Consider the following 88,863-nt stretch of genomic DNA (forward strand, 5'->3'; position numbering starts at 1 on the left):
CTTGCGGATAGTTTGGATCTAAAGGCATGTAACAACCGCCCGATTTTAAGATTCCTAACATTCCCACTACTGTGTGAAGATTTTTGTCTACTAACAATCCTACAATGTCATTGCGTCCAATTCCTTGCGAGCGCAATTCATACGCTACCATATTGGATAGATTGTTTAATTGTTGGTACGTTAACGTTTCGCTTTCATACGCAACTGCAATAGCCGTTGGATTTTTTGCTACTTGATACTCAAACATGTCAATGATGGTCGCCGTTTCAGGATACGAAACATTGATAAGATGGTTGATTTTTTCAATTTTTTCCTTGTCTGCTTCAAGTAGTATTGTTTCTTTTTGTATAGGTGTTGTTGCCGCATTTAGAAACTGATCTAGTGTAGATTTGAAGTAGCTTGCAAGTTTGGCTACATCATCAATACTGAAAGCCGCTGTTGTATGTGTTAGTGCAAGTCTAAAATCATTGTCACGAGCATAGATATGGAAATCAATACTGGTGTTGTTGTTCATAAAGAAATTTGATTCTTTAAACTCATTCGGTCTTACAATGCGTTCTTCATTTTGGATTTCCGTATAACGTCTGAAATCTATGTAATTGAAGGAGATATCAAAAACTGGATTGTGTTCTGTTGCTGGCTCTTTGGTGATTTCTAAGATTTTGTAAAACGGAACTCTTTCGTGATATTTTAGGGTTCTGAGTTTGTCTTCTATAAAATTAATATAGTCGCCCCAAGTGATGCCTTTTGGAATTTTTGCTCGGAACGGAATGGTATTTAAGAAACAACCCAACAAGCGTTCTCCATCTGGTGTTAACGGTCTGTTGTTTGTTACGACACCTAAAGTAATGTCATCTTTAAAACTCAGCATATTCATTGCGTAGATGTATGCTGCAAAACATAAGTGTTTGAAACTTGTATTGTGGCGTAACGCCAATGTTTCTAACTGACTTCTGTATTCTTTTCCATAATCAAACCATTCACTATTGAATTGGTGTTCTTCTCCTGTTGATGGTATTTCAAAGCGCGTGTAGTCCTCCAATTCTTCTTGCCAATATTCAATAGAAGCTTGGTCTTTTGCTGCTGCCAATTCTCCAATAATTTGGTCTCGGTAGGTACTTTGTAAATGTTCAGGAACATAGCTACGATCTTCCATTAAGAAAGAATAGGTTGTAGATAGTTCTGTAACGAATGACGAGAGACTCCAACCATCAAAGAAAGAATGGTGAAAGTCTAATAGTAAGTATTGATAGTCTTCACTTACTTTGATGATGTTGATTCGCCATAGTAATGAAAAGGATAATTCTGTTTGGCGTTGCTTTTCTTCTAGTAGTTTTTTGTTGATGAACGCTTCTTGCGCTTTTCCATCCAAATGACAGATGTCTGAAAAATTGACTTCTGGCACTACTTTTTTCATGATGATATGTGCAAACTTTTCTAAGTCGTATACCTTACGAAGTGTCGTGTGTTTTGCTACCATTAAGTCTACCGCATGCTTAAACAGTTCAAAGTCAAAATTCTTTACTGGATAATCGTATATGTTTTGTTCATGATATACAATTTCATGCACACTTTTTGGTTTGCTTTTTAAGGAGTGAAATACCATTCCTTTTTCTACACCATTCATCGGATATACCGCTTCGTAAGTATCTAAGAATTTCCCTTCTGCTCGGTATGCTTCCGCAAATGCGCGCAGTTCTTCTTCGGTTTCTTCAAGGATTCGTTTGCTGTCATCATTTTGTTGAGAACCAACTACTTTCCCCGCCAATTCTTCAATGGTTTGGTACGAATATAAATCTGCAATGGTTAATGATGCTTCAAGTTTGGTATTGATGTTGGAGATTAAGCCAATTGCTTTTAAAGAATCTCCTCCCATACTAAAGTAGTTGTCTTGTATGCCTACTTTTGACATTTGCAATACTTCTTCCCATATCGCTACCATTTGTATTTCTTCCTCCGTTTTTGGAGCTGTGTACGATTCTCCTAACGCTTCTTTGTCTGGCGAAGGTAATTTTGAAACCGCAATTTTATTGTTGGATGTCATTGGGAATTCGTCCATCTTCACAAAGTAGGATGGAATCATGTGACTTGGTAAGTTTTCACCTAAGTGCGATCGTAATGTAGAAACTTCTAAGAGTTCTTCGCCGATGTAATACGCACATAAGTACGGATGTCCTTCATCGGAATCACGTTTGATGACTACCGTATCACTGATGGTTGCATGCTGCAATAAATGATGTTCTATTTCTTTGAGCTCAATTCGAAAGCCTTTTAGTTGTACTTGACTGTCAATACGACCTAAGTACTCCAATTCGCCATTTGCCAACCATCTTCCTAAATCGCCTGAACGGTAGAAACATTCTCCTTCTCGGTACGGATTGTCTAAGAATTTCGCACGTGTCAATTCTTCTTTGTTTAAATATCCTCGTGTGATTCCTGCGCCGCCAATGTAAATTTCTCCAACGACACCTTGTGGAACGAGTTCTTGGTTTTCATCCAAAATGTACATAGAAGTCGTTGGAATTCCTTTCCCTAAGTTGCTTACATTTTCTTCAATTTCTTTGGCGCATATTTCTTTGTAGGTAGCATGTACCGTTACTTCGGTAATTCCATACATGTTTACTAATGTTACATGCGGATGTTGTGCTTTCCAAGTTTTTAATTTGAACGGCACTAAGGCTTCTCCACCAAAAATAACATAGCGCAAATCGTTTAGTGTTATGTCTTTTTGATCACATGCTTCCATGAGATTGTTGAATGCGGTTGGCGTTTGATTCAATACCCTTACTTTATGTTCTTTGAGAATTTGTAAGTATTGAGCAGGATCTCTAGCTACCAACGATGGAATGATGATTACTTTCCCTCCAAACAGCAACGCTCCGTACATTTCCCACACACTAAAGTCAAAACAGTGACTGTGAAACATGGTCCATACATCGTTTTCTCCAAAGTTGAATTGAAATGCATCGTTGTGAAAAAGACGCACTACATTGCGATGTTCTACCATCACACCTTTTGGATTTCCTGTAGTTCCAGAAGTGTATATGATGTAACATAAATCTTCTGGGTGATTCATTTGCACAATATTGGCTACTTCTCGATCTTTAGTGATCACTTTTTCTAGCAGTAGCGTTCTCACGGAAGTACCTGCAATAAGTGCTTCGTGTTCACTATTGGTAATGAGCAAATCTGTTTTACTGTCTTCCAACATGTACTGTAAGCGTCCTTGCGGATAGTTTGGATCTAAAGGCATGTAACAACCGCCCGATTTTAAGATTCCCAACATTCCCACAATTGTGTGAAGGTTTTTGTCTACCAATAAGCCTACAATATCATTACGACCAATCCCTTTTGAGCGCAATTCATACGCCAATATGTTGGATAGGTTGTTTAATTTTGCATACGTTAAGGTTTCACCTTCATAGGCAACCGCAATGGCATTTGGAGTTTTTGCTACTTGTGCTTCAAACAAATCAATAATCGTAGCTTTTTCAGGGTAAGAAACCTCTAAAAGTGTGTTTATTTCCAGTGTTTTACGCGCTTCTGTTTCTGAAAGCAACGTTAATTCAGCCAACGGCATTTCTGGATTTTGCGCAATCTGTTGGAGTAATTTTTTATAGTAACTGATGAATCTTTCAATGGTATTTTCCGTGAAAAGATCGGTAGCATATTCTAGTTCAAAGCGCAATCCGGATGCGTCTTCTTTGGCACCCAACGTTAGGTCAAATTTAGAAGTTTTTGTTTCGAATTGGTATGTTTCAATTTCTGCTGATTGAATTTGAAACGCTTCTTGTTTGTTATTTTGCAATACGAACACACAATCAAACAAAGGATTCCGTCCTGGATCTCGTTCTATCCGCAAATCATTGATTAAATCTTCATAAGGATATTCGTCATTGTCAAGGTAACTGAGCAATTTTTGGTGAAGCAATTGCGCATACTTTTTGAAACTCAACGAATTGTCTAGGCTGATTGGCAATGCTAATGTATTGGCAAACATTCCCATGATGTCTTGCAACTGATGGTGTTTTCTTCCCGCAACAAGCGTACCGATGACTACATTATTTTTTCCGCTAAGTTTAGAGAGTAATAAACCATACACGCCGATTAATAGGGTAAATAAGGTAATATCATTTTTCTTGATGATCTCGTTGAGTTTATGTTTTTCCTCATTTGAGACATGGAAGGTGGCTACATTTCCTTTAAATGTTTTTTCTTTTGGTCTTGAGAAATCGTATGGCAATTCCAATATGTTGTATTCTCCGCTAAACTGATCGGTCCAAAAGCTTTTTTGTTGTTGTACTGAAGTTTGGTGTTGCTCGCTAAGAAACCATTCCGAATAATCTCTGTATTGCGTTTGCAAAGGCACTAAATATTCCCCTTCGTAGAGTTGGGTGAATTCCTTCATGAGTATTTGTACAGAAACACCATCGGAAGCAATGTGATGCATGTCTATCAATAGAAAGTGCGTATCTTTTGACACTTGCATTACCGCAACTCTGATGAGCGGCGGATTGCTGAGATCAAAAGGTCTGATAAATTTGTGAATGATCGATTCGATGTTCGCTTCCGTGCCTTCAATTTCTTCTATTTCAAAATCAACCTGCGCTAAAACTTTCTGTACAGGCGTATTGTTTGCATCCAAACTAAAACTGGTACGAAAAGATTCGTGTCGTTCTATCAACGATTCAAAAACGTTTTGAAGTTTTCTAGTGCTTAATTTTCCTGTAATCTTTAAAACGCCTGTTTGGTTATAGGCTAAAGACGTTTCATTGAATTGATTTACTAGAAATAATCTGAATTGCGCTGGCGTTAATGGATACGATGCTTTTGTAGCTGCTTTTGCGATGTCGCGCGTCGTACTATTGAGATTTTTTCGCTTGCTTAAATAATTAATTAAATTGCTTTTATTATCCCTTAGTTCTTTGATTATAGTAGGATTGTCAAAACTTTTTGGAACAATTACCTTTAAGTTTTCATCAACAACTTTAAGGTTAATTTCTAGCTCTTTTAATTTTAATAGTAACTCTTCCATATTCGAAATATTTTAATGTTAGGTTGGCGCTGCGCCTACTGTTTTGTTAATTTTTGGTTATTGTTAGTTCCCTGTACAAACGAGTTTGACACAGTGTACTTGGTGTTTTTATGCTTTACAAAACCCACTACGAGGTTTCCTTATGAGCGTTGTATACGCACCATAAGTGAAATCTACTTTGGTAGAAAACATAGGTGTATTGTGAATGTTGGTTGCGAAAAGATTAGATACTAATCTCTGTTTTTCCTTCTTCTACTAAATCTCCGGCACCAATCCATAAGTTTGCATCAATAAAGTTTGCTTGCTGTATGATGGTTACTTTTTGGAAAAGTTCCACGAGTTTCATTTCTAGATTGAATATTCTTTTGATTTTATTGGCTATTTGAACTGCCATTAATGAATGTCCGCCCAATTGAATAAAACTTTGATCAATACTTATTGATGGTGCTTCTATGCCTAAAACTTCTGCCCAAATTTCAACGAGCTTTTGCTGCGTTTCTGTAGCTGCTGCCACATGTGTATTTGTAATTGTTCTGTTGGGAACTGGCAATGCTTCTCTTTTTAGTTTCCCATTAGAGGTTAAAGGCATTTTGTCTAGTTTCGTAAAGAAAGAAGGCACCATGTAATCTGGCAAACTGTTAGAAAGATACGCTCTTAATGTTTCGCCGTCTACATCTTGGTGTGTTACATAGTATGCTGCTATATACATTTCTCCTTCTATGTTTTGTATGGTAACAGCACTTGATACAACCGCTTTATGAGAGAATAGGATGTGTTCTATTTCTTCAAGTTCAACACGGTAGCCTCGTAGTTTTATTTGACTGTCTATTCTGCCTTTGTATGCTATGTTTCCGTCTGGTAACCAACAGGCAAAGTCTCCGCTTCGGTATACTCTTGCTTCGCCATCAATCCAATGTGTTTTAAATTTTTCGTTTTCTACACCATTTCCAAGATATCCACGCGCAAGACCTGCGCCTGCAATACAAAGTTCGCCTACAACGCCTTGTGGCACTGGATTCCCCGAACTGTCTACAATGTAAATTCGTTCGTTTGGTAATGGAATACCAATTGGCAGAGTGTCGTATTTATCTAAATTTTCTGGCGTTACTTTGTAAAAAGTAGAATCTACACAGGCTTCGGTTGGTCCGTAAAGGTTGTAAATTACAGTCCCAGGAATGGCTAAATGATCGTAAAAATCTCGCACCAATCCTTTTGGCAAGGCTTCTCCTGCTAACAACCAAGCTTTCAAATCTGGCAAGTTGATTGAGCCTTGTACACCTCTTAGTAACATTCCTAAATGCGTTGGTGTTCCATCACTTACTTCAATCTTGTTTCTTTTGTAAAAATGGTACAGTTCTTCTCCGTCCATTCGCTCTTTTTCTTCCGTGATGTATACGCAGTGTCCTTTTAACAATGCTCCGAAAATTTGTTGACACGAAGCATCAAAATAATACGAAGCGATGAGTCCGACACGAAGTCCAGCGTCAAGATTGTTGTATACTGTTTGTGAAAGTCCTTCCACAAGACTTACCACTGCACTGTCTTCCATCAACACACCTTTTGGTATGCCTGTGGAACCAGAAGTGAAAATACAATATGCCAAATCGGAAGCTGTTCGTTCACGGTTTACATTTTTTGTACTGTATTCTTGTATGGCAGCATTTTGAATGTCGTGTGTAGTAATGATGCTTTTATATGCTTCTAAATGTTCTGCATGTCCTAATAGTAATTTGGCATTGCTAGACTCCAGCATGTACGTGACACGATTTTCTGGCAATTTGAAATCAATAGGTAAATACGCGCCGCCACTTTTTAGAATTCCTAAGATTCCAATGACGATATCTTCAGATCTGTTGAGTATCAAACCTACCAAATCGCCTTTCGCAACACCTTGATTTGTAAGGTATGCTGCTAGTTGATTGCTGCGTTCATTGAGTTCTTTATACGTTAAACTTGCATTGTTATATACCAGTGCTTTTTCGTTTGGAAATTGTTGCACTTGTCTCTCAAATGATGTTATAATGGTATCTTCTACCTCAAAAGAAATTTCAGGCTTACTAAATTCTTTAATGCGCGCTGTTTCTTGTGCATCAAGTATGTTGATATCGCCTAAAGCCACATTTGAACGTAGTTGACTGATTATTTTTTTGAAATATTTTGCAAATTTTTCTATGGTTGATTGTTGAAATAAATCAGTTGCATATTGGAAACTTAAATTTATGCCGTTTTCGGTAGTATCTACATGGAAAATTAAGTCCATTTGAGAAGTATCTGCCTTGAGCGAATATTCTTTGAGTTCTAAATTGGCTGCTTGCATCGCAATTGGCGTTGCATCTTTGTAGACAAACATTACGTCGAATAGTGGATTGCGACTTGTATCTCTGGTGATGTCTAAATCGTCTACTAGTTTTTCGTACGGATATTCCTGATTTTCTAAACTATTTATAGAAGTTTCATGTATTCTTTGTAAGAATGTGTGTAAGTTATCTTTATCATCAATTTGATTGCGCAACGCAAGTACGTTGATGAAAACGCCCATCATGTTTTCTACATCAGCATGTCTACGTCCCGCCACAGGAGTTCCTACAATGACATCTTTTTGGTTTGTAAGTTTGTAGAGCATTATTTTAAACGCTCCCAATACTACTGAAAATAAGGTTGTGTTTAGTGATTTGGCAAGATCGTTTAATGCGCGGGTTTGTTCCGTTCCTATTTCGAAGTTAAATCCGGCACCGTTGTAACTGATTACCGACGGACGCTCAAAATCTGTTTGTAGTTTGAGGATGGACGGCGGTGTTTCAAATACTTCTTGCCAATATTGTTTTTGACTTTCTAGCGTTGTTTTGAACGCTTCGCTTTGTTGCCAAACTGCATAATCTTTGTAGTGCAATTGTACAGGAGTCATTTCTTTTCCTTCATACACTTGCATGACATCACGCATAAAAATTCCTAAGCTAACTCCATCTGAAATGATGTGATGTCTGTCTGTAATTAAAATGTGTTTTTCTTCTTCAATTTGAATAAGTCCAACGCGTAAAAGCGGTGCTGAACTTAGGTCAAAAGGACGAATGAATGTTGAAATGATTTCCGAACTTTCTGCTAACGTAGCTTTGAAAAATTCTATCTGAAAAGGTACATTTTCTGTAATTGATTGTACAGGCGAATCATTTAATAAGGTAAAGCACACTCTGAAAATTTCATGATGCGCAATGATGTCTTGAAACGCTTTCGTTAGTTTGTCTTTATCAACCGATCCTGTCAACATAAAAGCGAGTGGTTGGTTGTATACCGTTGAGTTTTTGTTGAGTTGATTGAGAAAGTAAAACTTTTCTTGAGTAGAAGATAACGGATACGCATCCATTTTTGGTGCCTGCGGTATTTGTACATATTCTTCTTGCAAACTAGCGTCAATATCTTTGGCTAATTGCTGAATGTTTTTCATTGTGATCAGTCTTGATAAACTAAGCGACACTTTGAATGTTTCTTTTATTCTATTGGCTAAAAATACCAACTTTAACGACTGTCCGCCCAAGTCGAAGAAGTTACTCGTCGTGCCAATCACAGCACTGTCCAGTTTTAATACTTCTCCCCAAATTGTCACTAATTTTGTTTCTGTTTCCGTTGCAGGTGCTACATATTCCTCTTCTATATTTACTTTGTAGTCTGGCAATGCTTTTCGATCTACTTTTCCATTGGAATTTAATGGCAATTTTTCGAGCTGTACATAATACGATGGCACCATATAATCTGGTAAATATGCAGCTAAGTGATTTCGAAGTTCCGCTACTTTGTATGCCGTTGAAGATTCATAGTAAGCTACTAAGTATTTGTCATCTTCGGATGTTTTTAATTCCACCACCGAATGCATGATTTCTTTGAATGTATTGAGTTGGTGTTCTATTTCCGATAGTTCTATTCTGTATCCTCTGAGTTTCACTTGATCATCAATTCGACCGCAATATTCCAAGTTTCCATCTGGCAACCATCGCGCCATATCTCCCGTAAGATAAACGCGCTCTTCTCCGTTGATCCAATCGCTTCGAAATTTTTCTGAACTTGTCCCAACATCGCCTACGTAGTATTGTGCCAAACCATCTCCAGCAATGCAAAGTTCGCCAATGACACCTGTTGGTACTAAATTTCCGTATACGTCTACAATGTACACGCGTTCGTTTGGAAGCGGCTTCCCGATTGGAATGAAAGGATAGTCGTCTAAGCGATCTTTTTCCACTTTGTAGCTTGTGGAATCGACACAGGTTTCTGTTGGTCCATAAAAATTATAAAGCATCACTTTGTCTTCAACTTTACTGTAGAATTTTTTTACCAATTCTTTTGGCAATGCTTCTCCCGCTAAGATCCATGAGGAAAGATTTCCTAAAGTTGTTTCTTCTCCTAAAGTATCTAGTAATAAACGAAGATGCGTTGGTGTACCATCAGATACGTCAATGCGATGTGTTTTGTAGAAGGATTTTAATTTTTCGCCATCGCCACGACTTTCATCATCAATGATGTATAGACTGTGTCCTTGTAATAAACTACCGTAGATTTGTTGTACAGAAGCATCAAAAGAGAACGAAGCTAGTAAAGCTACTTTAAGATGTTGGTCTTGATATGCACTGTAGACTCTTTCTTCTAATCCTTTTACCAAGTTGATGACACTTCTATGATTCATCATAACTCCTTTTGGTTTCCCGCTAGAGCCAGAAGTGAATATACAATATGCCATATCGGTAGCTAAAAGTTCAATAGCTGCATTCTCGGTACTTTGCATCGCTATTTTAGGGGAATTGAGCGATTGCACCGGAAGATATGCTGTAAATCTTTCTATAAATTTATCTTGTGTAAGTAAGAACGCCGTTCTACTTTGATTGAGCATGTAACTTACACGTTGTTCAGGCAAACTAGGATCGATCGGTAAATAGCCAGCTCCTGTTTTTAGTACTCCTAAGATGCATACGACCATATTTACAGAACGTTCGCACATGATACCGACAATGTTTCCAGGAACAATGCCTTCGGAAATTAGGTAATTGGCAATTTTGTTAGATTCCTCGTTCAACTCTTTGTACGTACGTCGTTCTTCTCCATAACAAACAGCCAATCGGTATTTGTTTTTTTCTACTTGCGCTTCAAATAGTGATATTAAGTCCGTTTCTGTTTCGTATGCTACTGCGGTTGCATTGTAATCTTCTGCCAACAGTTTGTATTCTTTTGTAGGTAGAATGTCTATTTCAGACAATTTTACATCAATATTGGTGGTGATCGCCTTTAAAATGTTTTTGTAGTACGCAATGAAACTTTCAATGGTTTCTTTTTTGAATAAATCGGTTCTGTAATCTAGGTAGAAAACGTGACTGTTCTCTTTTTCATAGACACGGAATGACAGATCGAGTTTAGAACTTGTGTTATCGTAATCTACGTGTGTTAGTTGTAGATTTTCAGATTTAAATTCCGACAAGTCAAAATTGTAATATTCGAACATGATATCGAATAAAGGATTGTGGCTTAAATCGGTTTTTATACCTAATTGCTCAACTAATTTTTCATACGAGTATTCTTGATTTGCAAAACATTGTAGCACATTTTCTTTTACTTCTAGTAAGAATTCTGAGAAGTTTTGATCGCCTTTTGGAAAGCTTCTAATCGCTAAAGTATTGATAAAAACTCCTATCATTTTTTCCAAATCTATGTGCTGGCGTGCAGCAGTTGAAGTTCCAATGACGATATCTTCTTGACTTGATAGTTTTGAAAGTAACACCACAAAAGAAGTGAGTAATAAGTTATACATGGTCACTTCTTGGTTGGCACATACGTTGGCTAACGCGCTGATTTCCGCTTTGTTTAATTCAAAAGCTGCAGTAGCTCCTTTAAAGTTATTAATTGGAGGTCTTGTGTAATCTGTAGGGAGATTTAGTGTTGCTGGTATATTTTGAAACTGGTCCACCCAAAATTCTTTTAGGTCTTCCTGTTGTTCTTTTCGTTGTTCGTTTTGTTGCCATACTGCATAATCTTTGTACTGAATGGTTAGCGGTTGCAACTCTTGATTGTCAAGAATGTCCACAAATTCTTGAATGATGTTTACATACGAAACTCCATCACTGACAATATGATGCATGTCTATTAGTAAATATGCATCTTCTGTTTGCGTTCTTTTAAGTCCAACTCTTAGTAAAGGCGGCGCAGTTACATCAAAACTTCGGATAAAGTTGTGCATAGACGCATCTACGCTTTCGGTGTTGGATATTTGTGCTATTTTAAAGTCAATCGTATCGTGAATTCTTTGGATTGGCTCGCCGTTGATTAATTCAAATGACGTGCGTAGTGCTTCATGTCGGTCAATAATGGTTTGAAACGCTTTTTCAAATACGTCCACATTGACATCGCCTTCTATTTTAAAGACTACGGGCACGTTATACGCAACGATTCCTGGATTCATCTGATCTACCACAAACATTCTTTTTTGCGTGTCTGATTGTGGATAATACGCACTGATTTCTGCAGGAACTATGTGATCAAAATTTACTTTTGGAGCGTTTGAGATCAATTCTAATTGCTGATTGATCGTACGGTTTTCAAACGCACCACGAATGCCAATTTCAACACCGAAAGATTGGTGAATTTTCGAGATTAATCGCGTTAAAATTAAAGAGTTTCCGCCTATTTGAAAGAAGTCGTCTTTTGTATCAATCTTAGGAGTTCCTAAGTGTTCTTTCCAGATGTTCATTAATTCTTTTGTGGCATCTGAACTTGATGGAATTTTAGCTTTTGGCGCTGCTTCCTCAATGGCTTCATGTTGCGCATCAAGTTTTTCTTTTTCAGCTTGTAACGCCTGTAAAAATTCATCATTTTTCCCTTCTAAATAGTCATTGAGTAGTGCAAAACGTTGTATTTTTCCACTGGTTGTTTTCGGAATTCTATCAACTGCAATTACTTTTTCTACCGTTAAACCAGTTCTTTGCGCAATGTGTTCTTCTATTGATTTTTCAAGCGTAATAAATTCTGAAATTTCACCATTGAAAATCACAAATATATAAATGTCATCATGATGCTTTTCCGTATTGAATAAACTACACGTGATGGCTTGTCTAAATTCGAGTTGTTCCATTTCGCCAATGAGATCATCTATGTCATTTGGGAAATAATTTTGCCCGTTGATTAGGATCATTTCTTTTTCTCTACCTGTTAGGATGAGGTGATTGTCGTCAATAAATCCTAAATCGCCAGTATTCAACCAACCATCTTCTGAGATGGTTGCGGCTGTTTTTTCTGGATCGTTGTAAAATTCGGAAGTAACTGCTTTACTCTTTAAATGAACAATTCCTAGTGTTCTTTCTGGGAGCGTTTGCAGGTTTCTGTCTGTAATTTTTATCTCCGTTCCTGTATACGGTCCTAAATTGGCAAAGGAAACTGCATCCACGGCATCCGCAGCTACTATTTCTATTTGATCTCCAACTTTTAATTTGTGTCGATTCAGAATGTATTCTCTGATTTGATCTCTATTTTTTAGTGTAAAAGAGACGCCTAGTACAGATTCTGCCAAGCCGTACGCGGGTCCGATAGCTCCTTTTGGAAGATCGTAAGGCGCAAGCGTGCGTTCAAAATTATCACAAACTTCAATCGATACAGGTTCGGCACCATTGATGATTAATCGTAAGTTTTTAAAGGACAACCCTTCCAAATCTTTGATGTTTACGTTGTCAATAGCGTGCTTGAAACCAAAGTTAGGAGAACCCGAAATGGTGATGTTGTTATTGGCTAAACTTTTTAACCATACATCTGGATAGGCAAAAAATTCCATAGGTGGCATGAGGAATTGCGGTACATTTTTCAATAATGGTAGTAGGTGAAAAAATACCAATCCTAAATCGTGCGTAAGCGGCATCCAGCCAAGAAATGAATCTGTTTCCGTCATCTGAATTAGATCAGACATGGTATCAACATTGTATAGAATGCTATCTTGCTTGTTGACAATTCCTTTTGGACGCCCCGTAGATCCTGAAGAAAATTGAATGAATACGATATCGTCCGCTTCACCTGGTAAAACTTTAGCGAGTTTGGAATAGGTGATTTCGTCAAGTGAGATAAATCTTTTATCAATATCAATAGAAGTTTCAGCCTCGTTTTCTATGTATTCTTTCCAGCTATCTTTTAAGGTTTCTAAATCGGTGATTAGGTATGGATTTTCTAATCGTTCCCATACTTTTCCAATTTTTTTCATGATGTCAACCGTTACCCCAAAAACAATAGGTACTGGGATAATTTTTCCAAAGACACATGCCCAAAATGTAACTAAGAAGTTTTTATTTGATAGAAACTGGAAAATTAATTCGTCACCAGGTTGAATCCCTTTTTCTTGTAAAACGTGAAGCATACATCTCGCCTCCATAAAGAGTTTTTTATACGAGATGTATTCTATGTTGTTTTCACTTTCTAACAAGGTAATCCCTGCTTGGTCACCTAATTTAATATTCTGTTGAAATATTTCTTGTATCGTTAATTGCTTTGCCATTTTGTATGTACATGTAGATTAAACCAATTCCTCACTTAATGTTTGAAAGGAATTTTCGATTATTTTAGTAGATAACTGTCTTACTGAAGGTCCGGTAAGAAATTCAATTGGTGCAATTTCTACGGCTAGACTTTCTTTGATCATTCCCATAAATTCTATCGTTAGAATTGAATCCACACCTAATAAGTTGATTCCTTTATCAGATTTGATGTTTGCCATTGGAATTCTCAGAATTTTCCCTAATTGTTCTTTTAGGAGCGTTACAATGAATTCGTGTTGCGCATTTGGATCAAGGTTGGCTAGTTTTTCTCTGTTAGCAGCCTGAGTTTCGGTTAAGGATTCTTCTTCATCCGTGTGCATTTTATCAATTTCACTGAAGAGTGCTATACCACTTTTTCCAAAGCTTTTTGAGATTACACTCCAGTTCAAGTCAAAAAATCCAATTTGTGTTGGTTTTTCTTTGATGATGAATTCTATTCCTTGCATTACTTGTGCATTGGAGAAACCATGAATTCCAGTTCCTTCAAGAATTTTTTCAATGTTTTCATTTCTAGAAACGACTCCAGCTTCTTTTAACACTCCAAGATTTACCGTAGTTACCGCCAAATTCATACTTTTTCTCCAGTGCGCAAAAGCGTCTAAAAAGGCATTGGCAGCTACATAGTTGGCTTGACCAATGTTTCCAATTAATGAAGATATTGACGAGAACACTACAAAGTTATCAAGGTTTAGTTCCTGACTTAAATAGTGAAGGTTCATTGCGCCGTCCACTTTGGGTTTTAGTACGTTCATGAATCTATCTTCATTCATATCTAATAGATAACCATCATCTAAGACCATGGCGCCATGAAAGATTCCTGTGAGTGCTGGCAAGTCTTTTTGTATGCTGTTGAATACTTGTTGTACTTCATGAAATTTAGAAATATCGGCAGCATATACTTGTACGTTGACTCCTTTCTTTTTCATTTTTTCTACTTCTTGTATGGTAGTGTCGCTTTTTAGTCCGCTTCTACTGAGTAGTGCAAGGTTTTTGGCCCCTTTTTCAACGAGCCATTTGCCAATTTCTAATCCGAGTCCTCTGGTTCCGCCTGTAATTAGGTACGTTCCATCTGCTTTGATGCTACCTTCTTTGGTGTTGGCAACTTCTACAGGTTGATTGGAGAAGTCTATGACCACATTGCCAGGTGGTTTGTTGTCTTTGATTTGATGGAAGGCTTCATATAGCTTATCTACAGAGAAAATATACGCAGGTAAAGACGCTAATACTCCTGATGCTATATACTGTGTTAAGTCTTCTAAGAGCCCTGCTATTTTTTCCTTTTTCTCCATCAGCATTCTATCCATATCTACTGCGATGTACGATAGATTGTGATTGAAAAACGTCATATCTATGGAAGCGTTGCTAATGATATCTTTTTTACTGATATCTACATAGATTCCGTAAGGCGCCAAGGATGCAAAATTTTGAAAGGCGATTTCTCCAGATTGAGAACTTAGCACGACATCCACTCCTTTTCCGTCTGTAACGGCTTTGATATCTGTTGCAAAATCTAAATTTTCAGAATTGTATACATGTGTTACACCTAAGGAGTGTAAGAACGAACTGTTTTCATCAGATTCTGTTGTGGCAAAGATTTCAGCTCCTACATGTTTTGCATAGTTGATTGCTGCCAAACCTACACCATCAGTAGCATTGTGAATAAGGATGGTGTCGCCTTTTCCTAAACCTGCTTTGTCTCGTAAACAATAGATTGCCGTTAAGTAACTCATAACTACTCCAGATGCTGCAATGTTTAAGTTGGAAGGACATTTTACGGCTAAATGCGCTGAAGCCACAGTATATGATTGAAAAGTTCCTGGAGCCAGCGCCAATACTTTATCGCCCACATTGAACTTTGTAACATCTGAACCTACTTTGGCAATTGTTCCTACACATTCATAACCTAGACTTTTTCCAGCAAACGTACCTTCTATGAGTTCGTCTGTAATTTTGTTGTCTAGTTTTTGGCAATCAAGATTGCTAAATACCGTGTTTTCTATTAAGATTTCAATTTCATTAGCTTTTGGTTCTTGTCGTTGTAAGTTTTCAAAGTGAAGACTTTCAAACCTTGGTGTGGTAGGAAGTTTTAGTTTGAGTGGTTTTTCTTCAAAATCAACCGTTTTTAACTTCGTTTTTTCGTCTGTTTCTAAATTTACCATTTTTTTATGGTAGATGTATCCGCTTCTGATGGCGAGTTCTTCATACGGAACATTTCGAGTATTGATGATATTTGCTACGGTATCCCACATGGTTTCAGCAGCTTCATTTGATACGTTTTCTTCTACATCAATCATTCGAACTTGACAGTTAGAGAGCTCATTAACAATTAATCGTCCCATACCATGAAGTGTACTGTCTTCCAAAGATGAGATAACATCACCTTCAATAGCCATTTGACTTGCTTTGGTGAGGATGGATAGTTTGATTTTGGCAGCTGTTTTTTCTGAGAAAAACCGAACAATGTTAAAAAGTGGCATGATTTGATCTAAGCACTTTTCACTCATTTGCACTAAACTTTCACTGTTATTGGACCCAACAGAAGGCATCAAAATCATGTTGACGTTTTTGTAAGCTTCGTTCCATATAGTGTTGAGACTATTTTTATCTTGTAAGTCTATTACATGATGATTTTCGCCTAGTTCTTTGTATGCACTTCCAGGTTCTACGATGGCTATATCGCCTGCTAATACTTCTTGCAAAGGCAAACTAGCCACATAGTCGTTGGTAAAAATGTATGTTAAGGTATCTTGAGAAACTTCACTGTATGTTACAGCTTCTTCTTCCTGAATCCATGTTGTTTCGAATAGATTTTTAGTGAATGCCTCATCCGATTGCAATTCATTCTTAACTAGTTGCTTGCATTTAAAACCTTCTAAGAACATTAAAACTTCACCTGCTTCATTGCAAATAGTTAAATCTGCAACGATACAAGTATCATCTGCAAATTTTAATACAGAATGGCAAAAGATTTCGTGTGTTGGTTTTGCATAGCAGTGTACTTTTTTGATGGATACTGGCACAACATCCATGCTTACAAGCGCAATGGTTGTTTGGAAGCAAGCATCTAATAATGTTGGGTGAATGAAGTAATCGGTAGACGTTTCAATCATGTCTTCATGCATCTTGATTGTGGCAACCAATTCGTCTTTTCCTTGTTGTATTTCTTTGATACATCTGAAATGAGGTCCATAATCAAGTTTCGATTGACTTAACCTTTCGTATACTTCTGTTTCATTGATCGTTGTATCTAGGCGATTCATAATTGCGTTGACGTCTATAGCAGAAGTATTTCCCTCAAAGTTTCCGATGGCAAATTTTCCTGACGACATCTCTGTCCAGTGTGCATTTTCTTCTCCGTTTTGGCTTTGCAGGCTGTAGTTTCCATTTTCTGGATGCATGGAGATGTGCAATTTTTGAATTTCATCTTCATCAATAACAAGTACTTGAAGGAATTTTATGTTTTCCAACATGAACGGTACTTTTTGGCTGATTTCATGTTGATACATGTCAATGGCAACACCCATATATCCTGCCCCTGGAAAAACCACTTTCCCATGAACGATGTGATCATTTAAGAAAGGAAAAAAGTACTCGTTTAATTCAAATACATAGGCAGCTAGTGGACCGCTTACTTTTTCCCTAAAGGATAAACCACTCACACCATTTGATTGTTCTTGAGAAAGTGTTTTAGATGCTCTCCATAGGTATTCTTTTTGCCAAGGATAGGTTGGTAATGTTGTAAAAGGCAACTTTTCTATCCAGTTGTTCCAAGCTATCGGATAGCCCAGTGTGTATAGTTTGGAAAGGTTTTCAAAGAAGTTAATTTGTTCGCCTTCTCTTTTGTGTAAGGTTTGTAGTAAATGGCAATCTTTTCGGTTTTTAATACATTCTAGTATTGAGTTCTTCAACACTGGATGTGGCCCTACTTCTACAAAAACAGTAAACTCATCTTTCAGAATGGTGTTTATCGTTTTTGAAAATACTACAGGCTCACGCACATTGTTATACCAATATTGGTTATCTATTTGATCTCCTTCTATTACATCTCCAGTAACGGTAGAATAGAGATCTATGTTTGTTTTAGTTCCTTTGATTGTTTTTACAGCATCTAATAATTGATCTTTTACAAGACTCATTAATGGACTGTGATATGGTACACTTACCGCTAATAATCGGTTAAATACTCCCATCGCATCATACTTTTCATGAAGCTCTTGAAGCGAGTCTGAATTCCCTGATATGGTGATGGATGTTGGAGCGTTGATAGCCGCGATAGATACATTTTCATACGAACGGATGCTCTCTTGCACTTCCGATTCGGAAAGTCCTACAGCTAACATTGTTCCTTTGCCTTGCGTATTGGAATGTTGCAAACTACTTCTGTAATAACTTACAGTAAGTGCTTCTTTTAGCGATAAAGCGCCAGAAGCATATACGGATGCAACTTCGCCCACACTGTGCCCTACAACCGCATCTGGCGTAATGCCATAATGTGCTAGTAATTGGGTAAGTGCCGCTTGAATTACAAAGTTAGCAGGCTGTGCAACGTTTGTTTCTGTTATGATGGAGCTTTCTTCTGGTTTTAAGAGTTCTTCATAAATAGACCAACCAGAGATCGCGAAAAATTCGGCATCACATTCTTTAATAGCTTTCATGAAAACTGGTTCCGTTTCCATGAGTTCTCTACCCATTTTCCACCATTGAGGTCCCATACCTGTATAGACAAATACCATTTTTGGTTTTTTGTCTAAGGAACTTCCTTGATGTACTCCTTTTAGTAAAATATCTTCTTCGTACGCTTCTAGTTTTTCAATGAGATCTTCTTGCGAAGTTGCAAAAATGGTCAAACGTTCTTGATGATTGCTTCTTCTGAAGATAGCGTTGCTTAGGATTTGTTCAAACTGATCTTCGTTTTCTAGAATGTATTCTTTGTATTTAACAGCCAATTCTTTGAGTGCTGGTACACTTTTAGCGCTGATTGGGAATAAAAATTGATCCTTTTTTAAAGCGTTTGTTTTTTCTTCCGTGTTGTTTGTGTTGTGTTGTTTTAATACCAAGTGTGCATTAGCACCGCCAAAACCAAAAGAATTGATGGAAGCATACGAATCTTCACCTTCTGGTAATGAGGTGACACTTGTTGGAATTTTTAGATTGCTTTCTTCATAGTTTAACGCTGGATTTGGATTTTTGAAGTGTAAGTTGGCCGGAACTTTATTATTGTTCAAACAAAGTGCCGTTTTAATAAGTCCTGCAATTCCCGAAGCAGCTTCTAAGTGTCCTATGTTTGTTTTTACCGATCCTACTAAACATTTCGTTTTTCTATCTCCATGCTCAGAAAGTGCTTTGTTTAGCGTTTTAAACTCAATAGGATCGCCGACAGCAGTTCCAGTACCATGCGCTTCTACATAGTGTACTTTATTTCTGTCGATGTTGTTATCCTTGTATATTTTGCGAATTAATTGTAGTTGAGAATCTGGATTAGGAACCGTAATTCCGTTGGTACGACCATCTTGATTTGCTCCAGTTCCTACGATTGTGGCATACACTCGGTCATTATCTTTTATCGCATCTGCAAGTGGTTTTAGTATGATAATCCCAGCTCCTTCACCTCTTACGTATCCTGCTGCATCACTATCAAATGCTTTACAGCGACTGTGCTTTGAAAGGAATTTTCCTTTGCTCATTAGCACAGAACTTTCAGGAGAAAGCATGTAGTTTACACCTCCAACCATTGCCATGGATGATTCTCCATTCCAAATACTTTGACATGCATAGTGAGTGGCTATTAATGACGATGAACATGCCGTATCAATGGTTAACGATGGGCCTTTTAAATCGAAAATATAGGATAATCTATTGGACAACATAGTCATTGCTACGCCACTGATGGTATGTGAGTTGATATGATATCTGTTTTTTGATGACGTTTGTGTTAGTAAATTATCAAGCATAAATCCACCAACAAATACACCTGTACTGCTGCCTTTTACGTCTTCTAATGCCATTCCTGCATTTTCCAGTGCTTCATAGGCAACTTCCATGAGCATTCGTTGTTGCGGATCTAGTGATTCCGATTCTCTTGGTGACATATCAAAAAATAAAGAATCAAACTCAAAGGCACTTTCGGTAAGGAATCCGCCTTGTTGCGCTCTTATTTTTCCTGATCTTGCATCATTTTTGCTGTAATATTTTTTACTATCCCATCTATCTAAAGGAACATCCCCGATAGTGTCTGTTTCATTCAGCATCATTTCCCAAAACTTTTCAGCAGACGAACTTGAACCAGGAAATTTACATCCTATACCTACAATTGCAATTGGTTGATTTTTAGTATTCATAATTCAATAGTTATTATTTTTTTAATACTCGATTTTAATTTGAAGACACGCTTAGTAAGCAGTGTTCTGTTGATATTAGAAGTGGAATACGAAATTCCAAAACCATACAACTTTACTGTATGGCACAGCAATGAGCTACATTTTATGGATGTGAGCCCAAGCAGTTATTGTATGCTAATATTTAAAAGCTATGGCATAGAAGAAATGCCTTTATTTTATGATTTTTCGACCTTGTATAATTACTTCAGTAACACACATTGGGAGTGTCCAGCTCATCCAACTTGCAAGCGCAACGATATCAGGTTCATTAGTTAATTCTAAACTAGAGAAAATATCTATCACCAACCTAAAAACTACGAATGCAAGGGTAATCATATAACACCGTACCATCCACTCCCTGTGTTGTGCTACTTTTCTATTTTTAATGGCTACAAATGACAAAATTGCGGTGACTAACCATACGAGTCCTCCAATACCGAGTCCTACATCAATAACAAGACTGCTTGAAGAAGTCGTAATTAGAAAAACCAGTGTTAGTGCAGATACCAGTATACTTATTAAAAAGATATATCCTGATACTCGATGAAATCGAGGATATTTAATGCGTATTCTTGGAATAAATTGAAAAGGGCCAATAATCATGGCAATAACACCTCCGAGTACGTGTGGCCATATCCAAACAACTCTTGAATAGTAGTATGGATTGTAGATCTCTTCTGAGATAATGAGAAAAGGCAATGCCCTAATAATTAAATAATATGCTGATATGATTCCAAAAATGAGCATCGATATTTTAAATACCCAGTCACCTAACGTGTTCGCTTTTTTCTGACCCGATATGCGACCTATATTTAAAAAATTTTGTTCCATATTGTAATATGTTCTGGTAGTATTTTATTTTGTGTATTGTAGCAATCTTTGTACGTATGAATAAAAGATTGAATTTTAATGAGACACCAGGTTGCTTTCAAGCTCTGATATGGTTCCCATTTCCATTTTGTAGACTTTGTTTGCTACATAGAAATACTTGTCATCATGCGTAATCACGATCAATAGTTTTCCTTCATCTCTCATTTTTACGAGCAATTCGTTGTAGAAGAAATCTTTAAAGTCTGGATCAAGATCCGCGGCACATTCATCGAAGAAATAGATAGGACGATCTTCTAAGTATGATTTTAAGATTGCCAATCGTTTTCGTTGTCCTTTAGAAAGATCAATGGTACTGTAGGCGCCATCTTCTATCTTTACTTTATCGAGCAGACCAAACATGTCTAACCATTCGTACACCTGATCTAAACGTTCCGTTTTGATACCATAGATTTTTTTGAAGAGATAGAAATCACTGTAAATTACTGAGAAATGTTCTCCAAGCATCTTTGAATCTACGGGTTCGCCATTCACTAAAATTTGTCCAGAGTCAGAAGGATACAATCCTGTCAATGTTTTTAAGAAGGTAGTTTTTCCACTACCATTTCCACCGATGATGAAAACAATATCTCCTTGAACGACTTCGAAGTTAATCGGGCCAATTCCATACGTTCTTTCTTCTCTATCATCTGTTTTTTCATAATTGAAATATACATCTCTTACTTCTAATTTTTCAACTGATGATGTATTAAAATTAGCTACATTCTGTGGAAGCAACATGTCTTTTGTATCCGTATTTTGAAGAAATTCTCTAATTCGTTGCCAAGCAATTTTTGCATTGATGATTCCTGGTATTCCTGCCAACATGTTGTTAAAAGGTCCCCATAAATACAATGTTCCTACTACAAAAGTGGTGATGAGTCGTTTGTCAAATTCAAAAATCATAGGCGAAACTAAACAGGTAGCTCCGACAGCAATTGTAAATGAAAGTTCAGAAAGAAGTGTTTTATTGATGTCTATATACGCCGCTTTGAGTTGATATTTGTAGAGTGTAGAATTTCTTTCTTCCATGTCTTTATGGTATTCAACACGTTTTACATTGTGCAATACCAATTCTTTAAAACCATTTATCAAACCTGTAACCAAATTTGTAAACCGTTCTCTTTTTTCTCTAGTTTCTAAAATAGCTCTGTTTAAAGGAGCGCCTAAATAACTGTACAGCACAAATACAAATGCCATAGAACCTACAAGAACGGATGCATTCAATATGTCTAATGTGAAAAGGTATATAAATATGATGATTGCTGTAAGTATGTGCGAGAAAATGTGAATAGCCACTTGCGAGAAGTAAAATATATCACCAATGTCTCTGTCTAAGATGGTATAAATTTTTCCACTTTCAATTTTTTCATACTTCTGAAAAGGAATTTTAAACACATTTCTAAGAATCATTGAGTTGAAACTCTGCGCCACTAAAGAACCTAAATATGCTGTTTTTCTTTTGCTAAGTCTGATTGTAACAATATAAAAGTACGTCGCCAAGCCAAAGAACATTAATAAGTATTTGGTTTCTGTATTTCCACCTACAAATTCACCAATAATCATCACAATCAGTGCATTTGCAATTCCTGGAATTAAGGATATGAGCAATAACGAAGAAAGTACATTGTGATATTCGTCTTTGTGAGGAAAGAATAATGTCATTCTTGTTAAAAAATAAAATGCCGTTACAACAATACCTAATAGCATGATCGCATCGCCTAAGGCTTGATGAGTTTCAGACTGAATTGTCCAAAAATTTTCATCATACATTGCAATTGGCATGAAGTATAAGAACATAAATAAAGGTAAGATGGCTACAAAACCTAAAAAATAATCTGTGGTTTTTGCCAGCGATACTTCTTTGTTCCGCTTCTTACTTTTAATTTGAATAATTGCCATTATTGAGTATGCAACACCTATCAAGGTGAGTATAGCAATTAATATTTGAATTGTGAAAACTGTATTTTCCATCAAGTTTTTCTTTAGAGTTGTTAATATTATTGAGATTTTTAAGTATAAATATTCTAGCTGCTTTACAAATTAGAATAGAAATGTCGTCTGATTTTATATGATGTGATTGATTGAAATGTTTTCTAAACACTTTAATCTTCCAGTAAAACACCTACTTTTCGCTGAAGTGCCAATTTTAAAAAGTTATTCGCCATGGCAATGTCAAAAATCGCCATTCCCATCGGATTAAACATAATGGCTTGGTCTTTGTCTAAGGAAGCAAAATAATCTTCAGTGAGAAGGTCATGAATTTGCACTACATCTTCTCGTTGCAATTGATTGGTTTTGTGAAACATTTCAATGTCGGTATTTTCCCTACACACTTCATCCCAATCATCAACAATCATCGCCTTTGAAAACCAAGGAAATACATCTGACTTATAATCTCGTAAAGAAACATTCAAATGTAAAGAACCAGCTTTGGGCTGTTTGTCTATGTAGCGATCTTTGGATACCGTACAGGTAATAAAGATATCAGCATCCGAATACGCTTCTTCCCAACTAGATACTACGGTTACTTTTTTATTGAGATCTTCGTCAATGAAATTTCTATCAACACCTTTTAGGTCATAAAGTAATACACGTTCAATATGTTCACCGAGCAAGGCGTGACACATTTTTAAATGCGTTCGTCCGATAGGTCCAAAACCAATAATTCCTATTTTTAAATTTTGATTTTTTCGTTGTTCAATAAATGCTTTCATGATAAAACCACTTACTGATGCCGTTCTAATAGCCGAAATAGCGCCACTATTGATTACACCTACAGGAATGCCTGTTTCGGCTTCGTTCAATGTAATTACACTATGTGCTCTGGCGATTCCTTTATTGATGTTATTTGGAAAACTTGCAATCCATTTAATACCAGCTTTATTGATGTTTCCTCCTACAAATGCAGGCATGGCAATAATTCTGTTAGTTGCATCTCCATAACGCAAATACGGCTTTATGGGTTGTGCCATATCCTTGGAACTTAGACAGCCTGTTGCATCTGCAATTACTTGAACGTTATTGTTCCAATCTACGTTTAACTCGTGTACGTTTTTGTCATTTAAGTATATCATTGTTTTGTGCTTTATTTATAAAGATTAAATTATGTTTAGGCTGGAGTTAAATTGTAGGCTTCTATCATTTCTCTCCATTCAGCATTGTATATGGTAGATATGTAGCGTTCTCCTTTATCCGCAAATACACACATGACGTTCACAGGTCTGTCAACTTGATGCATTTGAAAATATTTATTGACCGCAGCATAGACCGATCCTGAGGAGCCACCTGCGTATATGTTGTGTTTTTCTAAGAGTTCAATACAGCAATCTATCGTTTCATTTTCATCTACTGAGACCACATCATCTATCTTTGCCGAATCCAAAATTTTAGGTCGTAAACTCGAGCCAATTCCTGGGATAAAACGTTTTCGTGATTTTCCTCCAAAAATGACCGATCCTTCTACATCTACCGCAATAATTTGTGCATTCGGGTATTTCTTCTTTACACGTTGAGAAACCCCTGTAATAGTACCTCCCGAACTTACACCCATAAATAAATAATCTAATTTTTGCCTCGGAATTTCTAAACAAATTTCATTTCCTAAAGAGTTGAAATATGCTTCTGCATTCAATGGATTTTCATATTGATTTACCCAATAAATATTTTCGGTATTCGCAACAATTTCTTTTATTTTTCTAATTCTATTCAACAAGAATCCACCACGCTCATCAGGCTCGGTAATCTTTATGACTTCAGCACCTTGCAATCGAATCATCATTTCATTCACAGGCAAAGTCGTATCATCAATGACACAAATAAATCGCAATCCTTTTTGTCTTGCATACGCTGACAATGCGATTCCGAAATTTCCAGAAGAAGATTCTATAAGTGTAGTTTCACTGTTGATAGTTCCCTGATTCAACAAAGTGTTGATAATATAGGAAGCCGCACGATCTTTAACACTTCCCGTAGGATTGTAAAATTCCAATTTTGCGAAAATATTCAAATTAGACTTCTCATAGTTTTTCAGTGCTATTAATGGAGTGTTCCCCACTTTTTCTAAAATGTTGTTTATCATGGTTATTTGTTTAAGCGGATTAATTAATGAACTCGATATGAATTATGTGTAAAATATTATCCTGTAATTCCGATAGATTATATAGATTGTATATACAGTTAAGCGATTCTACAATGCATTTTCTAAAAATTATAGTTTGAAAAAAAGTATTACTGTTCAGTATAAATGAGGAGGGAAAGTATAACTAGTAAAATTTTGTAATGCTGAATCAACTTCAATAGCAATCTCAAATTTGGCTCAAAACAAAGAGCTGCTTCTGAATGATTTTTTTAAGTTTCTCGAACATACACGCCACGTATGGAAATACATTTTTTTTAAAAATTATAATGAAGGGTTAACATGAACAATATATAATTACAGATAGCTGTTTCAATCCATTCGAATGTTTCTAATAGATATATTTAATTTCAAATATAGCTTCGCTTCCCTAAGTCACATTAAGGTGTTTTTTGAACGAAATGAATAAACTATGTAGTTACTTAAAAACCTTACATTTTACATCTGTACATAAAAAGCAAGGGCAATTTGTATTTTAAAACAGTGGGAATTCAACCCAACTTATAATTCTTCTTTTAAACCTCTTCTAAGTAATGAACAGGCGTTGTTACTGTAATATTTTGTTGCAACGATTCAACATTTACAATAATCTTATTCATGTTATTTGCACGAACAATTTTACAATGAAGTCCACGCAATGGACCGTATGTAATTTTCTTCATATCACCAACTTTTGGAAGTTGAGGCGTAACTTCAAAATCTACAATGTTTGAATCACCTATCAATAACTTAATTTGATGAATCTCTTTTTCACTCACCCTAGCATACGTATCTCCAAAACTAATATAAGCACAAGCTCCAAAAGCAGATAATGCTTGATGAAATTCTAAAGATGTTTTGACATTGACAAACACATAGGATGGAAACAATGGTTTCAAAACCATTTTTTTACGATCACTCCATTGTCGAATCGTTTTAATATGTGGTGCAAAAGATTCTATCGAAATATCTTTTAAATATTCGTCCACTTTGCGCTCACAACGAGACCTAACATATAATACGTACCAACCAGTTACAAATTTCATAATTTAATTAATTTGGTGAATAGCTTCGCTTCCCTCACTCCCATGAGCAAGATTAATTTTAAAAATAAAAAGAGGGTAAAGTAGTTTGTAAATATCGTCGAAAAGTAATATTTAATATTGAAGAGGGTGTCTTACTTTTTTATCTTTTACTGATACAAGTATAATAACTTTTTTTCAGTTTAAAGTTCGTAAATCTTAAAAAAAAAGCAATCCATATCTAATAGTATGGTAAAACCGTAATCCTTTCGAAAAGCCCGTAAATACTTAAAAAACTTGCTACAAAAGTGACAAATTGTATGTCATTTTACGACATTGTGAAATTAAATAATAAGCTTTTCATCAGAATAAATAAATGGAAAACTAAAAAACAACTGAATACACTTATCAGAATTCACCAAAGTAGCTCAAAAGTACTCATGACAATCAAACTTCGACTTGCTTTTTTTGCTTCTATTCCTCACGATATCTATAGCTAAATTGACACAAAATGGCATAAAAGATTTGCAAAGAAACGTTGAAGTTCAAGGCAAAAAAACACAGGCATAGCTATGCTACGACGAGTATTTTTAACAAAGAAACTCCACTTTTATTTATAATATGTTGATTTAGCTATATATTTGAGAAAAAGCTTTGCATGCGCATTTTTCAAACGACTTTTCTTATCATACTATTCCTGCTGATTTCTTGTTCAGAAAACTCAAAAGAAACACACAAATACACCAATGCACTCCGTAACGAATCGAGTCCGTATTTGTTGCAACACGCGCACAATCCTGTACATTGGCAACCTTGGAACGAGAACATTCTAGCGAAAGCGAAAAAAGAAAACAAACTCATTCTATTCTCTATTGGCTACGCTTCCTGCCATTGGTGTCACGTGATGGAAAAGGAAACTTTTGAAGATGCTGAAGTTGCGAAATTCATGAACACACATTTTATCAACGTAAAAGTAGATCGCGAAGAACATCCTGACATTGACAAAACTTACATCAAAGCGGTGCAACTCATGACAGGAAATGCAGGTTGGCCGCTAAACTGCATCACACTTTCCAACGGAGAACCTGTGTGGGGCGGCACGTATTTTACCAAAGAAAACTGGATGAATTCACTAAAACAAATCGTAAAAATTCATCAAGAAAATCCCGAAAAAACCGCCGAATTTGCCAAAGCGCAAACGCAACGCATGAAATCGCTGCAAACATTTGCTGGCAATAACGAAAATATTTCCAATATTTCCACAGACAGCATCATCCATACATGGAAAAAAGAATTGGATTTTGATGCTGGCGGATTGCAAGAAGCTGAAAAATTCCCAAGACCCAACAAGTACAACTTTCTGCTGCGCTATGCAACAACGAACAACAATACAGCACTGCTGCAACATATCAACACAACACTGAAAAACATTGCCAATCGTGGATTGTTTGATCATTTAGAAGGCGGATTTGCACGGTACACAACCGACAAACTTTGGAACATTCCGCACTTTGAAAAAATGTTGTACGACAATGCACAACTCATTTCTTTGTTCTCGTATGCTTACCAAACGCAACAACATGAAACTTATAAAAACACAGTCTACCAAACGCTAAATTTTGTAAATAAAGAACTAACGCGCGATGACGGTTTGTGGTATGCTTCACTAAATGCAGACAGTTTCAATGCAAAAAACAAACTCGAAGAAGGCGCGTATTACACCTGGAAAACAACGGAATTACAAGAACTCATCAAAGAAGATTTCGCGCTCTTTTCGGAATATTACGGCATCAATCAAATCCCAAAAACGGAAGATGGAAAACATGTGTTGGTCAAAACGATGACTGATACCGCTTTCGCGAGAAAACACACCAAGACACTTGCCGTTGCACAACAAAAAATAGCACATTGGAAAACCACTCTTCTACAAGAACGCAAACGTAGAAAAGCACCTGAAACAGACACAAAAATACTAACTGCGTGGAATGCGCTTATGCTAAAAGCATATACAGACGCATACAAAGTTTTTGGTGACGAAACCCTAAAAACAAAAGCAATCAACGCTGCAAAAACAATCAAAGAAAAATTAATTACGGCAGAAGGAAAAGTACTTCGAAGTCTCGAAAACAAAGAAATCAAGGGATATTTAGAAGACTATGCGTTCTTGATTGATGCGTTTTTGGGAGTATATCAAATTACCTTTGACACACAATGGCTGAACGACGCCAACTCATTAACCCAATATACAATCACACATTTTTACGATGCCGAAAAAGAACTATTTGCCTTTACGGAAGTGACTTCGGGCGGACTCAACTTTAAAGAATTTGATGTAGAAGATGGCGTCATGCCTTCCGCAAATTCCGTAATGAGTCACAATCTATTTAAGCTCAGTCACTACGTTGGCAATGAAGATTTCCTATCAAAAAGTAAAAACATGTTGCAACGCATACTTCCAGATGCAATCGAATATCCATACTTACATGCCAATTGGTTGGAACACTATTTGAATCTCTCTGAACCGTATTATGAAGTCGTGATCAATGGTAAAAATGCCATCGCGAAAGCAAAAGAAATCCATCAAAACTACCTGCCAAATAGCATTCTCTGCGGAAGCACCACAGAAAGTACCTTGCCATTGCTTAAAAATCGTTATTACGAAGACAAAACCTATATCTATGTTTGCGTGAACAGCGCTTGTAAATTACCAACCGAAAGTGTGGAAAAAGCAATTTCATTGATGAAATAAGGTTTTTTTGAGTTGTGAGATATTAGTATTGAGAATTGAGCAGTTTCAAAGCGTAAACAAAAACAAATTGACAAATTGACAAAAAAAACAAAGCGATAAAACCACCCAAACACATACTCCCCATCATCGTACTTTCACAGTTCTTTTGTACTTCCTTATGGTTTGCAGGAAATGGAGTTATGAACGACTTAAAACTGCATTTTTTATTAGAAGAAAGCGCACTGAGTTATCTCACTTCCATACTTCAATTTGGCTTTATTGCAGGAACCTTAATTTTTGCAATCCTATCCATTGCAGATCGGTTTGCACCTTCCAAGGTTTTCTTTGGCTGTGCGTTGTTGGGAGCCGTATTCAATATCGCATTAATATGGAAAGGCAATACCTTTACAAGCATTTTACTCTTTCGGTTTTGCACAGGCTTTTTCTTGGCAGGAATTTACCCTGTGGGGATGAAAATCGCGGCTGATTACTACGAAAAAGGACTTGGGAAATCGCTCGGCTTCTTAGTTGGAGCGTTGGTCATTGGTACTGCATTTCCACATTTACTAAAAGAAATTAAAGGCAATCTTCCATGGGAATTTGTGCTCATCGCAACTTCTTCTTTGGCTGTTTTAGGAGGAATACTCATGATTGGTTTCGTGCCAAATGGTCCATTTAGAAAAGCTTCGCAAAAAATAAATCTTGCTGCGATTCCTACTATTTTCAAAAAACAAAAATTCAGATCGGCTGCCTTTGGCTATTTTGGGCACATGTGGGAGCTGTATGCTTTTTGGGCATTTGTTCCGTTGCTGCTACAAATGTATACCAACATGCATCCAGAAACAACGTTCAACATTCCGCTACTTTCCTTTACCATCATTGCCATTGGTGGATTTGCGTGTGTAATTGGCGGTTTTATGGCACAAAAAGTTGGTGTCAAACGAGTTGCATTTACAGCGTTATTCCTGTCATGTAGCTGCTGTCTTGTGGCGCCTTTCCTATTTTCTATAAACGCGCCTGTGTTGTTTATTTCTTTTTTATTGTTTTGGGGAATGGTTGTCATTGCAGATTCACCACTATTTTCAACCTTAGTTGCACAAAATGCACCTCCTGAACTAAAAGGAACGGCATTGACCATTGTAAACTGTATTGGCTTTTTCATCACCATTATCAGCATTCTATTGATTGATACTTTACGAACGATGACAAATTCACCAACAATCTTACTCATCTTAGCTGTAGGACCAATTTTAGGTTTACTTGCCTTGCGGAAGAATTAGTATTGAGAATTGAGCAGTTTCAAAGCGTGGACTGAGTGGAGTCGAAGTCCGCACGTCTTTCCGCCAACGTAGCTTCAATCTCGTTCATCTTCTTAGAAGTCAACGGATAAAACCACAATGCTACAACGCCAACAAGTACAAATGCTGCGGGCACAATGCTCATGTTCAACTTGATTCCTTCCAACATTTCAGGCGTTTTTACAGCAATTTCTCCATCATACTTATAAAAATTCAAAATCATAAGTGTAATGAATCCTGCCATACCGCCGCCAAATTTCATAGCAAACGTTCCTGCCGAAAAAACCAATCCTGTGGCGCGTCGTCCGTTGGTATATTCCGAGAAATCGGCTGCATCACCCAACATCGCAAAGAACAATACAGGCATCAATCCTGCGCCGAATTCAGACAAAATTCCCAAAGTAAAAATACTTCCTACTTGATTCGCTTCGAGCCAATACATCGCTCCAGCAGTCACCGCAGAAAATAAAATACTCATCATAAATAATCGGACTTTGCCAAACGTACGTGTCAATGCAGGCGCAAACACGGTAGAAATCATCGAAATAACTAATAGTGACAGTAAGTACAAACCTGCCAAGCCTTTTTCGCCGCCCCATTCGACCAAACTGCCTAAAAAGTTATCTTCATTCCGCACATAATGTGAAAAATAATACATGGTTGTACTTTGCTTAATCACATTATACGTCACAAAAACAAATCCAATAAAAAGTAAAATTAACCACGGAACATTTTTAATTAAATCCTTGTAATCATCTTTCAAATTGCTCGTGGTAATTGCAGGAACACGTTCACGCGTCGTATAAAAAGTAATCAAAGAGCAGCCCGCCAAGATAAACGCCAACACGTACATCGTATATTGATAGCCCAAATTTTCATTGCCTTCTCCCAAATAATCTACCAAGGCAATCACACCAATCGTGGCAATGACGCCTCCAAAATACGCGCCAAAAAAGCGATACGAAGAGAGTTCAGTACGTTCTTTTACATCACTCGTCATTACGCCCATTAACGCGGAATACGGAACGTTGTTCGCCGTGTATGTTAATGTGTAAAAGATAGAAGTTCCATACGCCCAAATAATTTTTCCTGTCAAACTTACATCGGGCGTGGTAAATTGCAATACCAGCGCAACCGCAAATGGCAACGCTGTCCACAACAACCAAGGACGGAATTTTCCATACTTGCTTTTCGTGCGATCGGCAATATTTCCCATAACCAAATCGGTAACACCATCGCTCAAACGGATCAAAAACAACAAGGTCGCAGCCACAGCCGCTTCCAATCCAAAAACGTCCGTGTAAAATATGGGTAAAAAATAAGAAACGGTTCGCCAAGCAATATTTGCCGCCGTATCACCCAACGCATATCCTACTTTTTCTTTAAAGGTCAATTTCGTTTGTGTTGCCATCTGTTGAGAGTTCCGTTTTTATTTTATAAATGCAATGATAGTGAAGACTGAAACACTATTCATATTTAATAGTTGTCATTAATCCAGCTGCAGAGTTTTGCCCAACCCAAATATTGAAATCTCCTTTTTCCACATCGAATACCACATCATTGTCATAGTATTTTAAAGCTTCCAGCGAAAGCGTAAACGTCAATTCAGTAGCTTCATTGGGTTTTAATGTTACCGGTTGATAGCCTTTTAATTCTTTCGCAGGTCGCGTAATTCTTCCAACCACATCTTGCACATATAACTGCGCAATGTCACTTCCTGTTCGTTTCCCTGTGTTTTTCACCGTGACTTTTAGGGTAATATCATTATTTTCAGAAATGGTATTGCTTGACAATGTGAGGTTGCTGTATTCAAACGAAGTGTAACTCAATCCGTAGCCAAACGGATATTGTGGCAAATAGCCAATGTCTAAATAGTGCGTGGTGTTTCCGAGGGAACTTTGCCAAGCACCAATTGGAATGCTGTCCATTTGCACAAATTCTTCTGGAATTACAGGTCTTCCCGTCGTTTTATGATTGTAATAAATGGGTGATTGTCCTGCAACTTTCGGCCACGTAACTGGCAAACGCCCGCAAGGTTCTGCTTTTCCAAAAATCATATCATGAATCGCTGGTCCGCCCATGGTTCCTGGATGCCAGGTCATGAGAATAGCGTCTACATCATTGAGAATGTTTCCAACCGTAATGGGTCTTCCTGCCATGATGATTAAGACGATTGGTTTTCCCGTTTTTGCGAGTTCTTTGATGAGTTGTTCTTGCGCTCCAGGCAGATTGATCTCAGCTCTGCTATGTGCTTCTCCAGAAAGAATGGCTTCTTCGCCACCTATAAATAGAATGACATCTGCTTGTTTTGCCGCCGCTACAGCTTTTGAAAAATCTTGCGTCGATTTGTCTCTTGAATAGGATAAACCTTCTACAAAGTTGTAATTGACGTTTTCAGTTTCAAATGCGAGGATTGGTGTTTTTGTATATTTTCCATCACCATCAAACGACCACGTTCCGAGTTGTTCTCTTGGTTTGTCTGCTAATGGACCAATTACGGCAATGTTGGTTTCACTCGCTAATGGCAATATATTTTGATCATTTTTCAACAAAACCGAACTTTTTACAACTGCTTCTTTTGCCAATTGCAAATGTGCAGCAGCATACAAATTGTCGCTGTTATCTACACGATATGGATTTTCAAATAAGCCCATTCTGAGCTTCACACGTAAAATTTCTGCGACTAAGGCATCAATTGTAGCTTCGGTTATGCTACCTTCTTGCAACAATTTTTTAGCATGCATTTCAAAGGTTTTGCTGTTCATTTCCATGTTCAAACCTGCATTGAGTGAAATTTCCGCCGCGTGTTTGTCATCTACCGCAAAACCATGTGCAATCATTTCTTCGACAGAATCCCAATCGGAAACCACAAAACCATCAAAACCATAATCATGACGTAATATCTCTGTCAACATTTTTTTATCGCCCGAAGCGGGAATGCCATTCATTTCGTTAAAAGCCGTCATAAATGTTTGCGTGCCAGCAGCTACTGCCGATTTGAACGAAGGCAAATATACATTGTGCAATAGTGCTTCATTCATACTCACAGTATTGTAATCGCGTCCGCCAATTGCCGCGCCATATCCTACAAAGTGTTTTGCGCAAGCAATTAAACTCGTCGGATCATTTAAACTATCACCTTGAAATCCTTTTACATACGCTTCTGAGAGTTTGGAAGCCAAAAACGGATCTTCGCCTGGCGATTCGGCAATGCGTCCCCAACGACTATCTCTGGCAATATCTAACATCGGCGCAAACGTCCAACGAATTCCAAAAGAAGCTGCTTCTATCGCAGCAACTCGCGAGGAATTTTCGGCAATTTTTGCATCCCAACTTGCGGCCATTCCCAACGGAATTGGAAATAGTGTTTTGTAACCGTGAATGACATCTCTGGCAAAGATGAGCGGGATTTTGTTGGGACTTTCTTCTACGGCAATCCGTTGCAATTCGTCCACAAATGCTGTATTTGACACATTTAGAAAAGCGCCAATTTTTCCATCGCGCACAGCTTGTTTGAGTGAATCTGACAGTTTGCCTTTTACCCTACTCGACGTTCCGCGTAAGTTGAGTTGTCCTAGTTTTTCATCCAATGACATTTTTTCCAAAAGCTCAGACACTTTTGCTTCTAAAGTGTTTGTGGATTGCTGTTCTTTTTTGCAAGCTATGACCGTGAGCAACAAACAGACAAGTATGACTATTTTTTTCATCTTAGTGTTGTGTTTTGTCTGGCATTGCAAGTGTATCGCTCAGCATTGGCTTTTTGAAAAAATCACTGTGTACACCTTTTGCAGCTAGTTTTATTTTGAAGATGGAACCTGCCATTGGATATTTTGCCGTTTCTGCCTCAGTCATGTCCAAGTTTGAGGTGGTGATGTAGAGTATGTCTAAGTTTTCACCGCCAAAAGCACACGAAGTTACATTGTGTGCCGGCACTTTTATTTTTTGAATGAGTTTTCCTGTTTTCGGATTGTAGTTGGCAATGCAGTCGCCATTCCACAAACCAACATACAATAGGTCGTTTTCGTCAATTGCCATTCCGTCAGGTGAACCTTCTTCTTTTGGAATGGTCACTACGATTCTTTCGTTGGAAATGGTGTTGGTGTTTTCATCAAAATCAAACGCTTTGATATGTGTTGTGGGCGTATCAATATAATACATCGTTTTGTGATCTTTGGACCAAACAATTCCGTTAGAAATGGTAATATTTCCTAACATTTTAGCTACGTTTCCGCTTGCGTTTACTTTGTATAAATTCCCGCCAGGATTCGTCTGTGAGTAATCCATAGAGCCAATCCATAGGTTTCCGTTGGGATCACATTTTCCATCGTTCAAGCGTGTTCCTGTGTTTTCGGCTTCAACATCGGTTAGTTTTGTGATTTCTTCTGTGGCAATATCTACCACATACACGCCATCATTGAGCGCCACAATTACTTTATTTTTTTCTTCCGAGGGCACCACAGTTCCAATGGGCGCGGGCATTTTTATTTCTTTGTTCGTTTTGCTTTTCGGATCGTATATATTGAGTGATTCCCCAATAATATCTACCCAATACAACACTTTATTTTTGTAATCCCAAAAAGCTCCTTCGCCAAGTTTCGCAGGAATTTTGTATTCGAGTTTAGCCACAAGTTCTTTAGGTGTCGGCGTATTGTTTTTGCAACTGATGAGTGCTAAAAATAGTACGAGTACGATTGTTTTATTCATGTATTTTTGGTGTAAAAGGTTATATAGTACTACAATTTGCGTTTGTTGTTATGTTTGATAAATTGTATGTAATCGTTGTTTTTTATTGATAGAATGTACGATGCGTTTCCGATGGTGATTTGTTGCAAATCTTTCACGTCTCCCGAAGTGTAAAATCCGCTTTGTGTTACTGGAATTGCTTGAAAGTTTCCGTTGCCATCACCTTTTAGGAAAGCACCATAACTGGCATCATTTCGCGGGGTTTCTACTTCCGAATTGTATAAGTTTCCAGCGACCAACGCATCTAAATTACCATCGTTATCATAATCATCTACGAGAATTTGATTGATGCTAGAGAATTGAACTTCTATCGGCAATTCGTGAATTTTAAAACCGTTTTCGGTATTTTCAAGATAGATACTTGCAAAAGATTTTATTTGATAGTGCAAAGCGTTTTCTAGGTTTTTCTTTCCGTAGACATCAATCAGCGTTGCCGTTGCATATTCGTCATAGTTTTTAAATTTCTGCTTGATGCCTGGCACTTGCTGCGACGAACATTGACGTCCGCGCACTGGATACTGTTCGCCATCATCATAGTAACTTAGCACAATATCTTCTTTTTGGTTTTTGTCGAAATCTTCTACGTAAATGTCAAAAGTTTCATCTTCCGTTGCTTTGTATTTGTAGTTCAATCCGTTGTTTCCGATGAGATAATCTAAATCGCCATCATTGTCAAAATCACCTTGTTGGATGCTCCACCACCAACCTGTCGTTTCTTGAAGGTTCATTGTTTCGGTGATGTTTTCAAAAACACCTTGATTGTTTTGCAAAATGGTGATTGGCATCCATTCTCCGACAAGGAGTATATCTTCCCAAGAATCGTTGTTAAAATCGGTTATGATTGCGCTGGTTGCCATTCCGATTCCTTCCAAAGAAGGTGACACTTTTTTGGTGTTGTCTTCAAATTGTACAGCATCTTTTGAAGATTTATTTTCTAGCAAGTAACTAGATGTGGGAAACGGATATTTTCCTGGCGTTTGTCTTCCAAGCACCAATATGTCTTGCTTTCCGTCTTTGTTATAATCTAATGTGTACGCTCTTGAACCGCTAATTTTAGTGTCGGGAAGCGCATTTTCATTTTTTTGAAAGTTGCCTTTTCCGTCATTGATGTACAGACGATCTTTGAGAAAGTTGGAATTGTTTGCAAATTCATAGCCGCCGCTTACTACATATAAATCTTGATCGCCATCTTGATCGGGATCGAAAAATAACGCGCCCACATCTTCCGAAATTTTATCTGCATCAAAATCAGCTCGCTTTTGAGGTTTGAATCCTGCTGTTGTTTGTAAATATAACGTAGAAGTTAGCCCAAAAGATCCACCTAAAAAGATATCTTCTAAACCATCGTTATTGACATCTGCTGTGGCAGTTGCGGGTCCGAGTGTAGACATTTTGTGTGGCAATAATACTTGCGTTGCAAAATCGTCGTGATCGTTTTCGAAATGTTTGATGGTTTTGGAAAGTGGTGTGTTGGTGGTGAAGAGGTGTTCATTTCGACTCCGCTCAATGTGAACGCTCGATGTGACAGTAGTTGTGTGGTTTAGGACGAGTGTTTGATTGGTTTTTATATTTTTTTGGGTGTAGCTATTTCCATCGTTCCAAATGACTTTGAGACTGTCTATTTGTGTGGCTTTGTTCAATCCGAAATGCAATTCGGGCGCTACGGAAGATTGAAATCCTCTTGTTAATGTCAGTTCTTGTACTTGTTGTTTTCCGTCTACATAGATCGTAACGCGTGAACCTAAACCGTGTTTGTTTTTTTCCGTTCCTTGCAGTTGAATTTTTAGATAATTGTTAGAAGCATTGTTTTTGAAAATAACTGCTTCTTCGTCTATATTGTTGAGAATAATTTCTAGATCGCCATCGTTGTCCAAATCGGCGTAGACTGCTCCGTTTGAGAAACCTTTGTGTGCTATGCCCCAATCTTGGTTGGCTTTTTTGAATTCCAATCCGCCGAGATTTTTAAACATGAAATTATCAATTTTCTCACTGGGAATTTGCGCACTCTTTTCAACTAGTGAAAGCTCGTCGTATTCCTTTTTCCCTATTTTTTTGAAGAAGTCTTTGTTGTTGATTTCTTTTCGTGTGCCATTGCTGACAAATAGATCTTTGTGTGAATCGTTGTCAAAATCGGCAAATAATGGTGCCCAGCTCCAATCGGTAGATGATGTTCCTGTTAAGCGTGAAATGTTGGCAAATTTTGGCACGCCATTTTCCATAAATCCTGAGTTGAGTTGCAAACAATTGTGCATGTATTGATAGTGAAATCCGTACAATACCGTTTCGTAAAACAAGCGCGGATTCATGCTTGCCATGTTTGCTTTTTGACGACGGTTGTTATCTGCGTCCATATCAGCTTGAAAAATGTCTAAGAAACCATCATTGTTAATGTCTGCAATGTCAACGCCCATTCCGTAAAACGCGGTTTGATTGGTTGCTTCTTTGATGACTTCTGTAAAGGTTCCATCTTGATTGTTGATGTACATAAAATCAGGAATGCTGTAATCGTTTGAGACATAGATATCCAGCCAGCCGTCATTGTTCAAGTCTGCGGCAGCGATTCCAATAGAGAAACTGTAATTTTGTACGCCAGCTGCTTCCGACACATCGGTAAATGTTTCACCATCGTTTCTGTAGAGTTTGTCAGATTCAATCGTGTTTACATTTTCCATGCGATTTTTGTACACCATATTCGACGTGGAAGGATGCGCTATGGGATAGTTTGCCAAATACATATCTACATCGCCATCATTATCATAGTCAAAAAAGGTAGCTTGAATGGAGTTTCCTTCATCTGCTAAACCATATTTTTCAGCCGCTTCTGTAAATGTGTTGTTTTGATTGTTGATGAACAACTGATTTTTTTTGTTGCCCTTTTTTCCAGCCACCGAACAGTAAATATCTAAATAACCATCATTGTTAATGTCCACCATCGTCGTTCCTGTATACCAACGGTCGTCACCTTGTAGGTTACTTTGTACAGCGATGTCTTCAAACTGTAAATCGCCTTTGTTGAGATAGAGTTTGTTTTCAACTTGATTTCCCGTGAAGAAAAGATCGGATAGTCCGTCGTTATTAATGTCGCCTACAGAAATTCCGCCTCCCATGTAAATGGACGTATAGGTGAAATAGTTGAGCGAATCGGTTTCCACCAGCGCATTGTTGAAGGTAATATTGGTTTGCTGTGCATCCAATTTGGTAAAAAGTAGTTTGTTTTCAACTACTTTTTTGTCATTTTCGGAAGCACAACCGTAGATAAGAATAAAAAGAAGTAAAGCGTTGCTCAGTCTTTTCATTTTTAGGGTTGGATTATGGTTGTTTTGTGAATTGAATACTAGAACGCTTCGAGCATATATTGTTATGGAAGCAACTAGTTATCAATTGTAAGATACTAATTTTGATCAGTTTTAATGCAACGCATGTTTTTGATTGCGCCATATCAGGCTTATCAAAAATGAGTTTCATTAAAATAACAAAGCAGCATGAGTACATACTGCTTTGTTACAGCAATTCAAATAGTGTATTATTTTATTAGATACTTTACGCTATTGTATACTGTTGATTAGTATCCAGGATTTTGATCACTGATAGATATTTCTGGATTTTTATCAATTTCTGTAATTGGAATTGGGAATAGATCATTTTTAGGTGCATATCCTGTTCCTGATAGTTCTGTTGCAGCTCTTCCCCAACGAACTAAGTCCCAAAAACGTTGTCCTTCGTGAGCCAATTCTAAGAATTTTTCTTCTACGATGGCATCAAATAAATCCGTTCCAGCGAGTGACATACTTACATCTGCCAATCCTGCTCGGTTTCTTATTTTGTTGAGTTCTGTACGTGCGTTTCCGTCTTGTCCTACTTTGTTGTATGCTTCTGCGGCTAGTAATAATACTTCTGCATAACGAAAGATTCTAAAGTTGGTACTGTAGTTTAATTCACGAACACCGCCATCACTTGTTTCTTCTGCTCTTGAGGCATATTTTATTCTGATGGCACCTTCATAATCCCAAATGACACCTCCAGTAGCACTTGTTGGATCTACACCTCCACCTGCAGCAACTAATTCTGCTTCTGTGAGTAAAGTAGCGGCTTTTCTTTGCGTATCTCCCGCAGCATCAAACGCAGCGGCTAATTTTGACGTTGGCAGATTGAATCCCCATCCGTTTAATAATCCTGTTCCCGTTACGTCAAAGATTCCGTCACCTCTAGGTCCCATTAACTGAATGTGTAAGTTGCTTTCGTTTCTTCCGCCCCAAGCGATATTTCCCCAGTCTCTTGCGGTGTTAGATACGAATCCTATTTCTACTAAAGATTCTATTCCAAATTCTGAACCAATCGACCAAACATCATTGATATTAGGTTCTAAATCGTGTGCTCCATTTCCGATTACAGATTGGAAATACGGAATGGATTCGGAGTATTTTTCTTGGAACACCAATACTTTTCCCATGAGTGCTTCTGCCGCTCCTTTAGAGAATCTGAATGCGTCTGCTAAGGCTGTTTTTTCTGGTAAATTGGCAATGGCTTCTGCTAAGTCTTCTTCTACTTGTGTGTAAATGTCTGCTCGTGGCGATTTTGCCAATCCGAAATCTGCAGCTCCTTGCGGAAGTGTTAAACGCAATGGCACATCTCCAAACATGGTTGTTAATTCAAAATAACACCAAGCTCTGATGAATTTTGCTTCTGCAGTAGCTCTGCCAGCATTGCTTAATGTGCTTTCTTTTAGGCTTTCAATCACTAAATTAGCAAGCGCAATGGTACTATAAAAGTTGTTCCATACGTTTTCAATGGAACCATTTGCAGTAGAGATATTGGCATAATCGTCAATGTCTTGTAACTGCGGTTGATCACTGGAATTTCCTCCAGCAGCATTGGCATCATCTCCTGGCAATAATTTTACAAGAAAGGCACTGTGCCAATCTTTACTATAGTTTAAGTGCATTAAGTCATATATTCCAACGACTGCTGCTTCTACATTGTCTTCCGTTTGGAAGAATGTTTCTAGGTCTTCTACATTTTCAGGAGGATTGGTAGTAAAGTCGTCACTACAAGCTAGTATTCCTAAAAATAGTACTACGGCGGTTAAAAAAATGTTTTTTTTCATTTTCAAAAAGTTTTTTTTTGATTAAAAGTCTAGAGCCAACCCAAAGATCATCCTTGCGGCTGTTGGGTAATACCCTCTATCTACTCCAATGTCATTAAATCCAAAGTTTCCAATTTCAGGATCGAGTCCTCTGAATTTAGTGAAGGTAAAGAAATCATCTAAAGATAAGTATAATCTTAGATTATTTACGTGCAATTTCTCAGACATCTTTTGAGGTAATGTGTATCCGAATTGAATTTGCTTAATTCTCATGTATGAACCATCTTCTACCATCAAGTCAGTATCGTACGCATCTGTAATGGTTGCTGCTGATGGGAAAGTTGCATTATCACCTGGGTTTTGCCATCTTTCATCAAAATAATGTACAAGTTTGTTGGTGATAGGTCGAGAAGGTTGGTTGTACGATGTAAAGATATCGTTGCCCAAACTTCCTTGGTATTGTAAGTTAAAGTCGAATGCTTTGTATTGAAACGCGATGTTTCCTCCAAATAATACATCAGGATGTGGTGAACCGATGAATGTTTTATCCGCATTGGTAATGTTTCCGTCGCCATCAGTATCTACACGTTGTAATTCTCCTGTAGCAGGATCGACACCATTGGTTTGGTATCCGAAGAAATACCATGCTGGCAATCCTTCTGTGAATCGTGTAATTCCGTCATCATTTTGTGGCGCTCCTGCTCCACGAATAGAAGTTCCTGGTGGTAAAAACTGGATTTCGGTAACTTCATTATCTAAGGTAGATAAGTTGGCGTTGATTTGATATTTGAAAGCGTTGTCGTTATTAGAATAGCCCACTTCAAATTCGAGACCTTTGTTGACAATGGTACCTGCATTGAATTCGTTTGAAGTAAATCCTGCAGAACCTGGCGTGATTAAACTCCCGTCAGATACAATTAAGTCTTCTGTGGTTTTCTTAAAGTAATCTACAGAGAAACGTAATTTATTTTCCAACGCTCTCAAGTCAATACCAAAGTTGGTTTGCGTAGAGGTTTCCCATACTAAGTTGTTATTGGCAAAGCCTGTAATTTGCGCTCCACCTTGCCCTAAGTAATCAATTGGCAATCCGTTGATGTTTCTTGTGATACTGATAATATCAGAGTTTCCTGCGAGGTTCGATTTGTTTCCGTTTTGCCCCCAACTTCCTCGTATTTTAAAGTAATTTATAAATGAATCTTCTTTCCAAAAGTCTTCTTTAGAAGCTACCCAACCTGCTGAGAATGCTGGAAAATTACCAGCTTTATTTGCCGTTGGGAATTTATCGGAACGATCGCGTCTGAAAGATGCTTCAAATAAGTACTTGCCCGCATAATCATAGGACAATCTACCATACATTGACACTAAGTTATCTCTAAAAGTGACAATATTATCGGTTCTATCGTCAACCGTAAATGCTGGTGAATCTAAATCAAATCCTGTAAAATCAGGAATTGCTGCCGAACCTGTCCTTGACGAAACTGTTGGCACTTCAAAATCTTCCGCAGAATATCCTGCCAGTAATGAGAAATTATGATCTCCAAACGATTTCGTATAGGTAGCAAAGTTTTCCCATAACCAACGTTCCGTTCGCACTCTTGATTCCGACGCGGTGTATGCTGTATTCTGTGCTTCAGAAGCTACAAAATAAGGTGTGACTGTGTTTTCATTTAAGAAATCTCCATATTCATATCCAAATCTAGAAGTAAACGTTAAGCCTTCTAAAATGGTAAACTTCCCATAAATGGTAGATAAGAATTGGTTGTTGGTATTTAAGGTTCTATTTACATCTGCAAATGCTACGGGATTAAGTACTTCACCTGTTGAATAGGTTGGATATCCATATACAGCACCATAACTGGTTGTTAGTAATGGTACATCTGGAAATCCGTTATTTGCAGCTCTATTGAATACCTCTGCAGGCACTTCTCCGATACCGTATTTCACGGGCGTTAATGGATCCAATACTAAGGCATTTTGAATCACACCACGCGTATCATTATTTTCCTGCACGCCTCTTCTTTTTATGAATGAGGTTGTAGCACTTACGCCTGCTTCAAACCATTTGGTCACTTCACTTTTAAGGTTTAAACGCAAGGCAGTTCTTTTAAAAGAAGAATTTTTTTGAGACACAATACCATCTTGATCTGTATGTGCAATAGATGCATAATATGAGATTCCTGCTGCTTCTCCCGATAGACTTACATCATACCGTTGCATAAAAGCAACATCAAATACTTCATCTACCCAATTGGTGTCCACGCCATTATCTACCACAGAAGTAACTCCAGCTTCATTCATATAGGTCACAAACTCAGAAGCATTCATTAATTCAATATCACTTTGCAAAAATTGAAGTCCAATTTGCGAACTAAAATTTACTTTTACTCCTTTTCCTTTCCCTCTTTTCGTCGTAATAATGATGACACCATTTGCACCTTCTGTACCATAAATTGCTGCAGATGCGGCATCTTTTAATACTTCTAAGTTTTCAATATCGGATGGTGGAATGTTATCAATATTAGAAACTTTCATCCCATCTACAATAAATAAAGGCTCTGAACTACCACTAGATCCTGTACCCCTAATACGAATTCGGGCTCCAGAACCTGGCGAACCAGAAGAAGACGAAACCGTTACCCCCGAAGTACGACCTTGCAAGGCTTGTTCTACTCGTTGATTGGAGACACTTTTAATATCTTCCGCATTTACACTCGAAATAGCACCCGTTACTAAACTTTTCTTTTTAGCTCCATATCCTACAACAACTACTTCATCTAATGCACTTTGATCTTCTTCAAGCGTAACATTAATTGTTTTTTGTTCTCCTACAGGAATTTCCTGGGTTTTGTAACCCACATAACTAAATACTAAAATGTCGGTTGATTTTACATTTTGAATAGTATACTCACCATCAAAATTTGTGGCTGTTCCATTATCCGTTCCTTTTACAGAAACATTCACTCCGGGAACTGGTCCCGTTGCGTCAGAAACAACACCTGAAATTTCTTGTGCATATAAAATACTGAACGATGACAGCAACATTATCAAGAAAAAGTTTTTAAAAAATTTGTTTTTCATATTGTTAATTAATTAGGCTATTGGTTAGGTAAAAAGCATTTTTTAAGCTGTTTATTATCAAAAAATGAATAAACACATTACATTATTTTCATCTTCTTAAACAAAAAATCATTTTATTTGCACAAATGTATACTCAATATTAACAAATCTTTAATACAATTTTATCAAATGTCAATATATTTTTGATAAAATTGTGTTAAATTAAGTTCAGTCATTTATGCAAAAAAAGATTCATAGGGAGATTACACAGCTATCGCAAGCGGATAGTTTTCTCGTATATTATAGAGTAAAAGACGACTTTGACTTCCCTTTACATTTTCATCCTGAATACGAATTGAACTTTATTTACAACGGTGATGGTGTGCGAAGAGTGATTGGCGATCACATGGAAGAAATTGGCAAATACGAACTCGTTTTGGTCGGTCCAAATCTACCGCATTGCTGGGAACTTCATCAGTGCAAAAACAAAGAAATTCACGAAATCACCATTCATATCCATAATGACTTGCTAGATGAAAAGCTATTGTCACGCAGAGTGTTTAAGTCTATTCGAGATATGTTAAACAGATCTATTCACGGAATCTTGTTTTCTGAAAAAGTTACAGAGGAAATCATGCCAAGATTGCTTGAACTTCCCAAATTATCTGGGATTGATTACTTTTTAGAGTTTATTTCCATCCTACAAGATTTGTCTAATTCACGCAATCAGAAACTACTATCTACCTCTTTCTCAAATTATAACGAATTTGAGAATAGTGACAAGATCAAAAAGATATATGAGTACATTCAAAATAATTTTGATCGCAAAATTACATTGGATGAAATTTCATCCTTAATCAACATGACTCCCGTTTCTTTTAACCGTTTTATTAAGAGTAGAACTGGCAAAACGTTTATAGCTTTCACCAACAGTACGCGCGTGAGTTATGCAACACGCTTCCTTTTAGAAACAGATATGAGCGTAGGAGAAATCGCGTATAAATGTGGCTTTAACAACTTGGCACATTTCAATAGAATGTTTAAAAAAATAAAGAAAGCAACCCCAAGCGAATTCCGCGCAGCGTTTAATGGCATTCAAAAAGTACTCTAATACTATTTTGTCAATTTTGAATCATTTTTAACTTTTATATATAAAAAAATATCAAGTTTTGATTATTTATGTACAATCGCGCTCATTATTATATCATACATTTACACATACAATCCAATGAAAAAAAGCACCAATGATTAAACGACACTATAAAATAATAATAGCAGCAGGAATGATGTTTAGTTTTTTTGGGTTTGTGATGAACAAAAAAAGTGGATCAAGCATGGAAGTTTTAAAAATAGCAACTGTTGAGCAACGAGTTGATTCTTTATTAAAAATAATGACCTTAGATGAGAAAGTAGGTCAGATGAATTTATACAATGGATTTTGGGATGTTACGGGACCAACGCCCGAAGAAGGTTCTGCAAAATTGAAATACGAACATCTTCGAAAAGGTTGGGTTGGCGCTATGCTGAGTGTTCGCGGTGCTAGAAATGTACAAGAAGTACAACGCATTGCCGTAGAAGAAACACGTTTAGGAATTCCGTTATTGATCGGATTTGACGTCATTCACGGATACAAAACGTTGAGTCCTATTCCATTAGCAGAATCAGCAAGTTGGGACATGGAAGCTATTCAAAAATCAGCACGGGTGGCAGCTACGGAAGCTTCTGCCGCAGGCATCAATTGGACGTTTGCTCCGATGGTTGATATTTCAAGAGATCCACGTTGGGGACGCGTTATGGAAGGTGGCGGAGAAGACCCATACTTGGGAAGTAAAATTGCTCGTGCGCGTGTACAAGGTTTTCAAGGTGATGACTTAACGGACAAAAGTTCCATCGCCGCGTGTGCCAAACACTTTGCAGCCTACGGATTCTCAGAAGCAGGAAAAGAATACAACAGCGTAGATATTGGAACCTCTACCTTATACAATACCGTACTTCCACCCTTTAAAGCAGCAGCGGATAGCGGTGTAAAAACGTTCATGAACTCTTTCAATGAATTGAATGGCGTTCCCGTCACAGGAAGCGAATTTTTACAAAGAGACATCCTAAAAGGAGCTTGGAATTTTGACGGTTTTGTCGTTTCTGATTGGGCTTCTATCAACGAACTTATTTTTTGGGGACACGCGAAAGACAAGCGCGAAGCAGCCATTATTGCGTCCAAAGCAGGTTCTGATTTAGACATGGAAGGCTATGTATATGTGCGCGAATTGGTAAAACTTGTAGAAGATGGTGTTGTGAAAGAAAGTATTGTTGACGATGCGGTACGTAGAATTTTAAAAGTAAAATTTGAATTGGGATTGTTTGACAACCCTTATATATACTGTGATCCTGAAAATGAAAAAGCAGTGATCGGAAAAAAAGCACATCATGAAGCTGTATTGGATGTGGCGAAGAAGTCAATTGTGTTACTTAAAAACGAAGGCAACTTACTTCCACTACCAAAAAAAGGACAAAAAATAGCATTGATTGGACCTCTTGCTGCGGACAAAAACAGTCCGTTAGGAAGTTGGCGCATTGCTTCAGAAGACAATACCGCAGTTTCTGTTTTGGAAGGAATGAAAAAATATACTGGCAATACGTTAACACATAAAAAAGGGGTAAATTTAGTAGACGGGCATGCAGCATTTATTGAAGAAGTTGTCGTCAATACCACCAATCGTGATGGCATACAAGATGCCGTAAATACTGCAAAAACTGCGGATGTTGTAGTCATGGTATTGGGGGAACATGGTTTTCAAAGTGGCGAAGCGCGAAGTCGAACCAAGTTAGATTTACCAGGTTTGCAACAAGAATTGCTAGAAGCGGTTTATGCTGTCAATAAAAATATTGTACTCGTTTTAAACAACGGACGACCGTTAGCGATTGAATGGGCAGCCGAGCACATTCCTACCATTGTAGAAGGTTGGCAACTAGGAACACAATCTGGAAATGCCATTGCGCAAGTATTGTATGGCGATTACAATCCGAGTGGAAAGCTACCGATGACCTTCCCAAGAAATGTAGGGCAAGTTCCTATCTATTACAATTATAAAAGTACTGGAAGACCGAGCAATGACAATGACAATGTATTTTGGTCACACTATATTGATGTGGAAAACACGCCATTATATCCGTTTGGTCACGGGTTGAGTTATACAACTTTTGCATACAAAAACTTCAAAGTACACGGAGATGAATTTGCGATTGGCGAAGATATTAAAGTTACGGTTGATGTAACCAACACAGGAAATTATGACGGAAAAGAAGTGGTACAACTCTACATTCGCGATTTGTTTGGAAGCGTTACGCGTCCTGTAAAAGAATTGAAAGGTTTTGAATTGGCACACTTCAAAAAAGGAGAAACCAAAACCATCGAATTTACACTCACCGAAAAAGAACTGGGCTTTTTCAACAATCAAGGAAAATATATCGTAGAAGCGGGCGATTTTGAAGTATTTGTCGGTGGAAGTTCATATACCGTATTAAAAGACACATTCATATTAAAACATTGATTTTGTGCACTACTACACACTAAATTAATACACATTAGTTTATTTATTTAATTCTTAAAAGATGCTCTGTTTGTTGGGCATCTTTTTTTCTTAGGTGTTTGGGATTAGTATTGAGAAGTTTCGATTGTTATACCAATTTACATTTAAAATGGTATTATTATATTTTTTGTCACGAATACACGAATCTTTTTTTTAGATTACTCTTGTGTAGATTGCACACGAATATTCGTAAAGACGTTTCAAAAAATCGTAAATCCAACCGTCCCTTCGAGTGGCGAATCTATGATTCGTTGTATCGAGAAGTACTATGAAACGGAATGGTGTTTGGGATTAGTAGTGAGATATTAGTAGTGAGAATTGAGTATTGAGAAGTTTCGATTGTTATACCAATTTACATTTAAAATAGTATTCCTATATTTTTTGTCGCGAATACACGAATCTTTTTTTTAGATTACTCTTGTGTAGATTGCACACGAATATTCGTAAAGACGTTTCAAAAAATCGTAAATCCAACCGTCCCTTCGAGTGGCGAATCTATGATTCGTTGTATCGAGAAGTGCTGTGAAACGGAATGGTGTTTGGGATTAGCAGTGAGATATTAGTATTGAGTATTGAGAACTTTCGATGGTCATTCCTGTGCAGCCAGAAATCCAAATAACATCAAAGTAGCTTCCATAATAGGCGCGGACTGAGCCTGTCGAAGTCCACACAGCGCCTGTCAAAGTCAAAGCTCCAAAATAGCATCCTCCGTAAACGCGTAATTCACTATATTTTCTAAAGTTGATCGTGTATTTAATCCTGTGAACAAACTGAATGCAGGTAAAATTAATTGTTGCGAATTGACTTGAAAACAAGGAAGTTTCAAATATTGTCTGCCTTTCATTTTAATGCGAACGCCCGGATGAATATGTCCTGAAATATAATACTTGGCTGCTGAAACTTTCACCGTATCGTGTACAAAAACGAGCGCGTTGTATTCCGCTTGTTTTTTGGTGAGAAAGCCTAAACTTTCGTAAAATCGGGTAGGAAAACGATCGTGATTGCCGCGAATGAGTATCTTTTCCAAATCGTCAAACTGTTGCATCCATTGTATAAAAACATCAAAATTCTGATTGTATTCCGCATGAAACAAATCGCCCACAACGATTAACTTTTTCGGATTAAAATTTTCGATCAACACTTGCAAACGTTGCAAATCGTTCATTAAAATAGCATCTGGCACCGCAATGCCATGTTGCCGAAAATGTGCCGTTTTCCCAATATGAATGTCTGACAAAATCAGTGCTTCTTGCGCTTCCCAAAACAGCACACGTTGATTGGTTAAGGTCAACACTTCATTTCCAAAATGGATATCTTTGGTAACTATATTCACGTAATTAATTTATACTGTTGTTTTTGCAAACGCGCAATCCGATCGCTCAATTTTTCACTGCTCATCGTTTCGCGCAAGCCATCTACTTTGATGGGAAAACTCAACGGCGTATACCCTTTTGCTTCTTTCAAAATGACCGTGCTTTTCGAAATCCGATCAAACGCTTCTTGCAAACGCGCTTCTTCCAATTGTTCGTTAAATACTTCCGTATACGCTTGTCGCAAAAGTAAATTATTTGGTTCGTAATCTTCCAAAACTTTAAAAATTAAGCTGGAAGAAGATTGCAAACTTTTGTTCGTTTTTCGGGCGCCAGGTTGCGATTGCACTACCAAACCTGCAATAACGGCAATATCACGAAATTTCCGACTTGCCACTTCCGATGCGTTGATACTTGCAATGACATCGTCCATTAAATTTTCTTTCGAAAGAATCGTTTTCAAATTTGTTGTTGTCACAGGAATGTCTTGATCGCTCAACAACCCAAAACCGTAATCGTTCATGGCAATGGAAAAAGTAATTGGAAGTATTTTCCCAATGCGATATGCAATCAACGAAGCCATAATTTCATTGACCAAACGTCCTTCAAACGGATAGAAAAACAAGTGACAACCTTCTTTCGCTTGTATTTTCTCCACTAAAAATTCATCCGACTTCGGAATGTGCGAATGTTGCTGTTGCGTTACCAACAACGGATTCAAAAACTTCAATTCGCGTTCTCGGGGAGACGGTTGCAGTGCATCGTTCAGCTTCAAGCGTAAATAATGACTCAAATAGGAAGTCAACGGCAAACGTCCGCCTTTCCAACTTGGCGTAATTGCTTTTTTCGCTTTGCTCCTTCGCACATACACGGTCATTTCTTTAATATGAACAATTTCCAAGACTCTTCCCGCAAGGACAAACGGCATTCCTACTTTCAATTTTGAAATGAAATATTCTTCAATCATTCCCAAATGTCCGCCTTTCATATAGCGCACCCGCAACATCGCGTCACTCACAATCGCACCAATATTCATGCGGTGCAACATGCTGATGCGTCTGCTTTTGACAATGTACAATTGCTTTTCTTCGTCAAAAACGACTTTGTGAAATTCCTCATACGCATGTAACGTTGTGCCGCCTTTCGTAATGAACTGCATTGCCCATTCAAAATCATCTTGGGTAAGGTAGGAAAACGCATGAGTTTGTTGCAAAATTTGAAACGTTTCTTCTCGTTGAAAACCTTCTCCAACTGCCAGCGTAACTAAGAATTGTACCATCACATCATACGTCAACACCATCGGCGTTCGGGCTTCTACATCGCGTTGTTTTACGGCTTCTTTTAAAGCGGAAACTTCAATTAATTCGAGCGTATGCGTCGGCACGAAATAGACTTTCGAGACTTCATACGGTGAATGTCCGCTACGACCTGCACGCTGAATGAACCGCGCAATTCCTTTGGCGGAACCGATTTGCACCACACAATCCACAGGTTTGAAATCGACTCCCAAATCGAGAGAAGACGTACAGACTACAACTTTCAGTAAATTTTGATTGATGGCATCTTCAATCCAATTGCGCAATTTGGCATCAATAGATCCGTGATGAATCGCGATTTGTCCCGCCAAGTCTGCATCTTCTGCCAATAATGATTGATACCACAATTCTGCTTGCGCACGTGTATTTGTAAACACCAACGTGGTATTATTTTCGTAGATTACTTTTAGTACATTTTTGGCGAGTTGCTTTCCCAAATGTCCCGCCCACGGTAACAATTCCACCTCATCGGGCAACAGCGAAATGATTTTTAGTTTTTTCTTTTCTTTAGAAGTAACAATCGTTGTTTTGACATTTTCGTAGGGAATTAATACGTTTTTGGCTTCTTCTAAATTGCCAATGGTTGCCGAAACGCCCCAAATTCGAATGCTTGGCGACAATGAGCGTAAACGTGCAATTGCCAATTCGGTCAATACGCCGCGTTTGGTGGAAAGCAGTTCGTGCCATTCATCCGCCACCACGCAGCGAATATGTTTGAACCAACGCGAGTTTTTCTTTTGCGAGAACAACAAGTGCATCGTTTCGGGTGTGGTCAATAAAATATCAGGCATGTTGCGTTCTTGTTTGCGTCGCACTGCCGTAGAAGTGTCTCCGTTTCGAACGGCGGCTTGCCAATCGAGACCGATTTCGTCAATGGCAGCTTGCATCGCGATTTGTAAGTCTTTCGCTAACGATCGCAACGGACTGATCCAAAGCAATTTGATGCCCTTTTTATACTGGTCAGGATGATTCAAATAGTCAATCAACACGGCTAGAAACATGGAATATGTTTTTCCAAACCCTGTCGGTGCTACAACCAATCCGTGATAGTCTTGCGCATACTTTTTCCATGCGTTCAATTGAAAATCAAATGGAGAAAATCCCTTGTCAGCCATCCAGTTGTGGATGATTCGGTAGCCTTCGGTTTGTTGGAGTTTGGGCATTTTTTCGGGTTTTGGGTTTTGGGTTTTGGGTTTTGGGTTTTGGGTTTTGGGTTTTGGGTTAATTTGTTTACTCTCTGATTGTTTCAAAGTATAAACTGTTAAACTAATAAACTCTTAAACTTCTTTTTATGTTGATTACTAAAAATTATGCTTTGATACTTACAGATTACTTCGTCATCCTTCCTCGTAATGACGTTTCATACACTCTCAATACTCAATACTAATATCTCACTACTTCTTCAATACGTCTTTGCGAGGCGAAGCCGTGGCAATCCGCTGGTTTCATACTAAAAGTGTGCTTTGATACTTACAGATTACTTCGTCATCCTTCCTCGTAATGACGTTTCATACACTCTCGATTCTCAATACTCAATACTAATATCTCACCACTACTCAAGAACTAGTGAAAATCAAATCCTTCACACTTTCAATGGTATCAATTTCGTTGACGGTTTTGTCTTTTCGCCAGCGTTTGATTCTTGGAAAACGCAAAGCAACGCCCGATTTGTGGCGTTTGCTCAACGCGATGCCTTCAAAGGCGATTTCAAAGACCAACTCAGGTTTGACCGTGCGCACAGGTCCAAATTTTTCAATCGCGTTTTTGTTTACCCAACGACTGATTTCTGTGATTTCCACATCAGTGAGTCCTGAATAGGCTTTGGCAACCGTGACCAAACCGTCTTCTTTTTGTACGGCAAACGTATAATCAGTGTATTTGGAACTTCGGCGTCCGCTTCCTTTTTGGGCGTAAATCATGACGGCATCAATGGTTAACGGATCTACTTTCCATTTCCACCAATCGCCTTTTTTACGTCCTGTGTGATAGGGTGATTTTTTTTGCTTCAACATCAAACCTTCCGAATTGACACTGCGCGAGTGTTCGCGGATTTCGTGCAATGCTTCCCAATTATCAACCTTTACTATTTCAGATAGTTGAATGTTTTCTGCTTTGCTTTGCTGAAAGATCAACTCTAGTTTTTCACGGCGTTCCGCTAAGGGTTTTTCACGAATGTCCTCATTTTCAAATTCCAATATATCGTACGCATAAAACCCAACAGGCACTTCTTCTAATAGTTTTTTAGAGATGTTCTTCCGATTTAAGCGTTTTTGCAAATCGTTGAATAATAATACACTGCTATCTTTGATCGCGAGAATTTCACCATCGATCACAAAATCGTGCTTCCAAGTTTGAAAGACTTCCGTGAGTTCGGGAAATTGTTTTGTAACGAGTTCTTCGCCTCTGCTCCATATAAATAATTCGTTGTTTCGCTTGACGATTTGCCCGCGAATGCCATCCCATTTGTATTCTGCTTGCCAATCGTTGATGTCGCCCAATTCATCCAATTCTTTTTCCAACGCGTACGCCAAACAGAACGGATAGGGTTTGGAATTGTCGTAGTTGATGTGACTTCCCGAGAGCAATTCGTCAAAGGTAATGGAGTTGATATCCCAATTTCCAATGATGCTGTGCATGAGTTGATTGGCGTCAATGTTTGTCAGTTTCGCCAACGCGTTGACCAAAGTTTTTTTAGAAACTCCAATTCGGAAGCTTCCACCAATGAGTTTGTTAAAGATCAATCGTTCTTGTGCTTCCAATCCGCTCCACGCGTTGAGTACATATTCTTTTTTTTCTTCGTCTGTTTTTGATTTGAGTTGAAGGAGTTCCTGCATCCACGCATCCAACGATTTTTCGATGTGGTGTGTTGGTGGTGGCAAGAGCAACGCTAGGGTTTCTCCCAAATCGCCCACGGTGCTGTAACTTTCTAAAAACAACCATTCGGGCAATGCTGTGATTTCGGCACACCATTGTTTCATGAGGGAAGATTTTACAGGTCGTGGCGGGCGTTTTCCTGTAAAGAGCATGATCATCCACAACTTGTCTTTGTCTTCCGCGACTTTGAAATATTCAACTAATGCCGCAATTTTAGCATTCGTTTTGTTCGTGATTTCTATCGCGCTGATGAGTGCTGAAAATCGTTTCATACCGTTGCTTCTTTTTTGGCTTCTGCCGCTTCTAATTCGTTGTCGCCATATTCCGTGATGACTTCCGCCGCAGCGATTCCAATTTCATTTAAGTATTTGGCAAACGTGGCTTGCGAACCATGCGTGACGTATACTTTTTCAGCTTCTGAAGCTTTGACGGCTTGCAACAAACCATCCCAATCGGCATGATCACTGACGGCAAAACCTGCATCGACGCCTCGCCAACGTCGGTTTCCGCGAATTTGCATCCAACCAGAACAGATCGCCGTCGCGGCATTGGGCACACGTTTGAGCATTTTGCTTCCTAGTAATCCTGGTGGCATGATGATGATTTTGTTTTGAATGTCTGCTTTGTTGAAGTTTCCATCCAAACGTGTTGTTTCTGGCAAGACAATTCCCGAACTTTCAATCGCGTTATTGATGTGATAGATGGCATTGTGTACGAGAATTTCGTCTATACCTTCTACTAGTTTCATGATGCGCTGTGCTTTTCCCAACGAATAGCCAAATAAGACACTCGTGCGCTTGTTGGCTTGGTTTTGTAGGATCCAATTGTGAATTTGTTGTTGCAACGTTTCTTCGGGCAACCATTTGTAAATCGGCAATCCGAACGTGCTTTCCGTAATGAATTCGTGACATTTTACCGTTTCAAACGGAATGGTAATGTGGTCGTGTTTTACTTTGTAATCTCCCGTGAAAACGACTACTTTTCCTTTGTATTCCAATCGAATTTGTGCCGAACCGATGATGTGTCCCGCAGGATGAAAACTGAGTTTTACACCGTTGATGGTTTTTGGTTCGTTGTAATTGAGTGTTTCCACCGAAATGTCGTCACTGATGCGATGTTTGAGAATATTTTTGGTATGTGTGTGACATAGATAGTGTTTCATTCCCCAACGTGCATGATCGGCGTGTCCGTGGGAAATAACGGCATAGTCCACAGGCAACCAAGGATCTAAATAAAACTTCCCTGGAATGCAGTAGATTCCTTTTTTTGTGAATTTTACGATCTTCATTGTAGCAATTTTTCGTGTGTAGTACACTTTTGTAAAAATACGGCTTTTCTTTGATACTGTTTTGGTTGTTGGTTGCTCGTTGTTGGTTGTTCGTTTTTTGTTTTTTGTTTTTTGTTTTTTGTCAATTTGTTTGTTTGTTGATTTGTTTGAAGTTTTGTGCTATTAGTTTGTGTTTTGAAACTTCTCAATACTCAAAACTAACATCTCACTACTTCTTTGATACGTCTTTGCGAGGCGAAGCCGTGGCAATCTGTTAGTTTCATACTAAAATTATGCTCTGATACTTACAGATTACTTCGTCATCCTTCCTCCTTGACGTTTCATATACTCTCAATACTCAATTCTCACTACTAATAGCTCACTACTAATTCCTAATACCAAATCCACTAATGCCTTCTAACTTCCTATGTAGGTTCTCACCTCCGCAGAAACGACAATCGAAACTTCTCAATACTCACTACTAACTTCTCAATACTCCTTTGATACGTCTTTGCGAGGCGAAGCCGTGGCAATCTGTTAGTTTCATACTAAAATTATGCTCTGATACTTACAGATTACTTCGTCATCCTTCCTCGTAATGACGTTTCATATACTCTCAATACTCAATTCTCACTACTAATAGCTCACTACTAATTCCTAATACCAAATCCACTAATGCCTTCTAACTTCCTATGTAGATTCTCACCTCCGCAGAAACGACAATCGAAACTTCTCAATACTAACATCTCAATTCTCACTACTAATAGCTCACTACTAATTCCTTCCCGTTTCAAAGTACTTCTCGATACAACGAATCACAGATTCGCCACTCGAAGTGACGACCTGTAGTTATTCAAAATCAATATGTTACGCCATTTTTACGGGAAAACCGTACTTCGGCTTCCGCTTTTATCAGTATCTTAATAGTACAAAAACTTAGTATTCATTATTTATACCTTTGATTATGAAAAAAAAGAATTTAAAAAGCTTGTCGCTTCAGAAGTCGACCATTTCCAGTTTGCACAGTTATAGCCTTTCTGGCGGAACGGATTCTATTGTAGATGTTGCCACTATCGTTATCATTCGTACTACGGATTATGCAACCAAAACAGGATGCTCACAATTTGCGGTGTGTGATTCTGTTAGCATTTGTCCAGAAGGTGTTCGACCGACAAAGTTTGTAGGACCAGATACCAAACCAGATTCTACCTGTAGAACGGATTATTAGATATTTTTTACTCGATACTCGAGATTTAAAATAGTTCGACTGACTGCTTTGAAGTAGTTGGTTAAAGAATGGAGGGCTTCGAGTGCCTCAGCCCTCTTGGTTTAGTTTACATATTATGGTTTAGTTTTGCTTGATTTCTTTGCCGTTTTCTTAGGGACATGCATGCTAATAAAACACCAACATTTTTAAAACCTTCGTCGTAAATTCCTATATTTGAAATATGAACGTACGATTAACCGAAGCACAAAAGATACAGATATTAAATGCACACGATGTGTACAGCGTGATGCAACAAATTTTACTTCGCCAAAATAAGATACGCCGCGCGCAGGAACATTTTTGGGTTGTTGGGCTGAAAACTGATAACACCATTTTGTTTGTGGAGTTGATAGGTATTGGCACACAAAACCGCGTGAATGCTTCGCCGCCCGATGTGTTCCGTATGGCGATTTATAAACTTGCCGTAAAGATGATTTTGGTACACAACCACCCAAGTGGTAACTTGAAACCTTCGCAAAGTGATAGAGACCTTACCGACCGAATGCTAAAGGTGGGAAAACTGATTAATATTGAAGTGGTAGACCATTTGATTATTACCGAAAGTGGTTTTACGAGCTTTCAAAGCAAAGGCATTATTGCCGAACTAAAAAAAAGCGGTTTGTACGAAATACGAGAACGCGAAAGCGAAATGATGAAGGAATTGCATTTGCGTATTGAGAAGGAGAAATCAGAGAAAGCGAAAGCGATGGAGATTGCGCGTAAGATGAAAGCGAAAGGGTACGATAATCAGACTATTAGAGAATTGACGGGGTTGTATATTCGGGATATTAAGCAGGCTTAGGTTATTTGAGGTTATCTGCAAAATAAAACTAGAATACTTTAAGAGTAATAATGATGAAATAATAGGAATTCATTTTATTACTAACCAAGAATATATGATTAAAATTCCTATCTTTTGCCATTATTAAAATCTTAATAAGATATAGTGATAACAACTAGACAGATAAAGAGGCGATTAAATTCTATAAGTACAGAAATATTAAATGGGGATAACTTTGATAGGAATGACTACGCACGCAAAATCTTGAATTATCCTGCTATGATGGTTCCTAGTGTACAAGAACCCATTATAAGGACACTTATTGACGCCCTCCCTAAAAATTCTTCCATGATAGATCCATTTATGGGAGCTTCAAATACTATAATTACGTCCATGCGTTATGGCATTAATTCTTTTGGGCAAGATATAAATCCGTTATCATTGTTAATAAGTCAAGTTAAAACTAATATTTATTCTGATGATTTAAAAGTTAGCTTTTCAAATTTTCAAAAGAGATTAAATAGAGTCAGATCAGAAAAAATTAATATTAGTTTCAAAAACATTGACAAATGGTTTAAGAAAGAAGTTCAAATTGAATTATCACAAATAAGAAGACTTATCCTTCAAGAAGAAAACCTATTTATCAGAAAGTTTTATTGGGTTGCTTTAGCAGAAGTAATACGATTAACTAGTAATGACAGAACTTCCACTTTTAAAATGCACATAAGAACACAAGAAGATATTAACAATCGAAAACTTTCTCCAAAACAATATTTTATTAAAATATCTCAAAGGAGTATAAATGACATTTTTGAAGTTAAAAATAAACTAATCGAAAATAACTTGGTGGAAAATGATAAATATATTTTTGATGTAAAAGTTGCATGGGGAGATTCTAAAGAAAAGTTAAATACGGAAAGTAAACACAACCTACTTGTGACTTCACCACCTTATGGTGATAACCATACTACTGTAACTTATGGACAGTTTTCATACTTACCTTTGCAATGGATTCCTGTGACAGATATTGATGAAAATATTTCTATGAACTATTTAGATGTTATACAAGAAATTGATTCAAGGAGTTTAGGCGGGAAAAACAAAAGTGATTACACAGTTATTGAAAAGGAAATGTTTTCCAAGTCAAAAACCTTAAAATGTTTTTTCAACAATTTCAATTTAGAAGAAAGAAAAAAAGCAAGGAAAGTTGTAAATTTTATTCATGATTTAGATGTTACTATAGACAATGTTTTGGATAAAATGATACCGAATTCTTATTTTGCTTGGACTGTTGGGAATAGAACTGTAAATAACAGAGAGGTTAAAAATGATCAAATTCTTACTGAAATATTAGAAACAAAAGGAATTAAAATATTCACTGACTTAGACAGAGAAATTTTATCGAAAAGAATGCCTGATAAAAATAACTTTTCTAAAACAATGAGTAAAGAAAAAATCTTAATCTATAAGAGCTAAAACATTAATGAATAATAATTATCACTTTGATATAACCCCGCACATTGTTAAGCAATTAGGAGAGCAATTAGTTTCCGATGAGGTAACCGCACTTTTAGAGCTTATAAAGAACGCCTATGATGCTGATGCGAATTATGTATCTATTGATATTAATACTAAAGGACAATATACTAGCGAAGATTTAATATTCTCAAATCATAAAGGTTATATAGCTGTTGAAGATGATGGTTTTGGCATGAGCGAGGAAACCATAATTAAATCATGGTTATTAATCTCTTACTCAAAGAAACGTGAACAAAAGGCTAAAGGAATCAAAACTCCTAAAGGCAGAACTCCTTTAGGAGAAAAAGGACTAGGAAGATTAAGTACACAAAGGTTGGCAGATATATGTGAAATTCTTACAAACACCAATAATCAGGAAGGAACTCATTTAGCGTTTAACTGGAAAGATTTTGAAAAAAAAGATCGGCTATCAGAAGTAAGAATAACATCAGAAGAATACAGTCCAAAAATAAATAACGGAACAAAGTTAATCCTCACAAATCTCAACCATGCAGAAGTATGGGAAGGAAAAAATCTAGAACGGTTTAAAGGGGCTGTTTCTCAAATAATATCTCCTTACAAAGAAAATAGACCTTTTGATGTTTATTTAACTGTTAATAATGAAATTATTGATCTTGAAAAAATAAATCAAGATTTAAGAAGTTTTGCTATTTCAAAATTTGAATTTTCTTTCAACGAAAGAAAAATTCAAATAAAAGGAAAAACTAGATTATCTAAGTTTATTGGAAACAAAAAGGCAGATTTTGAAGATTTTCTACAATCAGACAATGGTAAAAAGTTTTACAGCTTTTTAAATGATAAAAAATATAATGACATTATATTATCCAATCATAAAAACTTCTTCATAGAATTAAATAATGTGTTCACAATTGATGAAATTCCAGGTTTAGAAATTTTCAATGGTGAAATAGCTAATCCCGGAGCATTCAAAGGCATTATTGATGAATTTAGCTATGATAATTGGCTAACTCATGATGAAAGAATTAATAGTATTTTTAATAGCTTGACTAATTATAGAACTTTCACACAAAGTCAAGCAGGAATTAAATTATTTAGAAATGGTTTTGCAATAAAACCTTTTGGTATAAACGGAGAAGATTGGCTTAAACTTTCAGATTCCCAAACAAAAGCTTCTTCTTATTATCCATTAAGACCAAAAAATGTCATTGGTTATTTTGCTATTGATGAAGGTATTAACAGAAATCTTAAAGACAAAACAGATAGAGAAGGCTTAGTATCTAATCCCTATTCAAGGAATTTTTTTACTATGGCACTTTTTATAACTAGACAAATAAATAGTTATCAAGAGAGAATTCGAAGAGTATATAATGAATATCTAAAAACATACAAAACAAAAAACAGTGGTATAAAAACTACTACGCAGTCATTTAACCACATAAATAGTATTGTTACAGATTCGACCTCAGTTGCGGGTGAATTAAAAGATATTGGCCCTACCGTCAACAAATTAGCAAATGAACAAGCAGATGTTGTAAATGATGTAATAAACAATTCTCTTTTTGCTTCAGAAGAAAATAAAGAAAATGTAAAAAAAGCTCAAAAATTACTTTCAAAGTTACAGAAAATTCAAGCTGCTTTTTTAAAAGTTGAAGCTATCATCAAAAAAACAGAAAAGCTTAACGATGTAATTAATATTCTAGAACCAAAAATAAGAACATTAGAGGAACAATTAGATAATTTTTCAGAATTAGCTGGTTTGGGTATAACTGCTGAATCCATAAGTCACGAATTTTTAAATATTGCAGATAATCTAAACGAAAGGGCTTTATTGTATCAGCAAAAGCTGAAAGACAATAGACTTACTGAGTCTGATAGCTATATTTTATTAGAATATATTAATGAAACTGTAAATGGCCTAAAAATACAATTAAGACATATTGATCCCGCTCTTAAATATAAACGAGAAAAGAAAGGTGAATTCAGTCTTTCAAAATACTTATCTGACGAAAAAGAATATTATAAAAAAAGGTTCCAATCAAAAGGTATTGATGTAATTATTGACATTAAAGACGATTTTTCATTAAAAATCAACAAAGGGAAACTTACCCAAATAATAGACAATATTTTGATAAATTCAGAGTATTGGTTAAAAGAAAAAAAATTAAAAGAAAAACTTTTTACTCCCCAAATACATATTACTGTTGAGCAACCATGGCTATATATTTCAGATAATGGTTTTGGCATCCCCAAAAATATCGAAAACCAAATATTTGAACCTTTTGTATCTACAAAACCCAAAGAAGAAGGAAGGGGTTTAGGACTTTTCATTGTCATGCAATTATTAGATGCCATGAACTGTACTATCTCTCTAGAACCTAAACGAAATGAGTTTGACAAAAGATACATATTTGCTATTAATTTAAGTAATGTTATGATTTAATATGAGTAAAAAAACTACCATCAGTCTAAAAGAAGCTCCTAATTTAACTGAGATAGCTGTTAATTCAATTTATACCTTATTAGAGCAAGAAGGTATAGAAACTGTATTATATATTGACGATAAGTTTGATATCGAAGAACAAAAGAGCTTTTTTATTGGCATGACAAAGCAAATTAAAAGTTCAAAAAACTATCCTAAAGAAGATATATTAGAAGAAAAAATTAATTGGCACCTTTCTGATTCAGCTTTCAACACAGAAATTCAAAAGATATGGGATAAAAATGACGATAAAAAAAATCTAATTCATGGATTGTCAAGTTTTTTAGGAGATAGCGAAAGCTCAAATATTATTCCTGCGTTAGAATTTGAAAACCACTTTAAAGATGGAAACATTATATTTCTCACTCCTCAACAATGGATAGATCAAAAAGAAGAAATTTTAAAAACACTAAAAGAAGAAAAAAGAATATTATGTCTATTTGATTTTGAGTTGGAAGGTTTTTTAGGTCCAAATAAAGAACAGAATGGAATAGAATTAACAAAAAGTCTCATTGAAAGTGAGCATTCAGATAAAGTTATTTGTGGAATATTTTCACATAAATACAGTGAAGAAGATGAAGATAGTTACAGAAAAAAATACTCTGAACAGTTTAGTTTAGATGAAAGGTTTTTTTGTACAATATCTAAAAGTCGTTTTGCATTTGATCCTAAACTAAGTGGCTTCGCAGAAGGAATAAAGTATATTTTATCTACTAAATATGTTGAAGATCTAAAAGGAAAATCTATAAAAATTATTGAAGAAGCAAATATATCATCAATCAATACCTTGCAAAATATTTCTCCTAAAACATTTAATCAAATTGTTCAAAAGTCTTCATACAAGGAAGGTGTATGGGAGATCAAAACCCTATTTCGATTAAACAATATATTAAGTTCTGATGCCAATTATACTTCTTTATTAGATGAAAATATAAGAAAAGAGTTTGTAGAATCTATTGAAAAAATAAGAAACATTGACAACGTTGAAACCGGTTATATTACTGAAAATTATAGTCCAGAATCTTCTGAAATAAGAAAAAAAGAATTGTATACTAGACAACAACTATTAAATAAACTTAATCTTCCTTTAGCAAACGGCGATATGTTTAAAATAGGTAATAAAGAATACATATTATCCGTACAACCTTGTAACTTAGCATTAAGAAATAATGGTAAAAGAAGTAGAGATTATAATAAGGGTGTTTTAATCCCTTTATCCAAATTAAAGAAGCAAAAGTTTAATCAAACAACTTCATATAAACTTTTTAGCACTGATTTATCTAATGATGAAATAATAGTAGCAACATTTCCTGATTATAAAATTATAAATCTTGACTTATTGGATTTAACAGTTTTTAATTCTGACAACTTTTCTTCAATTGATTTAACTATTGATAATATCGAAAATAATGTTATAATTCAATCTTCTTGGAAGAAAAGATATAGGTACATTCATAAAAATATTTTAAAACATGAAAAGGCTTATATAGCTTATGAAAAGATTAAAAATAGTCTCAAAGGCAATATGAGTGATGAATTAAAATTATTAAACCCATATTTTGACAGACCTTTTTGTATAAATAAATTTACGATTGGAAAAGTAAATGTTTATAATAAAAACGAAAGAATCTTCAACTTTCCTATAGAACGAATAAAACGCTACAATAACCCTTTTGCAATAGATCTATTACAAAACTTCATGTCTTATCTATCACGCAATGGTTTTGAAGTTGATTTTACTAATAAATAAAACAACCACAAAAAAACCACCCAAACCATTTCCATAAAAAACAATTCAGGTGGTTTTACTAGTTTAAAGAACGTGCGTGCTATGCGATAAGCAGATTACTTCGTCGCTGCGCTTCTCGTAATGACGTATCAAAACGGGCAGATGACTGCTTCGCTGCGTTGCTCATAATAAGCATGGCGTTACACATTCTCTGTGTTTACGACATCATCATCCGTTGGTACTTCATCGTTGATGGAAGTATCTGTGGTATTGGATGTGTTGCGAATACGAGCATACACGGTTTGGTTGTAATGATTGGTCAGCTCGTTTACTTCATTAAGCAAGGTTTGATGTACGGCATTGGTACCCAATGTAGCATGCGCTTGTATATGAGCCGTTAACTGACGATACACAGCTGCACTGTTGTCGCGCATAGTGGTAAAACTTAGTGCAGGATTGGCGGCACTTTCCGAGATTCTTGCCAAGAAACGATCGTTAAAGGCTTGGTTGGCTGCCGTAAGTTCCGTTACCCAATCGGCAATGCCCAACGTGGTTACCGCCGCTGTCAAAATGGATTCTGTACTCCAATCTGCCAGCATGCTATCAATGACTGCGGTTTCTGCTTGGTAATTCAATCTTGGGATATTATCTCCAAAAGAATTTAAATTGTACAATAAACTGCGAGCCGCTAACTGCTTGGCCTCTTCGTAGTGATGTTGGTGTGACTCTAACAACCCTTTTAATCCCATAAAAGCTTTGTCGCGTCTTTCGTCCAAGTCAATCAGTTCTTGAGTAATGCCACTGCTTTGCTCCTGCTGAAATAGATTGTCCATTTGGTCAACTACTGCTTGTAAGTTGTCTCGCGGAGTTGTGAGCTGTAAATTGACAACATCCTGTGCGTTTACTAATTCTAATACATCTTTTACGTACTGTAAAAATTCGCTATTTCTGTAGCGAGAGAAATTTGGTGTTTCCATAGTCTACTGGTTTTAATGATTACTAATACCAATTAAACTATACAATGCAACCTATAAACTCGTTCATTTGGCATCCTAGTTCCTTGTGAATATTTTCCGTAGCTATGGCTATGCAAAAGATTCACGGCGTTCTATGATACAAAAGCAACTTCGTCTATAAAGTCGCATTGTATAGTAGAATTGGTATAATTCTCTTCTTTTTTATAATATTAATCCGCTTTTTTTGCCATACAAAAGCGCTTTTTGGTTCTTTTTTTGGGGGATTTGTTCCTGCAACCCTGCAACAAGGGTTCCCCGAGGGGGATTTGTCCCCGCAACTCTGCAACAAGCTTTTCCCCGTGGGGGATTTGTTCCTGCAGCTCTGCAACAAGCGTTCCCCCGTGGGGAATTCGTTCCTGCAACCCTGCAACAAGGGTTCCCCCGTGGGGGATTTGTTCCCGCAGCCCTGCAACAAACTTTCCCCATAATTTTCAATGCTTCTGCAATTGCACATGCTACTTTTGGTATTCGTAGGTAGCAAGCATCACTTTGCATTGCCTGTTTCAATATCATAAAAAAACTTGCTCCTTCTTCATATGAGTTTATAAGCGTCATATATTTTTTGTAAGCGTTACTTTTTTACAAGATGAATCTCATAATTTTTTTGGAAAAAATTCCTATGAACCGTTATAAAACATGACAAATTCAGGAAAAACATCCCTACCCTTTTCTATATTTTCTTACGAAAACAAGGATTGCAACTAGGCATTTGTTGCAAGTTTGACACGCTTTTCACTTTTAAGACCACTTCTTGCTTTTATAAAAAGGCTACGCAACCATTGCGGCACTTCTGTATCTAACTACTAAACAACCATTATGAAACATAAACTAATCATCGCTATCGTGTGCCTGAGTCTGGTTTCTTGTTGGCTTACAGATGATGACGTAGGCGGTGCTAGTTTCACGAGTGCGTATACTCCTGTGATTCTTTCTCGAACCGATTTTGAAAACTCAATTACAGTGCAAGCAGCGCGACCTATTGAAGAAACAGGAAAAATATATGTCATCGGCAATTACTTGTTTGTCAATGAACCGTATGTAGGGTTTCACATTATCAACAATGCAAATCCGTCGAGTCCGGTGGTGGAAAAGTTTTTAACCACACCTGGCGTTACCGATATCATTTTTAAAGGAGAATCTTTTTACATTAATCAAGCAGTAGATTTGGTGGCTTTAAAGTTTGCAGATGGAATGACCAACGTTATTGAAACCAAACGTGTAAAGAATGTATTTCCTGTAATTTGGGCTCCTGACGGATCTTATACTGAGGTGACTGAAGATGAAGTTGTAGTGAATTGGACTTTAAATTAAAAACAAATGAAAAAGTATATATATATAATTATCGCAAGCTTCACACTAGTCCTTGTAGGCTGTGATGCCGATAGTGCGAATTCGGACGCAAGCACTTCTGCGGAGTCCGGACAATCAGGATCGTTGGCGCGATTCACCATTTTAGACAACCATTTGTATACCGTAGATTTTCTGAACTTAAATGTATTTGATATTAATGATGTCGAGAATCCGATATTGGTCAATTCGGTAAATGTCGGTTTTAACATAGAAACCTTATTCTCGTATAAATCGTACCTGTACATCGGTTCCAGAAACGGAATGTTTATTTATGATGCTACTAATTTTGAAACACCTCAGTTTCTCTCGTCGGTAGAACATTTTACGGCCTGTGATCCTGTGATTGCGACGGCAACACATGCGTTTGTAACGCTAAAAGGCGGAAACCAATGTGGTATTGATTTAAATTTATTGGAAGTGTATGATGTAACGGATGTAACGAATCCGATTTTAATTTCGCAACGAAACTTAGCAGGACCTGTGGGCATGGGCTTTTATGGAGATTATTTATTTGTGTGTGATGATGAAGTAAAAATCTTTGACATTTCCGATCCCGAAAATATGAACCTAGTACACGCCATTAATACCGAAAGCTTTGACGTAATAATTCAGGATAACTTATTGATTTTAGTGGGCGAACTAGGTGTATACCAATATGCTTTAGACCCGAATAATATACAGAATGAAACGATGCTGAGTACGATTGCTTTGTAATAAAAGTATTGAAAGTATCTGTATATAATTGAAGTTGTCTTAAAAGTTTTTGAGAAATGTTATGCTGAACTTGATTCGGTTTAACAACATTTTGCTTTTAAGACAACTTCTTTTTGTGTATTTATTTGATCATTTTTGAAATGTGAGTTCCTTTTACAAACAATTTACAAGTACACCTCTACTACTAAACAATTGAAAAAGATTACCTTAACTACGGGGTTTCCATACTTTTTTTGACGCTACACTCAGTATCTTTGTGTAAACCAAAAAACTATATCATGAAAAAAAGAAACCTAGTATCATTAGTATTGAACAAAAAGCAAGTGTCTAATTTGAATACACAAAGTGTAAAAGGCGGAACAAGTCAACCACAAGCATCCGAGGTAACTTGTAATTCTGTTCCTGTATGGGAAGGCGGTTTGGGTTGCCACATAAAATAAGATTTTTGCCTTACAGCAGTTATACAAGCGGACTTCGGTTCGCTTTTTTTGTGACTATTTCTACCTGATAAGCTCAATTTTAAGAGAAAGAAACAACAAGTTATACCAATTTGATTATAAAATGCGACTTTAGAGACGAAGTTGCTTTGGTATCATAGGACGCAGTGAATGCTTTGCATAGCCGTAGAGTATTCACAAGGAACTAGGATAGCAAATGAACGAGTGTATAGGTGGCATTTTATAGTTTAATGGTATTATACCACAAGAAAAGCGCAACAAATGTTTTTGTTGCGCTTAATTGCATATAAAAACGGATGTTTTAGTAGGTGAAGAAATGTGTATTAAATGGCATAGAAGATTTGTAAAGAAAAAGGTTGCTATTCTAGGCAAAAAACGCAGTATCAGCCTTAGCTAAGGCGAGTATTTTTAACGAAGAAGATTGAATGTTTTTCATAGAAAATTCATGTTATACCATTTTAAGGTAAATTGGTATTATTGAATACGTATTTAACCCGTTGTGTATTTTATCAAAATTCACAACGGGTTTATTGAGCTATAATATGCTAAACGCATAGGTAATATCTACATCTTCAGAGGTACAGGTTTCACCTTGGTACGGAGAACACTCTTCTTCTTCTTCGTCAATGAAATAACGATTGCTTCCCGCAGTAAGCGTTCTGCTTCTGTTATAAGTATACGTCCCCGAAGTATGGTTGTATTCTTGTATGCGTAGTTTGTAGTTGACAGTAACGTTTCTGTTTAGGTTGGATGTTGTGGTATAACTTCCATCTTCAAAAACATCTACATATACCTCATCTAACACATAAATTTCTCCACTGTAATCGTAATCGTCAATGACATTCACCACATCCATACGTAAAGCGCGTGGAAATAATGCTCTAAAAGCTGTTAAGTCGCCATTCGTAAATGGAGTTCCTCCGTTAGCCGAACTCCACATAATAGAACCTGCGTCAAATGCAGATGTTCCCGGAATGTTTACCGCACTGCTTTCTCTGTTGGCTTGCCAGTTGGTATGACGCAATCCTACACAGTGTCCCAACTCATGAATGACTACATTTCTACGGATGTCTGCTCCAAAATCGTCCACACGATCTACGTTGAGTGTTACCAAATTAAACGGACGTCCGTTGGATGGAAAACCTGCACGCCCAAGCACATTGGTAGATTCTACACCAAAGTCGCTTCGAATGGTAATGTGTGCTTGATTGGCATTGAATACACGTACAAAGAATAAGGCGCAATTGTTGATTCCGTTAAGTTCATTGATTGCATTGACGGATTGCGTTTGCAGATCGGTTCCGATAGAATTGTCTAAAAACACATTGATACGCATTCTATCAAGTGACACCAGTTTCCCCGTGTTGTAGGCTTGTTTTGGAATGCCGCCTGTATCCTCGATATGATAATCTTCTATATTTTTACTGTAAAACAAATCGGGTGGTGCTAGGAAATATTCCTCTGTTTCGTAGATGGTTCCTTTTTCATACCCACGGCTATACAATAATTGTACTACTGGATGGTCGTCTGGTGCCAACCATTTTACATCAATACGCGCTACTTCTGCGGCAGATTCTTCTAAAGCTTGTTCAGTTTCGTTCTGACAACTGAAAAAGAGACTACTTCCTACGAATAGGAACAGCCATTTGTAATTGAAAACTTTTTTCATGGTAGTTCTAATTTTTGGTTATTAAATGTGTACGTACATTACAGATCAAAATTACATGATACATTCAATAAAGGCTTACGGAAATACCATACATAAGGTATGAAAAAGCATGTATTTTAATACTTATAAATTACGTATGAATGCTTGACATTAGTAACCATAAGATGATGTTAAACTAACAAAACTTATATGCGCTTGTAATATTTTTTAGGAAAGTATTTTTGATTGTATCATGCTACAGGTACACATAGAACGCATTTCATCAAAAAACAGCAACGTCATTGATTGCAGTGTCAAAATAATCCCGCAAACACATAAACATCTGTATATCAAATAGAAAACTGACTAAATAGCATGAAAAATTTATAAATCCATCTTACTACCTTTTTATATTCTAGGCTATTTAAAGTACTTTGTTATAAGTAAACATTAAAACCAATTACCATGAAAAAAAACTACACACACGCATGTATTGCAGTATTGCTCTGTATCACCTGTGCTGCTTTTGCACAGGTTACTGAAATTGCCACTACTGGACTTTTAAATCCTGTTGGTGTTGCCAAAAATGGAAACACGCTATTTATCAGTTCTGTTGGCAACATGTCTATTCGACAAAAAGATCTTTCAAACACTTCTACAACCGATACTACGGTTTTTTTACCAAACTTCGATTTTGGAGTGTTCTTAACATTTCAAGGAAATGACTTGTACATTCCGATGTTGGCAAACAATAAAGTAGTGAAGATTGATGTTACGAATCCAACAGCCGTTTTAACGGATGTGGTGACCAATGTTCCTACACCTATGGGCTTGGCTTTTCGCAACAACGAATTGTATATTTCACTACGGCAAGATGCTAAAATTGTAAAAGTAGATCTTACACAAAGCAATCCCACGGCAGTCGATGTAGTTACAGGAATACCTGGCACTTTTGTAAATGGCATCGCTTTTCGTGGAGACGAGTTATTTATTACCCATGGGAATACCATCTCAAAAATCAATGTTACTGATGCCAATCCTGTATTGACAGAAGTGTTGATAGCTAATAGCAACCCAGTAGATGTTGCCTTTGATGGAAACTTTTTATATTTTTCATTGCCAAGCGATACTGCTGTAGCCAGAGCAGATGTAACCCAAGCTATGCCAGTCATTGATACATTTTTAACGCTGCCAAATGGTCCTTGGGGATTGTTGATTGATGGAAGTGATTTATACATCGCAGAACAAACGGGCAGCAGAGTGGTACTATTTGATTTAACCACCTTGAGTGTGGCGGAAGCTTCCGCAAGAAGGTTTACCTATTATCCAAACCCTACAAAAGATGTGTTACATATTTCAGGATTGACAAATAGTACTTCGTATGTCCTTAGCGATCAACAAGGAAAAGAAATTATGGAAGGAACACTCAATTCTACAGACAAGTTAGATGTAAGTTCGGTTGCCAACGGCATCTACTTTTTAAGATTGAATGACTACGAAGTAAAGAAAATTGTAAAATACTAAACACAGAACGTGATTTTGACATCTTTTGCGTCAATTGGCATCATTTTATGTGCTATTTAAAAAATACAATCGCTGATGAATTTGTTAATTAACTAACATTTGTTCGTTATTCTGTGATTCTTACAAAGAATTTCTTAAAAAATGAGGAAAATCCTCCTTTCTTTGCAGTGAATCTTGCATAGTAAGAGCAGTTTTCTCAAAAAAAAATTGTTTATTTGTTACAGATTTAAAAAAAGAGCGGAATCATTGGATTCCAGATTGTAATAAAATCTAGTAGTACACAGAAAAATCTTCCCCTAAGCCAAAAATTCTGTTGTACTTGATTTTATTGTAAAGGTTGTAATTTTTAGTACCAAATAATAAGTAAATGTATTTGAACACTAAAAAGAACTCCGATAACTATACATTTTAAGCAATTTGATTGTTTTGAAACACGAAAAATGTTTCTAGCTGTTACGAGAAGTCGTAATTCGTTCTTTGGAACGTAAAAAACAGGTTTCAATATGTTTGTTTTATAAATTGGCTAGACTACTTTTGTGTAAAAGACTTAAAATCAGACCTTAAAATTATTTTTGTGAGTTTTTTTTTATATTTTTAAACTGTGAAACTAACCTATACCATTATATTAGTCCTTTTCTGTACCAGTCAGCTGTGGGCAATCAATGCTTCACCTACTGATTATAACAATTCATTAGGTGCTGAAACGTATATAAGTTCGACAACGGATGAATTTATTTTTGAACCTTCCAAAATTGCAGCAGACGATAGTGGCATGATCGTAAATTCTTCTGAAGGAGAAGAGGAAACACTCGATTCTGTGTTAGGATATTTTATCTTTATCTTTTTCTCAGTACTTGTAATTATATTGATAGACAACAGAAATTTAGAGAAACGTTACAAGAAGTTAGTAGCAGATTATAAACACAAAGATTGACACGTAAGTGATCTACATAAAAAAAAGTCGAACGCAATGTTCGACTTTTTTTATACGCTATTTTTTATGTATTATCCAATTCCCTTGATAATATCATATTTTGTAATAATATGATGTACATGATCGCCTAAATCAACCAACACTGCTTGATTGTCTTTGGTAATTAATTTTGAAATATCATCTATCACTGTTTTGTGATGTACAACAGGAAAGGGTTTCTCCATGATGTCTAAAATGTACGTATCGGCAATGTCTTTGTTCTCGATAAACTTAGAAAAAAGAGTCGTTTCATCCACCGAACCTACAAAACTATTGTTCGCATCCACTACTGGAATTTGCGATATTTTAAACTTACGCATTCGTTCAATAGCATGCGATACCAATTCGCCCGTTTTCACCGTTACTAAAGGTTTGTCTACATGATCTTTGATTAAATCAGCCGCAGTGGACACTTCTTCATCCAAAAAGCCACGTTCGCGCATCCAATCGTCATTAAACATTTTTCCAACATACCTACTTCCGTGATCGTGAAATAAAACCACTACTACATCGTCTTTGGTAAAGTGCTCTTTTAATTGCAACACACCTTTAATGGCTGCACCCGCAGAATTCCCCAAAAACATGCCTTCTTCTTTTGCCAAACGTTGTGTGTATACCGCCGCATCTTTATCGGTTACCTTGGTGAAACCATCAATCACACCAAAATTTACATTCGCAGGAAGAATATCTTCTCCAATACCTTCTGTAACATACGGATAGATTTCATTTTCATCAAAAACACCTGTTTCATGATATTTTTTAAACACAGATCCGTACGTATCCACACCCCAAATTTTCACATTAGGATTCTTCATTTTTAAATAACTCCCAACACCAGAAATGGTACCTCCAGTTCCAACGCCCACAACAAAATGTGTGACTTTCCCATCAGTTTGATCCCATATTTCAGGACCTGTACTTTCAAAATGTGCTTTGCAGTTACTAGGATTGTCATATTGATTTACGTACCAAGCATTCGGAGTTTCTTCGCCCAAACGCTTCGAAACCGAATAATACGATCGAGGATCTTCAGGTTCAACATTCGTTGGACACACAATCACCTCGGCTCCAACGGCACGCAAAATATCTATTTTTTCTTTCGACTGTTTGTCTGCCATCACACAAATCAGCTTGTACCCTTTTACAATTGCTGCCAGTGCCAAACCCATTCCTGTATTTCCAGAAGTTCCTTCAATGATGGTTCCGCCAGGTTGCAAACGTCCGTCCGCTTCCGCATCTTCAATCATCTTCAAAGCCATTCTATCTTTTACAGAATTTCCAGGGTTGAAGGTTTCGTATTTCGCCAACACCAAAGCATCAATCCCTTCTACCAAGGCATTCATTTGAACTAAGGGCGTGTTTCCAATAGTTTCTAATATATTTTTTGCGTATTCCATTCTTCTTTATTGAATGGACAAAGATACAAAGTCTGTACAGATTACATAACTTTTATTTCAAAAGTCTATTCATTTAATAGGCTTTTAACGTTACTGAAACTTTATCGCTTTTACAGGTGATATTTTGGTAATGATATAAGAAGGTATTAATAGCATCAATACACACAATACCAAGGTGCCAATATTGAGCGCCAACACTTGCCAAACTTCAATATGTGTTGGAATGATGGAAGTGTGATATTGCTCTGGATTCGGAAACTTTAAAAAGCCAAATGTATGCTGCGCCCAAATAAAGGAAATACCAATAATATTTCCCCAAAGCAATCCTATCCCAATCAAATACGCAGCATTGTACAAAAAGATTTTACGAATGCTCCAATCGCTGCTTCCCAACGATTTTAAAATTCCAATCATGGGCGTTCTATCTAAAATCAGAACTAACAAGGCTGTAATCATATTGATGCCACCAACAATAATAATGATCCCGATGATGAGAAAGATATTTACATCAAACAAAGAAATCCATTCAAAAATAAAAGGAAATTTGCTAATGACGCTTTGCGTGTCTAAGTTATGCGGAATGGCATTGTATACTTCTTCTGTTTTATCTTTGATACTGTTAAAATCATCAATAAAAACCTCAAAATTCCCTACTTCGCCATTTCGCCATTTGTTCATGCGCTGAATGTGACGAATATCGACGATCATCACGTTTTCGTCAAACTTTTGAAAACCCGAATCGTAAATTCCCACAATCTCAAATGTGCGTTCGTTGGGAATTTCGCGCGTATCTTCTTTCAGAAATAACGTTTTAAACGTATCGCCCAACTTCAATTCTAGTCTTCTTGCCATGTAGGCTGACAATAAAACTTCTCTATTTTCACGTTTTTCGGAAACATTTGGAAAGCGACCTTCGGTTAAAAAATCTTCAAAAGCTGTCCAATCGTAATCGTTTCCAACACCTTTTGCCAACACACCTTCAAACGTTTTTTCCGTGCGAATAATTCCTGCTTTTGTCGCTACCGCTTGAATATGTTTAATGCCATCAACCTGCGTAAACGTTGGATAAAAATCTTGTGTTGCCTCCAAAGGCATCAAGGAAACTTCCGAGTTATTATTGTCAAAATTGGAGATTTGAATGTGCCCGTTAAACGCCGCCACTTTTTCTTGGATCGTTTTTTGCAGTCCCATTCCCGTAGCAATCGCCACCATCATCATAATAATGCCAATGGCAATTGCTGCAATGGCAATTTTTATAATCGTCGCCGATACACTACTTTTATACTGTTTTGCCTTAATAATACGTTTGGCAATAAAAAACTCGTAACTCAAATTAAACAATGGTTTATAGATTTTTCAAAAATACATTTTTATTGTTGTTATTAATTGGATTTTTCACAAGATGTGACGCCAAAAAACAACAAACTGTGCAAAATATTGCAGATACTAGTATTTCTTCTCGTGATAAAACCGATAACGCTTCCGCAGATGTGACGCAGAACAATCCTATGGTAGGCGCCAATAAAATCAACGAACTGCTTCCCAAGTTACAAAACAAGCGTGTGGGCATTGTAGCAAATCAGACAAGTGTCGTTTTTACTTCCGACGAAACCTATACACATTTGGTAGATTCGTTGGTAACACTCCATGTGGATGTGAAAACGGTTTTTTCTCCCGAACACGGTTTTCGCGGCAAAGCAGATGCAGGCGAACTTGTCAAAGATGGAAAAGACATCAAAACTGGATTGCCTATTATTTCTCTGTACGGGAAGAATAAAAAACCCTACCCAACACAGCTTGAAAATGTAGATGTTGTCATTTTTGATGTACAAGATGTCGGCGTGCGTTTTTACACGTACATTTCCACACTGCATTATGTGATGGAAGCCTGTGCCGAAGCGAATATTCCTGTAATTGTGCTCGACAGACCAAATCCGAACGGACATTATGTAGACGGACCTATTTTAGAAAAGGAATTCAAGAGTTTTATAGGAATGCACCCAATTCCGATTGTGCACGGCATGACGATTGGCGAATATGCACAAATGATCAATGGTGAACAATGGCTTGCTAATAAGATACAATGTGATTTGACGGTAATTTCGGTAGAAAACTATACGCATCAAACGGAATATAGTTTGCCGATAAAACCATCGCCAAATTTGCCAAATGATCAAGCGATTAATTTATATCCGAGTTTGTGCTTATTTGAAGGAACACCAATTAGTATAGGACGCGGAACGGAAAAACAATTTCAAGTCATTGGAACGCCCGAATACTTTTTGAAGCGACATTTGTACAGTTTTACGCCAAAGCCAAACTTCGGAGCTAAAAACCCGAAACATAACGGAAAAGAATGCAATGGATACAATTTGACGAAAGAACCGCGTTTGTCGGAACTAAAACTAAAATGGTTGTTAGAGTTTTATAAAACACACCAACAATACGCGCCAAAAACGCCATTTTTCAACAAAAACAAGTTCTTTTCCAAGCTTGCCGGAACTAACAAATTACAGCAACAAATTGAAGCAGGCATGTCCGAAGCTGAAATCAAAGCTAGTTGGCAAGAAGGTTTGGAAGCGTTTAAGAAGACAAGAGCTAAGTATTTGATCTATGAGTTGTAGTTAGTTGTTTGTTGTTTGTTGTTTGAAACTATATTTGTCCATTTAAAATTCAGCATTCAACATATATAATTTAAAACGTCAGTTTGAGTAGAAAATCTGTGATTTTCTGTATCGAGAACTACTTTAAAAAACTGAATGAACTTTGAAAAAATCAGCACATCTCGATACTAATTTGCTACACAAATTAACTCGATGTGACGAATCGTAAATTGAAAGAATCCTAATTTAGACAAACACTTTTACATTTAAAATTTAGTATTCAACATGTATCATTTCTAAAACGTCAGTTCGAGTGGTTTTTCGTAATAAAATGAAGAAAAATTGTATCGAGAAGTACTTGGAAGCAGTCTGTTTCATAGCATTTCTCCATACAACGAATCACTTTATTTACTTTGAAATCCAAACGTCACTTCGAGTGAAATCTTGTAAAGATTTAGTATCGAGAAGTACTTAGAAGCAGTCTATTTCATAGCATTTCTCGATACAACGAATCACTTTATTTACTTTGAAATCCAAACGTCACTTCGAGTAAAATCTTGTAAAGATTTTGTATCGAGAAGTACTTGGAAGCAGTCTGTTTCCAAGTACTTCTCGATACAACGAATCACTTTGTTTACTTTGAAATCCAAACGTCACTTCGAGTAAAATCTTGTAAAGATTTTGTATCGAGAAGTACTTGGAAGCAGTCTGTTTCATAGCATTTCTCGATACAACGAATCACTTTGTTTACTTTGAAATCCAAACGTCACTTCGAGTAAAATCTTGTAAAGATTTTGTATCGAGAAGTACTTGGAAGCAGTCTGTTTCATAGCATTTCTCGATACAACGAATCACTTTATTTACTTTGAAATCCAAACGTCACTTCGAGTAAAATCTTGTAAAGATTTTGTATCGAGAAGTACTTGGAAGCAGTCTGTTTCATAGCATTTCTCGATACAACGAATCACTTTGTTTACTTTGAAATCCAAACGTCACTTCGAGTAAAATCTTGTAAAGATTTTGTATCGAGAAGTACTTGGAAGCAGTCTGTTTCATAGCATTTCTCGATACAACGAATCATAGATTCGCCACTCGAAATGACGATTAATATATTATCAAATCATCAAATTAAAACATCACCACATTAAATCCCGAAATAATTAGGCACAAAATACTACTACATATCCTAAGAAATCAATTATCAAATCGACACATTTTCAAATCATCAATTTAAAACATTGCTACATTAGTACATTGACACATTGTTACATTAATTTCTATTCTTCGCTTCAATCCACATCGACATGTATTTCGTGCTTTGAGTATTGTGCAATTGCAACAAGCTTCCAAAAAAGTTTTGTGTTCTGTGGGCTGAAAGATTGTTTTGTGTAGTTTCTATTTTTTGTAACAGCTGTTGCTGAAAGTGTTCTTTTTGATAGCGTGTGGAAAGAATTTCAAAACCATGTTGCTGTGCTTGTTGCCAACGATCTTTGTTCGTATACAATGCTACTGTTTCCGCTACTAGAGTTTCTAAATCATCTGAAACAATTCCGTTCCAAGGCAAATTGCCATGCATGCCTTCTGCACCAATACTACTTGTTACGCAAGGCGTTCCGTTTTGCATGCCATCAATAAATTTCCCTTTGAGTCCTGCGCCAAAACGCAATGGTGCTAATAGAATTCGTGCGTTTGAAATCACCTCAGCAGCACTTTCGGCTCTGCCCTTGACGAAGAATTTTTCTTTCGGTTGATTCAGTTGCAAATTGTGTTCTTTGGCATACGAACCGTAGACGTGCATTTCGGCTTTGGGTAGTTTTTTTCGTAAGATGGGCCACACTTCTTTTTTTAAATACATTACCACATCGCGATTGGGTGCATGCAGAAAGTTTCCGATGGTCACAAAATGCTGTCGTTCTTCAAAAGTTGGCAACGCGTTGATGCTTTCTGTCGATGGTGCTTCCGTCATAAACGGAATGTATACTAAGAGCGAAGCATCTATTTTAAAATGAGCAATCAGTAGTTCGCGTTCTACTTCAGAAATGAGCAAAGAGATATCGCAGCGTAAAATACTGGCAATTTCTCGTTGTGCAAGGTTGTATCTTTTTAGTTGATCAATGTGAAATTCTTTGCCATCTTTTATGGCTTGATGTCGTGCTTTTCGCAGACTGTGCAGATCTTCTGTATCGAGAATTCGCAATGCATTTGGGCAATGTTCCGCCACGCGCCAACCGAATTGTTCTTCCATCATAAAACGATCAAACAGTACGATAGACGGCTGCAATTTTTTAATGAACTCGTCAAAACTACTATCATTAATCTGAATGGTTTTTGAAACGATTCCCATCTGACGTAAGTCATAACAAAATTCACCTTGTACAGCGGGACAGGCAAAAGTAACCTCCCAATTTTTGTCGCGAAATATTTGCAATAATTGCAACATCCGTGTACCTGCGGCAGATGAATTGGGTTCTGGCCATACATAGCCAATGACTATTACTTTTTGCATTATTCGTCAGCGTTTAACGTAGTTGGCGGACGGTATTTGTTGAAAGGAATTTTGAGCAGACTTTTTAAATTGGCATTTTCAGATGCTTCTGGATAGGTATCAACGCCGTACACCAAAGTTTCAGGATCTTTGGTGGCAAAGGTTCTAAAGATATGATCCCAAATAGAAAAAATGTTTCCGTAATTGGTATCCGTATATGGCAATACATGATGATGATGTACTTTGTGCATATTTGGTGAAACGATGATATAACTAATCCATTTATCAAGCTTTTTCGGAATGTGGATATTGGCATGATTGAACTGTGACAAAACGACCGACATCGACTGATACAACATGATAATTGCGACAGGTGCACCGACAATGAATACGCCTATTAAGGTAAACACAAAACGAATGACACTTTCGCCAGGATGATGCCTGTTTGCTGTAGTCGTATCTACATGTGTATCCGTGTGATGTACTAAGTGAAAACGCCACAATATTGGCACTCTGTGTTCTACATAATGTGCCAACCATGCGCCAAAAAAGTCTAGCAAAGCCACCCCAATTAAGACATACCACCAAGCGGATAAGGTGGGGAATTGCAGATCAATCCATTGTAAAATACCAAATTGATTCGCAACTGTCCAATCGGACGTTTTTAATAATAAAAACGCCAACACAAAGTTGATGGCAATGGTTGTTAAGGTGAAAAAGATATTGATTCCAGCATGAGTTACTTTTTTATAGTTGAATCGAAATAGCGGAATAATGTATTCTATCAACCAAAAAAAGGCAATTCCACCTACTAAAATTAGGCTTCTATGCGATGAGGGAATGTTGTCAAAATATGCTAAAATAGGTTCCAAAATAGTATACGGTTTCGTAGGTTTTTGTGTGTTTATAAAGATACGATTTTCTGAAAATTATACCAATTTACATTTAAAATGGTGTTTTGGATACGAAGTTACTTTGCCAGTATAGGATGCTGTGAATGATTTGCATAGTCGTAGCTACGGAAAGTATTCGCAAAGAACTAGACTGCCAAATGAACGAGTTTATAAACATCATTTTATGTGTACATTGGTATTAGTCCAAACTAACGTTTTCCTTTCGTTTCTATGACTCTTTTTAACTTTTCAACGATGTTATACGTTGCGGGACATATAGAAATATTGTTCATGGTAATTTCAGAAATTTTGTGGAATTTCTTCCGATTGGTATGCGGATATTCGCGACAAGCTTTTGGGCGCACATCGTAAATCATACATTCATTGTCGGCACCTAAAAAGTGACACGGCGCACTTTGCAACACATAATGATTGTCTTCATCAAAGAATAAAAATTGGCTGATGAATTGGTGTTCTTTCATGCGAAAATGCTTTGAAATTCGAGCAATATCAGCATTTGTAAATATTGGACTTGTGGTTTTACAGCAATTGCCGCAGGTAAGACAGTCCGTTGTGGCAAACTCTTCCTCGTGCAATTCCTGCATGATATAATCGAGATTTTTAGGTGTTTTCTTTTTTAATTTTTGAAAGAATTTTTGATTCTCTTTCTCAACTTCCTTTGCCTTTTTTGGCAATCCATCAATAATATCCTGCATGTGAGTTTGTCTTAAAAAGCAAAAATATCGAATATTTTTCGGATTTGTTGGGTAACAAAGTGAACAATATGATACTTCTTACTATACATGAAACAGTAACTGTGTTTTTTACACATAAAAAAAGTAAAAGCTAACATCTTAAAATTGGGGAATTTTAGGGTTTTTATTGTTAATTATTTAGGTTATAGTTAACACGTAAGCAACGACAAATACCGTTAGTTAGGAGTCGTTGCTTTTTTTATGCACTTTCGTGAAGTATTTTAGCCGAAACTCACAAAACATTAAAATCTTACTTATCGTATAAAAGTTCAATTACTTCCTGTACTTTTGTGACTTATTGAAGCATTGATGAAAGATTTATTCGGAAAAGCAATTTTAGATTATCAGCAAGGAAATTATACCGAAGATATTGTGACCGCGACTTCTATTTCGGAAGAAGATTCGTTGCCACTTCCCTATTTATTTCGTTCGTACGATGAGATGCCTCTGTTGGAACAAACGGCTTTGCAATTGGCGAAAGGAAACGTATTGGATGTAGGTTGCGGCGCGGGAAGTCACAGTCTGTATTTGCAGAACGAACGCAATTTGAAAGTGACGGCAATTGATGTTTCTGAAGCTGCGATTGAAGCTTGTAAATTACGAGGTGTTCAACATGCTGAAACAGCAGACATCCTCAGTTTTGAAGGCAAATTTGACACGATTCTTTTATTGATGAATGGCGCAGGAATGTGTGGAAAACTCAACAAAATTTCGCCATTTTTACACCATTTAAAAAGCTTGCTCACAGACGGCGGGCAAATTTTAGTTGATTCATCCGATATCATTTATATGTTTGATGAAGACGAAGATGGCGGCAAGTGGATTTCTTCTGAAACAGATTATTATGGCGAATTATTATATTACGTAAGTTACAAAGGCGAACAAGAAACTCCTTTTCATTGGTTATATATTGATTACAACACTTTACAAAATGCAGCACATGCTTGTGGTTTGCAATGCGAGTTAATTTTAGAAGGCGAACATTATGATTATTTGGCGAAGCTGAGTGTTTGATGTACAAATTTAAAAATGTAACAATTCATTAATGTAGCAATTTGACAATTGGTTTCATACAACAAACAGTATTTATTGAGTAGCAGATTACCACGAATTTTTATAAAATTCTCCAAAGACGTTTCAAGTTGTACGCGAGATTACAAATCTCGCTTGAGCGGGAAGCCTTCAATTCAAACTATAGCCTTTAGCTGCCAATTTGTTGATGACACTTTTGTAGAGTTCACCACTCCATTGCTGGGAAATTTCACCTTCAATCTTTGCCAAACCTTCACGACTGTCAATCATTTTCAATCCTGTATCTGAGTTGTAAAAATTCACAATTTGTTGTCGCTGCGTATCGGTCAGTTTTGTTTTATCAGCTAACATTTGTTTGACGGCGTCAGATTCATAAAAGGCAGTCATGTTTTTAATATCATTCAGCGTAAAATAAGCTTTGTATGCTGAAACTAAAATAGACTTTACCTCTTCTACATGTTTCTGCTTTTCACTTTCTAATTCAGTCCAAATAGCCTCTGAAATTGTATAGTCTTTGAAACGCTTTTTCAACATCTCAAACATACCATCAATAGCACCTTCGTATTGTTGTTGTGTTCCGTTAATGGTTAAGTACTTTTTTACACTCTCAATGTAAGGATCATTTTGAGCAAAAGCCATGTGAATGCCTACAAAAAGAAAAGCGGCTGTCATTATTTTTTTCATAATTTGTATACTAAAAAGGGTAGGCACTGCAAGATTATCACTTTCTAAACGGTATTCCAAAAAAGAACGGTAAAATTTAACCTCGCAACAAACGAAACTTTAAGCATTAAATTGTGATGATAATGCAAAAATGTTAAACCCTTACAAAACAATCAATGCATTTCATCGTAAATTCAGAAATTATGATAATAAATGTTATTTTTTTGTTAATTTCCCGACAAAAATTTCATAAACTAAACCTAATACAACCTATTTACTATGAAAAACTTAACCTTTTTTGTGTTGTTGACCTTTATTTTTCAGGTTTCAGCACAAAATTCCCAGAAAATGTTACCAAAAAGTTGGAGTACTTCCAGCATCAGACAAGTAACTCCTGTTCAATTAGAGAAACCCAATTTAAAACCATTAAAAGCAGAAGATGCCATCAACGATTTGGACAAATCCATTCCTTGGCGATTTGGATACGATCATTTTGTAGATCTCGGTTTAGAAAATGCTGGACAATGGGATGAATTGCCTAACGGAGATCGTATTTGGAGAATTAACATCATCTCTCCAAACGCATTGACAATGAACGTGCTTTTTGATCGCTATAAAATTCCAGTAGGCGGAAAAGTACATGTGTACAACGACGATCGTTCAGAAATTTTAAACGAATACAACCATCTGCACAACAATCCTGAAGAAATTTTAGGAACTTGGATGGTAAAAGGTGAAAGCCTATGGATTGAATATTTTGAGCCAAAAAAAGCAAGAGGCTTAGGGAAATTAAATATTGGAAACGTAATTCACGGATACAGAACTTTAGAAAATGCAGGCGGCCCTGGAAAGGCTTTGAATGATTCAGGAGCGTGTAACGTAGATGTAAACTGTGATATTTCAGCATTTAATGCAACGGCTCATGACATTAAAGAAAATGTAAAAAGCTCTGTCGCGATGATTTTAGTAAGCGGTGGTGGAGGATTTTGTTCTGGTTCATTAGTAAACAATACTAGTAATGATGGAACTCCGTATTTCTTAACAGCCAATCACTGTTTGGGAGGTTCTGTTGCAGGATGGGCGTTTCGTTTCAATTGGGCAAGTGATGCTTCCGTTGCAGATTGTGCTACCAATGCACCTAGTGTCAATGGGCCTTTTATTCAAACCGCAAGTGGTGCTACACTAAGAGCTGCAAATTCTGAATCGGATATGGCATTGTTAGAAATAAACGATACTTCTTTCTTTACAAACAACGCTAACGATTTGGTTTGGGCAGGATGGAATCGTTCTACAACGGCTTTACCTTCCTTAACTGTGGGTATTCATCATCCAAGAGGAGATGTTCAAAAAGTATGTGTCGACACAAATGTTGCTACACGACAAGCGATCAATTTTAATGGAAATCCATCCACTGAAATTTGGTTGATTCAAGATTGGGATTTGGGCGTTACCGAACCTGCATCTTCTGGATCGCCACTATTTGATCAAGATGGATTAATCATCGGAAAACTATCAGGAGGTTTTGCGGCATGTTCTGGAACAAATGATAACAATCAAGAAGATTGGTACGGACGTTTTGGTGTTTCTTGGGATTTTGGTACTACCAATGCTACTCAATTACAATTCTGGTTAGATCCAGCGGGTACCAATCCTATTTCTTTAGGACAATTTCCACCATTACAAATATTTGATTTTGATGCTGCCATCTCTGTATTAAATATCCCGAATGATTTATGTGAAAATACAATTACACCAACATTGCGTCTTAGAAATGCAGGAAACATGCAATTAACAAGCGCAACCATCGTATACCAATTAGATACGGATACACCAGTTACGATCAACTGGACAGGAAGTTTAGCACTTGATCAGTTTGAAGACATTCCGCTTTCCGCAATTCCAGTAACAGGAGTTGGCAATCATTCGTTTACAGCAACAGTTTCCAATCCAAACGGAAATGTAGATCAAAGTCCTTCAAACGATACCAACGCTATAAACTTCACGGTTCCACAAGGTTTTGAAGTCACAACTATTAGAGTTATCATTACGCCTGACCGATATGGCTCAGAAACTACTTGGACATTAGAAGACTCTAACGGAACTATTGTTGGAAGTGGCGGTCCGTACACTACTGTAGGTACGAATGGCACACAACCAGACGAAATTCAAGATGTACCAATTCCAGTACTTGACGAATGTTATACATTTACGCTCAACGATTCGTATGGCGATGGTATTTGCTGTTTGTATGGAGCCGGAACATATCGTTTGGAAGATGGAGCAGGAAACATACTCATCAATGGTACAGGATCATTTACCACCACCATTTCAAACTTATTTAAAATTATTGATCCGTTAAGTGTTGGTGAAAACGCGCTTGCAAATAGTTTGCGTATTTATCCAAATCCATCGGCTGCTGATTTTACGGTAGACATTCGCAACTATTCAAATGTGGCGTATGAAATCAATAGTGTCACTGGACAACGCATTCAATCCGGAACGTTTAATGAAGGTAACAACACACTTTCTATGCGAAATGAAGCTGCTGGTTTATACTTTATAAGAATCACAGATGTAGATACAAACCTTAGTGTCACTAAAAAGATTATACGATACTAACATCGAGTCATAACATCCACATACTGCATCCGTTTTTCCTTGGAAAAGCGGATGTTTTATTTTAGAAAATTTTCTTGGTGAATAACTTTCGGGGAAATCTGAATGCATTTTTTTTAGACTTCATCAAAATCGCTTACTTTTAACACAAATTTTGAACTGATGAGTAGCAAGTACAATTTTATAGAGCATATTGAAAAAGGATATGTAACCAAAGGAGACGCTATTACGATGGGAGCTGCCATGTATGAAGGTGAAACGGTTACTGATGCGTATGTAAAAATTCCGCTTAAAACCTTAAACAGACACGGTTTAATTGCAGGCGCCACTGGAACTGGAAAAACCAAAACATTGCAAGTATTGGCAGAAAATCTCTCAGAGAAAGGAATTCCAGTATTGTTGATGGATTTAAAAGGTGATTTAAGTGGCATTGCACAACCAAGTCCGGGACATCGAAAAATTGACGAACGCCATGCAAAAATTGGATTCCCGTTTGAAGCTAAAAACTTTCCAATTGAAATTTTATCACTATCCGATCAAGATGGTGTGCGATTGCGCGCTACGGTTTCAGAATTTGGTCCTGTCCTACTCTCTCGAATTTTAGACCTGACCGAAACACAATCAGGCATTGTGGCAGTTATTTTTAAATACTGCGACGACCATAAAATGCCGTTGCTTGATTTAAAAGACTTTAAAAAAGTACTGCAATACGCAACTGGAGATGGAAAAAAAGAATTTCAAGAATCGTATGGACGAATCTCTACAGCTTCCACAGGTGCTATTTTGCGTAAAATTATCGAACTAGAACAGCAAGGAGCCGATTTGTTTTTTGGGGAAACTTCTTTTGATGTGGAAGATTTAACACGTATTGATGAAGATGGTCGCGGTTATATCAATATCATTCGCTTGACAGACATTCAAGATCGTCCAAAGTTATTTTCAACCTTTATGTTAAGTCTGTTGGCTGAAATTTATGAAACATTTCCGGAGCAAGGCGATAGCGGACGACCAGAATTAGTTTTGTTTATTGACGAAGCGCATTTAATCTTCAAACAAGCGTCAAGCGCCTTATTAGATCAAATTGAAAGTATTGTCAAATTAATTCGTTCCAAAGGAATTGGTTTGTACTTCGTCACACAAAACCCAACAGACATTCCAGAAGCTGTTTTGGGACAATTAGGACTCAAAATACAACATGCGTTACGTGCGTTTACCGCGAAAGATCGAAAAGCCATCAAACTCACCGCAGAAAACTATCCAGATTCTGACTTTTATGACACTACCGAAGTGTTGACTTCTTTAGGAATTGGAGAAGCGTTGATTTCTGCTTTGGATGAAAAAGGACGACCAACACCATTGGCAGCGACAATGCTGCGTGCGCCGATGAGTCGTATGGATGTGTTGACTTCTAAAGAATTGGCGGAAGTCATTGACAATTCAAAATTAGTTGAAAAATACAACGAAGAAATTGATCGGGAAAGTGCCTATGAAATGCTCACTGAAAAAATAAAAAAAGCAGAAGCACTTGAAGAAAAAGAAAAAGCAGCTCGTGTACAAGAAGAAAAAAAGACGTCCCGACGTTCATCTAGCAGAAGCACACGACAAAATCCGATCATCAAAGTATTGACGAGTGCTACGTTTATCAGAAGCATCTTCGGAATCCTCAAAAAAGTTATCAAATAATAAAATTACATAAATTAAAATCGCGTGAAAAAAACCGTATTTCTTGGACTTATCGCAGCTTGTTTGGCAAGTTGTACCACAAAAGAAGATCCATTTTTAATTCAAAAAGATCGTATTGGAAAATTACACAAAAACGCTATCGTAAAACAATTAGATTCTGTTTTTGCGAACGATTCTTTGGTAAAACGGATTGGTGAAGGAGATTATATGCAAGCTGGAAACGATCAGTATTTGGTTTTTGAAAAAAGAGGGAAGCATGTATTTACGCTGACTCCTACACAACAGCATGATGAAAATGAAAAGATCGAAACCATTCAAATTCATGATGAACGTTACAAAACTGAAAATGGAATTTCATTAAAAAGCACCTTCAAAGATATTCGTGAACACTATAAGATAAAGAACATTTACAACACAATGAAAAACCTTGTGATTACTGTAAATGGACAAGAATATTTTACCATTGACAAAAAAGAATTGGCCGAAGATTTGCGCTATGACATGAGTTTGAATATTGATCCAATTCAAATTCCAGATGCCGCAAAAATCAAACAATTCATGATCAATTGGAAACATACAGAAATTGCAGAAACCGAAAAAAAAGATGCCCAGTAAAAAATATCACATCCAAAAAAGTCCATTTATAGTTCCTACAACCGATGGCAAACTGATTGAAGAACATTTTGGAAATGCCACCGATGGAAACTCAGGCATTAGCATTGCACACATGATTGCACCACCAAAATGGAGTGAACCGTTTCAAACACCTGAATTTGATGAGTACACATACATCATCAAAGGAAAAAAACAATTCATCATTGAAGGCGAAACCATCATTCTGGAAGCAGGACAATCTATCAAACTCGAAAAAAATACACGCGTTCAATATTCCAATCCGTTCGACGAAGACTGCGAATACATTGCGATTTGCTTGCCTGCGTTTTCGATGGATTTGGTGCATCGTGAAGAAAAATAAGAGAAAAATTTCAAATAACACACAACTGTCTGAGAAGCTTTTTAAGACTTCCCAGACAGTTTTTTGGTTCTACATACGCGATTGTTTACTTAATAATCGTTACATATCGGTACGTACCATTTTTCCCAATATATCCATACCCATTCGTCGTTCTAGCTCTGGCATATACATTGAACGAATGTGCGCAGGTTACTTTTGCTTGGAAACTTCCAGATATGTTTCTGCTTCCTTGCCAAGTTGCTGGCGGCGTGGTCAAATTATACGATTGATACACAATATTTTCGGAATCACCATCACCCCAACGGGCTGTTAAACTATAGTCTAACAGATTTCCTTCGGTGTCAAATGCTTCAAAATTCACATCAATCTTGTCTGTCGGATTTTGCAAATTCACAATGCCACACGCGCCAATTTCCACATTTTTATATTTGATCGAATTGATACTTACTTCTGGTAAATTGTTGTCAATATACATCGTCAAAATTTGCTCTGGAGTCGTTGCACCAACTTCCGTTCCTGCATTGTTGTAAAACTTCACTTTAAACTGATGCAATCCGGTGTTGAGTTTGGTAGAATTAAATTGGAATAACAAATCATCAATCGAATAATCAACTCCTGCACTTGGCATTTTGTAGAAATTATTGCTATCTGGTGAAGCGGCTTCCAGTACATAATCAGAACCGTCCCATTTGTAATTATACCAAGAAGTCACAAACTCTGAGAATGATCCTGAAGTTCCTGATCGATGGAATACTTTGTATTTTTTGGCACCTAATCCTGGCAATTGATCCATTTTTGTACGATTTCCAATTACGTTCAATCGTCCGCCAAAAGCAGCATTTTTCGCATGAATAAAATAATTAGACGCTGTAGTTGCACGTCCTGTAGATGCACTAATTTTTGTAGTTGGAATCAATCCTACACTTCCCATCACTGGTCCAAGATCTGCGGAAGAAATAGATGGTTTTCTTGAAAAATACAAGGTGTGTAATTTTGAAAAATCTCTAAAGAAATTTGTCGGCGTGTCGTAATTTAAGTTTGGTTTGGATGAATGTACTCGAAAACCGAATTTTGTATACGAGCTGAACCACCACCACAACAAATTTACTTTTAAGTCAGACAATAAGAAGCGAAACTTCCAAATTCTGTGTGGCGTTGCGGAGTTGGGAGACGTTCCAAAGGTACTTTTACATTCTGATTTTTGTGCTTCGTTCAACAAACCTGTCCAACGTCCTGCACCTAAGTAATATTGGCGTCCCATTTTGTTTGGGTTTCCACGGTAATTTCCATAATTCACGTCGCTTCGTGGTGTAATGACTTTGTTTCGGTTTCTATCAAACGTAAACCAAAAATAATCGCCTGTTCCTGGATCGTTGTGCGTGTCTTTCACGACATCTAATACAACGTACACATATTTCGCATCGTTCTTAGCGAGCATAAATCCGCCATCAAATTCCATTTGTTTGTCTAGCGCTCCTGCCCAAACTGCATCTTCTAATTGGTCATCTAACGTAATGGGCGTTCCTGCCCAAGTTGATTTAATTGTTCCCATGATTTTCTAGTTTTTAGGTTATATTATTTCCGTAACAAAACTACTCATACACAAACCTTTACGTAAGAGTTGAAAAACTAATTCGGCATAGGAAAAAGACTATTCTCATTTAGGGGAAAAAGTAGAAACGCCCAAATTTTCCCCTTTAAAATATTCTGACACACATAAAATGGGCTACACATTTTCATGATTTCCCACGAATTCTAGTTTACCGCCAACGAATTCTAAAAGCACTCCAAAAAAGCGTGAAGTTGCTACTACATTTGACATGTAATTAAGAAACAAACTAAAAAAATAACAAATGTGGTACGATAGCTCAGCAACAAAAATGATTCAAAAGTATTTGAATATGTATTCGCAAATAAAAATGCAGTTTGATGGCGAAGGCAACATCCAAAAAGTGGATTTATTTCAAGAAGGCAGATGGATTTCGAGTCCAACCTTAGCAAAACGCATGCGCTTACGACATATTGCCTTGCCTGTACGACAAAAAGCATCGATCACATTAAAGAGATAAAAGATAGAATAATTTAGGTTGGTTAGTTGGGAAAAATCAGCTTGGATCTTTTTGATGGCTGTCAAAAAGTACTATCAACACGTATTGAAGAGTGGGTTTTCAAAGCGATACAGATAGTAATTTTCATCCGAAAGCAGATGAAAAGCATTCAAGCTGATTTTTATGCTACTTAAACTTAAAGATTAAAAGATTACAGAATTAAAAGATTGAATAATTATAAACACCACAACACTATGAAGACAAAAACAGTTAAAATGACAGCATTCATGGGACTTGTATTAACTTTGTTTTTTGCATGTTCCCCAAAAGAAAACACAGAGAATTTAACGGCAATGAACGACACTGAAGTTGTCGCTTCCAAACAATCGGTCGTTTTTATTGCTGGATATGACAAAGGTGAAAGCACATATTACAAAGACGCCAAACAGTATTTTGAAGACTTAGACTATACGATTGTAGACGATGCGTTTTCGCTTCAAGAAATTATTATGTGGCTCAATAAAAACCACAACGCACAAGATTTTGAAGAAATTCACATCATTAACAAAGGAAACTCCAAAAAAGGATTATCACTTGAAACTACGATTCACGGCGACGTATTATCACAGGAATCTTTGTTGAATTGTTTGAAAGAAAACAAACTTCCAAAGCTAGAAAGTGTCCTTTCGGCAGATAGCAAACTCGTTTTTCACACGTCGGAATTGGGAAAAAACAAGCAATTGTTACAAGTATTGAAGCAAACGTTTACGGCAAATCATCAGCCAAAAGTATTTGCAACGCCTTTAGCAACCGTTTTTAACGGACAGTTTCAGCAACATTTCTTAGCAAAAGTATTTTACGGATACTATCCTACGGCGCAATCGCCAGGAAATATTGACTTGTCAAAACAGTTTATACGCAAATACCCTTTGGAAGATATTCATTGGTTAGACGCCATTAGAACGAAAGAAGAAGGCGAACCTGGCGAAGCATTCTCATACAAATTTAACATTCCAATACGTTGGGAAATCGAATTCTCAGACGATGAAGATGTGCCTTCACTTACAGATGCCAATGAAATTATGGATTGGATTGAAGACAGTGAGGAATACAGCAATCGTATCAAAGATATGGGCATTGACATTGAGAAATTTAGATGGAAAGCATACACTTCTGGTCAGAAAGTCGTGATCAAAGGAAAAACAACTGTAGTGTGTGTTTTAAAACCAATGATGCAGCGCAACAATCCATTATCGTATGTGCGCACGGAGTTTGATAATGAAAGATACTATACGCAGCTTTAGTTTTTAGTGTACCAATGTATCAATTACTTACTCTTGCGCTTAGCTAATTTGATGATTTGAAAATGTGATGATTTGAAAATTGGCTTTAGTAAAAGTATTTTAATGTAGCAATATATCAATGTAAAAATGTATCAATAGCTCACTGTTGCGCTTACTTAATTTGATGATTTGAAAATGTGTTGATTTGAAAATTGGCTTTAGTAGAAGTATTTTAATGTAGCAATATATCAATGTAAAAATGTATCAATAACTCACTGTTGCGCTTAGCTAATTTGATGATTTGAAAATGTACCGATTTGAAAATTGGCTTTAGTAGAAGTATTTTAATGTAGCAATATATCAATGTAAAAATGTATCAATAGCTCACTGTTGCGCTTAGTTGATTTGATGATTTGAAAATGTACCGATTTGAAAATTGGCTTTAGTAGAAGTATTTTAATGTAGCAATATATCAATGTAAAAATGTATCAATAACTCACTGTTGCGCTTAGCTAATTTGATGATTTGAAAATGTGATGATTTGAAAATTGGCTTACTCTTGCGCTTACTTAATTTGATGATTTGAAAATGAATCACTTGAATACCAAAAACGTCACTTCGAGTGATTTTTCAAAGAAAAATTGTATCGAGAAGTACTTTGAAACTCAGTACTTCCTAGTAGATCTCGATACATTTTGAAGCAATACTGAATCAAGTTCAGCACATGTTTCAAAACACTCGATCTAACATTCTGGTTTCAAAGGAAATTTTAGTTCTGCATGAAACAGATTGCCACGAATTTTAATGAAATTCTCGCAAAGACGTATCAAAGAAGTTTTTCAAGTACATCTGAAATCGAAAAACGCAAGACCAAAACCCTTTCAATATCCACTAATTTTTAACCTATATTTGTTTTATGAAGACGTTTACTTTACAAACCTTATTTTTCTTCTTTTTTGTTTGTGCAACACAACTCAACGCACAACAATCTGACTATATCTACTTATATAATGACTTACAAGTGAATGAAACCTATTCGCTGTTTGGCGATAATGTAAATTTGAGAGCAAAGCCAAGTACTACTTCCAAAGAAATTACTCGTTTACGCATTGGATTTGAGATAAAAATTATTGCAAAAACAGCTGCTATTTTTGAAAGTAACAACTCCAAAACATACTGGTATGAAGTACAATACAAAGATTTGAAAGGATTTATTCCAGAGAAATTTATAGCGCACAAAACCATAAAAAATAACACCCATAGTTATTTCTTCCATAAAAAAATCTCAAAAACATATGGTGATCAACTTGCCATAAGAACACTTGTTGGAGACGCGTATAACAAATACACAGAAAACTTAGTGCAACTTCGAGGTTCTCTAATTACTGCGGAATTGGAAGGAAATCATGATTTAAAAAATATAAAGGAAATTTTAACGATAAAGTATCACGGTGAATCTTGTGGCGCTGAAAACGGAATTACATATTTCTTTCTAAAAGAGAATTATGAATTGGTGCATATAGCACATCTTTCCGTGAGTGGAGATATTGGCTTTTTTGATTCAGAAACGTTTACATTTACAACGAATGAACACAATGGACAACCTATCATTTTATTTACAAAAGAAGCTGGTGAAACAATAGATGAAGATACAAACTGGGTAGAATCTAAAACATTAACACGCCAATTTGAGTGGGATGGCACGAAATTAGTACCTGAATTCTCAAAGAAGTTTTACAGACCTAAAAAATCAAACTAAC

Annotated in this window: 50 protein-coding genes (1 of these 50 cut by a window edge); 23 read left to right on the forward strand and 27 right to left on the reverse strand. The window is 36.8% G+C overall.

Annotated features, from left to right (window positions below; genetic code table 11):
- The 8 genes from KORDIASMS9_RS22705 to KORDIASMS9_RS22740 all read right to left on the reverse strand — a co-directional run.
- A protein-coding gene (locus KORDIASMS9_RS22705; RefSeq protein ID WP_114905049.1) for a non-ribosomal peptide synthetase crosses the window boundary here: on the reverse strand, positions 1-5,035 show its start. It extends 9,344 nt beyond the left edge of the window; only the first 5,035 of its 14,379 coding nucleotides appear in the window; it begins with the start codon at positions 5,033-5,035; the stop codon falls past the left edge of the window.
- 223 nt (positions 5,036-5,258) lie between these two features.
- Entirely contained in the window at positions 5,259-13,544 is an 8,286-nt protein-coding gene (locus tag KORDIASMS9_RS22710; RefSeq protein WP_114905050.1) for a non-ribosomal peptide synthetase, read from the reverse strand.
- A gap of 18 nt (positions 13,545-13,562) precedes the next feature.
- Positions 13,563-19,922 (reverse strand): type I polyketide synthase, encoded by a 6,360-nt coding sequence (locus KORDIASMS9_RS22715; RefSeq protein ID WP_114905051.1) that lies wholly within the window; start codon positions 19,920-19,922, stop codon positions 13,563-13,565.
- Positions 19,923-20,132: 210 nt separating this feature from the next.
- Positions 20,133-20,792 (reverse strand): DUF2306 domain-containing protein, encoded by a 660-nt coding sequence (locus KORDIASMS9_RS22720; RefSeq protein WP_114905052.1) that lies wholly within the window; start codon positions 20,790-20,792, stop codon positions 20,133-20,135.
- 75 nt (positions 20,793-20,867) lie between these two features.
- Complete coding sequence (locus KORDIASMS9_RS22725) at positions 20,868-22,802, reverse strand: cyclic peptide export ABC transporter (protein ID WP_114905053.1); 1,935 nt, start codon at positions 22,800-22,802, stop codon at positions 20,868-20,870.
- 131 nt (positions 22,803-22,933) lie between these two features.
- The gene (locus KORDIASMS9_RS22730) at positions 22,934-23,905 is read right to left on the reverse strand and encodes a 2,3-diaminopropionate biosynthesis protein SbnB (protein WP_114905054.1); all 972 of its coding nucleotides are present in this window, start codon (positions 23,903-23,905) and stop codon (positions 22,934-22,936) included.
- Positions 23,906-23,940: 35 nt separating this feature from the next.
- Positions 23,941-24,909, reverse strand: coding sequence for a 2,3-diaminopropionate biosynthesis protein SbnA (sbnA, locus tag KORDIASMS9_RS22735; RefSeq protein ID WP_114905055.1), 969 nt, complete (start codon positions 24,907-24,909; stop codon positions 23,941-23,943).
- Positions 24,910-25,481: 572 nt separating this feature from the next.
- A complete protein-coding gene (locus tag KORDIASMS9_RS22740; protein WP_114905056.1) occupies positions 25,482-25,991 on the reverse strand; it encodes a UpxY family transcription antiterminator in 510 nt (169 codons plus the stop codon).
- A gap of 634 nt (positions 25,992-26,625) precedes the next feature.
- Between KORDIASMS9_RS22740 and KORDIASMS9_RS22745 the strand changes: the two genes are divergently transcribed.
- Both KORDIASMS9_RS22745 and KORDIASMS9_RS22750 read left to right on the forward strand, forming a co-directional pair.
- On the forward strand, positions 26,626-28,716 hold the full coding sequence (locus KORDIASMS9_RS22745; protein WP_114905057.1) for a thioredoxin domain-containing protein: 2,091 nt from the start codon (positions 26,626-26,628) through the stop codon (positions 28,714-28,716).
- Between the two features lie 95 nt (positions 28,717-28,811).
- Complete coding sequence (locus KORDIASMS9_RS22750; RefSeq protein ID WP_114905058.1) at positions 28,812-29,975, forward strand: nitrate/nitrite transporter; 1,164 nt, start codon at positions 28,812-28,814, stop codon at positions 29,973-29,975.
- Between the two features lie 19 nt (positions 29,976-29,994).
- On the opposite strand, the gene KORDIASMS9_RS22755 is transcribed toward KORDIASMS9_RS22750, so the two are convergent.
- The 6 genes from KORDIASMS9_RS22755 to KORDIASMS9_RS22780 all read right to left on the reverse strand — a co-directional run bounded on the left by KORDIASMS9_RS22755 (position 29,995) and on the right by KORDIASMS9_RS22780 (position 42,897).
- The gene (locus KORDIASMS9_RS22755) at positions 29,995-31,404 is read right to left on the reverse strand and encodes an MFS transporter (RefSeq protein ID WP_114905059.1); all 1,410 of its coding nucleotides are present in this window, start codon (positions 31,402-31,404) and stop codon (positions 29,995-29,997) included.
- A 55-nt stretch (positions 31,405-31,459) separates the two neighbouring features.
- Positions 31,460-33,700: a glycoside hydrolase family 3 N-terminal domain-containing protein gene (locus KORDIASMS9_RS22760; RefSeq protein WP_114905060.1), complete on the reverse strand. Its 2,241-nt coding sequence runs from the start codon at positions 33,698-33,700 to the stop codon at positions 31,460-31,462.
- A 1-nt stretch (position 33,701) separates the two neighbouring features.
- On the reverse strand, positions 33,702-34,697 hold the full coding sequence (locus tag KORDIASMS9_RS22765; protein ID WP_114905061.1) for an SMP-30/gluconolactonase/LRE family protein: 996 nt from the start codon (positions 34,695-34,697) through the stop codon (positions 33,702-33,704).
- A 29-nt stretch (positions 34,698-34,726) separates the two neighbouring features.
- Positions 34,727-38,032: a VCBS repeat-containing protein gene (locus tag KORDIASMS9_RS22770; RefSeq protein ID WP_114905062.1), complete on the reverse strand. Its 3,306-nt coding sequence runs from the start codon at positions 38,030-38,032 to the stop codon at positions 34,727-34,729.
- Positions 38,033-38,298: 266 nt separating this feature from the next.
- Complete coding sequence (locus KORDIASMS9_RS22775) at positions 38,299-39,840, reverse strand: RagB/SusD family nutrient uptake outer membrane protein (protein WP_114905063.1); 1,542 nt, start codon at positions 39,838-39,840, stop codon at positions 38,299-38,301.
- Positions 39,841-39,861: 21 nt separating this feature from the next.
- On the reverse strand, positions 39,862-42,897 hold the full coding sequence (locus tag KORDIASMS9_RS22780; RefSeq protein ID WP_114905064.1) for a TonB-dependent receptor: 3,036 nt from the start codon (positions 42,895-42,897) through the stop codon (positions 39,862-39,864).
- A 217-nt stretch (positions 42,898-43,114) separates the two neighbouring features.
- On the opposite strand from KORDIASMS9_RS22780, the gene KORDIASMS9_RS22785 reads away from it, so the two are divergent.
- Together KORDIASMS9_RS22785 and bglX are read left to right on the forward strand one after the other, a co-directional pair.
- The gene (locus KORDIASMS9_RS22785) at positions 43,115-43,987 is read left to right on the forward strand and encodes an AraC family transcriptional regulator (protein ID WP_114905065.1); all 873 of its coding nucleotides are present in this window, start codon (positions 43,115-43,117) and stop codon (positions 43,985-43,987) included.
- A gap of 133 nt (positions 43,988-44,120) precedes the next feature.
- Positions 44,121-46,424, forward strand: a complete 2,304-nt coding sequence (gene bglX, locus KORDIASMS9_RS22790; RefSeq protein ID WP_371412749.1) for a beta-glucosidase BglX — start codon at positions 44,121-44,123, stop codon at positions 46,422-46,424.
- A gap of 724 nt (positions 46,425-47,148) precedes the next feature.
- On the opposite strand, the gene pdeM is transcribed toward bglX, so the two are convergent.
- The 4 genes from pdeM to KORDIASMS9_RS22810 all read right to left on the reverse strand — a co-directional run bounded on the left by pdeM (position 47,149) and on the right by KORDIASMS9_RS22810 (position 53,251).
- Positions 47,149-47,796 (reverse strand): ligase-associated DNA damage response endonuclease PdeM, encoded by a 648-nt coding sequence (gene pdeM / locus KORDIASMS9_RS22795; protein ID WP_114905066.1) that lies wholly within the window; start codon positions 47,794-47,796, stop codon positions 47,149-47,151.
- Entirely contained in the window at positions 47,793-50,339 is a 2,547-nt protein-coding gene (locus tag KORDIASMS9_RS22800) for a ligase-associated DNA damage response DEXH box helicase (protein WP_371412750.1), read from the reverse strand. The genes pdeM and KORDIASMS9_RS22800 overlap by 4 nt, the downstream gene beginning before the upstream one ends.
- A gap of 306 nt (positions 50,340-50,645) precedes the next feature.
- A complete protein-coding gene (locus tag KORDIASMS9_RS22805) occupies positions 50,646-52,235 on the reverse strand; it encodes an ATP-dependent DNA ligase (RefSeq protein WP_114905068.1) in 1,590 nt (529 codons plus the stop codon).
- Positions 52,232-53,251, reverse strand: a complete 1,020-nt coding sequence (locus tag KORDIASMS9_RS22810; protein WP_114905069.1) for a ligase-associated DNA damage response exonuclease — start codon at positions 53,249-53,251, stop codon at positions 52,232-52,234. Before KORDIASMS9_RS22810 ends, KORDIASMS9_RS22805 begins: the two co-directional genes overlap by 4 nt.
- 943 nt (positions 53,252-54,194) lie before the next feature.
- Here KORDIASMS9_RS22810 and KORDIASMS9_RS22820 point away from each other — a divergent pair.
- The 5 genes from KORDIASMS9_RS22820 (at position 54,195) to KORDIASMS9_RS22840 (ending at position 61,007) form a co-directional block, all read left to right on the forward strand.
- The gene (locus KORDIASMS9_RS22820) at positions 54,195-54,458 is read left to right on the forward strand and encodes a hypothetical protein (protein WP_114905071.1); all 264 of its coding nucleotides are present in this window, start codon (positions 54,195-54,197) and stop codon (positions 54,456-54,458) included.
- Between the two features lie 220 nt (positions 54,459-54,678).
- Entirely contained in the window at positions 54,679-55,299 is a 621-nt protein-coding gene (locus tag KORDIASMS9_RS22825; RefSeq protein WP_114905072.1) for a JAB domain-containing protein, read from the forward strand.
- A gap of 327 nt (positions 55,300-55,626) precedes the next feature.
- Entirely contained in the window at positions 55,627-56,754 is a 1,128-nt protein-coding gene (locus tag KORDIASMS9_RS22830; RefSeq protein WP_162820132.1) for a site-specific DNA-methyltransferase, read from the forward strand.
- A 7-nt stretch (positions 56,755-56,761) separates the two neighbouring features.
- Complete coding sequence (locus KORDIASMS9_RS22835) at positions 56,762-59,218, forward strand: ATP-binding protein (RefSeq protein WP_114905074.1); 2,457 nt, start codon at positions 56,762-56,764, stop codon at positions 59,216-59,218.
- 1 nt (position 59,219) lies between these two features.
- Positions 59,220-61,007: a hypothetical protein gene (locus KORDIASMS9_RS22840; protein WP_114905075.1), complete on the forward strand. Its 1,788-nt coding sequence runs from the start codon at positions 59,220-59,222 to the stop codon at positions 61,005-61,007.
- A 179-nt stretch (positions 61,008-61,186) separates the two neighbouring features.
- Here KORDIASMS9_RS22840 and KORDIASMS9_RS22845 read toward each other — a convergent pair whose 3' ends face one another.
- Positions 61,187-61,963: a DUF6261 family protein gene (locus KORDIASMS9_RS22845; protein ID WP_114905076.1), complete on the reverse strand. Its 777-nt coding sequence runs from the start codon at positions 61,961-61,963 to the stop codon at positions 61,187-61,189.
- Positions 61,964-62,818: 855 nt separating this feature from the next.
- On the opposite strand from KORDIASMS9_RS22845, the gene KORDIASMS9_RS22855 reads away from it, so the two are divergent.
- The 3 genes from KORDIASMS9_RS22855 to KORDIASMS9_RS23580 all read left to right on the forward strand — a co-directional run bounded on the left by KORDIASMS9_RS22855 (position 62,819) and on the right by KORDIASMS9_RS23580 (position 64,506).
- Positions 62,819-63,313, forward strand: a complete 495-nt coding sequence (locus KORDIASMS9_RS22855; RefSeq protein WP_114905078.1) for a hypothetical protein — start codon at positions 62,819-62,821, stop codon at positions 63,311-63,313.
- Between the two features lie 6 nt (positions 63,314-63,319).
- Complete coding sequence (locus tag KORDIASMS9_RS22860) at positions 63,320-64,066, forward strand: LVIVD repeat-containing protein (protein WP_114905079.1); 747 nt, start codon at positions 63,320-63,322, stop codon at positions 64,064-64,066.
- 278 nt (positions 64,067-64,344) lie between these two features.
- On the forward strand, positions 64,345-64,506 hold the full coding sequence (locus KORDIASMS9_RS23580; RefSeq protein ID WP_162820133.1) for a hypothetical protein: 162 nt from the start codon (positions 64,345-64,347) through the stop codon (positions 64,504-64,506).
- Positions 64,507-65,059: 553 nt separating this feature from the next.
- Here the strand turns inward: KORDIASMS9_RS23580 and KORDIASMS9_RS22865 are convergent.
- Complete coding sequence (locus tag KORDIASMS9_RS22865; protein WP_114905080.1) at positions 65,060-66,193, reverse strand: M57 family metalloprotease; 1,134 nt, start codon at positions 66,191-66,193, stop codon at positions 65,060-65,062.
- 444 nt (positions 66,194-66,637) lie between these two features.
- Between KORDIASMS9_RS22865 and KORDIASMS9_RS22870 the strand changes: the two genes are divergently transcribed.
- The gene (locus tag KORDIASMS9_RS22870) at positions 66,638-67,696 is read left to right on the forward strand and encodes a T9SS type A sorting domain-containing protein (protein WP_114905081.1); all 1,059 of its coding nucleotides are present in this window, start codon (positions 66,638-66,640) and stop codon (positions 67,694-67,696) included.
- Positions 67,697-68,297: 601 nt separating this feature from the next.
- Positions 68,298-68,630, forward strand: coding sequence for a hypothetical protein (locus KORDIASMS9_RS22875; protein WP_114905082.1), 333 nt, complete (start codon positions 68,298-68,300; stop codon positions 68,628-68,630).
- 71 nt (positions 68,631-68,701) lie between these two features.
- Here the strand turns inward: KORDIASMS9_RS22875 and KORDIASMS9_RS22880 are convergent, their stop codons facing one another.
- Together KORDIASMS9_RS22880 and KORDIASMS9_RS22885 are read right to left on the reverse strand one after the other, a co-directional pair.
- Positions 68,702-70,066: a pyridoxal-phosphate dependent enzyme gene (locus KORDIASMS9_RS22880; protein WP_114905083.1), complete on the reverse strand. Its 1,365-nt coding sequence runs from the start codon at positions 70,064-70,066 to the stop codon at positions 68,702-68,704.
- Positions 70,067-70,156: 90 nt separating this feature from the next.
- Entirely contained in the window at positions 70,157-71,398 is a 1,242-nt protein-coding gene (locus KORDIASMS9_RS22885; protein WP_114905337.1) for an ABC transporter permease, read from the reverse strand.
- 8 nt (positions 71,399-71,406) lie between these two features.
- Here KORDIASMS9_RS22885 and KORDIASMS9_RS22890 point away from each other — a divergent pair, with 8 nt between their 5' ends.
- Positions 71,407-72,690, forward strand: a complete 1,284-nt coding sequence (locus KORDIASMS9_RS22890) for an exo-beta-N-acetylmuramidase NamZ domain-containing protein (RefSeq protein WP_114905084.1) — start codon at positions 71,407-71,409, stop codon at positions 72,688-72,690.
- A 1,249-nt stretch (positions 72,691-73,939) separates the two neighbouring features.
- Here KORDIASMS9_RS22890 and KORDIASMS9_RS22895 read toward each other — a convergent pair.
- From KORDIASMS9_RS22895 to KORDIASMS9_RS22905, 3 genes are all read right to left on the reverse strand, one after another.
- Positions 73,940-75,175, reverse strand: coding sequence for a glycosyltransferase family 4 protein (locus KORDIASMS9_RS22895; protein ID WP_114905085.1), 1,236 nt, complete (start codon positions 75,173-75,175; stop codon positions 73,940-73,942).
- Positions 75,175-76,026 (reverse strand): sterol desaturase family protein, encoded by an 852-nt coding sequence (locus KORDIASMS9_RS22900; protein WP_114905086.1) that lies wholly within the window; start codon positions 76,024-76,026, stop codon positions 75,175-75,177. The genes KORDIASMS9_RS22895 and KORDIASMS9_RS22900 overlap by 1 nt, the downstream gene beginning before the upstream one ends.
- Before the next feature lie 230 nt (positions 76,027-76,256).
- A complete protein-coding gene (locus tag KORDIASMS9_RS22905; RefSeq protein ID WP_114905087.1) occupies positions 76,257-76,763 on the reverse strand; it encodes a YkgJ family cysteine cluster protein in 507 nt (168 codons plus the stop codon).
- A 348-nt stretch (positions 76,764-77,111) separates the two neighbouring features.
- Between KORDIASMS9_RS22905 and KORDIASMS9_RS22910 the strand changes: the two genes are divergently transcribed.
- Complete coding sequence (locus KORDIASMS9_RS22910) at positions 77,112-77,816, forward strand: bifunctional 2-polyprenyl-6-hydroxyphenol methylase/3-demethylubiquinol 3-O-methyltransferase UbiG (protein ID WP_114905088.1); 705 nt, start codon at positions 77,112-77,114, stop codon at positions 77,814-77,816.
- Positions 77,817-77,984: 168 nt separating this feature from the next.
- Here KORDIASMS9_RS22910 and KORDIASMS9_RS22915 read toward each other — a convergent pair whose 3' ends face one another.
- The gene (locus KORDIASMS9_RS22915; protein ID WP_114905089.1) at positions 77,985-78,518 is read right to left on the reverse strand and encodes a DUF2059 domain-containing protein; all 534 of its coding nucleotides are present in this window, start codon (positions 78,516-78,518) and stop codon (positions 77,985-77,987) included.
- Positions 78,519-78,845: 327 nt separating this feature from the next.
- Here KORDIASMS9_RS22915 and KORDIASMS9_RS22920 point away from each other — a divergent pair, with 327 nt between their 5' ends.
- The 4 genes from KORDIASMS9_RS22920 (at position 78,846) to KORDIASMS9_RS22935 (ending at position 83,772) form a co-directional block, all read left to right on the forward strand.
- Positions 78,846-81,116 carry a T9SS type A sorting domain-containing protein gene (locus tag KORDIASMS9_RS22920; RefSeq protein WP_162820134.1) on the forward strand — a complete coding sequence of 757 codons (2,271 nt, stop codon included), beginning with the start codon at positions 78,846-78,848 and terminating at the stop codon, positions 81,114-81,116.
- Positions 81,117-81,275: 159 nt separating this feature from the next.
- Positions 81,276-82,796, forward strand: coding sequence for a helicase HerA-like domain-containing protein (locus KORDIASMS9_RS22925; protein ID WP_114905091.1), 1,521 nt, complete (start codon positions 81,276-81,278; stop codon positions 82,794-82,796).
- Between the two features lie 24 nt (positions 82,797-82,820).
- The gene (locus tag KORDIASMS9_RS22930) at positions 82,821-83,411 is read left to right on the forward strand and encodes a hypothetical protein (RefSeq protein ID WP_114905092.1); all 591 of its coding nucleotides are present in this window, start codon (positions 82,821-82,823) and stop codon (positions 83,409-83,411) included.
- The gene (locus KORDIASMS9_RS22935) at positions 83,401-83,772 is read left to right on the forward strand and encodes a cupin domain-containing protein (RefSeq protein ID WP_114905093.1); all 372 of its coding nucleotides are present in this window, start codon (positions 83,401-83,403) and stop codon (positions 83,770-83,772) included. The genes KORDIASMS9_RS22930 and KORDIASMS9_RS22935 overlap by 11 nt, the downstream gene beginning before the upstream one ends.
- An 85-nt stretch (positions 83,773-83,857) precedes the next feature.
- Here the strand turns inward: KORDIASMS9_RS22935 and KORDIASMS9_RS22940 are convergent, their stop codons facing one another.
- Complete coding sequence (locus tag KORDIASMS9_RS22940; protein ID WP_114905094.1) at positions 83,858-85,324, reverse strand: hypothetical protein; 1,467 nt, start codon at positions 85,322-85,324, stop codon at positions 83,858-83,860.
- A gap of 301 nt (positions 85,325-85,625) precedes the next feature.
- On the opposite strand from KORDIASMS9_RS22940, the gene KORDIASMS9_RS22945 reads away from it, so the two are divergent.
- From KORDIASMS9_RS22945 to KORDIASMS9_RS22955, 3 genes are all read left to right on the forward strand, one after another.
- Positions 85,626-85,841, forward strand: coding sequence for a hypothetical protein (locus KORDIASMS9_RS22945; protein ID WP_114905095.1), 216 nt, complete (start codon positions 85,626-85,628; stop codon positions 85,839-85,841).
- Between the two features lie 233 nt (positions 85,842-86,074).
- A complete protein-coding gene (locus tag KORDIASMS9_RS22950) occupies positions 86,075-87,124 on the forward strand; it encodes a hypothetical protein (RefSeq protein ID WP_114905096.1) in 1,050 nt (349 codons plus the stop codon).
- Positions 87,125-88,019: 895 nt separating this feature from the next.
- Positions 88,020-88,862 (forward strand): SH3 domain-containing protein, encoded by an 843-nt coding sequence (locus KORDIASMS9_RS22955; RefSeq protein WP_114905097.1) that lies wholly within the window; start codon positions 88,020-88,022, stop codon positions 88,860-88,862.
- The last annotated feature ends 1 nt before the right edge of the window (position 88,863 follow it).

Origin of the sequence: Kordia sp. SMS9 (assembly GCF_003352465.1) — a bacterium.
Lineage (GTDB): Bacteria > Bacteroidota > Bacteroidia > Flavobacteriales > Flavobacteriaceae > Kordia.

What these genes read in the sequence shown, in the direction of transcription:
- KORDIASMS9_RS22830 (WP_162820132.1), top strand. Translation starts at nt 55,627, where the DNA reads ATGATAGATCCATTTATGGGAGCTTCAAATACTATAATTACGTCCATG.
- bglX (WP_371412749.1), top strand. Translation starts at nt 44,121, where the DNA reads ATGATTAAACGACACTATAAAATAATAATAGCAGCAGGAATGATGTTT.
- KORDIASMS9_RS22935 (WP_114905093.1), top strand. Translation starts at nt 83,401, where the DNA reads ATGCCCAGTAAAAAATATCACATCCAAAAAAGTCCATTTATAGTTCCT.
- KORDIASMS9_RS22955 (WP_114905097.1), top strand. Translation starts at nt 88,020, where the DNA reads ATGAAGACGTTTACTTTACAAACCTTATTTTTCTTCTTTTTTGTTTGT.
- KORDIASMS9_RS22820 (WP_114905071.1), top strand. Translation starts at nt 54,195, where the DNA reads ATGAAAAAAAAGAATTTAAAAAGCTTGTCGCTTCAGAAGTCGACCATT.
- KORDIASMS9_RS22895 (WP_114905085.1), bottom strand. Translation starts at nt 75,175, where the DNA reads ATGCAAAAAGTAATAGTCATTGGCTATGTATGGCCAGAACCCAATTCA.
- KORDIASMS9_RS22940 (WP_114905094.1), bottom strand. Translation starts at nt 85,324, where the DNA reads ATGGGAACAATTAAATCAACTTGGGCAGGAACGCCCATTACGTTAGAT.
- KORDIASMS9_RS22835 (WP_114905074.1), top strand. Translation starts at nt 56,762, where the DNA reads ATGAATAATAATTATCACTTTGATATAACCCCGCACATTGTTAAGCAA.
- KORDIASMS9_RS22725 (WP_114905053.1), bottom strand. Translation starts at nt 22,802, where the DNA reads ATGGAAAATACAGTTTTCACAATTCAAATATTAATTGCTATACTCACC.
- KORDIASMS9_RS22765 (WP_114905061.1), bottom strand. Translation starts at nt 34,697, where the DNA reads ATGAATAAAACAATCGTACTCGTACTATTTTTAGCACTCATCAGTTGC.
- KORDIASMS9_RS22740 (WP_114905056.1), bottom strand. Translation starts at nt 25,991, where the DNA reads ATGAAATTTGTAACTGGTTGGTACGTATTATATGTTAGGTCTCGTTGT.
- KORDIASMS9_RS22915 (WP_114905089.1), bottom strand. Translation starts at nt 78,518, where the DNA reads ATGAAAAAAATAATGACAGCCGCTTTTCTTTTTGTAGGCATTCACATG.
- KORDIASMS9_RS22905 (WP_114905087.1), bottom strand. Translation starts at nt 76,763, where the DNA reads ATGCAGGATATTATTGATGGATTGCCAAAAAAGGCAAAGGAAGTTGAG.
- KORDIASMS9_RS22855 (WP_114905078.1), top strand. Translation starts at nt 62,819, where the DNA reads ATGAAACATAAACTAATCATCGCTATCGTGTGCCTGAGTCTGGTTTCT.
- KORDIASMS9_RS22755 (WP_114905059.1), bottom strand. Translation starts at nt 31,404, where the DNA reads ATGGCAACACAAACGAAATTGACCTTTAAAGAAAAAGTAGGATATGCG.
- KORDIASMS9_RS22745 (WP_114905057.1), top strand. Translation starts at nt 26,626, where the DNA reads ATGCGCATTTTTCAAACGACTTTTCTTATCATACTATTCCTGCTGATT.
- sbnA (WP_114905055.1), bottom strand. Translation starts at nt 24,909, where the DNA reads ATGATAAACAACATTTTAGAAAAAGTGGGGAACACTCCATTAATAGCA.
- KORDIASMS9_RS22870 (WP_114905081.1), top strand. Translation starts at nt 66,638, where the DNA reads ATGAAAAAAAACTACACACACGCATGTATTGCAGTATTGCTCTGTATC.
- KORDIASMS9_RS22890 (WP_114905084.1), top strand. Translation starts at nt 71,407, where the DNA reads ATGGTTTATAGATTTTTCAAAAATACATTTTTATTGTTGTTATTAATT.
- KORDIASMS9_RS22945 (WP_114905095.1), top strand. Translation starts at nt 85,626, where the DNA reads ATGTGGTACGATAGCTCAGCAACAAAAATGATTCAAAAGTATTTGAAT.
- KORDIASMS9_RS22810 (WP_114905069.1), bottom strand. Translation starts at nt 53,251, where the DNA reads ATGAAGATCGTAAAATTCACAAAAAAAGGAATCTACTGCATTCCAGGG.
- KORDIASMS9_RS22925 (WP_114905091.1), top strand. Translation starts at nt 81,276, where the DNA reads ATGAGTAGCAAGTACAATTTTATAGAGCATATTGAAAAAGGATATGTA.
- KORDIASMS9_RS22950 (WP_114905096.1), top strand. Translation starts at nt 86,075, where the DNA reads ATGAAGACAAAAACAGTTAAAATGACAGCATTCATGGGACTTGTATTA.
- KORDIASMS9_RS23580 (WP_162820133.1), top strand. Translation starts at nt 64,345, where the DNA reads ATGAAAAAAAGAAACCTAGTATCATTAGTATTGAACAAAAAGCAAGTG.
- KORDIASMS9_RS22710 (WP_114905050.1), bottom strand. Translation starts at nt 13,544, where the DNA reads ATGGCAAAGCAATTAACGATACAAGAAATATTTCAACAGAATATTAAA.
- KORDIASMS9_RS22910 (WP_114905088.1), top strand. Translation starts at nt 77,112, where the DNA reads ATGAAAGATTTATTCGGAAAAGCAATTTTAGATTATCAGCAAGGAAAT.
- KORDIASMS9_RS22760 (WP_114905060.1), bottom strand. Translation starts at nt 33,700, where the DNA reads ATGAAAAAAATAGTCATACTTGTCTGTTTGTTGCTCACGGTCATAGCT.
- KORDIASMS9_RS22805 (WP_114905068.1), bottom strand. Translation starts at nt 52,235, where the DNA reads ATGAAACGATTTTCAGCACTCATCAGCGCGATAGAAATCACGAACAAA.
- KORDIASMS9_RS22720 (WP_114905052.1), bottom strand. Translation starts at nt 20,792, where the DNA reads ATGGAACAAAATTTTTTAAATATAGGTCGCATATCGGGTCAGAAAAAA.
- KORDIASMS9_RS22780 (WP_114905064.1), bottom strand. Translation starts at nt 42,897, where the DNA reads ATGAAAAACAAATTTTTTAAAAACTTTTTCTTGATAATGTTGCTGTCA.
- KORDIASMS9_RS22860 (WP_114905079.1), top strand. Translation starts at nt 63,320, where the DNA reads ATGAAAAAGTATATATATATAATTATCGCAAGCTTCACACTAGTCCTT.
- KORDIASMS9_RS22730 (WP_114905054.1), bottom strand. Translation starts at nt 23,905, where the DNA reads ATGATATACTTAAATGACAAAAACGTACACGAGTTAAACGTAGATTGG.
- KORDIASMS9_RS22775 (WP_114905063.1), bottom strand. Translation starts at nt 39,840, where the DNA reads ATGAAAAAAAACATTTTTTTAACCGCCGTAGTACTATTTTTAGGAATA.
- KORDIASMS9_RS22785 (WP_114905065.1), top strand. Translation starts at nt 43,115, where the DNA reads ATGCAAAAAAAGATTCATAGGGAGATTACACAGCTATCGCAAGCGGAT.
- KORDIASMS9_RS22825 (WP_114905072.1), top strand. Translation starts at nt 54,679, where the DNA reads ATGAACGTACGATTAACCGAAGCACAAAAGATACAGATATTAAATGCA.
- KORDIASMS9_RS22865 (WP_114905080.1), bottom strand. Translation starts at nt 66,193, where the DNA reads ATGAAAAAAGTTTTCAATTACAAATGGCTGTTCCTATTCGTAGGAAGT.
- KORDIASMS9_RS22715 (WP_114905051.1), bottom strand. Translation starts at nt 19,922, where the DNA reads ATGAATACTAAAAATCAACCAATTGCAATTGTAGGTATAGGATGTAAA.
- KORDIASMS9_RS22840 (WP_114905075.1), top strand. Translation starts at nt 59,220, where the DNA reads ATGAGTAAAAAAACTACCATCAGTCTAAAAGAAGCTCCTAATTTAACT.
- KORDIASMS9_RS22920 (WP_162820134.1), top strand. Translation starts at nt 78,846, where the DNA reads ATGTTACCAAAAAGTTGGAGTACTTCCAGCATCAGACAAGTAACTCCT.
- KORDIASMS9_RS22880 (WP_114905083.1), bottom strand. Translation starts at nt 70,066, where the DNA reads ATGGAATACGCAAAAAATATATTAGAAACTATTGGAAACACGCCCTTA.
- KORDIASMS9_RS22845 (WP_114905076.1), bottom strand. Translation starts at nt 61,963, where the DNA reads ATGGAAACACCAAATTTCTCTCGCTACAGAAATAGCGAATTTTTACAG.
- KORDIASMS9_RS22770 (WP_114905062.1), bottom strand. Translation starts at nt 38,032, where the DNA reads ATGAAAAGACTGAGCAACGCTTTACTTCTTTTTATTCTTATCTACGGT.